The 115,343-nt window shown below is 41.8% G+C and carries 111 protein-coding genes, 1 pseudogene and 1 other annotated feature (2 of these 113 running past the window's edge); of the genes and pseudogenes, 35 read left to right on the forward strand and 77 right to left on the reverse strand.

Features of this window, described 5'->3' with window-relative positions; genetic code table 11:
* The 14 genes from nrdR to MHI08_RS13085 form a co-directional block, all read right to left on the reverse strand.
* On the reverse strand, positions 1-25 hold the 5' portion of the coding sequence (gene nrdR / locus MHI08_RS13020; protein ID WP_003216720.1) for a transcriptional regulator NrdR. 434 nt of this gene lie to the left of the window's left edge; only the first 25 of its 459 coding nucleotides appear in the window; it begins with the start codon at positions 23-25; the stop codon falls past the left edge of the window.
* Between the two features lie 4 nt (positions 26-29).
* A complete protein-coding gene (locus tag MHI08_RS13025; protein WP_024425708.1) occupies positions 30-416 on the reverse strand; it encodes a hypothetical protein in 387 nt (128 codons plus the stop codon).
* A gap of 185 nt (positions 417-601) precedes the next feature.
* Positions 602-982 (reverse strand): adenosylmethionine decarboxylase, encoded by a 381-nt coding sequence (gene speD, locus MHI08_RS13030; RefSeq protein WP_003216492.1) that lies wholly within the window; start codon positions 980-982, stop codon positions 602-604.
* Between the two features lie 235 nt (positions 983-1,217).
* Complete coding sequence (locus MHI08_RS13035; RefSeq protein WP_024425707.1) at positions 1,218-2,240, reverse strand: glyceraldehyde-3-phosphate dehydrogenase; 1,023 nt, start codon at positions 2,238-2,240, stop codon at positions 1,218-1,220.
* 172 nt (positions 2,241-2,412) lie between these two features.
* Positions 2,413-3,018 (reverse strand): dephospho-CoA kinase, encoded by a 606-nt coding sequence (coaE, locus tag MHI08_RS13040; RefSeq protein ID WP_163114893.1) that lies wholly within the window; start codon positions 3,016-3,018, stop codon positions 2,413-2,415.
* Between the two features lie 13 nt (positions 3,019-3,031).
* Positions 3,032-3,664: a sporulation membrane protein YtaF gene (ytaF, locus tag MHI08_RS13045; RefSeq protein WP_024425705.1), complete on the reverse strand. Its 633-nt coding sequence runs from the start codon at positions 3,662-3,664 to the stop codon at positions 3,032-3,034.
* Between the two features lie 174 nt (positions 3,665-3,838).
* On the reverse strand, positions 3,839-4,672 hold the full coding sequence (mutM, locus tag MHI08_RS13050; protein ID WP_056768145.1) for a DNA-formamidopyrimidine glycosylase: 834 nt from the start codon (positions 4,670-4,672) through the stop codon (positions 3,839-3,841).
* Between the two features lie 27 nt (positions 4,673-4,699).
* Entirely contained in the window at positions 4,700-7,339 is a 2,640-nt protein-coding gene (gene polA, locus MHI08_RS13055) for a DNA polymerase I (RefSeq protein WP_342499678.1), read from the reverse strand.
* 255 nt (positions 7,340-7,594) lie between these two features.
* Positions 7,595-9,337: an ATP-binding protein gene (locus MHI08_RS13060; protein WP_061109459.1), complete on the reverse strand. Its 1,743-nt coding sequence runs from the start codon at positions 9,335-9,337 to the stop codon at positions 7,595-7,597.
* Complete coding sequence (locus tag MHI08_RS13065; protein WP_024426141.1) at positions 9,330-10,058, reverse strand: response regulator transcription factor; 729 nt, start codon at positions 10,056-10,058, stop codon at positions 9,330-9,332. Before MHI08_RS13065 ends, MHI08_RS13060 begins: the two co-directional genes overlap by 8 nt.
* 184 nt (positions 10,059-10,242) lie before the next feature.
* A complete protein-coding gene (gene mdh / locus MHI08_RS13070; RefSeq protein ID WP_008356047.1) occupies positions 10,243-11,181 on the reverse strand; it encodes a malate dehydrogenase in 939 nt (312 codons plus the stop codon).
* Positions 11,182-11,215: 34 nt separating this feature from the next.
* The gene (gene icd, locus MHI08_RS13075) at positions 11,216-12,487 is read right to left on the reverse strand and encodes an NADP-dependent isocitrate dehydrogenase (protein ID WP_024424789.1); all 1,272 of its coding nucleotides are present in this window, start codon (positions 12,485-12,487) and stop codon (positions 11,216-11,218) included.
* A gap of 147 nt (positions 12,488-12,634) precedes the next feature.
* The gene (citZ, locus tag MHI08_RS13080) at positions 12,635-13,753 is read right to left on the reverse strand and encodes a citrate synthase (protein WP_087978793.1); all 1,119 of its coding nucleotides are present in this window, start codon (positions 13,751-13,753) and stop codon (positions 12,635-12,637) included.
* Positions 13,754-14,129: 376 nt separating this feature from the next.
* The gene (locus tag MHI08_RS13085; RefSeq protein ID WP_024424791.1) at positions 14,130-14,594 is read right to left on the reverse strand and encodes a DUF441 domain-containing protein; all 465 of its coding nucleotides are present in this window, start codon (positions 14,592-14,594) and stop codon (positions 14,130-14,132) included.
* A gap of 100 nt (positions 14,595-14,694) precedes the next feature.
* Between MHI08_RS13085 and ytvI the strand changes: the two genes are divergently transcribed.
* A complete protein-coding gene (gene ytvI, locus MHI08_RS13090) occupies positions 14,695-15,813 on the forward strand; it encodes a sporulation integral membrane protein YtvI (protein ID WP_024426142.1) in 1,119 nt (372 codons plus the stop codon).
* A 26-nt stretch (positions 15,814-15,839) separates the two neighbouring features.
* Here the strand turns inward: ytvI and MHI08_RS13095 are convergent, their stop codons facing one another.
* The 7 genes from MHI08_RS13095 to dnaE form a co-directional block, all read right to left on the reverse strand.
* A complete protein-coding gene (locus MHI08_RS13095; RefSeq protein WP_212051496.1) occupies positions 15,840-16,229 on the reverse strand; it encodes an FxsA family protein in 390 nt (129 codons plus the stop codon).
* Positions 16,230-16,328: 99 nt separating this feature from the next.
* Positions 16,329-18,089, reverse strand: a complete 1,761-nt coding sequence (pyk, locus tag MHI08_RS13100; protein WP_024426143.1) for a pyruvate kinase — start codon at positions 18,087-18,089, stop codon at positions 16,329-16,331.
* A 27-nt stretch (positions 18,090-18,116) separates the two neighbouring features.
* On the reverse strand, positions 18,117-19,076 hold the full coding sequence (gene pfkA / locus MHI08_RS13105; protein WP_024424794.1) for a 6-phosphofructokinase: 960 nt from the start codon (positions 19,074-19,076) through the stop codon (positions 18,117-18,119).
* A gap of 341 nt (positions 19,077-19,417) precedes the next feature.
* Positions 19,418-20,395: an acetyl-CoA carboxylase carboxyl transferase subunit alpha gene (accA, locus tag MHI08_RS13110; RefSeq protein ID WP_024424795.1), complete on the reverse strand. Its 978-nt coding sequence runs from the start codon at positions 20,393-20,395 to the stop codon at positions 19,418-19,420.
* Complete coding sequence (accD, locus tag MHI08_RS13115) at positions 20,380-21,255, reverse strand: acetyl-CoA carboxylase, carboxyltransferase subunit beta (RefSeq protein WP_024424796.1); 876 nt, start codon at positions 21,253-21,255, stop codon at positions 20,380-20,382. The genes accA and accD overlap by 16 nt, the downstream gene beginning before the upstream one ends.
* 303 nt (positions 21,256-21,558) lie before the next feature.
* Entirely contained in the window at positions 21,559-22,791 is a 1,233-nt protein-coding gene (locus MHI08_RS13120) for a malic enzyme-like NAD(P)-binding protein (protein ID WP_025092260.1), read from the reverse strand.
* A gap of 141 nt (positions 22,792-22,932) precedes the next feature.
* A complete protein-coding gene (dnaE, locus tag MHI08_RS13125) occupies positions 22,933-26,268 on the reverse strand; it encodes a DNA polymerase III subunit alpha (protein WP_342499679.1) in 3,336 nt (1,111 codons plus the stop codon).
* Between the two features lie 137 nt (positions 26,269-26,405).
* On the opposite strand from dnaE, the gene MHI08_RS13130 reads away from it, so the two are divergent.
* The 3 genes from MHI08_RS13130 to MHI08_RS13140 all read left to right on the forward strand — a co-directional run bounded on the left by MHI08_RS13130 (position 26,406) and on the right by MHI08_RS13140 (position 27,541).
* On the forward strand, positions 26,406-26,747 hold the full coding sequence (locus MHI08_RS13130; protein WP_024424798.1) for a YtrH family sporulation protein: 342 nt from the start codon (positions 26,406-26,408) through the stop codon (positions 26,745-26,747).
* A complete protein-coding gene (gene ytrI, locus MHI08_RS13135) occupies positions 26,744-27,247 on the forward strand; it encodes a sporulation membrane protein YtrI (RefSeq protein ID WP_003216226.1) in 504 nt (167 codons plus the stop codon). Before MHI08_RS13130 ends, ytrI begins: the two co-directional genes overlap by 4 nt.
* Positions 27,248-27,355: 108 nt before the next feature.
* Positions 27,356-27,541: a hypothetical protein gene (locus MHI08_RS13140; protein ID WP_003216400.1), complete on the forward strand. Its 186-nt coding sequence runs from the start codon at positions 27,356-27,358 to the stop codon at positions 27,539-27,541.
* A gap of 51 nt (positions 27,542-27,592) precedes the next feature.
* Here MHI08_RS13140 and MHI08_RS13145 read toward each other — a convergent pair whose 3' ends face one another.
* Complete coding sequence (locus tag MHI08_RS13145) at positions 27,593-28,534, reverse strand: bifunctional oligoribonuclease/PAP phosphatase NrnA (protein WP_024424800.1); 942 nt, start codon at positions 28,532-28,534, stop codon at positions 27,593-27,595.
* Between the two features lie 147 nt (positions 28,535-28,681).
* Here MHI08_RS13145 and MHI08_RS13150 point away from each other — a divergent pair, with 147 nt between their 5' ends.
* Positions 28,682-28,984: a YtpI family protein gene (locus MHI08_RS13150; protein ID WP_003216665.1), complete on the forward strand. Its 303-nt coding sequence runs from the start codon at positions 28,682-28,684 to the stop codon at positions 28,982-28,984.
* 37 nt (positions 28,985-29,021) lie between these two features.
* On the opposite strand, the gene MHI08_RS13155 is transcribed toward MHI08_RS13150, so the two are convergent.
* The 14 genes from MHI08_RS13155 to sppA all read right to left on the reverse strand — a co-directional run bounded on the left by MHI08_RS13155 (position 29,022) and on the right by sppA (position 42,547).
* Complete coding sequence (locus tag MHI08_RS13155; RefSeq protein WP_024424801.1) at positions 29,022-30,344, reverse strand: CBS domain-containing protein; 1,323 nt, start codon at positions 30,342-30,344, stop codon at positions 29,022-29,024.
* Between the two features lie 148 nt (positions 30,345-30,492).
* A complete protein-coding gene (locus tag MHI08_RS13160; protein WP_024426146.1) occupies positions 30,493-31,176 on the reverse strand; it encodes a metal-dependent hydrolase in 684 nt (227 codons plus the stop codon).
* 65 nt (positions 31,177-31,241) lie between these two features.
* On the reverse strand, positions 31,242-31,997 hold the full coding sequence (locus MHI08_RS13165) for an SDR family oxidoreductase (protein ID WP_024426147.1): 756 nt from the start codon (positions 31,995-31,997) through the stop codon (positions 31,242-31,244).
* Between the two features lie 95 nt (positions 31,998-32,092).
* On the reverse strand, positions 32,093-32,998 hold the full coding sequence (locus MHI08_RS13170) for an aminoglycoside phosphotransferase family protein (RefSeq protein ID WP_163114897.1): 906 nt from the start codon (positions 32,996-32,998) through the stop codon (positions 32,093-32,095).
* 118 nt (positions 32,999-33,116) lie between these two features.
* Positions 33,117-34,490: an argininosuccinate lyase gene (argH, locus tag MHI08_RS13175; protein WP_056768171.1), complete on the reverse strand. Its 1,374-nt coding sequence runs from the start codon at positions 34,488-34,490 to the stop codon at positions 33,117-33,119.
* Entirely contained in the window at positions 34,487-35,698 is a 1,212-nt protein-coding gene (locus tag MHI08_RS13180) for an argininosuccinate synthase (protein ID WP_024424806.1), read from the reverse strand. The genes argH and MHI08_RS13180 overlap by 4 nt, the downstream gene beginning before the upstream one ends.
* Before the next feature lie 173 nt (positions 35,699-35,871).
* Entirely contained in the window at positions 35,872-36,387 is a 516-nt protein-coding gene (locus MHI08_RS13185; protein WP_056768188.1) for a MogA/MoaB family molybdenum cofactor biosynthesis protein, read from the reverse strand.
* A 105-nt stretch (positions 36,388-36,492) separates the two neighbouring features.
* On the reverse strand, positions 36,493-37,677 hold the full coding sequence (locus tag MHI08_RS13190; RefSeq protein WP_024424808.1) for an acetate kinase: 1,185 nt from the start codon (positions 37,675-37,677) through the stop codon (positions 36,493-36,495).
* Between the two features lie 380 nt (positions 37,678-38,057).
* A complete protein-coding gene (locus MHI08_RS13195) occupies positions 38,058-39,032 on the reverse strand; it encodes a class I SAM-dependent methyltransferase (RefSeq protein WP_025092266.1) in 975 nt (324 codons plus the stop codon).
* Between the two features lie 88 nt (positions 39,033-39,120).
* Positions 39,121-39,621, reverse strand: coding sequence for a thiol peroxidase (gene tpx, locus MHI08_RS13200; protein ID WP_024424810.1), 501 nt, complete (start codon positions 39,619-39,621; stop codon positions 39,121-39,123).
* 112 nt (positions 39,622-39,733) lie between these two features.
* Complete coding sequence (gene ytfJ, locus MHI08_RS13205) at positions 39,734-40,186, reverse strand: GerW family sporulation protein (protein ID WP_007501733.1); 453 nt, start codon at positions 40,184-40,186, stop codon at positions 39,734-39,736.
* A 14-nt stretch (positions 40,187-40,200) separates the two neighbouring features.
* Positions 40,201-40,908 (reverse strand): DUF2953 domain-containing protein, encoded by a 708-nt coding sequence (locus tag MHI08_RS13210; RefSeq protein WP_342499680.1) that lies wholly within the window; start codon positions 40,906-40,908, stop codon positions 40,201-40,203.
* A gap of 98 nt (positions 40,909-41,006) precedes the next feature.
* A complete protein-coding gene (locus MHI08_RS13215; protein ID WP_342499681.1) occupies positions 41,007-41,531 on the reverse strand; it encodes an RDD family protein in 525 nt (174 codons plus the stop codon).
* Positions 41,532-41,545: 14 nt separating this feature from the next.
* Positions 41,546-42,547: a signal peptide peptidase SppA gene (gene sppA, locus MHI08_RS13220; RefSeq protein WP_252056445.1), complete on the reverse strand. Its 1,002-nt coding sequence runs from the start codon at positions 42,545-42,547 to the stop codon at positions 41,546-41,548.
* Between the two features lie 446 nt (positions 42,548-42,993).
* Between sppA and MHI08_RS13225 the strand changes: the two genes are divergently transcribed.
* From MHI08_RS13225 to MHI08_RS13260, 8 genes are all read left to right on the forward strand, one after another.
* Complete coding sequence (locus MHI08_RS13225; protein ID WP_024424814.1) at positions 42,994-43,797, forward strand: NAD kinase; 804 nt, start codon at positions 42,994-42,996, stop codon at positions 43,795-43,797.
* Positions 43,798-43,926: 129 nt separating this feature from the next.
* Complete coding sequence (locus tag MHI08_RS13230; protein ID WP_342499682.1) at positions 43,927-45,369, forward strand: DEAD/DEAH box helicase; 1,443 nt, start codon at positions 43,927-43,929, stop codon at positions 45,367-45,369.
* A gap of 189 nt (positions 45,370-45,558) precedes the next feature.
* Positions 45,559-46,614: a fatty acid desaturase gene (locus MHI08_RS13235; RefSeq protein WP_342499683.1), complete on the forward strand. Its 1,056-nt coding sequence runs from the start codon at positions 45,559-45,561 to the stop codon at positions 46,612-46,614.
* A gap of 118 nt (positions 46,615-46,732) precedes the next feature.
* Positions 46,733-47,869: a sensor histidine kinase gene (locus MHI08_RS13240; protein ID WP_342499684.1), complete on the forward strand. Its 1,137-nt coding sequence runs from the start codon at positions 46,733-46,735 to the stop codon at positions 47,867-47,869.
* Positions 47,866-48,465 carry a response regulator transcription factor gene (locus MHI08_RS13245; RefSeq protein ID WP_024424818.1) on the forward strand — a complete coding sequence of 200 codons (600 nt, stop codon included), beginning with the start codon at positions 47,866-47,868 and terminating at the stop codon, positions 48,463-48,465. The genes MHI08_RS13240 and MHI08_RS13245 overlap by 4 nt, the downstream gene beginning before the upstream one ends.
* Before the next feature lie 197 nt (positions 48,466-48,662).
* Positions 48,663-49,583 carry an iron-hydroxamate ABC transporter substrate-binding protein gene (locus MHI08_RS13250; protein WP_342499685.1) on the forward strand — a complete coding sequence of 307 codons (921 nt, stop codon included), beginning with the start codon at positions 48,663-48,665 and terminating at the stop codon, positions 49,581-49,583.
* Positions 49,584-49,692: 109 nt separating this feature from the next.
* Positions 49,693-50,379 carry a response regulator transcription factor gene (locus MHI08_RS13255; protein WP_342499686.1) on the forward strand — a complete coding sequence of 229 codons (687 nt, stop codon included), beginning with the start codon at positions 49,693-49,695 and terminating at the stop codon, positions 50,377-50,379.
* A gap of 2 nt (positions 50,380-50,381) precedes the next feature.
* The gene (locus MHI08_RS13260; RefSeq protein ID WP_342499687.1) at positions 50,382-51,386 is read left to right on the forward strand and encodes a sensor histidine kinase; all 1,005 of its coding nucleotides are present in this window, start codon (positions 50,382-50,384) and stop codon (positions 51,384-51,386) included.
* A gap of 60 nt (positions 51,387-51,446) precedes the next feature.
* On the opposite strand, the gene MHI08_RS13265 is transcribed toward MHI08_RS13260, so the two are convergent.
* On the reverse strand, positions 51,447-52,700 hold the full coding sequence (locus MHI08_RS13265; protein WP_342499688.1) for an FtsW/RodA/SpoVE family cell cycle protein: 1,254 nt from the start codon (positions 52,698-52,700) through the stop codon (positions 51,447-51,449).
* Complete coding sequence (locus MHI08_RS13270; RefSeq protein ID WP_342499689.1) at positions 52,691-53,035, reverse strand: PadR family transcriptional regulator; 345 nt, start codon at positions 53,033-53,035, stop codon at positions 52,691-52,693. Before MHI08_RS13270 ends, MHI08_RS13265 begins: the two co-directional genes overlap by 10 nt.
* A gap of 327 nt (positions 53,036-53,362) precedes the next feature.
* Here MHI08_RS13270 and MHI08_RS13275 point away from each other — a divergent pair, with 327 nt between their 5' ends.
* On the forward strand, positions 53,363-54,124 hold the full coding sequence (locus tag MHI08_RS13275; RefSeq protein ID WP_024426158.1) for an ABC transporter ATP-binding protein: 762 nt from the start codon (positions 53,363-53,365) through the stop codon (positions 54,122-54,124).
* Positions 54,114-56,051 carry an ABC transporter permease gene (locus tag MHI08_RS13280; RefSeq protein ID WP_342499690.1) on the forward strand — a complete coding sequence of 646 codons (1,938 nt, stop codon included), beginning with the start codon at positions 54,114-54,116 and terminating at the stop codon, positions 56,049-56,051. The genes MHI08_RS13275 and MHI08_RS13280 overlap by 11 nt, the downstream gene beginning before the upstream one ends.
* A gap of 38 nt (positions 56,052-56,089) precedes the next feature.
* On the opposite strand, the gene MHI08_RS13285 is transcribed toward MHI08_RS13280, so the two are convergent.
* The 6 genes from MHI08_RS13285 to MHI08_RS13310 form a co-directional block, all read right to left on the reverse strand.
* Complete coding sequence (locus tag MHI08_RS13285; protein ID WP_224426965.1) at positions 56,090-57,442, reverse strand: amidohydrolase family protein; 1,353 nt, start codon at positions 57,440-57,442, stop codon at positions 56,090-56,092.
* A 262-nt stretch (positions 57,443-57,704) separates the two neighbouring features.
* Positions 57,705-58,319: a LysE/ArgO family amino acid transporter gene (locus tag MHI08_RS13290; protein WP_125587162.1), complete on the reverse strand. Its 615-nt coding sequence runs from the start codon at positions 58,317-58,319 to the stop codon at positions 57,705-57,707.
* A 132-nt stretch (positions 58,320-58,451) separates the two neighbouring features.
* Positions 58,452-60,032 carry an acyl--CoA ligase gene (locus MHI08_RS13295; protein WP_285709323.1) on the reverse strand — a complete coding sequence of 527 codons (1,581 nt, stop codon included), beginning with the start codon at positions 60,030-60,032 and terminating at the stop codon, positions 58,452-58,454.
* 226 nt (positions 60,033-60,258) lie between these two features.
* Positions 60,259-60,471 (reverse strand): alpha/beta-type small acid-soluble spore protein, encoded by a 213-nt coding sequence (locus MHI08_RS13300; RefSeq protein ID WP_024424829.1) that lies wholly within the window; start codon positions 60,469-60,471, stop codon positions 60,259-60,261.
* 89 nt (positions 60,472-60,560) lie between these two features.
* Positions 60,561-61,766, reverse strand: coding sequence for a tRNA uracil 4-sulfurtransferase ThiI (gene thiI / locus MHI08_RS13305; protein ID WP_101676763.1), 1,206 nt, complete (start codon positions 61,764-61,766; stop codon positions 60,561-60,563).
* Positions 61,767-61,770: 4 nt separating this feature from the next.
* Entirely contained in the window at positions 61,771-62,913 is a 1,143-nt protein-coding gene (locus MHI08_RS13310; RefSeq protein WP_268423703.1) for a cysteine desulfurase family protein, read from the reverse strand.
* 186 nt (positions 62,914-63,099) lie between these two features.
* On the opposite strand from MHI08_RS13310, the gene brnQ (MHI08_RS13315) reads away from it, so the two are divergent.
* Complete coding sequence (brnQ, locus tag MHI08_RS13315; protein WP_171464575.1) at positions 63,100-64,440, forward strand: branched-chain amino acid transport system II carrier protein; 1,341 nt, start codon at positions 63,100-63,102, stop codon at positions 64,438-64,440.
* A 214-nt stretch (positions 64,441-64,654) separates the two neighbouring features.
* Positions 64,655-65,998 carry a branched-chain amino acid transport system II carrier protein gene (gene brnQ / locus MHI08_RS13320; protein WP_034624239.1) on the forward strand — a complete coding sequence of 448 codons (1,344 nt, stop codon included), beginning with the start codon at positions 64,655-64,657 and terminating at the stop codon, positions 65,996-65,998.
* Between the two features lie 41 nt (positions 65,999-66,039).
* Here the strand turns inward: brnQ (MHI08_RS13320) and ezrA are convergent, their stop codons facing one another.
* A complete protein-coding gene (gene ezrA / locus MHI08_RS13325; protein ID WP_025092280.1) occupies positions 66,040-67,743 on the reverse strand; it encodes a septation ring formation regulator EzrA in 1,704 nt (567 codons plus the stop codon).
* A 340-nt stretch (positions 67,744-68,083) separates the two neighbouring features.
* Here ezrA and hisJ point away from each other — a divergent pair, with 340 nt between their 5' ends.
* Positions 68,084-68,899 (forward strand): histidinol-phosphatase HisJ, encoded by an 816-nt coding sequence (gene hisJ, locus MHI08_RS13330; protein ID WP_339240134.1) that lies wholly within the window; start codon positions 68,084-68,086, stop codon positions 68,897-68,899.
* Here hisJ and refZ read toward each other — a convergent pair.
* Positions 68,869-69,534, reverse strand: coding sequence for a forespore capture DNA-binding protein RefZ (gene refZ / locus MHI08_RS13335; protein WP_024426169.1), 666 nt, complete (start codon positions 69,532-69,534; stop codon positions 68,869-68,871). The two genes, hisJ and refZ, sit on opposite strands and share 31 nt — an antisense overlap.
* A 126-nt stretch (positions 69,535-69,660) precedes the next feature.
* Between refZ and MHI08_RS13340 the strand changes: the two genes are divergently transcribed.
* The 3 genes from MHI08_RS13340 (at position 69,661) to MHI08_RS13350 (ending at position 71,915) form a co-directional block, all read left to right on the forward strand.
* Positions 69,661-70,158 (forward strand): GAF domain-containing protein, encoded by a 498-nt coding sequence (locus tag MHI08_RS13340; RefSeq protein WP_024426170.1) that lies wholly within the window; start codon positions 69,661-69,663, stop codon positions 70,156-70,158.
* 303 nt (positions 70,159-70,461) lie between these two features.
* Positions 70,462-71,064, forward strand: coding sequence for a 30S ribosomal protein S4 (gene rpsD / locus MHI08_RS13345; protein WP_024424838.1), 603 nt, complete (start codon positions 70,462-70,464; stop codon positions 71,062-71,064).
* Between the two features lie 296 nt (positions 71,065-71,360).
* Positions 71,361-71,915 (forward strand): hypothetical protein, encoded by a 555-nt coding sequence (locus MHI08_RS13350; RefSeq protein ID WP_342499691.1) that lies wholly within the window; start codon positions 71,361-71,363, stop codon positions 71,913-71,915.
* 44 nt (positions 71,916-71,959) lie between these two features.
* On the opposite strand, the gene MHI08_RS13355 is transcribed toward MHI08_RS13350, so the two are convergent.
* Positions 71,960-72,526 (reverse strand): cysteine hydrolase family protein, encoded by a 567-nt coding sequence (locus MHI08_RS13355; protein ID WP_342499692.1) that lies wholly within the window; start codon positions 72,524-72,526, stop codon positions 71,960-71,962.
* A gap of 196 nt (positions 72,527-72,722) precedes the next feature.
* Entirely contained in the window at positions 72,723-73,364 is a 642-nt protein-coding gene (locus tag MHI08_RS13360) for a triacylglycerol lipase (protein ID WP_024424844.1), read from the reverse strand.
* Positions 73,365-73,571: 207 nt separating this feature from the next.
* On the opposite strand from MHI08_RS13360, the gene MHI08_RS13365 reads away from it, so the two are divergent.
* Complete coding sequence (locus MHI08_RS13365; protein ID WP_056768222.1) at positions 73,572-73,928, forward strand: antibiotic biosynthesis monooxygenase; 357 nt, start codon at positions 73,572-73,574, stop codon at positions 73,926-73,928.
* Between the two features lie 87 nt (positions 73,929-74,015).
* Here MHI08_RS13365 and tyrS read toward each other — a convergent pair whose 3' ends face one another.
* Positions 74,016-75,284 carry a tyrosine--tRNA ligase gene (gene tyrS / locus MHI08_RS13370; RefSeq protein WP_025092286.1) on the reverse strand — a complete coding sequence of 423 codons (1,269 nt, stop codon included), beginning with the start codon at positions 75,282-75,284 and terminating at the stop codon, positions 74,016-74,018.
* Between the two features lie 52 nt (positions 75,285-75,336).
* Positions 75,337-75,568, reverse strand: a binding site (T-box leader).
* A 59-nt stretch (positions 75,569-75,627) separates the two neighbouring features.
* The gene (gene acsA, locus MHI08_RS13375) at positions 75,628-77,352 is read right to left on the reverse strand and encodes an acetate--CoA ligase (protein WP_024426174.1); all 1,725 of its coding nucleotides are present in this window, start codon (positions 77,350-77,352) and stop codon (positions 75,628-75,630) included.
* Positions 77,353-77,507: 155 nt separating this feature from the next.
* Here acsA and MHI08_RS13380 point away from each other — a divergent pair, with 155 nt between their 5' ends.
* The 3 genes from MHI08_RS13380 to MHI08_RS13390 are packed head-to-tail and all read left to right on the forward strand — an operon-like array spanning position 77,508 to position 79,978.
* Positions 77,508-78,140 carry a GNAT family N-acetyltransferase gene (locus tag MHI08_RS13380; RefSeq protein WP_024424848.1) on the forward strand — a complete coding sequence of 211 codons (633 nt, stop codon included), beginning with the start codon at positions 77,508-77,510 and terminating at the stop codon, positions 78,138-78,140.
* 39 nt (positions 78,141-78,179) lie between these two features.
* The gene (locus MHI08_RS13385; RefSeq protein WP_024424849.1) at positions 78,180-78,821 is read left to right on the forward strand and encodes a CBS and ACT domain-containing protein; all 642 of its coding nucleotides are present in this window, start codon (positions 78,180-78,182) and stop codon (positions 78,819-78,821) included.
* Complete coding sequence (locus MHI08_RS13390; RefSeq protein ID WP_024424850.1) at positions 78,818-79,978, forward strand: acetoin utilization protein AcuC; 1,161 nt, start codon at positions 78,818-78,820, stop codon at positions 79,976-79,978. The genes MHI08_RS13385 and MHI08_RS13390 overlap by 4 nt, the downstream gene beginning before the upstream one ends.
* A 44-nt stretch (positions 79,979-80,022) precedes the next feature.
* Here MHI08_RS13390 and ccpA read toward each other — a convergent pair whose 3' ends face one another.
* The 11 genes from ccpA to MHI08_RS13445 all read right to left on the reverse strand — a co-directional run bounded on the left by ccpA (position 80,023) and on the right by MHI08_RS13445 (position 91,595).
* A complete protein-coding gene (gene ccpA / locus MHI08_RS13395) occupies positions 80,023-81,024 on the reverse strand; it encodes a catabolite control protein A (RefSeq protein ID WP_024424851.1) in 1,002 nt (333 codons plus the stop codon).
* A gap of 452 nt (positions 81,025-81,476) precedes the next feature.
* Entirely contained in the window at positions 81,477-82,553 is a 1,077-nt protein-coding gene (locus MHI08_RS13400) for a bifunctional 3-deoxy-7-phosphoheptulonate synthase/chorismate mutase (protein WP_024426176.1), read from the reverse strand.
* 221 nt (positions 82,554-82,774) lie between these two features.
* Complete coding sequence (ytxJ, locus tag MHI08_RS13405; protein ID WP_024426177.1) at positions 82,775-83,098, reverse strand: bacillithiol system redox-active protein YtxJ; 324 nt, start codon at positions 83,096-83,098, stop codon at positions 82,775-82,777.
* 34 nt (positions 83,099-83,132) lie between these two features.
* Positions 83,133-83,603 carry a YtxH domain-containing protein gene (locus tag MHI08_RS13410; protein ID WP_024426178.1) on the reverse strand — a complete coding sequence of 157 codons (471 nt, stop codon included), beginning with the start codon at positions 83,601-83,603 and terminating at the stop codon, positions 83,133-83,135.
* Between the two features lie 26 nt (positions 83,604-83,629).
* Complete coding sequence (locus MHI08_RS13415; RefSeq protein ID WP_024424855.1) at positions 83,630-84,049, reverse strand: DUF948 domain-containing protein; 420 nt, start codon at positions 84,047-84,049, stop codon at positions 83,630-83,632.
* Between the two features lie 224 nt (positions 84,050-84,273).
* Complete coding sequence (gene murC, locus MHI08_RS13420; protein ID WP_025092288.1) at positions 84,274-85,572, reverse strand: UDP-N-acetylmuramate--L-alanine ligase; 1,299 nt, start codon at positions 85,570-85,572, stop codon at positions 84,274-84,276.
* Positions 85,573-85,875: 303 nt separating this feature from the next.
* Positions 85,876-88,608: a DNA translocase FtsK gene (locus tag MHI08_RS13425; protein ID WP_342499693.1), complete on the reverse strand. Its 2,733-nt coding sequence runs from the start codon at positions 88,606-88,608 to the stop codon at positions 85,876-85,878.
* Between the two features lie 196 nt (positions 88,609-88,804).
* Positions 88,805-89,410: a YtpR family tRNA-binding protein gene (ytpR, locus tag MHI08_RS13430; protein ID WP_024424858.1), complete on the reverse strand. Its 606-nt coding sequence runs from the start codon at positions 89,408-89,410 to the stop codon at positions 88,805-88,807.
* A gap of 16 nt (positions 89,411-89,426) precedes the next feature.
* Entirely contained in the window at positions 89,427-90,239 is an 813-nt protein-coding gene (locus MHI08_RS13435; protein WP_024426180.1) for a DUF1444 domain-containing protein, read from the reverse strand.
* Between the two features lie 20 nt (positions 90,240-90,259).
* Positions 90,260-90,580 (reverse strand): thioredoxin family protein, encoded by a 321-nt coding sequence (locus MHI08_RS13440; protein WP_024424860.1) that lies wholly within the window; start codon positions 90,578-90,580, stop codon positions 90,260-90,262.
* Complete coding sequence (locus MHI08_RS13445; protein WP_034624263.1) at positions 90,567-91,595, reverse strand: PTS sugar transporter subunit IIC; 1,029 nt, start codon at positions 91,593-91,595, stop codon at positions 90,567-90,569. The genes MHI08_RS13440 and MHI08_RS13445 overlap by 14 nt, the downstream gene beginning before the upstream one ends.
* 199 nt (positions 91,596-91,794) lie before the next feature.
* On the opposite strand from MHI08_RS13445, the gene MHI08_RS13450 reads away from it, so the two are divergent.
* A complete protein-coding gene (locus tag MHI08_RS13450; RefSeq protein WP_024426182.1) occupies positions 91,795-92,241 on the forward strand; it encodes a YtoQ family protein in 447 nt (148 codons plus the stop codon).
* Positions 92,242-92,491: 250 nt separating this feature from the next.
* Here the strand turns inward: MHI08_RS13450 and MHI08_RS13455 are convergent, their stop codons facing one another.
* Entirely contained in the window at positions 92,492-93,565 is a 1,074-nt protein-coding gene (locus MHI08_RS13455; protein ID WP_024424863.1) for a M42 family metallopeptidase, read from the reverse strand.
* A 199-nt stretch (positions 93,566-93,764) separates the two neighbouring features.
* On the opposite strand from MHI08_RS13455, the gene MHI08_RS13460 reads away from it, so the two are divergent.
* On the forward strand, positions 93,765-94,079 hold the full coding sequence (locus MHI08_RS13460) for a PepSY domain-containing protein (RefSeq protein WP_003217759.1): 315 nt from the start codon (positions 93,765-93,767) through the stop codon (positions 94,077-94,079).
* Between the two features lie 41 nt (positions 94,080-94,120).
* Here the strand turns inward: MHI08_RS13460 and MHI08_RS13465 are convergent, their stop codons facing one another.
* From MHI08_RS13465 to trmB, 3 genes are all read right to left on the reverse strand, one after another.
* Positions 94,121-95,818: an NAD-dependent malic enzyme gene (locus MHI08_RS13465; protein ID WP_041107293.1), complete on the reverse strand. Its 1,698-nt coding sequence runs from the start codon at positions 95,816-95,818 to the stop codon at positions 94,121-94,123.
* A gap of 74 nt (positions 95,819-95,892) precedes the next feature.
* On the reverse strand, positions 95,893-96,741 hold the full coding sequence (locus MHI08_RS13470) for an MBL fold metallo-hydrolase (RefSeq protein WP_041107295.1): 849 nt from the start codon (positions 96,739-96,741) through the stop codon (positions 95,893-95,895).
* Between the two features lie 116 nt (positions 96,742-96,857).
* Positions 96,858-97,499, reverse strand: coding sequence for a tRNA (guanosine(46)-N7)-methyltransferase TrmB (trmB, locus tag MHI08_RS13475; RefSeq protein WP_024424866.1), 642 nt, complete (start codon positions 97,497-97,499; stop codon positions 96,858-96,860).
* 188 nt (positions 97,500-97,687) lie between these two features.
* Between trmB and MHI08_RS13480 the strand changes: the two genes are divergently transcribed.
* Complete coding sequence (locus MHI08_RS13480) at positions 97,688-97,963, forward strand: YtzH-like family protein (protein WP_024424867.1); 276 nt, start codon at positions 97,688-97,690, stop codon at positions 97,961-97,963.
* Here the strand turns inward: MHI08_RS13480 and MHI08_RS13485 are convergent.
* From MHI08_RS13485 to thpR, 4 genes are all read right to left on the reverse strand, one after another.
* Positions 97,960-98,760, reverse strand: coding sequence for a phosphotransferase family protein (locus MHI08_RS13485; protein ID WP_024424868.1), 801 nt, complete (start codon positions 98,758-98,760; stop codon positions 97,960-97,962). The genes MHI08_RS13480 and MHI08_RS13485 overlap by 4 nt on opposite strands.
* Positions 98,761-99,044: 284 nt before the next feature.
* Positions 99,045-99,974, reverse strand: coding sequence for a YegS/Rv2252/BmrU family lipid kinase (locus tag MHI08_RS13490; protein ID WP_342499694.1), 930 nt, complete (start codon positions 99,972-99,974; stop codon positions 99,045-99,047).
* A gap of 48 nt (positions 99,975-100,022) precedes the next feature.
* A complete protein-coding gene (locus MHI08_RS13495) occupies positions 100,023-100,958 on the reverse strand; it encodes a hypothetical protein (RefSeq protein ID WP_262089957.1) in 936 nt (311 codons plus the stop codon).
* Positions 100,959-100,983: 25 nt separating this feature from the next.
* On the reverse strand, positions 100,984-101,535 hold the full coding sequence (gene thpR, locus MHI08_RS13500) for an RNA 2',3'-cyclic phosphodiesterase (RefSeq protein WP_075622005.1): 552 nt from the start codon (positions 101,533-101,535) through the stop codon (positions 100,984-100,986).
* 91 nt (positions 101,536-101,626) lie between these two features.
* On the opposite strand from thpR, the gene cysK reads away from it, so the two are divergent.
* A complete protein-coding gene (gene cysK / locus MHI08_RS13505; protein ID WP_170871294.1) occupies positions 101,627-102,559 on the forward strand; it encodes a cysteine synthase A in 933 nt (310 codons plus the stop codon).
* Positions 102,560-102,607: 48 nt separating this feature from the next.
* On the opposite strand, the gene MHI08_RS13510 is transcribed toward cysK, so the two are convergent.
* Both MHI08_RS13510 and pepV read right to left on the reverse strand, forming a co-directional pair.
* Positions 102,608-103,234 carry a Type 1 glutamine amidotransferase-like domain-containing protein gene (locus tag MHI08_RS13510; protein WP_262089955.1) on the reverse strand — a complete coding sequence of 209 codons (627 nt, stop codon included), beginning with the start codon at positions 103,232-103,234 and terminating at the stop codon, positions 102,608-102,610.
* 29 nt (positions 103,235-103,263) lie between these two features.
* Entirely contained in the window at positions 103,264-104,664 is a 1,401-nt protein-coding gene (gene pepV / locus MHI08_RS13515) for a dipeptidase PepV (RefSeq protein WP_342499695.1), read from the reverse strand.
* 94 nt (positions 104,665-104,758) lie between these two features.
* On the opposite strand from pepV, the gene MHI08_RS13520 reads away from it, so the two are divergent.
* Positions 104,759-106,057, forward strand: a complete 1,299-nt coding sequence (locus MHI08_RS13520) for an NCS2 family permease (protein WP_087976504.1) — start codon at positions 104,759-104,761, stop codon at positions 106,055-106,057.
* Between the two features lie 371 nt (positions 106,058-106,428).
* Entirely contained in the window at positions 106,429-106,650 is a 222-nt protein-coding gene (locus MHI08_RS13525; RefSeq protein WP_008356419.1) for a DeoR family transcriptional regulator, read from the forward strand.
* Positions 106,651-106,772: 122 nt separating this feature from the next.
* Here the strand turns inward: MHI08_RS13525 and MHI08_RS13530 are convergent, their stop codons facing one another.
* Positions 106,773-107,489 carry a pseudouridine synthase gene (locus tag MHI08_RS13530; protein ID WP_087976503.1) on the reverse strand — a complete coding sequence of 239 codons (717 nt, stop codon included), beginning with the start codon at positions 107,487-107,489 and terminating at the stop codon, positions 106,773-106,775.
* Positions 107,490-107,505: 16 nt separating this feature from the next.
* A complete protein-coding gene (locus MHI08_RS13535) occupies positions 107,506-109,128 on the reverse strand; it encodes a polysaccharide biosynthesis protein (RefSeq protein WP_202738719.1) in 1,623 nt (540 codons plus the stop codon).
* A 175-nt stretch (positions 109,129-109,303) separates the two neighbouring features.
* Between MHI08_RS13535 and MHI08_RS13540 the strand changes: the two genes are divergently transcribed.
* The 4 genes and pseudogenes from MHI08_RS13540 to MHI08_RS13555 all read left to right on the forward strand — a co-directional run bounded on the left by MHI08_RS13540 (position 109,304) and on the right by MHI08_RS13555 (position 113,097).
* Positions 109,304-110,575: an NAD(P)/FAD-dependent oxidoreductase gene (locus MHI08_RS13540; RefSeq protein WP_342499696.1), complete on the forward strand. Its 1,272-nt coding sequence runs from the start codon at positions 109,304-109,306 to the stop codon at positions 110,573-110,575.
* The gene (locus MHI08_RS13545) at positions 110,572-110,769 is read left to right on the forward strand and encodes a hypothetical protein (RefSeq protein ID WP_041107318.1); all 198 of its coding nucleotides are present in this window, start codon (positions 110,572-110,574) and stop codon (positions 110,767-110,769) included. The genes MHI08_RS13540 and MHI08_RS13545 overlap by 4 nt, the downstream gene beginning before the upstream one ends.
* A gap of 140 nt (positions 110,770-110,909) precedes the next feature.
* A complete protein-coding gene (locus MHI08_RS13550) occupies positions 110,910-112,442 on the forward strand; it encodes a BCCT family transporter (RefSeq protein ID WP_024426196.1) in 1,533 nt (510 codons plus the stop codon).
* A gap of 130 nt (positions 112,443-112,572) precedes the next feature.
* Positions 112,573-113,097: pseudogene (locus MHI08_RS13555) on the forward strand (CbrC family protein).
* Positions 113,098-113,141: 44 nt separating this feature from the next.
* Here the strand turns inward: MHI08_RS13555 and MHI08_RS13560 are convergent.
* From MHI08_RS13560 to MHI08_RS13575, 4 genes are all read right to left on the reverse strand, one after another.
* On the reverse strand, positions 113,142-113,324 hold the full coding sequence (locus MHI08_RS13560) for a sporulation protein Cse60 (protein WP_024424881.1): 183 nt from the start codon (positions 113,322-113,324) through the stop codon (positions 113,142-113,144).
* A gap of 100 nt (positions 113,325-113,424) precedes the next feature.
* Positions 113,425-113,736, reverse strand: coding sequence for a rhodanese-like domain-containing protein (locus tag MHI08_RS13565; RefSeq protein ID WP_024424882.1), 312 nt, complete (start codon positions 113,734-113,736; stop codon positions 113,425-113,427).
* 54 nt (positions 113,737-113,790) lie between these two features.
* Positions 113,791-114,474, reverse strand: a complete 684-nt coding sequence (locus MHI08_RS13570) for a YesL family protein (RefSeq protein ID WP_034624278.1) — start codon at positions 114,472-114,474, stop codon at positions 113,791-113,793.
* 24 nt (positions 114,475-114,498) lie between these two features.
* Positions 114,499-115,343, reverse strand: partial view of a Gfo/Idh/MocA family oxidoreductase gene (locus MHI08_RS13575; RefSeq protein WP_342499697.1) — the 3' portion only. It continues 445 nt past the right edge of the window; only the last 845 of its 1,290 coding nucleotides appear in the window; its start codon lies beyond the right edge, outside the window; it ends in the stop codon at positions 114,499-114,501.

Raw genomic sequence — 115,343 nt, forward strand, 5'->3', positions numbered from 1 at the left:
GGTGCTGACATGTGGGACATTTCATTTCATCAGCTCCGATCTATTCTTGGAAGTTGTTTGTCTAGTTCATCATAAAGGGACAGAACGGTCTTTTGACTATAGCCGAAATCTGTTGGCAGGGCCGTTTCTGTTGTCACATTAAAATCGACAGCTGTTTCAAAAGGACGAATTGAAATGACAGTCGCCACGAGAAAGGCTTTTTTCGGCAATCGTATGTTTGCGCTGATTTCACCTCGTTCTGCTGAAACAGATGTCACTTGATAAGAATCGCTTCGGGAAAGAATGGTTTCCACCGCTTGAAAAACTTGTGCATTCGTCGATTTGTAGTAATGGCTTTTCAGTTCTGACACTGGATGCTCGTCAGATGTTTCTGTATGGTTTGACATGAATCGCTTAAACTTTTGTCTTAAAGTCATACACGTATCCCCTTTGCCATAATGCCTCTTTCTTTATTTTATAAAAAAAACCTTTGTTTTCCTAGAACAAAAGTATAGACAAGCTGGGGAATGTTGGATTTTTTATCAAAAAAAAATATAAAAAGGAGCATAACACAAAGGCATTCAATGCTTTTGGCCAGCTCCCATTGCAATCTTTTTTATGTTTACAGTGCTTTGGCTTGTGCCTGTTTTACTTGTACAGGTCCCATGCCTCGAGGAATTTCGATGTTTTCTCTTGTTTCAGCACCTAATTCATCTCCGATATGATCTGCTGCAATATTCGGATCTAGGTCACCGCAAGTATAAACATCTATGCTCGCATAACCATGTTCAGGAAAGCTGTGAATTGTCAGATGAGATTCAGAAATAATGACAACTCCACTTACTCCTTGAGGTGCAAATTTGTGAAAAGCAACCTCTCTTACCTCAGCTCCTGATTTCAAAGCTGCATTTACAAACGTTTTTTCAATAAAATCCATGTCGTTCAGTTTATCACAGTCGCATCCCCATAGCTCGGAGATAACGTGACGTCCGATTGTTTCCATCATGGACCCCCCTTTAAACAAGAATGAAAGAGTGAAGTTCTAAGCAGCCGGACCGGACATATACCACGGGGGAAAGTTAGTCCTAAGAGGTCCTAACCCTTTAAGTATACCCGAATGAGTCTGCGAACAAGAAGTTCACGAAAAATAGTATACTTTGTTTAGACCCATTTTGCAAGCTGTGTTTTTAGTGGGATTTTCTCTCATTTCTTGAAAAGGGACGATCGTCTTCTTCATTTCAAACAGCAGACAGCTCTTTCATCTGTGCGCCGACAAACTTTACAAGGTCAACCACTCGGCATGAATAACCCCATTCATTGTCATACCATGCAAGAACTTTCACTTTTCTCCCTTCCATTACCATCGTTGTCAGTCCATCAACGACTGCTGAATAAGGGTTTGTGTTAAAGTCCGTAGAGACAAGCGGCTCATCTGTGTAATCTAAAATACCGGCAAGAGATGTTTTAGATGCATTCGAGAAGGCTGCATTGACTTCTTCTGCTGTCACATCTTTTTTCAAGTCAACGACAAGATCAACCATCGACACATTGGAAACTGGTACGCGGAGTGCAAGTCCATGTAATTTCCCTTTCATGTGCGGAAGCACTAAAGAAAGCGCTTTAGCGGCACCCGTCGTAGTTGGAATAATGGACTGAGCACATGCTCTCGCCCGGCGCAGATCCTTATGCGGGTTATCGATATTTTTTTGATCATTTGTATAAGCATGAACCGTTGTCATTAAACCATTGTCGATGCCAAATTCATCATCTAACAGTTTCACAACTGGTGCTAAACAGTTTGTTGTACAAGATGCGTTTGAAATAATGACGTGCTTTTCAGGATCAAGATCATCCTCATTGACACCCATCACAATCGTAATGTCTTCATTTTTACCTGGAGCTGTTAGAACGACTTTTTTCGCTCCGGCATCTATATGGCCCATCGCTTGATCTTTTGAATTAAATTTACCTGTTGCTTCAATAACGATATCAATCCCAAGCTCTCCCCATGGAAGCTGCTTTGGGTCTCTATTATTAAGCAAAAGAACTCTTTTGCCATTCACAATCAAGGCGTCATCTTCTGCTGTCACATCACATTCGTAACGTCCATGATTTGTATCATATTTAATTAAATGTGCTAGCGTTTCGGCAGGATAGCTTGCGTTCACCGCTACAATTTGAATTTGATCATCAAGCATTGCTTTTCTGAAGACCATGCGTCCAATTCTGCCAAACCCATTGATCGCTGCTTTTACCTTCATGAACAGGTCACTCCTCTATTATGTGTTATACTCAATAAATTTATTTATGAAATTAGTATATCACATTAGAATGTAATTGCCAGTATATAAACGTATATTTTCTAAAAAGGGCTGTTCTTTTCAAAGGAAATCAGAATAAAGCATAAAAAAAGAAGAGTACGTGTATGTACTCTTACTTATCTGTATGTTCCCATTCATTTAATATGTTCTGCAATTGCTTTCTAATAAACGCGATATCTTGTGTGTTCTCTATCACATGGTCTGCTTTTTTACATTTCTCCTCAAGAGGCTGCTGAGAGTGAATACGATTCAGCGCTTCTTCCTCGCTGAGGTCATTTCGATTCATGAGCCGCGACAGCTGCAATTCAGGCGTTGTATACACCACAATGATGCGGTCGACAAGGCTTTCCAGCTGACTTTCAAATAAAAGCGGGATATCGAGGACAACGAAGGTTTCCTTCTGACTAACTCCTTCATCTCGCTGTTTGAGCATTTCTTTTCTCACTTCAGGATGAACAATTGCATTCAGCTGCTTTCTTTTCTCTTCATCAGAAAAAATGATGGCTCCAAGCTGCTGCCGGTTCAGCTCCCCATTTGGCAGAAGAACATCCTCACCAAAGGTTTGAACGATTTGTTGAAGAGCTGGTGTTCCTTTGGCAACCGCTTCTTTTGCAATGACATCTGCGTCCACGACCCTGATGCCCTGCTCTTTTATCATTTGCGAGACGGTGCTTTTTCCACTAGCAATCCCGCCTGTTAATCCAATGACAAGCGTCAATTGATTTCCTCCTTTACAGCTTCCACACCCCAATTAAAATGAGCAGAAGCCCTGGTAAGCATGCAAGTTTATCGATCCAGCGCCAATTGGCCAAGTAATGACCGGCACGGAGCCCGATACACACAAAGAGTGAGCTCATCACGGCCACAGTGATACTCATGACAATTGGAGAAAAGCCTAGAATCGCAGCGCCAATCCCTGCGCCAAATGCATCAATGGATAAAGCAATCCCAAGAAGCACCGCTTCTATTCCATTGATCGTCCCAGAACGGTCAATATCTGCACTTGTCGGCTTTCGCAAAATTTGAATGACAAGACCAAGCGACTGCACTTCCACATTAAGCAATGTCTTTTCATGAAGAAGCAAATCACGCTCTTTCGCTGGTTTGTAAAATTGATAAAGGACCCAAAGTCCAATGGCGATCAAAATGCCTCCACCAAGTTTATCTGTCACTGAGACAGGGAGGAATGTCGTCAGCAGGCTGCCAATCAGCATGGAAATGAGCAGCACAATCCCTGAACAGCATGCAATAATGACAATCGCTTTAAATGGAATCTTCATTTTACGAAGGCCATACGTAAAGCCTACAGAAAAGCTGTCAATACTGACTGCAATAGCTAAAAACAGGAGCGAAATCGAAATCATACCTGAACTCTTCCTTTCTGTTCATGCAACGATGATCAAGAGTCTCTAGGCGTCCTTAGACTCTTCTTCACTATATGAAGAGCAGGTGGGCTGTGTGTCAGTCTACACCTTGCTGAAAAATGAATGTTTTTTATCGTATGCACTACAAAAAGGAAGCATGCTGATGGCTGATTTTTATTGAGGACGTTTTTGACAGGTCACACAAAAATGAGTGCCGCGCCCTCCGACTACTGTTTTCTCAATGATGCTTCCGCATGTTTGACAAGGCTCTCCCCGCCGGTCATACACAAGAAGCTGCAGCTGAAATGTTCCAATATCACCTTGTGAATTGATATATGAGCGAATCGTGCTGCCTCCTGCATCTACCGCTACTTGAAGTGTATCGATAATATGCCTGTGAAGCACTTTACACGATTCAAGTCTGAGCTGATTCGCTTTTGTTTCTGGATGAATGCCTGCTTTAAACAAAACCTCATCCACATAAATATTACCTAGTCCCACGACAATCTTTTGATCAAGCAGCGCTGTTTTGACCACACGGGATGTTTTTTTCAATTGCTCCCATAAATATTCCGGAGTGAATTGATCATCAAAAGGCTCATATCCCAGCTGTGAGAGCGGGAGTTCCTTTTCTTCTTCACCCGGCTGAAATAAATGCATCGTGCCAAATTTACGCACATCATGATACCGAAGCTCAGTACCGTCTGTAAACGTAAAGACGACGTGGACATGTTTATCGTATGGCTCATGCGCTTCATGTACACGGTATTTCCCTTCCATCCTTAAATGGGAGACCATCACGTAATGGTCTAAATGAAAGAGCAGGAACTTCCCTCTTCTTTCAATGGTTTGTATTGTTTCTCCTACCATCCTTCTTGCGAACTCTTCCGGCTCCCCAGGACGTTTGATGATATTTGGCCATTTAATATCGACCGTTTCAATCGTTTTTCCTTCGACTAACCGCTTGAGTGTGCGCCGGACGGTTTCAACTTCTGGTAATTCCGGCATGCTCCTCGCTCCTTTTTCTCTCTCTAATTATTTTGCGTCGTACCAAGATGGACCTGAAGCAAAATCAACTTTTAGCGGCACATCTAGCTGAAGTGCATTTTCCATGACTTCAGGGACAATTTTTTCAAGTATGGAAATTTCTTCTTTCGGTGCTTCAAAGATCAATTCATCGTGCACCTGTAATAAAAGATTTGCCTGCAAGTTTTCTTCTTTTAACTTTCGCGCCATATCAATCATGGCTTTTTTAATAATATCAGCTGCACTTCCTTGAATCGGTGTGTTCATGGCTGTTCGTTCGGCAAAGCTTTTGATATTAAAATTACGGCTTGTGATATCCGGGATATACCTTCTGCGTTTGAGAAGCGTCGTGACATATCCTTTTTGTTTCGCTTCCTGCACGATCTCTTCCATATAGGTTTTCACGCCTTTAAAGCTTGTTAAATAGCGTTCGATAAAGGCAGCTGCTTCTTTTCTTGTGATCCCAAGATTTTGAGATAATCCATAGTCACTGATTCCATATACAATTCCGAAGTTGACTGCCTTGGCTTGTCTTCTCATAGAGGAAGTCACTTCTTCTTCTGAGACATGGAACACGTCCATCGCTGTCTTTGTGTGAATATCCATATCTTGCGTAAACGCTTCGATCAAATTCTCGTCCTGAGAAATATGAGCGAGTACACGCAGCTCAATTTGAGAATAGTCAGCAGCAAACATGAGCCAGCCTTCTTTTGAAGGGACGAATGCTTGACGAATCTTTCGTCCTTCCTCTAAACGAATCGGGATATTTTGCAAGTTGGGATCTGTTGAGCTTAATCTTCCTGTTTGTGTGAGTGCTTGATTAAATCGTGTATGCACTTTATGGGTATCCTTGCGCGTTACTTTCATTAAGCCTTCCACATAGGTCGATTGGAGCTTTCCAATTTGGCGGTAATGCAGAATGGACCGAATGATCTCGTGCTTATCTTCAAGCTTTTCAAGAACATCCGCAGATGTCGAGTAGCCCGTCTTTGTCTTTTTAATAATCGGCAGGCCTAATTTTTCAAAAAGAATCACGCCAAGCTGTTTAGGTGAATTGATGTTAAACGTTTCACCTGCTAAGCGGTGAATGGTTTCTTCATATTCTTTCAGCTTTTTCGTTAACTCTTCACCCATCTTCTCTAGGCGCTCAATATCTACCTTTACGCCAAGGGATTCCATTTCACCTAAGATGAGGGCAAGCGGCAGCTCTAAGTCTTCATATAGTTCATGCTGATCATTTTTTTCTAGCGCTTCAAGTGTTAAATCATGCAGAGCAGAGATCGCCGCTGCTTTTCGCCCAAGATGTTCCTTCAGTTCATCTTCAGGTGGAATCGCCTGCTTTGCTCCTTTTCCGTACACTTTTTCATCAGAAAGAGCGATGTTAAGGCCATATTCCTTCGCAACACTTGCGACGTCCTCATACGATTTCTGAGGGTTGACGACATAGGAAGCGAGCAGAACATCGTTATCGACACCTTTTAGATCGACATCATGCCATCTGAGGGCGACAACTGCTCTTTTTGAATCAAAGACCCATTTCTTCTTCGTTTCATCCTGTACCCATTGTTTAAATGCATCTGATTGAAGCGCATCTTCTTTCGTGATAAAAAACGCACCATTTTCATTATGGATCGCAAAACCAATCAAATCTGCTTCATGATAATTATCTCCAAGCTGTTCTACCACAAGGGCGGCATGATCTGTCAGCATCTCATCCGTTACTTCGGTCATTTTTTTCACTTCTAATGCTTCTACTTCGACCTGTTCACCTGTTTCTGGTGCTTCTCCTAGACGTTCTAGCAGCGTTTGAAAGCCTAGTTCTTTATAAAGAGAGATCACTTGATCCATATGAGGACCTTCATATGCGAGATCCTTGCTTGATACATCAATTGGCGCTTCTACAAGAATCGTTGCGAGTTTTTTACTCATCACTGCCTGCTCTTTATATTCTTCAAGCTTTTCTTTGAGTTTTTTCCCGCTGACTTCGTCAATATGTTCAAGCAGGTTTTCAACCGTTTCAAACTGCTTTAACAATTTAATCGCTGTTTTTTCACCTACACCTGGCACCCCTGGGATATTATCTGAGGAATCTCCCATCAAACCTTTCATATCGATGATTTGATCTGGGCGCAGGCCATATTTCTCTTCAATATGAGCCGGTGTGTAATATTCTACTTCTGTAATGCCTTTTTTCGTAATTGCTACCGTCGTACGGTCTGTTGAGAGCTGCGTTAAGTCCTTATCTCCTGAGAAAATTTTGACTTCAAAGCCGTCTTTTTCTGCCTCCACAGCCAATGTCCCGATAATATCGTCTGCCTCGTATTGAGGAAGCTCGTACCTTTTCACCTGATAGGCATCTAATAGTTCACGGATGAACGGCATTTGTTCTGATAGCTCTGGCGGCGTTTTTTGTCTTCCGCCTTTATATTCTTTAAATGTCTCGTGGCGGAACGTTGTTTTTCCCGCATCAAATGCGACAAGCATATGGGTTGGCTTCTCGTCCTCGAGCATCTTCATTAAGATCATCGCAAAGCCATAAATGGCATTTGTATGGACGCCTTTATCATTTGATAATAGCGGCAATGCAAAAAAGGCTCGATATGCGAGACTGTTTCCATCCACTAGTACTAATTTCTTTTTGTCTGTCATGTTTTAATCCTCCATCGGCTGAGCCATTTCAGCCGTCTCTTTCACACATTGTATCATCATTTTATCAAAGTTTATTTTGAAAAGAAAATAGTCGAACCTGCATAAAAAAAGGGACGAAAACAACAAGTGTTTTCGTCCTTACAAAATTGGCTCCTTGGATGAAGGGGTTCCTATTCATCCTATCAATGATTGTTTAACTAAACATGAATCCATTGTAAAGATCATGTAAATTTTAACGTGACTTTCCTTTTTTCCCTATTTTGATTTCAGGCTCACTGTAAAAGTCGTTCCTTTGCCTTGTTTGCTATGGACCGAAATCGTCCCTTCATGCGCCTCCACAAGGTGTTTGACAATGGCAAGACCAAGTCCTGTACCGCCTGAATTTCTACTTCTATCTTTATCAATTCGATAAAATCTCTCAAATATTCTTGGAATCTCGCTTTTCTTCATGCCGATTCCTGTATCTGCTACATCAAATTCATAGGCGCCTTTCCGCGGTCTTGCCGAAATGGTAACACTCCCTCCCTCTGGTGTATAGGTAAGGGCATTGTTCACGAGATTGAGGAAGATTTGCTTTAACCTCAGCGGATCTGCCATCACATAGACAGGCTCTTTCGGGATTCGCACTTGTAATTGAATGCCTTTTTCTGCGGCCTTTTGTTTTAAAAGGACTTCAATCTCTTGAATGATTTCTGTCGCATTGGCGTCTTGAATATTCAGTTTGAAATGCTGCTGCTCGATTTTGGAAAGATCGAGTAAATCTTGAATGAGAGTTTCGAGACGGACACTCTCTTTTAGAATGATGGAAAGGAATTGTGTCAGCGCTTCTTTGTCATCAATCGCTCCATCAAGAAGAGTTTCGGAGAATCCTTTAATCGACGTAATCGGTGTCTTTAATTCGTGAGACACATTGGCGACAAAATCTTTTCGCATCTGCTCAAGCTGCTTTGTTTCTGTCACGTCATGAAATACAAGGACAATTCCTTTCCATTCATCGTCTGTACTTAAAATGGGAACACCATCCACCTGGAAGTAGCGCCGTTCAATGTCAACGGCCAGGCGTAAAAACTTCCGCACCTTCGTTTCTGTCATGAAAATTTCGTCAATCAGCTCAATAATTTCTTCATGAGTAAATGCTTCATGATACAGCTTGTGCATGTAAATGTGCTTTTGCACTTTAAACTGCTTGCGGAAGGTTCGATTGACTAGGTTGATATATCCCATCTTATCAATCAAAATAATTCCTGCTCCGATGTTTTCAATGACTGTTTGCAGACGGTCCCGCTGCATTTCCCCAGTGCTAGTCATTTCTTGAAGGCTTTCTGCCAGGCGCTTCATTGATGTATTAAGCTCACTTGTTTCGATGATGAGCTCTTCATAATGATTGGTATCATAGTTCCCGCGTTCCAGCTGTTTGGCTACCTTTGTGGCATAATCTATCGGTTTTACATATTTCATCGACATGCGGTATCCAAAGAAAACGATAATAATAATCGCCGAGCCAAGACAAACGGCTAATGCGAGCCAAAGCTGGCCGTCAATTTCATTTAAAGGCTGGAATGACGCATGGAGAAATAAATAGCCCACCGGTTTGTTTTGTTTCAGGATAGGGACGGCGTAATGAAACAGCGCATCCTTCTCATCCTCAATGACGACGCCTTTTGTTTGAAGGCGTTCATTGTTCAGTGTGTTTTGAATGATGCCCCTTTGCTCCGCTTGACCTGTTGTATGTATGATATTCCCCTTCAGGTCCACAATTGATGCATTCATATCAAGATGCTGCTTTGCCTGATTGAGGATCTCCTTGTTTCGCTTCGCCTGCAGATCATCACCATCCATGGAAGAAAGAAGAAAGCTCGATTCATTTTCCATTCGTTCCGTTAATTTTGTTTCATAAAAAACATGGAACATGTGATCCAAAAAAAGGCCAAGTGCAACAAACACAATAAAAAGGAGAAAAATAAGGCCCGAAAACAGACGGGTTCTAATTTTACTCATTTGGCTTTGGCTCCTCCAATTTGTAGCCTAATCCGCGAATGGTTTTAATGTATGTTGGTTTTTTCGTATTCTTTTCAATTTTGTCCCGCAAGTGGCTGATATGTACATCCACAATACGAGTGTCACCTGCAAAGTCATAATTCCAAACGGCACTTAGCAGCAGATCACGTGTGAGGACACGTCCTTTATGCTTGGCCAAATAAAGCAGCAGTTCAAATTCCTTCGGCGTAAGCTCTAGGCGTTCTTCTTGGAAGTAGACTTCGTAGTGTTCTGGTAAAATGCGCAGTTCACCAATTTTGATTTGGTCTGCAATGACCTCTTCCTTCTCCTCTTGCGCGGGGACAGGCTGAGATTGCTGCGCTCTTCTCAAGATGGCTTTTACCCGAGCACCGACTTCTCTAGGACTGAATGGCTTTGTCATGTAATCATCGGCTCCAAGCTCAAGGCCGAGCACCTTATCAAATTCATCGTCCTTTGCTGTCAGCATTAAAATAGGGAACATCATTTTTTGAATTCTCAGTTGTTTACACACTTCAATGCCGTCCATCTTCGGAAGCATTAAATCTAATACAATGAGATCAGGCTGTTCACTTGCTGCTTTTTCAAGCGCTTCTTCCCCATCTCTTGCTGTGACGACATCATAGCCCGCCCTTTCAAGGTTATAGCTTAGAAGTGTTACAATCGATTCTTCATCATCCACAACTAATATTTTTTTATTCATGTTGTGCCTCCAATTAGTGATTTCCCCTGCATCCGTTTTTTGTATCTTATGTGAAAAGCGAGAAGTCATGCTTTCTCTTTCATTTTAACGAAAGCTTAACAAGAGGACAATTTAAAATTTCGACAAGATTGGTTTTGTAAACAAAAAGAAGGCCCCTCATAAGAGAAGCCTTCTTTTTTTCATATTAAGACAATACTTTCATGACGTTCTTAACAGATTCAACAGAACGGTCAAGCTGACTTCTTTCTTCTTCTGTCAACTCAAGCTCAATGATCTGCTCAAGGCCGTTTCCACCTACGATTGTTGGTACTCCAAGGTAAATGCCTTCGTAGCCATATTCACCTTCAAGGTATGCAATCGTTGGGATCACGCGGCGCTGATCTTTTAGAATCGCCTCAACCATTTCTACTAGTGAAGCAGCAGGTGCATAATAGGCACTACCGTTACCTAACAGGTTTACGATTTCGCCGCCGCCTTTTCTTGTTCTTTCAACAATCGCATCAATACGATCTTTTGGAATCAATGTTTCAAGCGGGATACCGCCAGCATAAGAGTAACGAACAAGCGGAACCATGTCATCGCCATGTCCACCAAGGACAAAGCCCGTCACATCTTTGACAGATAGGTTTAATTCTTGAGCAACAAACGTACGGAAACGTGCTGTATCAAGAATGCCCGATTGTCCAATGACTTTTTCTTTTGGTAATCCTGATTCTTTATAAACTGCATATGTCATTGCATCAACAGGGTTTGTTAACACAACAATAATGGCTTCTGGAGAATATTTAACGATTTCGCGTGTCACGCTGCGCATGATTTTTTCATTTGTTGACACGAGATCGTCACGGCTCATTCCCGGCTTTCTTGCAATTCCTGCCGTAATGACCACGACATCAGAACCGGCTGTATCTTCGTAGTTAGAAGTGCCTGTAATGTTCGCATCGAAGCCTTGAACAGGGCTTGCTTCCAGCATATCAAGAGCTTTCCCTTTTGTTGGGTTTTCAAGCTGCGGGATATCAACTAATACGACATCCGCTAATTCTTTTTGAGCTGTTAGAAATGCTGTAGTTGCTCCAGTAAAACCTGCTCCGATGACAGATACTTTTTTACGCTTGTTTGCCATTTCCTTTTTCCCCTTTAACTTTAAAGTTTAAGAATCAAGACAAGTTTTTGATGAGCTCGTCAGCAAACTCAGAACATTTTACTTCTGTTGCGCCATCCATTAATCTAGCAAAATCGTACGTGACGACTTTAGATGCAATTGTTTTTTCAACAGATTGAATCACTAGATCAGCTGCTTCCTGCCAGCCAAGGTGCTCAAGTAAAAGCACACCTGATAGAAGAACAGAAGATGGATTCACTTTATCAAGACCAGCATATTTTGGTGCTGTTCCGTGAGTCGCTTCAAAAATAGCGTGTCCTGTTTCGTAGTTGATGTTCGCACCAGGTGCGATACCAATTCCACCAACTTGTGCTGCAAGTGCATCAGAGATGTAATCTCCATTTAAGTTCATTGTAGCCACAACATCGAACTCAGCTGGACGAGTTAGGATTTGTTGAAGGAAAATATCTGCAATGCTGTCTTTGACAATGATTTTGCCAGCAGCTTCTGCTTCACTTTGCGCTTTGTTTGCCGCATCTTTTCCATCTTGTTCTACAATACGATCATATTGTGCCCATGTAAAGACCTTGTCGCCAAACTCTTTTTCAGCCACTTCGTAGCCCCAGTTTTTGAAGGCACCTTCTGTAAATTTCATGATGTTTCCTTTGTGAACAAGCGTCACAGATTTACGGCCTTGGTCAATTGCATATTGGATAGCCGCTCTGACAAGACGGGATGTACCCTCTTCAGAAACTGGCTTGATTCCGATACCTGACGTTTCTGGGAAACGGATTTTGTTCACACCTAATTCGTTTTTCAAGAAGTCAATTAACTTCTTCACTTCGTCTGAACCTTTTGCATACTCGATACCAGCATAGATATCTTCTGTGTTCTCACGGAAGATCACCATATCTGTGTCTTCTGGACGTTTCACAGGAGAAGGTACGCCTTTGAACCAGCGAACTGGACGTAAGCATGTGAATAAATCAAGCTCTTGTCTAAGTGCCACGTTTAATGAACGGATTCCTCCGCCAATTGGTGTTGTTAGTGGTCCTTTAATCGCAATTAAGTATTCACGAATGTCTTCAAGCGTTTGCTCAGGAAGCCACTCTCCAGTTTTATTGTAAGCTTTCTCACCTGCATATACTTCTTTCCAAGTGATTTGCTTTTCACCTTTATATGCTTTTTCTACAGCTGCTTCAAGTACTCTTGATGCTGCTTTCCAAATGTCAGGACCGATTCCGTCCCCTTCGATAAACGGGATAATTGGATTATTTGGTACATTCAATACGCCGCCAGTAACTGTAATTTTTTCGCCTTGTGACAATGATATTACCTCCCAGGTTATGTAGTGAATATTTGAAACTTCTTGGCTTGATGTCTGCAAGCAAAAAAGTTTTTCACGTGATTCGTTTTTTGTTGATATAGAGGCTGATTGGCCTTTTGAAATCAGCCCCCGCTTATTCTATAAACATTAGTCTCTTTCACTGATCGGAACAAAGGTTTGAAGATCAGGTCCAATGTAATCAGCTCTTGGACGGATGAGTCGGTTGTTATCATATTGCTCTAGAATGTGAGCAATCCATCCAGAGAATCGGCTGATCACGAAAATTGGTGTAAACAAGTCATGATCAATGCCAAGACTGTGATATACAGATGCAGAATAAAAATCAACATTTGGTGGAAGATTTTTCTCTGATGTCACGATTTCCTCTGCGCGAACAGACATTTCATACCATTTCGGCTCGCCAGTGAGGTTTGTTAAACGCTGGCTCATTTCTTTTAGATGCTTTGCACGCGGGTCACCTTGGCGGTATACACGGTGGCCAAAGCCCATAATTTTTTCTTTCTTCTCTAGCTTACCATGAATATAGGAATCTACGTTTTCAACTTCGCCAATTTCTGAAAGCATTTTCATCACGCCTTCATTAGCGCCGCCATGAAGCGGTCCTTTCAGCGCCCCGATCGCCGCTGTCACACCAGAGTAGATATCTGATAGTGTAGCAACACATACACGTGCTGTAAATGTCGATGCGTTTAATTCATGATCCGCATGTAGAATAAGCGCCTTATCAATGGCTTCAATTTCTACTGGTGACGGCTCTTCGCCATTTAGCATATACAAGAAGTTTGCAGCATAGCTGTATTCTTCTTTTGGCTGTACAGGCTCAAGTCCCTTGCGAATGCGTGAAAACGCAGCGACTAGTCCAGAAATTTTCGCCTGTAAGCGAATCGCCTTTCTGTAATTCGCTTCTTTGTCCATAACCTCTGATTCGTCATCGAGTAAACCTAGTAAGGATACTGCTGTACGAATCGCAGACATTGGATGAACCCCATCGAGCGAATAAGATTTAAAATGCTCAATGATTTCTTGCGGAATCTGAGCATTTTCATTGAGCTGCTGTTTTAATTCACTCAGCTCCTGCTCATTCGGCAGCTTTAAGTGCCATAACAGGTAGACAATTTCTTCGAATGTAGCTTTTTCAGTTAAATCATCGATATTGTACCCTACATAAGTAAGAGTATCATCAATAATTGAGCTTACGGATGAAGTTGTTGCCACGATACCTTCAAGACCTCTTGTTGCTGTCATGTTCAATCTCCCCTTTTTAAAAAGATTCCCCTTCGTTGCAGAATTCTCACTTTTTGAAAGCGCTATCCAATCCGAATAAGATAACAGGCTCAGAAAAGAAAATGCTTACATTTACCTATACGGTTAGAGCGCTTTTAGCCTCATATCTCTTGTGTGATCAATGAGTTCAAAATTAAGCCTATTCCCATTATAAACAATAATCAGACATTTGTTAAATGTTTAACTATAATTTTTTTTGATATTTTTTTTTCCAGTCTCCCATATCAGGCATGGAATAAAGGGATTTTACTTCTTTTAATATATTTAATTATGTTTTTTTGCAAAAGCTCGCGCAAGAAAAAATTTAAAAAAGAAAGTGGCAGGAACCACTCTCTTTTCACCCGCTGAAAAATTTCACAGCCTGCATCGCCAAATAAGCGATTCCTGCCCCGATGAGCGGCCCAACAGCCACACCTTTAAATAAGCTGACTGCCAAAATGGTACCGAACACAAGCGCTGCCGTAATATGCGGATCATTTTCGAGTAGCACAATCCCGTTTTTTGCAATTAATGCTACTAATATACCCGCTCCAAGAGCTATCCAAGCATAGGAAGATTTCATCGCTTCTCCAAGCTGCTTAAATCCAATGTCACCTGTTGCAATCGGGACCAGCACAGCAATGGTAATAACAGTGACTCCCCAATTAATGCCTTTAGATTGGAGAACCGGGAAAATTTTTTGATCCAGGCCAATCAGCTTAATCGCGATCAACACAGATACCGCTACAATTAACGAATTGTTTTTTGCAATAAGTGCAATAACGAGTAAAAGTACCAAAAATAAATTTGCTTGAGTAAACATACGCCGCTCCTTTCTTTCTTTTTATTGCGACCTTTTCATATTACTAATCTTTTTGAATAAAATGAAGTATCGGACATGCTTGTTTTTTGGAGGGGATTGTGTGAATCACGCCTATGTGGCCATTTTTTTGCGAAGTTTGATGATGATCAGCATTGCTGTTTTTGCTGTTGTCTTTTTATATCAGTCTTTTCCGTTTTTATATCCTTTTTGGATTGCCCTTATTGTGTCTTGTTTGATTCATCCTGCCGTATGCAAAATCGAAGAGATCACCGGAATGCCGAGAGGATTTGTTGTGGTCATTGTGCTCTTGCTCTTTTTAGTCGCAGCTGCCGGGTTAATGACGCTTTTAGTTGCGGAAATCATTTCAGGAAGTGCTTATTTGGCAAAAGTGCTGCCTGGCCATCTTGATCAAATGATTGGTATTTTAGAGCAATTTTTCACAGACAAGATTCTGCCTTTATATCATGATATGACGGCCCAATTTAATACGCTTCAAGCAGGTCAAAAGGAATCGATTTTGGGACAAATTCAAGCACTCGGTGATGAAGCGGCAGCAAAAATCGGGACTTTTCTTTCGAAAACACTCGAGCTTATTCCAGCGTTTTTAGGTCTTTTGCCTGATGCAGCAGCCACTCTGTTATTTTCTGCTCTGGCAACTTTTTTTATCACGAAAGATTGGTTTACGTTAAAAACATATGGCTCACGTATCTTTCCCGCAAAATGGATGCAGCATACACGCGCCATTTTATCTGAAATCAAAAAAGCCATTACCGGCTTTATGAAAGCCCAGCTCCTACTTGTGGCCATGACGATTGGTATTGTATTGATTGGACTCATCATTTTAAAAGTTGAGCACGCCCTTGTGATTGCTTTATGTATTGGGCTCGTCGATTTACTTCCATATATCGGGAGCGGCACTGTTTTTCTACCGTGGATCATTTATTCTGCTATGACAGGAAATCTTTCCCTTGCCATTGGGCTGGGCATTTTGTATATTGTCGTCCTCATTCAAAGACAAATATCAGAGCCAAAAGTCTTAAGCAAATCCATCGGACTTAATCCTTTAGCAACGCTTGTGGCGCTATTTGTCGGGTTAAAATGGTTTGGTTTTCTTGGACTTGTGATTGGCCCTGCTTCCCTTGTCGTGTGGCAGGCGTTCCGTAATGCAGGAGTTTTCAGAGATATTTATGAGTACATTCGGTATGGCATGCAAAAATAAAAGAGACCTTCAGCCTGAAGGTCTCTTTAACGAATGATCGTGTAGCGGTTACGATTAGACATGTTTCTAAGCCAGCGTTCAAAGAGCGGCTTGATTGCCTTTCTCGTCACCGGAATGAGCAGCAAAGCCCCAATGATATCCGATAAGAAGCCTGGAATGAGCAGCAGCAGACCGCCGATTAGAATACAAAAACCATCGACAATCGCTCCCCCTGGCATCTTGCCATATTGTAAATCTCGCTGCACTTTTTGGAAGGCTTCTATCCCTTGTTTTCTTGCAAAATAAGCACCTAATGCACTTGTCAGCACGATGAGCAGCATCGTTGGCAAAATGCCAATGATTTTACTTGAGATTAAAAATAAACTAATTTCCACCGCAGGGAACAGAATTAATAATAGTAGAAAATATTTCTTCAACCATATCACCTCATGGGGTATCTTTCATCGAAAGCTGTTTACTTTTTTTAGTGTAACATAAAAAAAGAGAGGAGTCAGACAACTCCCCTCTTGGATGAATTAAAGGACGCTTGCACGGCCTTTGTAGATCGCTCCGCGTGCTGGATCTACTGTAATCTCTTCGCCTTCTTTTAATAATGTTGTGGCGCTGTCAAGACCAACAATCACTGGAATACCAAGGCTTAGTCCAACAACTGCTGCATGGCTTGTTAAACCGCCCTCTTCTGTGATAAGGGCAGATGCTTTTTCTAAAGCTCCCATCATATCACGATCTGTGCAGTTTGCAACTAGGATCGCACCATCGTACATTTTTTCTTCTGCTTCTTTTCCGCTTTGTGCAATGACAACCGGTCCAAATGCAGATTTACGGCCAATCCCTTGACCTTTCGCAATGATGTCACCGACAACATATACTTTCATTAAGTTCGTCGTACCTGTTTCACCAACTGGCACACCTGCTGTAATGACAATTAAATCGCCGTGTCTTACATAGCCTGTTTCAATTGACTTTTCTACTGCATTCTCAAGCATTTCATCAGTAGATGTCGTTTTTGATCCGCTCTTTGCAAATACACCGAATACGAGTGAAAGCTTTCTCGCCACTGATTCGTTTGCAGTAACTGCTACGATTGGTGCTTTTGGTCTATATTTTGAAATCATTCTTGCTGTATGTCCGCTTTCCGTCGGTGTCACAATCGCTGCTACATCAAGCTTCATTGCTGTATGTGCAACAGATTGACCGATCGCGTCTGTAATGCTGACTTCTACTTCTTCGCTTCTGCGGGAAAGAATGGCTTTATAGTTTAGTGCTTCTTCTGAACGTGATGCAATGTTATGCATTGTTTGTACGGCTTCTACTGGATATGTTCCTGCTGCTGTTTCACCAGAAAGCATAATCGCATCTGTGCCGTCAAAAATAGCATTTGCCACGTCACTTGCTTCCGCACGGGTAGGACGTGGGTTACGCTGCATGCTGTCGAGCATTTGAGTCGCTGTAATGACAGGCTTGCCTAAACGATTGCATTTTTTGATCAGCATTTTTTGAACAAGCGGTACTTCTTCTGCCGGGATCTCTACACCAAGATCTCCACGCGCAACCATTAAACCGTCAGATACCTCAAGGATCTCGTCGATGTTATCAACACCCTCTTGGTTTTCAATCTTAGGGATGATTTGAATATCAGTCGCATTGTTCTTTTCAAGAAGCTCACGAATTTCAAGAACATCAGAAGCTCGTCTCACAAAAGAAGCTGCGATGAAATCGACGCCTTGTTCAATTCCAAACAGAATATCATTGGCATCCTTTTCTGTAATACCTGGCAGGTTCACACTGACGCCAGGTATGTTGACGCCTTTTTTGTTTTTGAGCGTGCCTGTATTCATGACTTTAGTGACGATTTCTTTGCGGTCCTTGTTAATTTCTTTTACTTCTAAACCAATCAGACCATCATCTAATAGAATCGTTGAACCTACTTCTACATCATGAATTAAATCTTCGTATGTCACACTAATTTTTTCCGTATTTCCAACAATGTCTTCCATACTCACGATAAGATCAGCACCAGCGACTAGCTCAATTGAGCCGTTTTCAACTGTACGTGTACGGATCTCTGGACCTTTTGTATCTAGAAGGATCGCAATGTCCTTGCCTAATGTTTTACCTGCTTTACGTATGTTTTCAATGCGTGCACCATGCTCTTCAAAATCTCCATGGGAGAAGTTTAGTCTGGCTACATTCATTCCTGCTTCAATCAATTCAGTCAGCTTTTCAATGCTTTCACTTGCTGGACCGATTGTACAAACGATTTTTGTCTTTCTCATTACTGTTCCTCCTAAGGTCTTCTCGTTTTATATAGAGAGCTCTTGTGAAAGTCGGTACATATTTTTATCGACTGTATGTTTTTTATCTAAGATTTCTAAAATATCGTGATGAACGAGTTCATTGCTTTGAATGCCTACACAGCGTCCGCCTTGTCCTTCAAGAAGAAGCTCGACTGCATATGCTCCTAAGCGGCTTGCCAGTACACGGTCAAACGCACTCGGAGAACCTCCGCGCTGAATATGCCCTAAGACAGATACACGTGTTTCAAGGCTTGTCTCCTCTTCAATCCGCTTACCAAATTCAACACCGCTGCCTACGCCTTCTGCAACGATGATGATACTATGCTTCTTGCCGCGTTCGTGACCTCTTCTTAACCTAGCAATAATTTCGTCCATGTCATAGTCTGCTTCAGGAATCAAAATAGATTCGGCTCCGCCCGCAAGACCTGACCAAAGGGCAATATCACCAGCATGTCTTCCCATTACTTCCACTACGTATGTACGTTCATGAGATGTGGCTGTATCACGAATTTTATCAATGGCATCAATGACAGTATTCAGTGCTGTATCAAAGCCAATAGTGAAATCAGTACCTGGAATATCGTTGTCAATCGTGCCTGGAACACCTACACATGGAAAACCGAGCTCTGTTAATTTCTTTGCTCCCATAAATGACCCGTCTCCACCAATGACTACAAGTCCTTCAATACCGAATTTTTTTAAGTTTTCAATTCCCTTTTCACGACCTTCAACTGTCTTGAATTCAGGACATCTTGCCGTGTAAAGTTTTGTTCCTCCACGATGAATGATATCGCCTACTGAACCTATTTCGAGTTTCTCAATTTTACCGTTAATTAGACCTGAGTATCCATTATAAATACCGTAAACTTCAACATTATGGTAAATTGCTTTCCTTACAACTGCGCGCACAGCTGCATTCATTCCTGGGGAATCCCCACCGCTTGTTAAAACTCCTATACGCTTCATCTTTTTCACCTCAGAGACCATATATGAATTAAACATACCATTTCCACTGCTTGAAAACAATCATGAGCAAATTTGGATGTTTTCAATACGAATTTCTAAAACCGTACTTATTATACAATTAAATAAACCGTTTTTAAACAAAAGTTAAGAACGTCATGAAAGCAAATCTCTCTGAAATCTGTAAAGGCAAGTGCTATAAACCTTGTCATATCAAGGTTTTCAGACGTTTCAAATTTTATGAAAACAAAAGAAAATTATTTTCAAATAGCGCTTACATGAAGACGGTTTTCATGAAAAAAGATGAAAAAAATAAACGCCAGCCAAAAAGGCTGTACGTTTATTTAGTTTACCCCAATATATTGATTTTCAATCGAGACTTTCCCGATTGCTTTGTATTTTTCATATCTTTGTTCGACTAGTTCTTCAGGCGTTAGTTTGAGCAAAGATGTAAGTGACTGTTTTAATGTTTTTTCCATGTAAGCTGCTTGTTGTTTCACGTCTCGATGTGCTCCACCTTGAACTTCTTTAATAACATCATCTATAATATCTAATTCTTTTAGGTCTGGAGCGGTAATTTTCATTGATTCTGCAGCTTTTTTCGCAAGTGATGAGTCCTTCCAGAGCAGTGCTGCTGCACCTTCAGGTGAAATCACTGAATATGTTGAGTTTTCTAGCATGAATAGGTGGTTTCCTACGCCTAAGCCTAGTGCGCCGCCGCTTCCGCCTTCTCCAATGACAATACAGACAACTGGTACACGAAGTCCTGCCATTTCGAATAGGTTTTTCGCAATTGCTTCACTTTGTCCGCGCTCTTCAGCTGCTTTACCAGGATAAGCTCCTTTTGTATCAATAAAGCAAATGATCGGGCGATTAAATTTATCTGCTTGTTTCATCAAGCGCAGCGCTTTACGGTAGCCTTCTGGATGAGGCATTCCGAAATTACGGCGCAAGTTTTCTTTTGTATCTTTACCGCGCTGATGGCCAATAACCGTGACAGGAAGCCCTTTAAACGTGGCAATTCCTCCAACGATCGCTTCATCATCACCATAAAAACGGTCACCGTGACATTCAAAAAAGTTGTCAAACAGCTCTTGAATGTAATCGAGAGTTGTTGGGCGCATCGCATGCCGAGCAATCTGCACTCTGTCCCACGGCTTTAAATTTGTATAAATGTCTGCTTCAAGCTTACTCAGACGTGTTTCAAGGCGCTCAATTTCTGCACTTAAATCCATTTCTGAGTTTTGTGTGAACTTTTTCAGTTCATCAATTTTCGCTCGAAGTTCAATGACAGGTTTTTCAAATTCTAGTTCTCCAGCCACTCTCGTTCACCTCCTGTGCTGTGTAGTGCTAAGATTCGGCCTAGGGTTTCTTTCATTTCTGCACGATGAATCACAGCATCAAGCTGTCCATGCTTCATTAAAAATTCAGCCGTCTGGAAGTCCTCTGGCAGGTCTTCACGAATCGTTTGTTCAATGATTCTGCGGCCTGCAAAACCAATTAAAGCACCAGGTTCTGCAAAATTGTAATCACCGAGAGACGCAAAACTAGCTGATACACCGCCAGTTGTTGGGTTCGTCATCACTGAGATAATCAAACCTTGATCCTCGCTGAACAGTTTTAATGCTGAACTTGTTTTTGCCATCTGCATGAGACTGAGAATTCCCTCTTGCATTCTCGCTCCGCCAGAAGCAGTAAAGATAATAAATGGCACCTTGTCCGCTTTTGCTTTCTCGATCGCCAGCGTGATCTTTTCACCAACAACGGATCCCATGCTGCCCATACGGAACGTGGCATCCATGACAGCAATCACAGCACTTTGGCCTTCAATTTCACCTTTACCTGTGACAATGGCTTCATTCAAAGATGTTTTTTCTCTGTCTTTCTCAAGCTTTTCTTCGTAGCCTGGGAAACCGAGCGGGTTTGATGAAATGAGGTGCCCGTTAAATTCTTCAAATGTGCCTTCATCTACAAGGCTTTCAATACGCTGTTTTGCATTCATTTGCAAATGTCTGCCGCAATTCATACAAACACGTAAATTTTTATCTAGTTCTTTGGTGAGCATTATTTTTTTACATTGCGGACATTTGGTCATGATGCCTTCAGGCACATCTTGACTTGCCTGTTCAGAGGGTACAGATGCATATTTTTTCTTTTTACTGAAAATATTCTTGATTGACAAATGACTACCTCCCTTTTTGAAGGGTTTTTTCTTTACACGCACATCCACTATTATAGGACATGTCATAACTGTACCGAAACTATTGTACTTTTTTTGTCAAACGCTGTCATCCTTCATTCAATTTTTTCAGTGGGGAATTGATGAGAAATGAGTATGTGTTTGGGGCGCTGAGCAGTTGATATGTTTGAATTGTGAACGTCTACAAAAAAATCTCATTCCGGATGAAAAAATTTTCGCGTAAGAGAGGAAATGGTGCACGTTTTTCTCCAGTTTCAGAAAGAACGTGCACACTTTTCCAGTTGATTATTCGCCGATAATCGTTAATTTTCTTGTTTTTTCAGCGACAGCTTCTGGGTCGACCTTGATTCTTGCAACGCCAGTTTCCATTGCTGCTTTTGCCACCGCTTTTGCTACCGCTGGTGCTACGCGTGCATCAAATGGTGCAGGGATGACATATTCAGCTGACAATTCTTCATCTGAAACAAGAGACGCAATCGCTTCAACAGCTGCGATTTTCATTTCTTCGTTAATGTGAGTTGCACGTACATCTAATGCTCCGCGGAAAATTCCTGGGAATGCCAGTACGTTGTTCACTTGGTTCGGGAAGTCAGAACGGCCAGTTCCTACAACACTTGCTCCTGCTGCATGTGCATCTTCTGGCATGATCTCTGGATTTGGATTAGCCATAGCAAAGATGACAGGATCTTTTGCCATTTTTCCAACCATTTCTTTTGTTAAAGCGCCTGCTACAGAAACCCCGATAAAGACGTCTGCGCCTTCAATGACCTCTTCTAATGAACCTTCTTTGCGGTCTTGGTTCGTGAATTTAGCTACTTCGTTTTTCACTGCATTCATACCGTTCGGGCGGCCTTCGTAAATTGCGCCTTTCGTATCACACATAATGATATCACGTACACCGAAATGATAAAGAAGCTTGATAATCGCAATTCCTGCTGCTCCGGCGCCGTTTGCCACTACTTTAATTGAAGACATGGATTTTCCAGATAGCTTCAGTGCATTCACAAGTCCTGCTACTGTCACAATCGCTGTTCCGTGCTGATCATCGTGGAAAACTGGAATGTTTGTCTCTTTTTTCAAGCGCTCTTCGATGATAAAGCAGTTAGGCGCTGCAATATCTTCAAGGTTCACACCGCCAAAAGTCGGCTCAAGAAGCTTCACTGTTTCAACGATTTTATCTACATCGTTCGTTGCAAGCGCGATTGGGAAGGCATCTACGCCTGCAAAGCTTTTGAATAATACAGCTTTCCCTTCCATTACTGGAAGAGATGCTTCTGCACCAATATTTCCAAGTCCTAAAACAGCGCTTCCGTCTGTGACAACAGCGACCATATTGCCTTTCATTGTATAATCATACACTTTGCTTGTGTCGTCATAAATATCTTTACATGGTTCTGCAACACCAGGTGAGTAAGCCAAGCTCAAGTCTTTCGCATTTTTCACTTGTACTTTTGATTTTGATTCGAGTTTGCCTTGATTCTCTTTGTGCATATGTAATGCTTCTTCTCTTAATGACATGTGATGAACACTCCTTCAAGTGGAAAATGATTTAATGATTTGCTAAGTTGATAAGCACATACTGGCAGTTTTAAATACACAGAATCTTTAAAATGATAACACAATAGGTGAATTTGTAAAACATATTCAGGCGATTTGTCATCATTTAATCACAACGTTTTGTTCACCGAGCAGCTCTTTTAACTGGAAAATCACAGCATGATCTGCATGAACTTTGTATGCATCTGGAAGTCTCATCGTCTTTTTTTGCTTCTCATAATACAAATAGACATCTGCTTCTCCGCTGTGCATCGAGAGGACTCGTTTTACTTGCTCTAACAGCTCCTGCGTATGATTCTCTTCTTTCACCCGAATGTAGACAGACTCTTTTCTTTTTGTGTCCATCTCTTCAAGTAAAGCAGCTTCTTGCACGATGATTTGGCTGCTGTCATTTCTGACATCTACTCTGCCTTCAACATAAAGCATGGTGCCCTCCTCAAGTAAAGGGGACAGCTTTCTAAATTGCTCTGGAAAGACGACGCCTTCCATTTCTCCCGTTTCATCCCCAAATGTAACAAATGCCATCGATTGTCCATTTTTTGTCCGAATCGATTTCACTTTTGTCAAAAGACCACCCATTGAGATTTTTCGCTTTATATAGGAAGAAAGTCTGATGATTTCCACTGCACCATTCTCTCTTAAGCGGTCTCGATACGCTTGTACTGGGTGATTTGATAAATATAACCCGAGTGCCTCTTTTTCAAATTGCAGGAGGTCAACAAGCGGCATTTCTTCTATCTCCGCATATTTTGGCTTAATGGAGAAAGTTGTATCCCCAAGAAAGTCCAGCTGATCCTCTGGATTTAAAAATGACACGTGATCTAACGCAATATCTATCGATGCTAATAACGAAGCACGATTGGGATAAAATTCATCCATCGCCCCTGAAAAAATGAGCGCTTCAATCGTTTTTCGGTTGACACTCTTTGGTGATACCCTTGCGCAAAAATCAAATAAATCTTCAAACGGCTTTTCCTGTCTTGCTCTGTATATATCCTTTACAGCTGACACTCCGACATTTTTAATCGCTCTTAAGCTGTAGCGGATCTCCCCTTTTTCAACCGTAAATGGAAATTCACTCTTATTAATAGAAGGCTTCAACACAGATATCCCTTTTTCCTTCGCCTCATAGAAATATTGAGCAATTTTGTCTTCATTTCCAATTACACTCGTTAAAAGACCGCACATAAAATATAACGGATAATGCGCTTTTAAATAAGCAAGCTGAAAGCCAATCATGCTATATGCAACAGCATGGCTTCTATTAAAACCATAGTTTGCAAATTTGACGATTAAGTCATAAACGTCATTTGCAATGTTAACAGGATACTCCTTTTTTAGGCATCCTTCAACAAAATGGCTTCGCTCTTCATCAAGGACCTTTTTATCCTTCTTCGAAACAGCTCTTCTTAATAGATCTGCCTCGCCCAGCTGAAATCCAGCCATCTTCGCTGCAATCAGCATGATTTGCTCCTGATAAACGATGACCCCATATGTATCCTTTAATATGTCATACAAATCAGGATGAGGATAAGAGACCTTGACTCTGCCATGCTTTCGGTCGATAAAAAGCGGGATATTTTCCATTGGACCTGGACGATAGAGGGCATTGACCGCCACGATATCTTCTAAACTAGACGGCTTCAGGCGTCTCAGTACCTGACGCATCCCCTGTGATTCAAGCTGAAATATTCCAGTTGTATCTCCCGCGGATAACAATTCAAACGTTTTCTGATCTTCATAAGAAATGTCACTAAAGTTAATGTGGACGTTTTCCTGTCTTTCAATCTGGTTTTTAATGGATTCAATTAATGTTAAGTTTCTGAGCCCTAAGAAATCCATCTTTAAAAGTCCGAGATCTTCTAAATAATTCATGGCATACTGCGTTAAATACACACCTTCATGGCCGTCTTGAATTGGAACGACCTCTGTCAGCGGCTCCTCACTCAGCACAACGCCAGCTGCATGTGTCGAGGTGTGTCTTGGCAAGCCTTCTACCTTTAAAGCAGTTTGGAAGACCTTTCGAAGCTCTTCGGATTGCTGAAGCATCGTTTTTAATTCAGAAGATGCAGTCACGGCTTCTTTCAGCGTCGTTCCTGGCTTTGATGGAATCAGCTTGGCAAGACGGTCCGCTGCCTTTGAATCAATTCCCATCACACGTCCAACATCCCTTAAAGCAGCTTTTGCTGCAAGTGTTCCAAACGTGACAATTTGCGCTACATGCATGTCTCCGTATTTGTCTTTTACATAAGAAATGATTTCATCTCTTCTCGTGTCGGGGAAATCAATATCAATATCTGGCATGCTGATTCGCTCTGGATTTAAGAAGCGCTCAAATAAAAGACCGTGACGGATCGGATCGACATCGGTAATAAACAGAACGTATGCAACAAGTGAACCCGCTGCTGATCCCCGTCCAGGGCCTGTGACAATTCCTTTGTCATGCGCATACTTCATAAAATCCCACACAATGAGAAAATAATCACTGAAATTCATTTTTTGGATAATGCTTAGCTCATATTCAAGCCTTTTAACATACATGTCATTTGAAGCAATCTTTCTTTGCTTCATTCCTTCTGCGCACACTCTGCGTAAAAACTGATCTGCTGTTGATTGATCAGGAGTTGGATAGGATGGGAGTTTTGTCTGTCCAAGATTTAAATCGACTTCACAGCGGTCTGCAATCTCCACCGTTCTTGTCAGCAGCTCTCGATCATCTCTATACCATTCCAACATTTCTTCAAAGGATCTGAAATGCTTTTCTCCTCGGTCTTCCTCTATCTCTGAAAGCTGTTCTCCCGCTTTAATGGCCTTTAAACACGTATAAGCCATTTTGTCTTCTCGATTGATGTAGTGAACATCCCCCGTCGCAACAAGAGGAATGTCTGCACTTTGTGAGACGTCCCGCAGTTTACCGGCGAGCGATTCGTCCTGCTGAAATGGCTGAAGTGAGATATACACATGTCCCTCGCCGAATATATGCTTCAATTGTTTGGCGGCTTCACGTGCTTCTTCTAACTGATCATGCTGCAAAAGCGTTTCAATATACCCAGATGCGCCTGGTGTGATGGCAATGAGCCCGCGGTGATAGCTTTTGAGCCATTTCTCTTTCAGTCCGGCTTTTGATTTTGATTTCAGCACACTGCTGATTTTGATTAGGTTTTGATAGCCTTCATTGTTTTTTGCAAGGAGTACCAAGGGATAAGCCTCTGTCTCTTGTTCATCTATGAAGACAGAAGCTGTTAAACCGATAACCGGCTTGATGCCATGTTTTTTACATTCCTTATAAAATTCAACCGTGCCATACATCACATGGTCATCGGTAAGAGCGAGCGCCTTGCAGCCAAGTTCTTTTGCTTTCAGCACAAGCTCCTTTACTTTAGCTGAACTGCTTAACAAGCTGTATCCACTGTGGACCTGAAGATGAACATAAGACATGCTTAATCCACTCCTTTCGTCTAAAGTCATTCTTTCATTATAAAACGCGATGCGGTGAGAAACAAATGTTCTTTCTTTTCTCTCCGTTCATACTTGTCCAGCACACACCATATATTGAATAGAGTGAGGTGGACAAAATGGATGTGAAGGAAGCTTTTATTCCGAATTTTATCAGCTGTTATTTTATCGCCCTTGGGGTCATTTTGGGTGGTGCTATCATAGGCGGTGTTGGTGCGTATTTATCTGGTCAGCCGCCTTTATCCATTATTACTAGTCTTGCCAACCGTTTGAAAATTTGGGCGCTTGTCGCCGCTATCGGCGGAACATTTGATGCTGTTTATAGCTTTGAACGAGGCATTTTCGAAGGAAACACACGTGATATTTTCAAGCAGATTTTATTAATTATCTCTGCCATGGGCGGTGCACAAACGGGGTATCTCATTATTACGTGGCTCACCCAGGAGCATGTGTCATCATGAGGGTGCCAGAGCTGTATAAACGCCCAGGCTGGCAGCGTTTTTTTGCGGGAATGATGTTTGGTGCGATTGTAAGCTGGCTTATTTTTCTCTTTACATACGGAACCTTTCAGGAAAAGCAAGTCACACTGCTTAGAAGCCAGCAGCATCATATGGACAGTCTGAAAGAACAAATCACACTCTATCGTGAAGATTTGCATAAGTTAAATGAGGATAATAAGAAGCGGCTGCTGATCCAAAGCGTAGATGTTCATCTCGTGAATCGTGAGCAATATAAAATCCCAGAGCCAGATACGCTAAAGTTTGAAGATCAGGTCAAGGAGGATATCTCAGAAGTCATTACAAAGGATATTGAAAGTGTTTATAAAACAAAGGAATTACTAAAACGGACAGTAGAAAATAAAGAATATACCATTCGGGAAAAGGCATACCGCGCGAAAGTGACAGAGCTGACAATTTATACGAAGCTTTCGCTTGAAGTACGTATTTCATTTGCTGAATAAAGAGGTTGTGGAATTTTTATGAATTTCTGCCCTCAATGATCGCTTTTCACGCTTCATTTTTATACACTAAAAGTAGAACGAGATCTTAAATAGAAAGAGGTGAGGACAATGGAGGTTTACAGCTATCGTCAAATGGCACGAGACAAAGCAAGCCGAATCAAAGACGGCATGTGTGCTTATGCTGAGACAGAAATGATGGCTCATTTAATTAAAAAAGAATTAAAGCATCAAAATCTCCAAGCCTATGAAGATTCAACAGACATCGGCTGCTGGTTTATCCCTGTATGCAAGTAACCCTTTTCTCCATGACAAAAAAGAGAGAAGGGACTTCATATCCCTCCTCTCTTATGATGATGATTTACATACTTCTTCTAAATCACGCAAAATCTCATCTGCTACTGCCCAATCATAAATGGACGCACCGGCTGCAAGCGGGTGGCCGCCTCCATGATATTTTTTCGCAATGGTGTTAATGACGACGCCTTTAGAGCGGAATCTCACACGAATCTGATCGTTTTCTTCCACAAAAAAGACCCATGCCTTAATGCCTGCAATATTCCCTAGTGTCCCAACAAGCTGTGAGGCCTGCTGCGCTGTTGTTTGGAACGATTCCAAAATTTCACGCTTAATGAAAACAGATGCAACCCCGTTCTCTGACAAAGAAATATGTTGAAAAATATAGCCATTTAATTTCACGACATTCAAATCTGTCTCATACAATTGATTGAAAAGATCTGAAGATGAAAATGGATATTCGATAAGTTCCCCTGCATATTTGAGTGTCTTTTTCGTTGTGTTTGGGAAAAGGAAGCGGCCTGTGTCTCCTACAATGCCGGCATAGATCAATTCAGCTGCCTTTGTATTCAGCTGATATCCTTCTTCTTTCCCCTCTAAGTACAATTCATAAATCATCTCGCTCACAGAGCTTGCCTCTGTATCCACCCAAAGCAAATCACCATAAGGATCTTCATTCGGGTGATGGTCGATTTTCATCAGCTTATCGCCCATTAAATAGCGCTGATCATCAATTCTTGCTTGATTGGCCGTATCACAGACAATGACAAGGGCCCCTTTATACACGTCATCTGGTACCTCATCGAGTTCATATAAAAATGAAAGGGATGGCTCAGGCGTTCCTGTCGCATAAATATTTTTTTCTGGATAGGTGGCACGCAAGATTTCCGTAAGGCCGCACTGCGATCCATACGCATCAGGATCTGGTCTTACATGTCTATGGATGATGATGGTGTCATATAATGATATGGTTCTAATCAGTTCTTTTTTCATAAAAACTCCTTCTCATGCGATACTCTTTTTATTATTAAATCATAATCTATCGTGACGGAAAAGTGAGGAATAGACAATTTATTCTAGTAAGCAAGCCTATTTACGTTTAAAATAGGGTTGTAACCACTTACAATGGAGGCTTGGCACATGCTTGTTTTGATTGTGTTTATTATTTGTTCTGCCATGTTTTATTTATACTACAAAGCAAAAAATGTCCGTACGAACCGGCCAGTCGAGAAAAAATTCTGGTCGGCGAAATCCAGTATGGCCCTTGGCTGCTTTGTCCTGCTCTTCGGTGTGAATCAATTATTTTTAAACCGCTCGTCACTCGCATTTGTCATCGGATTTATTTTTGTTGCTGTTGGTATCGGCAGTACGTGGGCTGGGTATAAAGCCTACAAGCATTATCTTCCGCTCTTTTTAAAGGAAGGCGAAAAAGATCACGCGTAATAAGGAAAGGGGCGACATGAGTTCGCCCTTTTTATCATTATCCTCTTTCCATCAGCTGCACCATCAGCATCGCTTTGCCTACGATATTCGATTGGTGATAAACCTCCACTTCCAGCTTTCCAAACTTGCGTCCTACTTCTAAAATATTCGGCTTAATCTGGATGGTGGATTCCATTTGGACCGGTTTTAAGAAATAGACAGAGAGACTCTCGACGATCAGTTCGCCCTTTTTATGAGATTTTAAGAAGCGGTTGGCAGATTCGATTAAAATTTGTGTGAACACCCCATATGAAATGTTTCCAAGCTGGTTCGTCATTTGCGGGGTAACCTCGTATTGATAAACCGCATCCGCTTTTGGTTTCTCTGTATCGGCTTCTTTAAATCCTCTTGAGACAACATCATCCAGCTTTTCTCCGACCTGCGGCTGCTTTTGAATCATTTGGAGCGCCTTGAGCACATCCTGACGGCTGATCATACCGATCAGCTTCGCATGATCATCCACAACTGGCAGCACCTCAATGCCTTCCCACACCATCATTTGTGCAGCTGAGGCGACAGATGTCTTGCCAATGACCGTCAGCGGATTTTTCGTCATCACTTTTTCAATCGGTGTGGAGCGGTCATGCCCCGCAATATCCTTTGAGGTGAGGATTCCGTGAATCTTCATTTGATCATCTGCGACCGGGAAACGGCCGTGGCCAGTTTCATAATTCTTTTCATACCATTTTTCAAGCTTATCCTCTGGTGATAAATACACGGTGCGTTCAATCGGCGTTAAAATATCTTCTACAAGCACAATTTCTTTTTTAATTAATTGGTCATAAATGGCTCTGTTAATGAGAGCCGCTACGGTAAATGTATCGTAGCTTGTTGATAAAATCGGCAGCTCCAGCTCATCTGCGAGCTGAATGATTTCATCATCTGTTGAGAATCCGCCTGTGACCAGCACAGCCGCCCCTGCCTCTAATGCCTGCCTATGGGCATTGATCCGGTTTCCGACGATGAGCAGGTTGCCAGCAGCCGTATAGCGCATCATTGCGTCCAGCTCCATCGCTCCGATAACAAATTTATTTAACGTTTTATGTAAGCCGGCGCGTCCTCCAAGGACCTGACCATCAATAACATTGACCACTTCTGCATATGTGAGTTTTTCAATATTTTCTTTTTTCTTTTGTTCAATTCGAATGGTGCCGACTCGTTCAATGGTACTGACGAATCCTTTATTTTCAGCATCTTTTATGGCCCGGTAAGCGGTACCTTCACTCACTTTCATTTCTTTCGCTATGCGCCGGACAGAAATTTTCTCTCCGACATCTAATGAATCAATATACGATAAAATTTGCTCATGCTTTGTCGCCAATCCCGTTCACCCTTTTTGTTTTCAGCGTTTTCATCTATGTTTCATTATAAGGGCAGGAGGCTTTTAATAGCAATTTGTCTTTTCTTTCGGCAGATGAAGGCAAATAAAAAAAGCCGGCATTTGTGTGCCAGCTTTTTTCATATGAGGATTAAATGTCGATTGATTCCCCGCTGTTTAACACATGACCGACGCCGCCATGCAGGCTGTCTGCAAATGCATGAGGATCCTGTTCAATTGGCGGGAATGTGCTGTAGTGAATCGGAACGACCTGTTTTGCCCGCAGCCATTCTGCTGCGATTCTTGCATCTTCCGGTCCCATTGTGAAGTTATCACCAATTGGAAGGAATGCGAGCTCAATATGATTCAGTTCACCGATCAGTTTCATATCTGAAAAGAGTGCAGTGTCTCCTGCATGATAAATTGTTTTACCCTCTGCGGTAAATAAAATACCTGATGGCATCCCTGTATACGTAATTGTCTGTGCCTCTTCATCAATGACAGCTGAACCATGAAACGCTTGCGTGAGCTTCACTTTACCAAATTCAAACTCACGTCCGCCGCCGATATGAAGCGGGTGCGTTTTCACCCCTTGCCAGCTTAAATAAACGGCAAGCTCATTTGGCGCAACGACGAGAGCGTCATTATTTTTAGCAATTTCAATAGTGTCACCAAGGTGATCTCCATGTCCATGTGTCAGTAAAATGACATCCGCTTTCACATCTTGCGGTTTGATCTCTGTGTGCTTATTTCCATTTAAAAATGGGTCAATCCAAATATGATATCCGTTTGTTTCAATGTGTACAACTGAATGTCCATGATATGTAGCTTTCATGTAGTATATCCACCTTTCAATTTTGATCTCATATCATTTATTCCCTCTATAAAAAGCTGAAAAACTTAATGCCTGTGAATCACGTTAAGACCACCTGTTGCTTCAATGACGGTCCCTGTAATGAGATCTGAACGGTCATCACATAGAAATGAAATGATGCGTCCTATATCCTCACCAGTGCCAGACCTGCCTATTGGCGTTTCTTCATCTTTGATTTGGCGGGCTTCCTCTATTGTCGATTCTTTCATGTCTCCAACGATTTTGCCTGGACACACCATATTGGCGGTAATGCCGTTTTCGGCTTCTTCAATCGCAATGGTTTTCGTCAATGACGCAAGGCCCACTTTTGCCGCTCCAAAGGCTGATCTGTGCATCCAGCCTGGCGCATGGTCTGCACCTTGGAAGCCATAAGTGATAATGCGGCCAAAGCCTTGTTTTCTCATCGTTGGGATGACCATTCGGAACAAATGGAATACTGCTGATAGGTTGCCTTCTATCATTTGATACCATTCATCTTCAGAGTAATCCGCCAGTTTTTTTCGTTCAAAAATATAAGGACCGGCATTGTTAATCAAGGCATCAATCCGTCCAAATCGCTCTGCTGCCAGCTCTACCATGTTTTTCAAATCTTCTTTTTTTGTCACATCACCTTGGACAAATTGAAGCTTATCTTCGTACTGGTGTAATTCTTCTTTCATCTGCCGGACAGCTTCATCATCACTTCGATAATTCACTGTCACAGAATACCCCATATTCAGTAAAGACTCGGTAACTTTCCGGCCAAGTCCTTTAGAACCCGCTGTTATTAATGCGTGTCGCACACAATCTCCTCCTAAAGCAAAGGTTGCAAGTTCACGTGTTTCTTTTGTTATCTTTACTTTACTATAAACCGGCATCTGGCGCACTTATGAACCCTTTATCGATATGAGTCAAACAATATAGGGTGATTCATCCACATTTTCAAATCCCATGAGCCATGGATATCGAGCAGCAGAGAAACAAAACGATAGCACTCTCTCACCTCATGAAGATCACGAGGAAGCGGGCAAATCTCTTCATAGCCCAACTGAACATTGCGGGCAGCTTCTTTCGTCAAAAGGTATTCCAATGCAATAAAATCAAACGCAGCTGGTCCATATACGACATATTCTGTATCAACTAAACTAGTCACTTGATCATCTTTTTCAATATATTGAGACGGATCTAAATCAATTAAAATGAGACTTGCTGAATCAGGGGGCTTTAGCTTTTCCATCTTTTGCAGCACAATTTCTGCATAACAGTGAAATTCATGCTGATCAGCGTAATAGCGGCCTATGAGTTTGGATACAGCCTTTTTTAACACAGCATGGAATTCTCTCAAATGCTTCTTTTCAGCTCCGTAGACTGCACCAAAAAAGTCAGTACGATATGAATGAAGATGTGCTAGTTTCCTCCCATAATCCTTATAAAAGTCTGATGAACGTCCCTCAAAAGATGTACAAGGTGTTCCTTCTACTTTTTCCATTACATAAAAATGTCTCCCTGCCTTCTTCACTTTACGAACAACTTCTGGAACATGAAAGGATTTCGCATGAGACAGCTTTTGATTGATTTGATCGATATGCTCTTGTACAGTACGGTCATCTACTCCATAGATCATTTTGATCCCAGACACAAATTCACTTTCTTCTCGTGCAGTTTTAGGAGATTTGACTACATATTCCGTTTTATCTTGTAAGGAGATCAGCCACACATCATTAGCCCGTCCGTTATATTGTTCTCCTAACGTTTTCACTGATTCGATCGGTTGATGAAACAAAGCCTCAAGCGTTTTCTTCATGATCTGCTGTCACTCCCTCTTCTGCTTGGCGACGGTATGCTTTCATTTTCTCCAATATTCATCAATCTCCTTTTTCCATGACAAAAAACCATCCGTATAAACGAATGGTTTTGATAAGTTATGCCAGGCAGGCTTTTGCTTTTTCTAAAGCGAGCTGAATTTGTTTAAATCCAGTTCCGCCTGCACTTGTTCTTTTTTCAACCGCAACATATGGATCAAGAACAGTGTAAATGTCTTGTTCAAAAAGATCGCTTGCTTCTGTGAATGTTTCAAAAGGAAGGTCACTTAAGTAGATACCTTTTTGAATACATGTGTACACAAGCTTGCCAACGATTTCGTGTGCTTCACGGAATGGCATGCCTTTTTTCGCAAGGTAGTCTGCCACTTCTGTCGCATTTGAGAAATCTTCTTTTGTTGCCTTTTTCATGACATCTTCGTTCACTGTCATCGTTTGGATCATTCCTATGAAGATTTGCAGGCTGCCAGCGATGGTTTTCACTGTATCAAACATGCCTTCTTTATCTTCTTGCAGATCTTTGTTATACGTAAGCGGCAAGCCTTTCATAATCGTGAGAAGCCCCATCAGGTTGCCATACACACGGCCTGTTTTCCCGCGGATTAATTCAGCCATATCCGGGTTTTTCTTCTGCGGCATCATGCTGCTGCCTGTTGCATACGTATCATCGAGTTCAATGAATTTGAATTCTTGCGAGCACCATAAAATGATTTCCTCACAAAAACGTGAGAGGTGCATCATCACAAGACTGCTATTAGACAAAAACTCTAAAATGAAGTCCCGGTCACTCACACCATCGAGGCTGTTTTCGTAAATGTGGTCAAAGCCAAGCTGCTCTGCTGTATATTCACGATCAATCGGGAATGTCGTTCCTGCTAACGCTCCGCATCCAAGCGGCGACACGTTAATTCGCTTCAATGAATCTTGAAAGCGCGCTTTGTCACGCTCAAGCATCCAGAAATAGGCAAGCATATGATGGGCAAACGAAATAGGCTGTGCACGCTGCAGGTGCGTATATCCTGGAAAAATCGTTTCAACGTGCTGTTCTGCCTTTTCTACAAGCACCGTTTGAAAGGAAGAGATCAGTTCAATGATATGCTCGACTTGGTTATTCAAATACAAGTGCATATCGGTTGCAACTTGATCATTCCGGCTTCTCGCTGTGTGCAATTTGCCTCCAAGCGGACCAATCTCATCAATGAGCATTTTCTCAAGGTTTAAATGAATGTCCTCATAATCGACTGAGAATTCCAGCTCATCCGCCTCTGCCTTTTTCATGAGCGTATTTAGTCCGTCTTTGATGGCAGCGGCCTCCTCATCGCCGAGGATACCGCATTTATTCAGCATACTTGCATGAGCAAGGGAGCCGGTCAGATCTTCTTTGACTAATTGTTTGTCGAAATGAATGGACGCGCCAAACTCATCGACCCATTTTTCTGGTGTTTTTTGAAATCGGCCTCCCCAAAGCTTTTTCATGCTTTAACCTGCTCCTTTTTATTCACGATGCTGTTTACTTTTGTCGGTAAGCCCCAAAGATTAATAAATCCTACAGCTGCATCATGATCGAATTCATCTGCTTTTGTATAAGTGGCTAGATTTTCATCATAAAGTGAATATGGTGATTTACGTCCTTCTACAATGGCATGACCTTTAAATAGTTTCACACGTACAACACCTGTTACGTTCTGCTGTGTTTCTTGTAAGAATGCATCTAGTGCTTCTTTAAGCGGTGAGAACCATAAGCCGTTGTATATTAATTCAGCCATTTTTTGTTCAACGATTGGTTTAAAGTGAGCGACTTCTTTGACTAGCGTTAAGTCTTCAAGCTCTTTATGCGCTTTTAGAAGTGTGACTGCACCTGGGCATTCGTACACTTCGCGAGATTTGATGCCGACAAGACGGTTTTCAACGTGATCGATTCTGCCAACACCATGCTGACCAGCGACTTCATTTAAATGAAGGATGAGATCAGATAATGAATACTGGATACCGTCAATGGCTGTCGGTTTTCCTTTTTCAAACGTGATTTCAATGATTTCAGGTGTGTCAGGCGTTTTTTCAAGTGGATTTGTCAGATCGTATGCACCTTCTGGCGGCGCAGCCCAAGGATCTTCTAAAATGCCACATTCGTTACTTCTGCCCCAAAGGTTTTGGTCGATTGAATATGGGCTGTCTAAGTTAATCGGAATTGGAATACCGTGTTTTTGTGCATAATCGATTTCTTCATCACGAGACCATTTCCATTCACGCACTGGTGCAAGAACTTCTAAATCTGGATTTAATGCTTTAATGGATACTTCAAAACGAACTTGGTCGTTCCCTTTTCCAGTACATCCATGAGCAACTGCTACTGCATTTTCTTTTTCTGCTACTTCCACTAATTTTTTTGCAATAAGCGGACGGGATAGTGCAGATACTAGTGGATATTTTCCTTCATACATTGTGTGTGCTTGTAATGCAGTGAGTGCAAACTCTTCAGCAAATTCTTCTTTTGCGTCAATCATGTATGATTGAACCGCTCCGACTTGAAGTGCTTTTTGTTGAACGAATGCTAAATCTTTTCCTTCACCTACGTCCAGGCAGCAAGCAACGACTTCGTATCCTTGCTCTTGTAACCATTTAACTGCAACAGAGGTATCAAGACCTCCGGAATATGCTAATACGACTTTTTTATTTTGTGACATGATTGAAAAGCTCCTCTCGCTTGTTTTGATTCTGTGAATGTTTTTTGCATAAAAATAAGTTTTAATTTATAAACATGCATTTAGTATGTATACACTGTAACAAGGAAAAATTGTTTTTTCAACCCCTTTATGAAAAAAACTCTGCCAAATTTTCTTGGCAGAGTCATTTTGGGCTATTTTTGATCCTTTTCAAGCTCTCGTAAGACATGAGGAAGCTCTGGAATCACGAGTTTGGTCATGGCTAAACGAACGGCTCCGGTAGATCCCGGCGTGGCAAAGACAGCCTTTTGATTGACGACCCCTGCCGTTGCCCTGGATAAAATAGCAGCTGAACCTATGTCTTCTGTATAACTGAGCATGCGGAAGATTTCACCAAAGCCAGGCAGTTCCTTGGAAAAAAGAGGAGTGATCGCTTCAATGGTCACATCCCTTGCGGCAATCCCTGTTCCGCCATTTAACAAGACGGCATCTATTTTCGGTTCACTTGTTCCTTCGAGCACAGCGTCTTGAATCGATCCTATATCATCTTTTACAATATCGTATGCAAGAACAAGATGTCCCTGTTCTTTGACCAAATCAATCATCAGACGGCCGCTTTTATCTGTATCTTTCGTTCTTGTATCACTGACCGTAATGACTTTCACATAAAGCCTTTCTTTCGCCTCACGTTTATGTTCTGTCACGCTCATCTTTCGCACCGCTCCCTTTTGCTTCATATTGGACAACATTATAGCATGCTGCTTTCAACAGAAAAAAGCTCTTTTCCTTATTGGAAAAGAGCTTTTCAAACTTGATTACGCTAAACGCATAACGTCTCTTGCAATCATTACTTCTTCGTTTGTAGGGATGACAATCACTTTTACAGGAGAGTGCGGGTAGCTGATGAATGCTTCTTCGCCTCTCATGTTGTTTAAAGAAGGATCCCAGTAAACGCCCATGAATTCTAGACCACGAAGTACACGTGCTCTTACTTCTGAACTGTTTTCACCGATTCCAGCTGTGAAGATGATCGCATCTACGCCATTCATTCTTGCTGCATAAGAACCGATATATTTATGAATACGGCTCGCAAAAATATCAAGAGCAACTTCTGCACGGTCGTTTCCTTCTTCTGTTGCTTCTTCGATATCACGAAGGTCACTTGACAGACCAGACACACCTAAAAGACCACTCTTCTTATTCAAAGTAGAAAGCACTTCTTCAGCAGTATGTCCTGTTTTTTCCATAATAAATGGAATAAGGGCAGGGTCAATGTTACCAGAACGTGTACCCATTGCAACACCTGCAAGTGGTGTAAAGCCCATAGATGTATCGATTGATTTTCCGCCTTCGACTGCTGCAATACTCGCACCATTTCCAAGGTGGCAAGAAATCAGACGAAGCTCTTCTAGCGGACGGCCTAATAGCTCTGCTGCACGCTCTGTAACGAACTTGTGGCTTGTCCCGTGGAATCCGTATTTACGAATACCAAAGTTTTTGTAGTAGTCGTACGGAAGGCTGTATAGGTAAGACTGCTCTGGCATAGTTTGGTGGAATGCTGTATCGAACACAGCAACCGCTGGTACGTCAGGCAGAATTTGTTTGAATGCTTTGATTCCTACAACGTTTGCAGGGTTGTGAAGTGGTGCAAGCTCTGAAAGCTGATCAATGTCATTGATCACTTCATCAGTTAAAAGAACAGAATCGCTGAATTTCTCTCCGCCGTGAACAACGCGGTGTCCTACGCCATCAATTTCATTAAAGTCTTTGATGATGTGAAATTCAGTTAGTTTTTCAAGCAGCATTTTGACCGCTACTGCGTGATCTGGAATATCTGTCACTTCTGTTTTCTTTTCTCCATCTACAGAAATCGTGAAGATACTGTTGTCCATTCCGATTCTTTCAACAAGCCCTTTTGTTAAAACGGTTTCTTCTGGCATGTCGAACAATTGGAATTTAAGAGATGAGCTTCCTGCGTTAATTGCAATAATTTTGGACATTACTGTCGCTCCTTTTACTCAGTTGTTATATAAGGTTTCACGTTTTTTCCGGTGCTATATTCAACCTGTTTGACGGGTCTTTTATAGTTTAACGATAAGTCCGAAAAATATCTGACTTTTTCATTTAAACATTGAAAACTTTGCATTTCAAGTGCACCTTCAAACTGTTATCGCTTACATCAATAAGTCGTTATTTTCTGAATAGTAAAATATCCAGATTATTGACAAAGAGCTAAAATGATTTTTATTTTAGCTCTTTGTTTTCTTTTCAGCGTGATAGAAAACCTTTGCAGCTCTAGGAAGGGCGAGCACCGGAGCGCAGACCTGCGGGCGAATGCGAGGGTTTGTCTACACGCTGAAATAGCCAGAAATCACTCTGGCTATTCTTTTGTTTCTTTTTCTTCTATAAACCACTGGTCTAATTTTCTCATCACACCGACCATTGCTTCCTTCTGTGAGAAAGATGGAAGATTGGCAAACAGCATTCGTTTTGGTGCTTTCAGCCCTTCTTTTTTCTTTTGCATCACAAATAAGCTTTTGGCGTGTTTTTTATCCTTAAACATGGACACTGGCAGCTGAATTAACGCATTCATATACGCATGATCTTTGATGAAATCCTTTAATTGTACGCTCTCTTTTCCTTCAAACAAATCATTTGGAATGATGAAGAATAAGAAGCCGCCTTCTTTCGTGTAGCGAAGGCTTTGTTCAATGAATAAATAATGGGCAAAGGCATGTCCTTCTTTTGCCTTTAGTTCAAAGTCTGCTGCACGCTCATCATTCGGATAATAGCCCACTGGGAGACTGCATACAGTGACATCTGCCGGTGAGATCAGAAGCGGCTCAAGACTGTCCTGGTGGAAAAGCTCAACTTCTTTCTCCTCTAAATTCGCCTGCGCCCAAGCAATTTTAATGAGCACATCATCAATTTCAGATGCAAAGCCGCGTTTTGTTTCTGCAGTGAGATTATTTAAAACAGCAAGAAGTAAGTTTCCTGTTCCCGCTGCTGGATCAAAGACTACAAGCTCTTTTTGACCGTCTAAAAATTTATTCACCAAATAACTGACAAACAGTCCAATCGTATCTGGTGTCATCTGGCGATTTGGATGAGAAATATCCTTTTGACCTTTCAATACGGCGAGCTGAAACGCTTTACGAATCTGCTCATGATCATAAGAAGCAAAATCTGCCTTTTCTATTAAATCCTTTAATAAACCGTTTCGATCATTTGCTTGGAAAAAGGCTTCTCCTGCTTCTGCCAATGCTTCAATATAGGAAATGCCCTGTTCCTTTTTTAATCGAATAGAAGCTGTATCGAGCAGTTCAAAAATAGTACTTACTTGATCTTTCTGCAATGCTTTTCTCTCCTCGCTTTGTTAAAAGCTATATGTTCTCATTGAAAAGAGCCCCAGGATGAAGCCGGAGCTCTTGTCGATGCTGCTTTTATAACAGTGATTTTGCAGCTTCAATGGCTTTTTCATAATTTGGGTGATTCGTTGCTTCACTTACGTATTCAGTGTAAACCACTTTTCCGTTAGGGTCTAATACAAAGACTGCACGCGCCAATAAACGCAATTCTTTCATATACACTCCGAATGCTTCACCAAATGACATATCTCTGTGATCAGATAATGTTTCGACATTTTCAATTCCGTTTGCTCCGCACCAGCGTGCTTGTGCAAATGGAAGGTCTGCACTAATCGTATAAATATTGACCGGACCTAAACCGGCTGCCTCTTCATTGAAACGTCTTGTTTGTGCGTCACACACACCTGTATCAATAGAAGGAATCACTGAGATGATCGTCACTTTTCCTGCTAAATCAGAAAGTGAAACTTCTCCAAGTGAGTTCGTTAATACCGTAAAATCAGGAGCCTGCTCGCCTACTTTTACTTCATTTCCTACAAGCGTGACAGGACTTCCTTTAAATGTGATCGATGCCAAAACAATTCCTCCCTTTTCAAATGTATGGTTCTATCATAGTAGAGAAAGCAAAAAACTGCAAAGCCTAATCGTCCCTTTTGCAAAAAAAGTTAACTGCAGCGCAGCTAACTTTTTAAAGGTCTATGTCATCTAGTTTTCGTTCTTTGTGACGGTGCTCCCGCTCATCCTTCTTAAACATGTGCTGAAGACGTTCAATTGCTTGAGGAGCAGAATCCAATATTTTATCGAGCAGATGTGTGTGTTCATCCAAATGAAGCATTCGAACTCCGTTTGTTCCTACAATTAAGAAGGCGATTGGTGTAATCGACACCCCGCCGCCGCTTCCGCCGCCAAATGGGAGTCTCGGCTCTTTTCGTTCCTGTTCATCAGAACGTTTTTCTTTCTTTTGGTTCCCGTTAAATTCACTGCCGCCGGCTGCAAATCCAAAACCAACCTTTGACACAGTGAGAATGACACTGCCGTCAGGGGTTTCGACTGGATCGCCGATGATTGTATTCACATCTATCATTTCTTTTAAGTTTTCCATCGCTGTCTTCATGAGACCTTGGATTGGATGATCTGCCATTTTCGGGTTCCTCCTTAAACAGATGATTCATTCTTCGTTGCTTGAAGAGAGGCACTTTTTCTCGCCTTTCTTCCTTTTAACCAATGGACAAGTAAACGAATGGCTGCAAGCATAGCATGTCCAATACGAAAATATGCTATACATGTAAACTGAGTCTGTGACACATTGTGCTGAAAAGCCGGAATGACTTCATACACCGGTTTATGCTTAAAGGTGAGATGCTCCTGCATAAAGGCAAGCAGTGCTCCTTTCACTGACCACACACCGCCGGCTGCTACACCTGTTAAAGCGGCGTCATGAAAGCCGATCCATGTCGACCAGTGAAATGAGACAACCCTTATGTGAATGAAGAATTTGCGCATGATCCGATTTAAATCGACAATCTCTTTTGTGATGCGCTCCATTTGATGAAGGATTTGCTTCATATCACGCTTTCCTACTTTTTTATGCATCGATTCTTTTTCGTGATCAGGCGTTTTGGCACTCTCCATTTTCTTTTCACGAAGATCAATCGTTTGATCTTCTGGGTTGACCCTCACCATCGGAATCTCTTTTTTGAGCCTGACCAATCCATATAAGGTGATGACCTTCAGTGCAATGTGGTCATTGTCGTTTGTATGCGAATAGTCCAGCGAAATGGTCACTTTCATGAAAATCAACAAGATCACAAGAAACAAAAACGCTGAGATCCAAACGTAAAGCACTGTGCTCACTTCCTCCATAACAAATGATGCTTCCTCTACGATTATGGCTCTCATTCTGGATTTTATACCCAATCAACAAAAAAGAGTTTGACCGGTATCCGGCCAAACTCCTCTGATTATACGTTTGATTCTGTTTTTTCATATAAATGTTCATGGACGACCGCCGTATCGGCAAAGTAGTCATGAACCCCTTGCTTTTTCGGTGAGAACCCAACAATAGCATAGAGAACAAAGATCGTATTAATGTAGCGCCCCACAATCTCTCTAAAGAAAATAACATCCCATGCCAGCTTCTTCTCAGGCTTTAGCGAGACCACTTTAATCCCAAACACCATCTTGCCAAGTGTTTGTTGAAAGATTTTCGTCATGATCGCGAAATAAAGGAGGAATACAATCGTCGTTGTGACGGAAAATGGAGAAAACCATCCCCCTCCTTTGGACCAGCCGAACAGACTAAAGATGGGAGAAACCGTCAAATGGTTTACACCCCAGACGACGAGCCAATCAAGAATAAACGCCCAAAATCTAATCCAAAAACCTGCAAACGCCTGTGCTTCAATTGAAGCGCGCTTCACAAAGGCCGGCTTCGATTCTTCCTCTTGGCTGCGGCTTTCGCTTACTTCATCAAATGTAGAATCCATCTATGATCCCTCCTTTATTTTGAATAGAGATACATCGGTTTAGACCCATTTGAGCCAGCCAGTGTTTCTTTTAAATTCAGAAAATCAATTTCGCTTTTAAAGAGCTTGCTTGCACTCATGTTAAAGAGAGAGTTCCAGCCAAAGCTTTGAGAATAGCTGATCACTGTTGCTCCTTTTAAGCCTTTTTCATTTTTCTTCATCGCTTTTAGTGCATCTTCATAATAGCCAAGCTCATCGACTAATCCGTTCGATTTCGCCTGTGTTCCATCATATACTCGGCCGTCAGCAATTTTCTTGACGTCCTGTTTTGACATGCCGCGTCCTTCAGAGATTACTTTGACAAACCCTTCATAAGAGTTATCGACCATGCTTTGCATGATGTTGCGCTCATCTTTTGTCATATCACGGTTTGGAGACATGATGTCTTTAAATTTCCCGCTCTTAATTGTTTCATATTTAATGCCTAAATTATCTGCCAGCTTTGAATAATTCAAGCTTTGCATAATGACACCTAACGATCCTGTTAATGTTTCAGGTGAAGCAAAGATTTTCTTCGCTGGAGTTGACACGTAGTAGCCGCCAGAAGCTGCCATTGAGCCCATAGATACGTAAATAGGCTTCTTCGCTTTTTTCACTTCTTCTAATTTTTTATGTATTTCAGCACTTTCATAGACACCGCCGCCAGGAGAGTTTACGCGCAGCAGTACACCTTTTACTGAAGCATCCTCTTTCGCTTTATCTAGTTCCTTGAGGAATGCACGATGATCATAACCTTCTCCGCCTAACAGGCTCGATGCGCCGCCATTATCTTGAATGGTTCCATTAATCTCAAGAACAGCAATCTTGCCTGCACCACTGCCATTCTCTAGTACCTTCTCTTCTATTTCATCCCCGAATTGATAGCTCATTTTATTGTCATTGAAGCTATCGAACAAGGCCATCGTGACACTAATCACAATTGAAAATCCGAAAACACCAAGTGCAATAATTAACGCTACCCATCTTTTCGCATTCATCTTTTTCTCCTCCTTTTTGTCTCACTTCATTCATACGAATGCCCACATGAAATGTTTCACAGGAACTGTGGTTTTTTTACATTTCATGTAGGCATATGATAGCACCTCTCTTAAATAACGATCAACTTTACATCGTCTACTTAGACATGCGCATGACGAAAAATTGGCTTTTTTATCCTCTCGCTGCACCTAATAGGCTATGTCTTCACCGCAACGAAACACCTAAACCATTCTTTCATGAGAAAACGGCTATTCAATTATGCTCAGGATCCAGCCATTTCGAATCACTTACATCGACTCATTTCTCAAAAAACAAATTCGATCATGAGGCGGGTCTCTCTAATGTTTTTACTTTCATATGAAAAAAGTGTAAAATGTGAGCAAGGGTTTTCATGTAAGCCCTTTATTATTGGACATTATTTTTGACAGCAAAGGGGAGAACGTCAATGACAGACAATCGTCGCAATGTATTTTTCTTTTACAAAAAAGATCATGAATTGGATGGACACATTTCTTCTCTCGAGAAGCTCGCTACCGACCAAGGCTTTCACGTCGTCAAACGTGCAGAGGATGCCCACATTATTGCTTCAATTGGCGGGGATGGCACATTTCTTCAAGCAGTCCGCAAAACGAACTTCCGGGATGACTGCTTGTATGTAGGGGTATCAAAATCAGAGAATACGCACCTATACTGCGATTTCTCGTTAGAGCATTTTGATAAAATGATTGATGCCATGAACACTGAACAGCTTGAAGTGAGAAAATATCCGATCATCGATGTAAGCGTTGACAGCACAAACCAGTTCCATTGCTTAAATGAACTGTCGATCCGCTCCAGCATTATTAAAACATTTGTGATCGATGTGTATATAGATGATTTCCACTTTGAAACTTTTAGAGGCGACGGCATGATTATTTCCACTCCGACTGGCTCAACGGCCTACAATAAATCCGTGAGCGGCGCAGTGGTTGATCCAATGCTTCCTTGTATGCAAGTCACAGAGCTTGCATCGCTGAATAATAACTCGTACCGTACATTAGGCGCTCCTTTCATCTTAAGCAGTGACCGCAAGCTGACGCTGAAGGTGGTGCAGGATGGAAACGATCATCCAATTATCGGCCTTGATAACGAAGCGCTCGGCACAAAACACGTCAAGCAAATTGACATTGGCCTTTCAGGAAAAGTGATTAAGACGGTAAAATTAAAAGACAACTCTTATTGGGAAAAAGTAAAACGCAGATTCCTTTAATCTGTCAGATTGTTGAGAATTTGTCCGCGCATGAAAGCTCCTTTATGGGGCTTTTATTTATGTCTTTTCATTCACGGTCATGGTTATGGTATGATGTCACAAGTATGAATGTACGAAAAGGAGAACACGATGACATTACAACATTTTGATCAATATCCATTAAGTGATGAATTGAAACAAGCGTTAGAAGCGCTTCACTTCCATACACCTACACCCGTTCAGCACGAGACATTATCCGTTGCTTTTTCAAAGCAGGATTTAATCGTCAAATCTCAGACTGGGAGCGGCAAGACTGCAGCCTATGGTCTGCCGATTTGTGAAATGGTTGATTGGGCTGAAAATAAACCTCAAGCCCTCATCCTCGTTCCAACACGAGAGCTCGCCATGCAGGTCAAACAAGACCTCACAAGCCTCGGGCGATTCAAACGAATCAAAGCCGCAGCCATTTATGGAAAAGCCTCTTTTCAAGCCCAGAAAGTAGAGCTTTCACAGAAAAACCATATTGTGTGCGGGACACCGGGCCGCGTTTTGGATCACCTTGAGAAAGGTACCCTTTCTTTAGAAAATCTCAAATTTTTCGTGTTAGATGAAGCGGATGAAATGCTGAACATGGGCTTTATCGATCAAGTCTCTTCTATTATTCAGTATCTGCCGCCAAAGCGCATGTCGATGCTGTTTTCAGCGACAATGTCTGATGACATGAAGAAATTGAGCGAGCAGTTTTTACAATCACCCAAAGTCATTGAGATCGCACGTGAAGAAACGTCTGTACCGCAAATCACCCACACCGTGATTGAAACAGAAGAAGAATCGAAATTCTCCCTTCTTCAGCGTACGATCGTCATTGAAAATCCAGATAGCTGCATTATTTTCTGTAATACACAAGACCGGGTGAATGAACTCACGATGAAGCTGGACGAATGGGATGTGCCCTGTGACAAAATTCATGGAGGCATGAGACAGGAAGACCGCTTCGCTGTCATGGATGAATTCAAAAACGGTGAGTTCCGTTATCTGATCGCAACAGATATAGCAGCCCGGGGAATTGATGTCAATGATATGACACATGTGATTCATTATGATCTTCCTTATGAAAAAGAGCGCTATATTCACCGAACAGGAAGAACGGGCAGAGCGGGAAAAAGCGGGAAAACGATTGCGTTTATGACAAAGAATGCAAAGCCGCTTATTGATGAATTAAAGCAGGATGCCGGCATAGATTTTCAAACTCAGCCTTATCCAACGAAAGAAGAAGCAGAGACGAATGTAGAAAGCTTTGAAAAGAAGATTGAAACGCCGATTCAAAAGGAAAATAAACAGGCAGGCGTTGAGAAGGATATTATGAAGCTTTATTTTAATGGTGGAAAGAAAAAGAAGCTGCGGGCTGTTGATTTCGTTGGAACCATTGCCAAAATAGAAGGCGTTGCCTTTGATGACATTGGGATTATTACGATTCAAGACACGAAAACATATGTCGATATTTTAAACGGCAAAGGGCCTCTTGTGCTGAATGCCATGCGCCACACAACCATTAAGGGCAAGCAGTTAAAAGTACATGAAGCACGTTCATAAAAAGTGAAGGCCCAGCGCCTTTACTTTTTTATTTTAAAATAAAATAAGCTTACAACCCCTGAACCATCAGCCTTTCCTGTATTCAACATGACAAATGTCATATTGAATACATGATGGGTGCTACTATGAGCATGACACCTTTCCTTCTATACTTTGAAGTAGAAAGAAACGGAAAGGACTTGAACGTTCATGACGACTTCAACAAACACACAGCAGCAAGCCACTTTAAGAAAACAAGTGGGTCAATTCTCTGGTGCTAATTCGAAAAAAAGTATCATTCAACTCTTTAATACATTCATTCCATTTTTGGGGCTTTGGTTTCTTGCCTACTATAGCCTGAACATCTCCTACCTTTTAACCCTCTTCTTTGCGGTTATTGCAGCTGGTTTTTTAGTACGTGTCTTTATTATTTTTCACGACTGCTGCCATCAATCCTTTTTCAAACAGAAGCCGCTGAATCACCTGTTCGGTTTTTTAACGGGCGTACTCACCCTTTTCCCTTATCTTCAATGGCAAAGAGATCATTCAATTCACCATGCCACAAGCAGTAATTTAGACAAACGAGGTACTGGCGACATTTGGCTCCTGACAGTCAAAGAATATCAAGAAGCATCAGCATGGACGAAATTTCGCTACAGATTTTATCGTAACCCTTTTGTGATGTTTATTTTAGGACCGATCTTTGTCTTTCTCTTAAAAAACCGTTTCAACGTCAAAAATGCTCGTAAAAAAGAGCGTTGGAACACGTATTTCACAAACGTGAGCATCATTGCGTTAGCAGCCGCAACATGTCTTCTTTTTGGCTGGCAGGAATTCCTGCTTGTTCAAGGTCCGATCTTCCTGATCTCAGGATCTATCGGTGTATGGTTGTTTTATGTACAGCATACGTTTGAGGACTCTTACTTTGAAGCAGATGAGCATTGGAACTATGTGCAGGCAGCTGTAGAAGGCAGTTCTTTTTACAAATTGCCAAAACTACTTCAGTGGTTAACAGGCAATATCGGTTATCATCATGTCCATCATTTAAGTCCGAGGGTACCGAATTATCACTTGGAGCATGCACATGATCATAGTGAGCCGCTTCAAAATGTTCCAACCATCACTTTAAAAACAAGTATCGAGTCAATGAAATTTAGACTTTGGGATGAAGAAACGAAAGCATTCGTTACCTTTAAAGAAGCACGGCAATCTAAGAAGATACCCGCACCTGTCATTAAAGGAGACATTCTAAAGAAAAATGCATAATCGGCGCAGGCTCTTTCTTACACGAGAAGGGGCTTGTTGTCATTTACAGGATGCACCAATAGGCTGAATTTGATAAAGTAAGGAAAAAGAATGAAAAACGAAAAAAGGTGGCACACGGATGAAAAAACAGTTTAAAATTCAAAAATTGCATGGGATTTCCCCTTATATATGGGCCATTTTTTTCATCCTGCCCTTCTATTTTATCTTTAAGACACCTTCAACTTTAGGTATTGTCATCGGCATTATTTTGAACGTCGTCTTTTTCGCTGTGTATCGTTTTGCCTTTGTCGCAAAAGGCTGGTCTTTATATGTCTTCGGTCTTTTATTGATCGGTATTTCAACTGGTTATGTGATGCTCTACAGCTATATTTATTTCGCTTTTTGCATCGCCTATTTTAACGGGCATATTAAAAGAAAAGTACCTTTTTATATCTTATACTATATTCATCTAGGGAGCGCTGCTATAGCGGTGAACTTTAGTTTGATCTTAAAAAAGGGCTGGTTTCTCACACAAATTCCTTTTGTCGTGATCACCCTGATTAGTGCCATTCTTCTTCCTCTCAGCATTCGGAGCAGGAAGGAACGTGAACGGCTTGAGGAGAAATTAGAATATGCCAATGAACGGATTGCTGATCTTGTGAAGCTTGAAGAAAGGCAGCGCATTGCACGCGACCTGCATGACACCCTTGGACAAAAGCTTTCTTTGATCGGGTTAAAAAGTGATCTTGCCCGTAAACTCGTGTATAAAGACCCTGAACAGGCTCGTGCCGAACTCAAAAGCGTCCAGCAGACCGCCAGAACGTCTCTCAATGAAGTGCGGAAGATTGTTTCCTCCATGAAGGGCATCCGAATCAAAGAGGAAATGTCGAACATCGAGCAAATTCTCGATGCAGCTGGAATTGAATTGATCTATGATGAAAAGGAAGCACCGAAACACATCTCACTTCTGAACGAAAACATTGTGAGCATGTGCATCAAAGAGGCGGTGACAAATGTCGTCAAACATAGTGACGCGACTGTTTGTAAAATCACCATTCACCAAAAATCAAAGGAAGCCATCATCACCGTTGAAGATGACGGAACATTTAAAGGCGACAATCCGCCCTCTCAAATGAAGGGTCACGGCCTTTTAGGAATAAGAGAAAGATTGGAATTTGCAAATGGCCGCCTGCGTATTGAAACAAAAGACGGGACAAAGCTCATTATGAGCATTCCAAATGATTCAGCAGCAAAAGAAAAGGAGGGGATAAAATGATCAACATCTTTATCGCAGAAGATCAGCAAATGCTGCTTGGTGCACTCGGTTCACTTCTCGATTTAGAAGACGATATGACGGTTGTTGGGAAAGGTACGAATGGCCAAGATGCCATCGATTTTGCCAAAACACACCCTGTTGATATTTGCTTAATGGATATTGAAATGCCGGGAAAATCCGGACTTGATGCAGCAGAAGAGCTTAAAGGGTCAGATGTGAAAATCATCATTTTAACGACCTTTGCCCGCTCCGGTTATTTCCAAAGGGCGCTAAAAGCTGGCGTCAGCGGCTACATGCTGAAAGACAGCCCAAGCGAGGAGCTGGCAAGTGCCATTCGCAGTGTGATGAAAGGGAAAAAGGTGTACGCACCTGAATTAATGGAAGACTTATATAGTGACGAAAACCCTTTAACGGAGCGAGAGAAATCGGTTCTTGAACTCGTCGCAGACGGTAAAAACACAAAAGAAATTGCAAAAGAACTGAGCATTAAAAGCGGCACTGTCCGGAACTACATTTCCATTATTTTAGATAAGCTGGAAGTGAAAAACCGCATCGAAGCCATTACACGATCAAAAGAAAAAGGCTGGTTTAAATAAGAAAAAAGATCAGGACACATGCTGCCTTGATCTTTTTTTTATCGAAATCCCCTCTTTATTTTTTATCACCAGCTATCAAAATGTCATTGACAACAGCCCACAGTTCTATGATATGATATCCAAGTGATAATAATTATCATTATCACTAATACAACCAATATCCGGCTTATGTGCCGATTTCAAAGGAGTCTACATTCATGAAGAAAATATTGTTCCCTCTGATGCTCATCTTTGTACTTGCATTGAGCGCATGTGGCAATAGCAGCAGCTCTTCCTCAAATAAAGGAAATCAATCAACATCATCAGACAAAATTACATATCAATCTGAAAATGGGCCTGTGAAGCTGCCAGCGCATCCAAAACGTGTTGTTGTTCTTGGCTCTTACACAGGTAATGTCATGTCACTTGGTGTGAACCTCGTCGGCGTTGACTCTTGGTCCAAAAAGAATCCGCGCTTCCAAAAGGAATTAAAAAATGTGGAAGAAGTATCGGATGCCAATGTAGAGAAAATCATGAAGCTAAAGCCTGACGTCATCATTGGCTTAAGCAATACTAAAAATGTAGAAAAACTCAAAAAAATCGCACCAACCGTTTTATTTACGTATAACAAAGTGGATTACCTTCAACAGCACATTGAAATTGGAAAAGTATTAAACAAAGAAAAAGAAGCAAAAGCTTGGGTTAAAGATTTCAAAAAACGTGCAGCTGAAGCTGGAAAAGAAATCAAAGCAAAAATCGGTAAAGATGCAACAGTTTCTGTCTTTGAAAGTGGCACAAAAGAACTTTACGTCTTTGGAGATGCATGGGGCCGCGGAACAGAAATTCTCTATCAAGCAATGAAACTGAAAATGCCTGAGAAAGTGAAAGAAAAAGCATTAAAAGCCGGCTACTACGCGGTTTCACAGGAAGTCATTCCTGAATTTGCAGGAGACTATATGATCATTAGTAAAAACAGCGAAATGGACAATTCCTATCAAAACAGTGAAATTTACAAGTCCATCCCAGCTGTCAAAAAACATCGTGTGTATGAAGCCAATGCAGAGGAATTCTATTTTAATGACCCACTCACACTTGAATTCCAACTATCATTCTTTAAAAAGCATTTTTTAGGTAAATAAGCTGAAGCAAGGGACCTCTTCCCTTGCTTTTTTCATGTCTGCTTCTAGCGGCAGGGTCTATTTTCCGCTACAATGACAACAAGTGAATACAAAAAGTGTGGTGCTGATTTTGTTTAAGATACTACTGATTGAAGATGATACAACCCTCTTCCAAGAAATTAAAGAACGTCTAGTTAACTGGTCCTATGATGTCTATGGGATTCAAGATTTTCATCAGGTGTTGCAGGAATTTACGGATGTCCAGCCTGATCTCGTCATTATTGATATACAGCTGCCAAAATACGATGGCTTTCATTGGTGCCGGATGATTCGGCATCATTCAAATGTTCCAATCATCTTCCTCTCCTCAAGAGACCACCCTGCTGATATGGTCATGTCGATGCAGCTCGGTGCCGATGATTTCGTCCAAAAGCCCTTCCATTTTGACGTACTCATTGCCAAAATTAGTGCTGTTCTTCGCCGCGTGCATGATTATAATGCAGAACCGACCAGCCTAAAAATGTGGTGCGGCGCTGCCATTGACCTAGAAAAAAACACCGTAACAAATGATCACGGTGAGGTGGAATTAACGAAAAATGAGTTATTTATTCTCAAAGAATTGATTCAGCATAAAAATCATATCGTCAGCCGGGAATCTCTCATTCAAGCATTGTGGGAGGATGAACGGTTTGTCAGTGACAATACACTGACTGTAAACGTCAACCGCCTCAGAAAAAAACTAGACGAGATCTCCCTTGGCACATTCATTGAGACAAAAGTGGGTCAAGGATATCTTGCAAAGGAAAAGGATGATTAATGATGCTGCAAGCATTTTTAAAAGAACGAAGAAGCTGGATTCTTTTCTTTCTTAGTTTGCAGCTTCTCATTCTGTTTGTTGCTTATTTGGATACGACCATTCCCATCGCTTCTCTTTTCTATATTGTGCTATTGTCTACGTTTCTCATGATCGTCTTTCTCTTTTTCCGATACCGAAAAGAAACGGCTTATTATGAAAGGCTGAAAGAATGGGATGATGACATTGAACATCAAATACGGCTAACCCCCTCTTCGCCATTTGAGCACCTCATCCATGATGCGACGTCAGAGCAAATTGCACGTTACCGGCGGATGGCAGCAGAGCAGAAAATCGCTCTTGAAGAAGAAAAAGATGAATTGCTTTCTTGGATACATGAGGTCAAAACACCGCTTACAGCGATGCGCTTAATGATTGACCGCTTAACAGATCAGCCGTTGAAATCAAATATGACGTATGAGTGGCTCAGAATACATTTATTACTCGATGCCCAGCTGCACCAAAGCAGAGTACGTCATATCGAAAATGATTTATTCATTGAAAAGCTGGACCTGCAAAGCATCATAACAAAAGAAATCAAAGCGCTCCAATCATGGTGCATGCAAAAAGGAATCGGCTTCGAGCTGGCGCTGGAGGAACGTACCGTATTAAGTGATACAAAATGGCTATCCTTTATGCTCAGACAGGTACTCACAAATGCAGTCAAATACAGCCATTCTTCCGATATTGTCATTGAAAGCAAACAAATAAATGACCAAGTCATGCTGACAATCACAGATCAAGGCAGAGGAATTGATCCAAGAGACATCTCTCGTATTTTTGAAAAAGGCTTTACCTCGACAAGACATCACAATGACACCGCCTCAACAGGTATGGGGCTCTATTTAACGAAAAAAGGAGCTGACGCTCTTCATATCACGATCGAGGTCAACTCCACGATAGATCAAGGTACAACCTTCACCTTCACCTTTCCGAGAAAGAATGATTTTGTTCATATTGCGAGCATGTAAAAAGCAATCGCAATCTCTTCGCGACGTCAAAACTTGCGCGAAGAGATTGAGGTGGCTTACTTAGGAAATACTCCCCGCTTCTTTGCGAGAAACATCTCCCAACTGTCTCCGTCTATAAATACTTAAGATCAGCCCAACAGCCATCATTTCTAGAAGAATATGTGAACCTCCATAGCTCATGAACGGCATAGACACTCCAGGGAAAGGCAGAAAGCCAAAGTTTGTGAAGATGCTTAAGAGACATTTTGCTGCAAAAACAGCGGCTAAACCTGTCAAGACCATTTTGCCATAAGCCATTTTCACTCGTTTTGCTGTATGAAATACTCTGTGAATAAAAATGACAAACAACAGGAGCGCAATGAGCCCTGCCAACCAGCCAAATGAATAAATGATATATGTAAACATCCAATCCGTGTGAACTTCAGACATGGCATAAGGTGTGATCTGAAGCCCGTTTGAGCTGAATTCATGAATTCTATAAAAGAAAGGGTGCCCATCTGCTTGAAAAAGAGAAAATAATGCAACCATCACATATAAAATGCCTGCTGCTGTCAGCATAATGATTTGCCATAAACTTGCGCTAGACACATACATCACGGTTAAGCACATGACCAGACAGATAACAGTCGCAGGAAGAAAACCAATCGTACTGATTAAAATAATCGGTAAAGCCATAACCCCTACTCCAAACCAAGCTTTGTACGCATTCTCCCAATTCCATTTGTGAAAGATACCTGCTAAAGAAATGGCTAGAAGAAAAGGAATAATCTCAGTCAAATTTATTGATACATCACGTATTCTTAAAAAAAGAATACCGTTCACTCTTTCCCCGAACATCATCGAAAAAATCAGCGTTCCGAGTGTCCCAATGTATAAATGCCAAGAGTATTTCAATAAGCGCCGATAATCGAATGAAAACAAACCAAACATAAGCACTAACCCCACTAAATAAAAGACAAGGCTTTTATAAAAAATGTTCATGTTTCGAAGATTTGTAAAATCTGAATGAAACTGCAAAAAGTACATCACAAACAGCCCGCAAAAACAAGTGGCTAACACTAGAAGAATCGTTTTAAAATCGATTTGGGTTTTATGTGTTTCATGGAGCTGCATTCCGAGAATTTCCGCATTACCAATTTGGTTCAACGCTTGATCTACCGCCTCTTTTTCAGGCATCCCAGCATTCATCGCTTCCTCTTTTAGTGTGTATAGATGATCCATCAGTTCAAGCTTTACACTCGAATGAACATCTTTATTTTTAATTTGTTTACATACACTTTTGACATACTTCTCGAACTTTTTATCTAATCCCATGCGATTTTCTCTCCGTTCAATACGCCATCGACTGCATGTTTGAAAACGTTCCATTCTTCTTTCTTTTCCTGTATCAGTGCTTTCCCTTGCTCATTGATTTTGTAATACTTTCTTTTCCGGTTGCCATTCCCTTCGCCCCAGTAAGAAACAATAAATTCTTTCCCCTCTAAATTGTGCAAAATAGGATAGATTGTTCCTTCTTTAAAGCTGAAAATTCCTTCCGACTTCGCCTCCAATTCCTTAATCATTTCATATCCATACATCGGTCTTTCATTTAATAAGCTTAATATAAGGGTAGCTGTACTTCCCTTTAGAAGCTCTTTACTCACTTTCATTCTTAGTTACCTCCAATACATAGATTTACTATGCATATATTTAATATGCATATCATACATGAATAAAATCGCCATGTAAAGCTTCAAAACACTATCATGACATAAAAAATCAGAGAAGATTGATCCATAAGAGTGAAAAACAGATAAAATAAATGGGGAAAGAAAACTCACCCTGAAAAGAAACTGGTTTACATACAATTTGTTTAAAAAACAAGCATGTGACAACAATGTCACATGCTCGTCTGTTTTGTTCGCCAAATCGAAGGACGTTTGGCAGGCTTCTTTTTATACTAGAGTTATCAATTAAAAGAAAAAGGGGTTCAGCAAATGAACATTTTAGAAGCTCGCAAAATTTATAAAAGCTATGGAAATAAATTCAACAAACAAGAGGTGCTCAGCGGCATTGATTTGACCATTGAAGCCGGGGAATTTGTTAGTATCATGGGGCCATCAGGCTCGGGGAAAACAACCCTTCTGAACGTATTGTCCTCTATCGATCATGTATCCAGCGGATCCATTCGTATTGCAGATGCTGAGATGACGCAAATGAAGGATCAGCAGCTTGCGGAATTTAGAAAAAAGCAGCTTGGCTTTGTTTTTCAAGATTATAATTTACTTGATACACTCACGGTCAAAGAAAATATTCTTTTGCCTTTATCCATATCCAAAACACCAAAAAAAGAAGCTTTTGAACGTTTTCAGCAGCTCGCAGAAGATATGGGGATTTATGAACTAAGAGACAAATACCCGAACGAACTCTCTGGCGGACAAAAGCAGCGGACATCGGCGGTTCGTGCCTTCATTCATGAGCCAAGTCTTATTTTCGCTGATGAACCTACAGGGGCACTTGATTCCAAATCGGCATCTGACCTGCTCAACAAGCTGCAAGATTTCAATCGCAAACGAAAAGCGACTATTGTGATGGTGACACATGATCCTGTCGCAGCCAGCTATTCAAGCCGCGTCATTTTTATCAAGGATGGACAGATTTATACACAGTTGAATAAAGGCGCTTTAGAAAGAAAAATGTTTTTCGAGGATATTATGAAAACGCAAGGTGTCTTAGGCGGTGTGAAGCATGAACATTAATCAGCTCATCTTCCGTAACTTGAAGAAAAATTTGAAGAATTACTATTTATATGTGTTTGCTCTCGTGTTTAGTGTCGCGCTCTATTTTTCCTTTGTCACCTTGCAGTACTCGCCAGCACTTGATGGTGTAAAAGGCTCCATTAAAGGCGGCGCTTCAATTAAAGCCGCTTCGGTGCTGCTCATTGCGATCGTCGGTATTTTCCTGCTATATGCGAATAGCATTTTTATTAAACGCAGAGGAAAAGAAATAGGTCTCCTGCAGCTCATCGGCATGACGAAACAAAAAATTGCCAGGCTGCTCAATGCAGAAAACTTTATCCTGTACGTGACAGCTATGGTTATCGGCATCATTGCCGGCTTTATCGGTTCAAAGCTGATGCTGATGGTGCTATTTAAAGTAACCGGCGTGAACGCCATCGCCAATCTGCATTTTTCAGGCATGGCCCTTCTGCAAACACTTATTGTCTTTTTCATTATCTATGGATTGATTATGCTGAGAAATAGGCGTTTTATTAAAAAACAGACGATTTTATCTTTGTTTAGAACAACATCTTCGACAGAACAGCGTGTGAAAAAGATCTCTGTGTTAGAAATCATCATTGGGGTTTTCGGTATTGTCTTGATCAGCTCAGGCTATTATATTTCTTCTAAGCTTTTTACCGGCTCATATACGTCCATGTTTGAGTTACTTTTAGCCATGATTTATATTCTAGCCTCTGTCATCATCGGTACCTTTCTTTTTTACAAAGGCTCTGTTTCTTTCATTGCCAATATCGTACGTAAAAGAAAAAATGGCTATCTCGCCATTCATGAAGTGTTATCATTGTCATCCATTATGTTCCGGTTAAAATCAAATGCACTGCTTTTAACGATTATTACAACCGTATCTGCACTTGCCATCGGTTTGCTGGCTCTTAGCTACATTTCTTATTACTCAGCGGAAAAAACCGCTGAGCAGCAAATTCCAGCTCATTTCGTCATGGGCTCAGAAAAAGAAGCAACAACCTTCACTCGTGCACTTTCTGACAAACATATTGCTTATGATCAAAAGCAGGTCAAAGTGATTCAAGCGAAATTTGATGCGAAAAAAATCATGGATTCAGAATTGAAAAATATGAAAAATGATCCAGGCGTATTGACACTGCCTGTGATCAGTGAGAAAAACGCACCAAATATTCATGTAGAGAAAAGCGAAGTTATTTTAAGCGGCTACAGTGATCTATTAAAGAAATTCATGCCGATTCAAAGCTCAGGCGATGTGAAGCTTCTCATCAAGGAGCCTGTTGATTTGAAAGTCATGGATATGAAGAAAGATTATCTCATTTCATACAACTTCACTTTTGGCGGTCTGCCTGTTGCCGTCGTGAGTCAACATGTTTTTGAGCAGCTCGACAAACAGAAAGATCCAAAGCTGCAGTTTGAGAATAGCCAATATAACGCAGTCAATATAAAAGATAATAAAAATCTTGAACAAGCAAATCGCGTGTTTACATCTTTAAAACTAAGTGACAAAAGCATGTCTCAATTAGCTTCAGCTCAGCAGCAAAAACAAACAATAGGACTAATGATGTTTGTGGTCGGATTTTTAGGTCTCAGCTTCCTTGTCACATCAGGCTGTATTTTATACTTTAAACAAATGAATGAAAGTGAAGAGGAACAAAGCTCCTACACGATCTTGCGTAAGCTTGGTTTTACTGAGAAGGATCTATTAAAAGGCATCCGGCTTAAACAGCTGTTTAACTTTGGGATTCCGCTCATCATCGGATTGCTGCACAGCTACTTTGCTGTACAATCAGGCTGGTTTTTGTTCGGCGGAGAATTGTGGACTCCAATGCTTATCGTCATGTCGATTTACACTGTCCTCTATTCTGTCTTCGGATTCCTGTCTGTCCAATATTATAAAAAGGTCATCAAAGAATCCTTGTAAACAATTCCCCATAGGCATCGCCTATGGGGTTATTTTATTTACGAAGGTGTCGATTCAAACTTGTGTGATAAAATATGGTCTCTTGCTGCATAAGCTTTTCGTTTGACCTCTTCTAGGTTCACATCAACAAGCTTTCCGTTTCGTTTCACTGCTTTTCCAGCCACATAAACAGAATCAACATTTGAAGGATGTGCCGTTTGGACAACCGCTCCAGCTGGATCTGACATTGGAAGAAGATTCATGCTTGTCCGGTCGATTAGGATGAAATCAGCTTCTTTCCCAGGTGTAAGCGACCCAATTTTATGATCGAGCTGTAATGCACGAGCCCCATTGATCGTCGCAGCCTCAAGCATTTGATGAGCAGACAGCCCAAGTTCAGGCCCCGGCATGATCCCATCCATTAACAACGATTGATTTTGGACCGCGCGCTCTGCTTGAAGTCCGAATTTCATTTGGGCAAACAAATCTCCCCCTGTCGCTGTCACTACGTCTACACCGAGCGTTGGAAGAACACCTTGTTCAATCGCAAGTCCTGTGACAGGATAACCGTGACCCATCATCATTTCAATTTCAGGGGTAATGGATATGGAGCTTCCGCTGTCTGCCAGCATCTTCATTTGATCCGCATCAATTGCATTAATATGCACCATGTTCAAATCTGGTCCGAGTAACCCTGCTTTATGAAGCCGCTCAATCGATCGATCCTCCGCTCCCCAATTCCCAAAGCCGATGTGCATACTGCATAGAGCATCTAGAGACCGGGCTGTTTCAATTTCAAATACCGACGTCTCCCATGATGAAAACTCTGGACCACGAATCGCAAGTCCCATTGTTAAAAGCTGATCTGATGATTGAAAATGTGCTTTTTTCACACGTGCTGCGTCCTCCATATTAGTGAGCGTACTCTCTCTATCCCAATATTCAGCATCTCCAGAGGACCCAAAAGCAAAAACAGCTCGTATGCCCGCATCTTTTAATCCTTCAATGAGCTCTTCTGTATGATCCATTGAATTGATCATCGTCCAGTCTAAAAATGTGGTCACACCTGCATCTAAAGCCTCTAATGCCCCTAAATAATTGGCGATTCGATCGTCGGAAGGGCGTCTCATCGCTCCATAGTTGCCATAATAGATTTTGCTCAAATATGTCTGCAAAGACCAATCCGTCCCTATGCCCCGGATGACAGACTGCCACACATGCCGATGTGTATCTACAAGACCTGGCATGATGACCATATCAGATGCATCAACGATGTCTGCATCACTTACTTCAATTGAAGGCCTAACTTCTAAAATATGTTTCCCTTCAATTAACAAATCTCCCTTTTCAAGAAAACCTAAAGATGGATCCAGTGTTAAGAGAGCTGCATCTTTAAACAATGTTTTCTTCATCCATATCCCCCTTTTCAAATGACGAGGATAAATGCCCCGCCTCAATGACATTTTAAAACAGAACAGGATCAAATTAGAAGAAAAGTGACTTATCTCAACATATGAAGAGCAGACGTTTCTGAAATAGTTCTTTCGATCATCCCAAACTCAAAGAATTTCATAGGTTTGATTCCGATATATTGTAAGGCTGCTACACTTCCAACATAAAAAAAGCGCAGGATCATTACGTCCAAACGCTTCTTTGTTTGATTCTCTATGTACCTTACACAATCAATTGATACGCAATGTATAACGCAACCAGCCAGATCATGACCGCCGAAGCCTTATTAATACGGTTCATCCATTTGCCGTTTGTATCTAACTTTCCTAACATCTTCCCTAAAAGGGCGAGCCCCATAAACCATAACCAGGATACGATGATACAGGCAAGTGTGAACGCCAGCTTTTCTGCTCCGCTATATTGCAGCGAATTCGTACCAATGACACCTATCGTATCGAGAATCGCGTGGGGATTTAAAAGAGAAACTGAACAGGCAAATACAATTTGTTTTCTTGCAGGCATTAATTTCTGCTTCTCTTCATCACCTGATGATGAGCTTGTGTTCCATACAGACCATCCCATATACACTAAAAAACAGAAACCAATGATATAAAGGCCGATTTGCAGCACAGGAATGGTAAACACCACAACAGAAACACCTATGACAGCTAAAGCAATTAAAAGTGTGTCACAAAGAGCAGCCGTGATGACGACAGGCATTGCTCGATATAATCGAGGCTGCAGCGCTCCTTGTTGAAATACAAATACATTTTGTGCGCCCAAAGGTAAAATGAGACCAAAGGCAAGCACAATTCCATGAATGATCGCAATGGACATCTACTAACATTCTCCTTTTTCAGAAATTCCTACATATTTTAACACAAAGCCCCCTGCCTGCTTTCAACGAATTTCATTTTCCGTACAAAAAAAGCGCCGGATGCTTCCATCCGAACGCTTCTCGCTTCTTTATTATTGACCTTTTCGTGCAAGCTCTCTTTCTCTCAGCTCTACACGGCGAATTTTCGCTGACGGAGTTTTTGGCAGTTCGTCAATGAATTCGATTTCTCTTGGGTATTTGTACGGTGCTGTTGTGTTTTTCACATGTGTTTGCAGCTCTTTGATCAGTTCATCACTTTGATCAGTTCCATCACGAAGGACGACGTAAGCTTTGACGATTGATCCTCTGATTTCATCTGGGCTCGCCACAACTGCACATTCCTTCACTGCTGGATGCTTAATCAGTGCATCTTCTACTTCAAACGGTCCAATTGTATAGCCCGAGCTGACAATGATGTCATCTCTGCGGCTTTCAAACCAGAAGTACCCATCTTCGTCTTTTTTCGCGCGGTCACCCGTAATAAAGTAATTGCCGCGGCGCTGCGCTTTTGTACGCTCTTCGTCTTTATAGTATTCCTTAAACAAAGCCGGCGTTTCAAGATGCACCGCAATGTCACCAATTTCTCCAGGTGCGCAGACGTTTCCATCCTCATCAATGATATCTACTTCGTTGCCAGGGGTTGGTTTTCCCATACTGCCTGGCTTGATGTCCATTCCTTTTAATACCCCTACGAGCAGTGTGCTTTCAGTTTGGCCATAGCCGTCTCGTACTTCTATATCGAAATGCTTTTTGAATGTATCAATGACTTCACGGTTCAGCGGCTCTCCCGCAGAAACAGCACTATGCAGCTTCGGCAGCTCGTACTGACTTAAATCATCTACTTTTGCCATAAAGCGGTATTCTGTCGGTGTACAGCATAGGACATTGATTTCATTATTTTGAAGCAGTTCTAAGTATGTATTTGGATTGAATTTCCCTCCATATACAAAGCCTTCTGCTCCACTCCCTAACACAGATAAGAGGGGGCTCCACACCCATTTTTGCCAGCCTGGACCTGCTGTTGCCCATACTTTATCTCCTTCATTAATGGAGAGCCATGCTTTGGCAGCTGTGCGTAAATGTGCATACGCCCATCCGTGTGTATGAACAACCCCTTTAGGGTTCCCTGTTGTACCTGATGTATAGGATAAAAACGCCATGTCTGTGCGCTTTGTATCTGCCAATTCAAGTTCGTTTGATTGCTCTTCCTTTTGCGCTAGAATGTTTGTCCAGCCATGATCGTTTTCACCGATTGAAAATGTTTTAAAATCGTTTGGTTTTTTGGTTCCGTCGAACGATTGAATGAATGAAGAGTAGACGATCGCTCCTTTTGCTTCTGCGTGTTCAATTCGGTAATCTAAATCTTTCGCACGCAGCATTTCAGAACAAGGAATCACAACCATTCCTGTTTTCAAAATTGCTAAATAAATGCTGTATGCCTCGAGCATGCGCGGCACCATCACAATGATTTTATCGCCTTTTTTGAAGCCTGCTTTTAATAAAACATGTCCAATTTTATTTGCCTCTTCCACTAATGCTGCATATGTCACATGTGCTTCGTGGCCATTGCCGTCCTGCCAGTGCAGGGCCATTTTCTCCTTGTCATGACTGAACGCTTCAATCTCACTGACTAAGTTATATTGTTCTGGTGCAATTAAGTCTTCTCTTTTCATGGTACAGCTCCTTTTAGCCTCTTTCTTATGAAACGAAACATGTTTCAATTTACCTATTCTAACACTCATAACTGAAAAATGCTTGAATTAGGACCTACTCCTAATATTATGCCATAATTTTTTAAATCCGTCTTCTTTTTTAAAAATATTCTAACTATTTATATGTACAAAAAGAAAAGAGCGGGAAGGATCCCGCTCATAAGCCATAGCTTTTAAATTGTGTGTCTTAGAAAGATCCGCCACCCATATGTTGTTGAGCGTAAGATACAAGACGCTTAGTGATTTCTCCACCAACTGATCCGTTAGCGCGAGATGTAGTTTCTGCACCAAGGTTTACACCAAATTCAGAAGCGATTTCGTACTTCATTTGGTCGATAGCTTGTGCAGCGCCTGGTACTAGTAATTGGTTAGAACTGCTTTGTCTGTTTTGTTGAGCCATGTGTTCTCACCTCCTTGTGAATATAGAATGTGTAGAAACACATGACTTCATGCGATTGATTTTATGGTAATTATTATGAAATTTTCGTTTTAGAATAGATCAGCGAATTCGTCTGCCGCTTTCTTTTCATTTGTCACAATAATTGTTTCAATTTGCTCTACTGCCTCGTCCAGCATCGGCTCAAAATCAGCAAAGCTTTCGTAGCGTTCTACCTTCTCAAGCTTTGGCTTTGTTTTAGGAGACGGCGGCGTAAAAATCGTACAGCAATCCTCGAAAGGCTGAATGCTTGTATCGTATGTGCCAATTCGTCTCGCTTCATCAATAATGTCATTTTTATCGACAGCAATAAGCGGGCGGATGATTGGTGTATTGGTCACATGGTTAATAGCATACATGCTTTCAAGTGTCTGGCTTGCCACTTGACCAAGGCTTTCTCCGGTAATAATCGCAAGGGCATCGCGCTTTTCTCTTATTTTGTCAGCTATTTTCAGCATCATTCTTCTTGTTGATGTCATTGTATAGTTTTCAGGTACTTGTTTATGGATCAGCTCTTGAATTTTTGTAAAAGGTACGATGTGAAGCTTCACTTCGCCTCCATATGCTGCCAGGCATTCTGCAAGATCAATGACCTTTTGTTTGGCACGTTCACTTGTATACGGCGGGCTAAAGAAATGCACAGCTTCGATTTCAATTCCGCGTTTCATTGCTTGATAGCCGGCAACTGGGCTGTCAAAGCCGCCTGAAAGCATGAGCATCGCTCTTCCGCTAGAACCAACCGGCAGGCCGCCTGCACCTTTGACATCTTTAAATGTAATGTACGTTGCTTGCTCTCTGATTTCAATGCGTAAATGCACATCCGGCTGTTTCACATTGACCGTTAAGTTTTCCGTATTCTTTAGAACATGTCCGCCAATTTCACGGTTCATTTCATTTGAATCAAGTTCAAATTGTTTATAAGAGCGTTTCGTTGAGACTTTAAATGTATTTCCTTTTTCATACACTTCCTGTACTGCTGTTAGTGCCGCTTCTTTAATCGCATCTAGATTCGTCTCGCATTTAACCGCAAGACTAAAACTCTGAATACCAAATACACTTTTGAGCTGTTCTGAAATCGGTTCAGGGTCTTCTCCGTTCAGCATAATCGTGATGCGATCTCTATCAGATGCAACCTTTAATGCTTCAAAATCCTTTAAGACGAACCGAATGTGCTTTCTTAGTTTTTCAATAAATTTCTTTCTATTCTTCCCTTTTGTTGAGATCTCACCAAAACGGACTAAAATATGATCATATTTCATGCTGTTATCTCATTCCTTTTAATTTTTTCACACTTTGTGCGATCGATGTGATGATTTGCGGCGTTAGCTCTGGTCCTTGTTCATACGTCAAGCTGATTCTCATACTGCTTTTGGCTACTTCCTCTGGTTTTCCCATTGCCAGCAGTACACGGCTTGGCTCTTTTTTCTTGGCTGAGCAGGCAGAGGTTGTAGAAACATATATGCCTTCTTTTTCAAGCATATGGAGGAGGACCTCAATTTGAATACCCGGTACTGAAAAATTCACAATGTGCGGCGCACTTTGCTCCCTCGGTGTATTCATCACAATACCTTCTATCTCTCCAAGCTGTTTTTGCAGCTGCGTTTTTAAGTTCAGCATCTCATTATGATACTTGTCAAGCTGTTCAAATGATTGTTTCATGGCTTTTGCTAAGCTGACAGCTCCAGCAGGGTTTTCAGTACCCGAACGAAGTCCTAATTCCTGCTCTCCCCCAGTAATGAAAGGGGCGAGAGTGACATCTTTCTTTAAAAAGAGTGCTCCTGTGCCTTTTAATCCATGAATTTTATGGCCTGACATCGTCAAAAGGTCTACATCCAGCTGTTTATTGAGTGCGACCTTGCACATTCCCTGCACCCCGTCGACATGAAAAAGTGCGTTTTCGGCATGCTCACGAATGATACCAGCAGCCTCTTCAATCGGCTGGATGGCACCGGTTTCGTTATTGACGTGCATCATGCTGACAAGCACTGTATCAGGGCGAAGCACTTCTTTTAAATGAGTCATATCTGCATGGCCATGCTCATTTACTTGAATATAGGTGATGTCAAAGCCAAATAACGCCTTCAGCTGTTCAAACGATTCAATAACAGAAGGATGCTCTATTTCTGTGGTCACAATATGCTTGCCCCGGTTCATTTTGGCAAGTGCTGCTCCTTTAATGGCGATGTTATTCGCTTCTGTTGCACCAGAAGTAAAAATAATCTCATATTGTTTCAAGCCCGTGTAGTGAAGCATTTGTTTTCTCGTTTCATTTAACAGCCGGCTTGCATCTATCCCGAGCTGATGAAGCGAAGATGGATTTCCAAAATAACGCTCACTCACTTGCTGATATACTTGTAAAACCTCAGGGTACGGTTTTGTGGTTGCACTATTATCAAGATACATCATTGCGAAACTCCTTATCCTCTTGCGTTTAACTAATATGATCCGAATTCCTTTTATTTCAATATAAAGCGGTATATTGACAACCTCATCAATTCACTATATCATGCATAGTGCCATTGTCATATTTTTTCCTAAATTAACAGAATATTTAAACATGGCGGAAAAATAAAATAATAGGGGGATAACCTTATGAAAAATAAGTTAAGTCAAACAGACACATTAGCCATCGGCTTAATGTTGTTTGCACTCTTTTTCGGCGCAGGCAATATGATATTCCCTCCTGTACTTGGACAGTACGCAGGTGAAAACGTATGGCTTGCGATCGGTGGATTTTTACTGACCGGAGTTGGGCTTCCACTCTTAGGTGTCATCGCCGTTGCCCTGACAGGAACTGGTGCAAAGGGGCTTGCTGACAAAGCTCATCCTACATTCGGTACCATTTTCACCGTCATTTTATATTTATCCATTGGGCCTTTCTTTGCGATCCCTCGTACTGGAACGGTTTCTTATGAAATTGGGCTGGCGCCGTTTCTGTCTGAAGCGCAGTCTGAATCATGGATTCCATTATTCTTGTTTTCGATTGCTTTTTTCGGCATTACCTATGCTCTTGCTTTAAATCCAACGAAGCTTGTTGACCGAATCGGTAAAATTTTAACACCAATTTTACTCGCTGTCATTGCTTTAATTGTGATCAAAGCGATCGCGACACCAATGGGTGGAATTGGGAGTCCACATCCAACTTATGAAGGAAGCCCGCTGTTTACCGGCTTTTTAGAAGGCTACAAAACGATGGATGCTCTTGCTTCAATCGTTTTCGGAATTGTCGTTGTCACGGCTGTGAAAGAGCGCGGTATGACAGAACGTAAATCGATTGCCGCAGCCTGTATTAAAGCTGGGCTTGTCGCAGCTGCTGGACTAGCTCTTGTGTACATATCACTCGCTTATGTCGGAGCATCAAGTCCTGAGGCAACAGGTATGGTCGGGGCAAATGAAGGTGGAAAACTCCTTTCGCTTTCGGCGAACTTTTTATTTGGTTCTGCTGGTAATATTGTGCTAGGGGCTGCGATTTTATTTGCCTGTTTGACCACAAGTATTGGCCTGGTTTCATCCTGCGGGGAATATTTTTCTTCACTATTTCCACGCTTTTCTTATCGCACTGTTGTTTTAGTTGTATCTTTATTCAGTACATTTGTGGCAAACCTTGGACTGGCACAAATTATTTCGCTCTCTGTTCCGGTTCTTGTTGCGATTTATCCGTTAGCCATCGTGATCATTCTCTTATCTTTTCTTGATCGCTGGATCAACGGAAGACGGATTATTTATATCGCTTCACTCATTTTTACAGGTATCTTTGCCGTCATCGACGGGTTAGTGGCAGCAAAGATTCCTCTTGGCGGTTTAAATGAAATTTTAGAAGCTACTGTTCCTTTATACAAACTTGGGATCGGCTGGGCTATCCCTGCCGTACTTGGAGCCATTATTGGTCTTCTTATTTCTTTGTTTACGAGCCCACCTAAACAGCCTGCTTAATCAAGCATCAAATCAAAAAACATCCCCTTCATAGGAGAAGGGGATGTTTTTTATTGTTCTTCATATACTAAAATAGAAAAATTCATGACTTTTGTATGAAAACACATGTTGACATCAGGCGTACATCCTTTATAATTAGTGAATGTTAATGAAGAACCGTTTTAGCAGCTAATTAACAGAATATTTCAACATAATATTGGAGGCTTTATATTCAATGAAGGCAACATTGTCGACGAAAGATACGATTATTATAGGTTTTATGTTATTTGCTTTATTCTTCGGCGCCGGAAATATGATTTATCCGCCAGAGCTTGGGCAATATGCCGGAACAAATGTCTGGAAAGCAATGGGCGGATTTTTATTAACAGGTGTCGGTTTACCTCTACTCGGGATTATTGCGATTGCTCTAACAGGGCGTGATGCAAAAGGACTTGCAGATAAGGCTCACCCAGTGTTTGGAACAGCATTCACCGTCATTTTATATTTATCCATTGGGCCGCTTTTCGCTATTCCGCGTACAGGAACAGTTTCGTATGAGATTGGGGCATTACCATTTTTATCAAGTGTGCCAGCTTGGCTGTCCCTTCTTTTATTTACACTTGTCTTTTTCGGTATTACGTATTACCTTGCTTTAAATCCAACGAAAATCGTGGATCGTGTAGGGAAAATATTAACACCGATTAAATTTACGATCATTTTTATTATCATTGTCAAAGCCATTTTGACACCGATGGGCGTCATTGGTACACCAGATGTATCTTATAGCAACGGATCGTTTTTCAAAGGATTTTTAGAGGGCTATAAAACGATGGATGCTCTTGCTTCTATTGTATTTGGAATTGTTGTCATCAACGCGATTAAAGGACGCGGTGTGACAAGTAAAAAGGCACTGGCTTCTGCTTGTATCAAAGCGGGTTTGATTGCAGCTGCTGGATTAACCTTCGTTTACCTGTCACTTGCATATCTAGGTGCTTCTAGTACACATGCCATTGGATTCGTTGGAGATGGAAGCAAAATTTTAGCTCAGTCTTCTCAGTTCCTTTTCGGCAGTCTAGGAAATATTGTGTTAGGAGCTGCCATCACAGTCGCTTGTTTAACAACAAGTATCGGTCTTGTCACATCATGCGGAGAGTATTTCTCAAAGTTACTTCCTAAGCTTTCTTATAAAATGGTCGTGACACTTGTTACATTGTTTAGTTTCATTATTTCTAACTTTGGACTTGCTCATATTGTTGCTTTCTCTGTTCCAGTCTTAACAGCGATTTATCCGCTGGCGATTGTGATCATCGTTCTATCACTTGCTGATAAATGGCTTGGACATAGAAGACCTGTATATGTCCTCTCGTTAATTTTAACAGGGTGCGTGAGCTTATTTGACGGCTTAGCAGCAGCAAAGCTTCCAATCGGTCCAGTAAAAGACATTTTCCAAACAGTGCTGCCTTTTTATGACCTTGGCATTGGCTGGCTTGTCCCTGCGATACTTGGAGTCGCCATTGGGTTCGTGATCTCCCTTTTCACTTCTTCTGCTTCAGAAAAACGTCAGAAGCAAGCATCATAATACAAAAAAAGCTGAAGTCCTATCAATGGACTTCAGCTTTTTTATTGATGCTGATATTCTTTTTCGTGCTGAGCTAATAGCTTCTGAACGGCTCCAGGTGATGCTTTTTCCACAGCTGATGCTGCTACATCAAATGAACCGTTATAATCATACGCATAAAATCTTCGCTCTGCTTCTTTTAATTGTTCTGAAAGAATATGATTTTGGCTTCTAAAACGATTGCCATATTGAATGATTCGTTCAATTTGATCCACTTTTGTGAGCATTTCTTCCGTCTCATTCACAACATGTCTCACTGTGTCAGAGGCTTCTTTTAATTGCCCATTCACAGCTGGCATGTTGAGCGGCAAGTTCTCCAGCTGCTCGTGCACTTGCTGAATCATCTCCTGCGCTTTTTCAGCCTGCTCTTTCATGTCAGCAGGTACACCTGGAATATTGCTTTTTTGCAGCTGACGCACTGTATCTGTCAGCATCGTTTTGAGCTCAGCCAGTGTTTCTCTCGCTTGCAGCTCTTCTTTTCTTAATGATTGAAGATGATCCTTAAATGTATCATGCAATGCTTTTGCATCATCGATAAAGGTCTCAAGCTGATTGATTTCATTCATTAATAGGGAATATGCGACATGATCACGATCAAGCTTCTCGCGAATTTGTTTCATGAGCTTTTCAATTTCTTCTAAGCGTTTTTCGAACGCCTTCTGTTGATCAAGCTCTCCGGCTGTCAGTTTGTAGCTTTCTTTTACAAGAGCTGTTTCTGCCTTTGTTTGGGTGTGATCCTGCTCTAGCTTTTCAAACGCTTCCGTCAGCTCAGGCATTTTGCTTTTGATTTCCTGACCTGCTTCTACTTCCGCTTCCAGCTGATCATACAGCGTCTGAATGGCATCATCAATCATTTGGAGAATGCTTGATGCCTCATCCAGATTGAGTTCATCAATAAGCAGTTTTTCCGCACGGGTCAGCTGTTTGTTTAAATTCTCAAGCTCTTTAGTGATCTGGATGTGCTCGAGCTTGTAGCCTTTGTCTGTCATTTCTTTATATCCGTCTTTCAGCTTCGTCAGCTGGCCTGGTACGGTTTGTTTGCAGTCTGCAATGAGCTTCGGTACATCATTGATATACAGCTGAAGCTGATCGAGTCTGCGGTCTTGCTCAAGCAAAATCTTTCTTGCTTTCATATAGTTGCCGTTTTCTGTCTCTTCCTCGTACTGCTTGATTCCTTCCCAGGCTTCATCTAAGTCCTGCTCCATTTTGTCATAAAGGGTGCCGTATAAATGGCTGTACGCAAGCAGATTTTTTCGAACTGTTTGATATTGTTCTTTGACCTTTTCAATGTCCTTGCGATTTTGCTCCTCGCTTGTGACAAGGTCTGCAATCTCTTTTAAAATGTCTTCAATGTTCGAATCAGCAGCACTCAGCAAGTCCTCAATGTGCGTAAGAACCTGCTTGGCTTTGGAGAATCGATATTTATCAGAATACTCTTCTGCATCATATAATAGCTCCTCTACCTTTGGAAGATGGGCTGTGACGATATCGTCCCACTCTGCACGCCATCTTTCAAAAAATTGCTCTGTTTCTCCGGTCATTTTTAAATGTTTGATCTTTGAAATTTCTTCTACAATTGATCTGTTTAAAATTTCAATTTTCCATGCTTCCAATCGGTCAATCTCTTTATATATATTTTTTCGCAGGAAATAACCGACTGAAAACAAAGCAAGCAAAATGACAATTAAACCGATGATTAACTCCATAATGAGCCCCCTTGTTGTGATCTAAGTGATGTCAGGGTAAAAGTGTCCCGAGTAGACCTGAGAACCCTTTCGTGTCCGCTTTGCATTTGTTTTTTATAAGCAGGATCGTATGTTTTCCAATACCATCCATTCACGGTTTTATGTATGTTTTTTCAAGAAAGTATTTGTGCGCTTTCTATCATTTGATCACACGTATCAATGTGACCTGCTTTTATGTATGCGGAAGCTGTCGTTTTCATTGTTATTATGATACCATGTAACCAGCATTTTTGGTCATGATTTTTCATTATTTTCGCTGATAAACATCACGTTTTTCAAAATATCGACAAGAGGTGACGACATGCTGAAACAAGATGCACATCTACATACACCGTTTTGCCCGCACGGTTCGCTTGATTCTTTTCATTCTTATATTGAAAAAGCCATCAAAAAGGGATTTGATTCCATAACCTTTACCGAGCATGCCCCGCTGCCTCCATCGTTTCAAGATCCAACACCTGAGCAGGATAGTGCCATGAGGCTCCAAGACCTTGAAGCGTATATAACGAAACTGGCTCAGCTGAAACAAGAATACAAAGGACAATTAATAGTAAAAACTGGGCTTGAGGTTGACTTTATCAAAGAGTATGAAGAGGAAACAAGAACCTTTTTAGACTGCTACGGTCCAGAACTAGACGACGCCATTTTATCTGTTCACTTTCTTCCTGCTGGCGATGATTATATTTGCCTTGATTTTGACGAGCATGCCTTCCAGCAGCTAATAAGCATCTATGGCAGCATCGAACAGGTCTATCAAAGCTACTATGACCAAATTCATTCTTCTATTCTATCATCTTTAGGCCAATATAAGCCAAAGAGAATCGGTCATATCACCCTTGTCCAGAAATTCAAACAGATTTTTCCATATGAAATGTCACCTGAACTTTGTCAAAAGGTCACCCTTTGCCTTGAAGAAACGGCAAAAAAAGGCATGTCCTTAGATTTTAATACATCAGGTCTTCGTAAAACATATGCCAGAAGTATCTATTTAGATCAATGGATGATTGAGCTTGCAAAAAAGAAAAAAATTCCGCTCATATTCGGCTCTGATGCCCATCAAGCGGAAGATCTCGGATATGCGTATGATCAATTCGAGGACATCATGAGGTTCAGATGAGAATCTAGTGCCGGCTCTTTTGGTTCTAACAAATAATGAAGCGAGCGGCTCAGCTCCTTAAAGTACATTTGATAGAAATACGGCTCACTTGGGTTCAAATAAAGCACCTCTGTTAAATATTGCGGCTGTAAATATGGCATCATGAGAAGTGATTTTAGCTGAATCATAAAGGATGCGAGTGAAAGCTGCTCACAAATAACATGGGTGCTTTTTCCTTTTTCAATGATAAGCTGAAACAAATACTTTTCTTTTGTTAAATATGTCGACATGATTTCTCTGATGAGTGTCGAATCAATCGTCACCTCCCGATAAACGAAACGGGTTAATTGACGGTGCTTGTGCTGATAAGATAAAATATCAAAAACCACATGTAGTAAGCATTCTTTTGCATGACGAGTTTCCATGTGATGGAGATGTGATTCAATCATGTGAATGTAGCCTTCATAAAAATCGGATACGAGCTGCTCAAGCAGCCCTCCTTTTCCTTGAAAGTAATAAGAAATGTGGGCAACGTTGACGTTTGCTTCCTTCGCAATCTCACGGACAGAGGTTCCAGAAAATCCTTTTTGGTTAAAAAGTCTGATGGCAGCATCCATAATACGATCTTTTGTCTGCACGGTTGTTGATGTTTTCATCCGCTCACCCCTCTTCATGTGTACATACTTCAAGATGAAGGCGGAAGTTCCTTTTACATTTGCTCGACAAATCCCACATGCGAGACGCAAGTTATGTATTTTTAAGATAGAAAGTAGGAGATTTTCATGTTTCATGTCGAAAAACAGTCTGGCGATCCTTCAAAAGACTATCAATTGCTTGTCAAACAGGTAGAAGCCATTACAGATGGTGAACCTGATCTGATTGCCAACTTGGCAAATGCAGCTGCGCTACTCTATCACTCACTTCCTGAAGTCAATTGGGCAGGGTTTTATTTAGCAAAGGGCGGCGAGCTTGTGCTTGGACCATTTAACGGACTGCCTGCATGTGTGCGCATCCCTTCTGGAAAAGGTGTTTGCGGTACAGCTTTTGCGACAGGTGAAGTGCAGCGTATCGCTGATGTCCATGCATTCCCTGGACATATTGCCTGTGATGCCGCATCGCAATCTGAAATAGTCATTCCGCTCAAGGTCAATGGACAGATCATTGGGGTACTCGATATTGACAGCCCTGTGAAAGACCGCTTCAGTGAAGTAGATGAGACCTATCTTATTCAATTTACAGAAATTCTCCAACAGGCGTTATCCGTCTCTACGGATGCGTAATCATGCAGAAAAAGCAGGCACATTGTCTGCTTTTTTATGTTTCTTTATATAATGGAGAACGTCACCTCTGCCTCTAAATAGGTTGACTTCTCCTACCCAGCGTCATATAATAGAGTTTGTGTGAAATATGGCAGCCTTTTTGTTCGGCTTTTTTGTATCATTTTGTTCCTTCTATATTATGAAGGTGTATCTTGTAACTCCCTGCTGCTGGAGCGAGGATGCATGAAAACATAATGACGAAAAAGAGGAAGAACAGACGGTTTTTATTTTTCACAAATAAAAACAATAAGGAGGAGTCACATTATGGCTCGCTATACAGGTCCAAGTTGGAAGATTTCCCGCCGTTTAGGCATTTCATTAAGCGGAACAGGTAAGGAACTTGAAAAACGCCCTTACGCTCCAGGCCCACATGGTCCAGGACAACGCAAAAAACTATCTGAATACGGTTTACAATTACAAGAGAAGCAAAAGCTTCGTCACATGTACGGTGTCAACGAACGTCAATTCCGTACACTATATGACAAAGCTGCTAAACTTCCTGGTAAACAAGGTGAAAACTTCATGATCCTTCTTGAAACTCGCCTTGACAACCTAGTATACCGTCTTGGCCTTGCTCGTACTCGCCGCCAAGCTCGTCAGCTAGTAAACCATGGTCACATCCTTGTTGATGGAAGCCGTGTAGACATCCCATCTTTCTCTGTGAAACCAGGTCAAACGATTGCTCTTCGTGAGAAATCTCAAAACCTTGCAGTAGTGAAAGAATCAGTTGAAGTAAACAACTTCGTTCCTGAATACCTTTCTTTCGATGCTGAAAAGCTTGAAGGAACTTTCACTCGTCTTCCAGAGCGTTCTGAATTAGCGCCTGAAATCAGCGAACAACTAATCGTTGAGTTCTACTCTCGTTAATTTCATTACTTCTCTAAGAGAGAGCAAACAAACCCTAGATCCCTTGATTGTTCAAGGATTTCTAGGGTTTTTTGTATGTTCTTAATTATACATGAAATCATTTGAAGTCATCTTCCATTTTCAACACTTATTTTCCCCGGCTGCCTGCTCCATTCTTACTTCAATCAAAACTGTCTCTATTTTTATATACAAATATAGGAAACATTTCATTGAAGTGCCTTTTTTCTATTGGTACAATAATGATAGATGACGTATCAGTCATATTGTTCTCTATAGTACTTAGATGGAGGAGATCCATGTTTAGTATCATAATCATTCTATTCTTACTCTTAATCTTATCAGTGATTGCCTATTCTCTTTTAAGAAAAAAACAGATTATCGATGAGCCGCCCAATAGATTTGCTGCATGTCTGTTTATCTTTCTGCTATTTTTTTCTATCTGCTTTGTGATCGCGATTCCTAGTGTATTGCTATACATCACCGTTTTAGGTGTGAATTTTCTTTTTGGAGAAACCATCACGTATGATTCATTTTTTTCTTTAATCTCTTTCTCTTTGTTCGTGAGTGTTATCGTCGTTTTTTGGTCACCTGTCCTTCTATTCATAGGAAAAGGACTGGCTTATCTCCTTAAACTTCCTGTATGGCTCACTTATACTTTGGAATGGGTGAGTTCTTGGATCGTTTTACATCTCTCTATCAAGTATGTCCTTTACTTAAATTTAATGAATGTATCGATAGGGGATTCCGGCGTATTAATTTTATCATTCTTTGTCAGTTTTTTATTTATTGAGATTGATCTCTTTTACTCACGTAAGAAACAACGAAAACAATCGCTGGACACATATCATTAGCATGAAAAAAGCTCCTAGATTTCTTTCTAGGAGCTTCCAATCGTTCATTCTTGACTTGTCCATTTTGCGATGAGCTGCTCTGTTGTCATGACAGTCGCAAATTCATCATGCAAGGTTGCAAGTGAGAGCCGGTGGATCGTATCTGGGTCAAAATATGTACCGTTTTGATCTGTTAGTCCAAAGGCGGCTGTTGCATCTGAGATCAGATACGTATCAAAGCCAAGATTTCCGCTCATTCTTGTGGTTGTTGATACGCAGTGAGGTGTTGTTAATCCTGCAATTACGACCGTGTCAATCTGATTTGACCTTAGTTGTTCCTCCAAGCTTGTCCCTATAAAGCTGCTGTTGACTTTCTTTTGTATCACTGTTTCTTCCTCTAGCGGTTTAGCCATATCTTTGAAAAGGTGCCCTTCATTTGCTGGATGAAATACAGAGTCCGGATTGTCGGATGTATGCTGAATATGAATCACTTTCCAGCCCTTCTCTCTCCAAAACGTCAATAGCCGGCTAATATTCTCCTCTGCCTCTAGATTATTGCGTTCTCCCCATTTTTCATGCTCGAACGCTTTTTGTACATCTACAATGATGAAAGCCTTTTGATTCGTTTTCACAAACGTCCACCTCCGAAAATTCTCATTCACTACATGTAGTGTAAGGAATGGTGGACGTTTTGTACATGTTTTTTATTCGGCTATGTACGATGGTCTGTTTCTGTATCATCGTTTTGCCACCCTTTTCAATATCTCTAGCTGCCATATGCCAGTTGACATCAAAAAAGACAGCATATGCCGCTGTCTTTTCGTTTTTTTAATTCGTATTCTGTCCTCCGCCGTTCAGTCCTTCTTTAATATAGCCTTTCACTTGGCTTGAGGTTAATAGACCGATATGGCCAACGCCATGGATCAGAACGTTTCTTGCGCCAATTAAACGAGAGAGGCTGTTGACGACGATAAGATCAGCTGAGCTGTAGACAGATGTGTAAAGAATTTTTTGATTTGGATCTGTGCCTGGTAATGCTCTGCTTGAAACGAGTCCGTTTGCTCCACCAATTGTGACAACGTTTTCAATTTTATCGCCGCCATCTAGATTCTTAATATAGTATAATGTGTTCGCTCCGCCCATACTATGAGCCACAATATCTACTTTTTTGGCACCCGTTTTGTCTAACACATCTTTGACGAATCTGGATAGACGCGGACCATTGTTGCGGTTATTTCCTGTTTTGTCTATGAAATCGATAGCATATAATTGGTTTCGATCCCAGCCTTGTGTGGCCAAATAACTTTTAATAGAAAAAAAGTTATAAGAGGCACCGCCAATGCCGTGTACCATCACAACCGGATTATGCTCAGCCGCCTTCACCTCTTTCGGCTGGATAAAAGCCATTGAACCAATCACCAATGCAAGCGCAATGAGAATTTGCAAACTCCTTTTCTTAACAAACATCACTTTCATTCCCCCTTATTCATCTTATACGACTCTATTTTATACAAGAAAAATATGTCAGAAAAGTGAACAAGGTAATGTTTATGAGATGATTTTACAAAAATATAAATAATCAAAAAGCACCTTGGACTTTTTTAAATTAAAACAAAAAGACTACGAGACCTTCTTTCTTTCATATATAATATCAATAGACTAAGGAGGTTCTACTAGATGCTATTTACTCAAACACCTGCACCACCCTACTATGCCGCGATTTTCACATCAAAACGAACAAATGTCGAGCAAAAAGAATACGCTGCAGCTGCTCAAAAAATGGAAGAATTAGCGAAAGATCTAGATGGGTTTCTTGGAATAGAAAGTGTACGAGATGAACATGGTGTTGGAATCACTGTCTCTTACTGGGATTCATTAGAAGCCATCAAAGAATGGAAAGCACATACAGCACATCAGCGTGTTCAAAAAAAGGGGAAAAAAGATTGGTATGAATCCTACACAACCCGAATTTGTAAGGTAGAACATGCTTATACAAACAAAGATTCACTCCTTGAACAAGAAGCAGACGAATGAGCTACTTCTATATAAAAAAGAAAAACACCTCAATGTATACGAACATGTTGAGGTGCTTTTCCATGATGCTTACTGTTTCATAAAGATTTATTTATACGTCACGAGGAAGTATTTCTTTTTCCCTCTTCTTAAAACAGTAAATTGGTTTTCAATTCGGTCGTCAGCGGAAAGAACATAATCTTTATCTGTTTGTCTTTCTCCGTTGATGGAGACAGCACCATTTGTGATATCTTCACGTGCTTGACGCTTTGATGGAGACAGCTTTGATTCCACAAGGATATCGACTAGTGTTAATTCTTCTGTGCTGCTCTTCTCCATTGATGGAACATCCTTAAAGCCTACTTTCACTTCTTCAGCTGTAAGAGATTTGATCTCACCTTTAAATAGCGCATTTGAGATGTTAACAGCCTGTTCTAGTGATTCACGGCCATGTACAAGTGTTGTCACTTCCTCTGCTAGACGGCGCTGCGCTTCACGCTTTTCAGGTGCTGTTTGCACTTTTTCTTCGTACGATGCAATCTCTTCTTTTGATAAGAACGTAAAGTATTTTAAGTATTTCACGACATCACGGTCATCTGTGTTGATCCAGAATTGGTAGAACTCGTATGGAGACGTTTTTTCTTTATCTAACCAGATGGCGCCGCCTTCTGTTTTACCAAACTTTGTGCCGTCTGCTTTTGTGACAAGCGGCATCGTCAGACCAAATGCTTTTGCCCCTTCTGCTTCAGACTTACGGATCAGCTCAAGTCCAGATGTGATATTTCCCCACTGGTCACTTCCGCCGATTTGCAGCTTACAATTTTCATTTCTGTAAAGATTTAAGAAGTCTAAAGACTGAAGGATAACGTAGCTGAATTCTGTGTAAGAAATCCCTGTTTCGATACGTGAGCTCACGATATCTTTTGCCAGCATGAAGTTTACACCAAAGTTCTTTCCAACATCACGAAGGAACGTGATGACATTCATTTGGCTGATCCAGTCGTAGTTATTCACGATAACGGCTGGATTCTCCCCTGCTTCAAAATCAAGAAATTGAGACAGCTGTCCTTTGATTTTTTCTGACCACTGTTCGACGATTTCTGCTGGGTTGAGTGAACGTTCTGCTTTTTTGAAGCTAGGGTCGCCGATTAGTCCAGTTGCGCCGCCAACAAGAGCAATCGGATGATGACCTGCTTCTTGGAATCTGCGTAATGTTAAAATTGGCAATAGATGACCAATGTGTAAGCTGTCAGCTGTCGGATCAAAGCCGGAGTATAGTTTGATTTTTTCTTCTGCTAATAATTTTGTTAAACCTTCTTCATCTGTTTGCTGCTGAATTAATCCTCTGAACGATAGCTCTTCCATCAATTGACTCATTTCCAAATCTCCTTTTTTTACAATTCAACAAAAAAACGCCCCTTCGAATGAACGAAGGGACGATATATATCGCGGTACCACCCTGCTTAAAAGACAAAAAATCTCGTCTTTTCACTTACACTGATAACGGACAGATCCGTTCTTTCACTAATCAGGGCATGCTCCTTTTCGTAAAAGCGGTTCGTGAGGGTAATTCGAATATCTCTTTGTACTGACTCGCACCAGCCGTCAGCTCTCTTCAACAGGGAAAGATCATTCTACTGAATCTCAGTCAAAACCTTTTCATATTCAACTAATGTCATTTTTAACACACTTTTGATATCAAGTCAACTGATGAAAAAATTTAATCTTCCATTGTCGAAAGGTCGCCAGCAGGTAAATTCAGCTCCCACGCCTTTAGCACACGTCTCATAATTTTTCCGCTTCTCGTTTTCGGCAGTTTGTCTTTGAACTCAATTTCTCGCGGTGCCGCATGTGCTGCGAGTCCTTTTTTCACAAATGTACGAATCTCTTCTTTCAGCTCATCTGTCGGCTCATATCCGCTTCTAAGCGCTATAAATGCTTTAATAATTTCACCGCGGACCGGATCTGGCTTTCCAATGACACCAGCCTCCGCAATAGCTGGATGTTCGACCAGTTTACTTTCCACCTCAAATGGACCGACCCGCTCTCCTGACGTCATGATGACATCATCGACACGTCCCTGGAACCAAAAGTATCCGTCTTCGTCCATATAAGCTGAATCTCCTGAAACATACCAATCTCCCGGCATAAAGTAAGATTCATATTTTTCAGGATTGTTCCAGATCGTATGCATCATAGAAGGCCAGCCTTTTTTAATCGCAAGGTTGCCCATCCGGTATGGCGGAAGTTCATTTCCTGCATTATCAACAATCGCCGCTTCTACGCCTGGAATCGGTTTTCCCATCGAGCCTGGCTTGATGTCCATGCATGGATAATTACAAATCAGCTGTGCACCCGTTTCTGTCATCCACCAAGTGTCGTGAATTCTCTTGCCAAAAACAGCATCTCCCCAGCGGATGACTTCTGGATTAAGCGGCTCTCCCACACTTAAAACATGGCGGAGCGAGCTGAGGTCATATTTTTGAATGAGATCATCCCCTGCCCCCATGAGCATTCTAAAGGCGGTCGGGGCACTGTACCAAACAGTTACACCGAGTGATTCAATGGTTTCATACCACGTATCAGGATTAAACCGGCCGCCTAAAATCACATTCGTCGCCCCATTTAACCACGGTGAAAAAATACCGTACACTGTGCCTGTAACCCAGCCTGGATCAGCTGTACACCAGTAAACGTCATCCTCTTTCAAGTCAAGCACCCATTTACCAGTCTGGCCTTGCTGGACCATTGCACCATGGACATGAAGCACTCCTTTTGGCGTACCAGTAGATCCTGATGTGTAATGAAGCAGGAAGCCGTCTTTTTCATCCATCCATTCAATCTCAAGCTCCTTTGCTGCCTCCTCAAACGCCTTTTCATAGTGAATTGTCCGCACACCATCGACGTCTTCGTTTTCACCGCCGACAATGACGACAGATTCAAGCTTCGGAAGCTCTGCAAATGGAATTCGCTCAAGCAGATCAGGTGTTGTCACGATCACCTTTGCCTCGCTATTCTCTAAACGGTCTTTGACAGCACCTTCCATAAATGCCTCAAATAACGGGCCAACGATCGCTCCAATTTTAACTGCACCAAGCAGAAGAAAATAGAGCTCAGGTGATCTTGGCATAAAGATAAACACGCGATCCCCTTTTTCTACATGTGCCTTTTCTCTGAATAGATTTCCTGCTTTATTTGTGTTGATTTTCATATCCCTGAACGTATACTTTTCATCCCGCTGTGAATCTTTGTAGTGAAGCGCCACCTTGTTCTGACGAAACGAGTCCGCATGTCTGTCAATCGCTTCATAGGCTGCATTTATTTTTCCTGTTTCATACCAGGAGAAGTTTTTTCTAGCTTCCTCCCATGAAAAATCTTTGTATGCCTGCTCATAATCATTTAAATGATAATCCCCTTTTACTGATGGTAGCGTTTCCAATTTCATCAAACAGTCCCCCTTTGCATACGTTTACAATGACCATTATAGTATAGATGACTTTTTTTCTCAATTTTTAAAAAACTTCTGATGAAACCGTTTTAATTATTGCAAGATTTAAGATAGAATAGAGACGACTCACTAGAATTAGGGGCGGTGGATACGTGGAGCATCCTAAAACTTATTATTCAAAAACCATTGAGCGAGAAACAGGTTCCATCCTGATTGAAGGACCGGTACCTGCATCAGAGCTTGCGAACTATACGTTTCATGAAGGACTAACGGCATTTCGCACGCCTGAGGAACAGAAACAAGCACTTGTTGAAATAGCAGATCTTCCAGAAGGACGTATTATCATTGCAAGAGCGAATGAGCTCGTCGTAGGCTATGTCACGTATTTGTATCCTGATCCACTTGAGCGCTGGTCAGAGGGCAAAATGGATAATTTAATTGAGCTTGGCGCGATTGAGGTCGCTCCTCCATTTAGAGGATGCTCACTTGGCAAGCATTTGCTTGATGTGAGCATGATGGATGAGCAAATGGAGAATTACATCATCATTACAACTGAATATTACTGGCATTGGGATTTAAAGGGGACAAAGAAAAACGTTTGGGAGTACCGCAAAATGATGGAGAAAATGATGAACGCAGGCGGTCTTGTTTGGTTTGCAACAGACGAGCCAGAGATTAGCTCACATCCAGCCAATTGTTTAATGGCCAGAATTGGGAAACATGTGAGTCCTGATTCGATCGAGCGTTTCGATCGTCTTCGCTTCCATCAGCGCTTTATGTATTAACGTTCAATTCGTTTTTTTGGCAAAGGGGATTGGTAAACAATGATGATTGAACAAATTATGGAGCGTGATGTGATCACGCTGCGAAAAACCGATACGATTGAAGAGGCCATTCAAAAAATGAGTGCACACCACATCCGGCATATTCCGATCGTATCTGATCAAGGATCTGTCATTGGGATGGTGACTGATCGGGATATTAAAAATGCCAGTCCAAGTATTTTTGAAACAGAGAAAAGGAAGCTCTTTATTCAGCGGCCGGTAGAAGAGATCATGGTATTAGAGACGATCACGGCTCACCCGCTTGATTTCGTTGAGGAGATATCAAGTGTCTTTTTTGAGCACGGAATTGGCTGTCTTCCAGTGGTGAGACGCGGCAAGCTTGTAGGCATTATCACAAAAACAGATCTGCTTCGTACGTTTGTAAGACTGACAGGTGCAGATCAGCCTGGGTCGCACTTAGAGGTTGAAGTGGAGCAGATGACAGAAGGCCTCGCAGACATTACGGCCATTTTAAAGGAGCAGCATATTCAATTGCTGAGTGTGCTTGTGTACCCGCATGCCAATGAGGCATCTAAAGTGCTCGTCTTCCGCCTTCAAACCATTCATGCAGATCATGTGACGAAGCTGATTCGCGCAAAAGGCTATAAAGTGCTCTGGCCTATGGAGCAGACGATCAAATGAAGGAAGCGACCTTTGTTTTTTCACCATCTTTTCAAACGTACCAATTTAACCAAGATCATCCCTTCAATCAGCTTCGGGTCTACTTAACTTATGATCTTCTTCAAAAAATGAAGGCGTTAACAGAGGATGAAATCGTTGCACCGCGTATGGCTACTCTGGAGGAATTAAAGCTCGTCCATACAGCAGATTATATCCAGGCTGTGCAGCGGGCAAGTGAAGGAAAACTGTCTACAGCAGAGGGTGAACGCTACGGTCTTGGCACTGAGGATACACCGATGTTCGCAGGCATGCATGAGGCGGCATCTCTCCTTGTTGGCGGAACATTAACAGCGGTTGACCAAGTGATGCTCGGTCATTCGCAGCATGCCCTCAATCTTGGCGGCGGGCTTCACCACGGATTCAAAGGGCGTGCATCTGGCTTTTGTATTTATAATGACAGCTCTGTGGCGATTCAATATATTCAAAAGACATATGGCGCTAGAATTTTATATATTGATACGGATGCTCATCACGGCGATGGTGTCCAGTTCAGCTTCTATGACGACCCAGAGGTATGTACAGTCTCCATTCATGAAACGGGACGCTACTTGTTCCCTGGAACCGGACAAGTACAGGAAAGAGGCCACGATAAAGGCTATGGCTACGCGTATAATATTCCGCTAGATGCATTTACGGAAGATGAATCGTTTCTCGAAGCATACCGAACAGCAGTGACTGAAATTGCTGCTTTTTTTAAACCAGATGTGATTTTGACGCAAAACGGGGCAGATGCACATTACTATGATCCGTTAACTCATTTATCTGCCACCATGAAAATATATGAGGAAATTCCTAGACTTGCTCATGAGCTTGCGCATCAATATTGTGACGGCAAGTGGATCGCTGTTGGCGGAGGAGGATATGATATTTGGCGCGTCGTTCCAAGAGCGTGGAGCCGCATTTGGCTTGAGATGAAAGGCATTACACCGCCAGATGAGCTGCCTCAGGACTGGATTCAGGCATGGAATAAGCAATCGCCTGTTACCCTTCCACCTACATGGAAAGATCCTGACGATTTATATCCACCGATCCCAAGAAAAGCAGAAATCACAGAAAAAAATGCTCAAACAGTAGAAAAAGCACTCATGCCTGTTAGAAGAGAAAAGAAAAAGGCATAAGAAAAGCAGGCTTTCCCTCATAAGGTAAGCCTGCTTTTTTTGTTTTATTTTGTTGATTGTCTTTCTTCAATTCTGTGCGGAAGCTCAACAATTTGATCGTCCACTTGTTCTTTGTTCATCAGTTTTGTGAGCAGTCTCATGGCAACAGCACCAATATCATATGTCGGCTGAACAACTGTTGTCAGCTGAGGACGCACCATGAGAGAAAGTCTTGTATTATCAAAGCCAATCACTTCTAAATCTTCAGGAATGGAGACCCCTCTGTCTTGTGCTCCGTGAATGACACCTAGCGCCATTTCATCTGTAGCTGCGATAACAGCTGTCGGTTTGTCAGACTGCTCAAGCAGATGAGCAAGTGCTTCAATTCCAGAGTCATAAGAGTAATCGCCTTCAGCAACAAGTGCATCGTCAAACGCGATACCCGCTTCTTCAAGCGCACGCTTATAACCTGCAAGCTTTCTCACGGAATTAATTGGCTCTGACATTGGACCAGAAACAAACGCAATTCGTTTATGTCCTTTTTCAACTAACAGCTGAACGGAATCATAAATCGCCTGCTCATAGTTGATGTTAACAGATGGTGTTTGAGCCTGTTCTTCAACAGATGCTGCAAGCACAATCGGTACAGGAGAGCGCTTAAATTCTTCCACATGCACATCTGTGATATTTCCGCCCATAAAGACAATTCCGTCTACTTGTTTGCCCAGCATCGTATTTAACAAATGAAGCTCTTTATCCGTATTTTGATCTGAGTTACTTAAAATGATGTTGTATTTATACATCGTGGCGATATCTTCAATACCGCGTGCTAATTCTGAATAGAAGATACTAGAAATATCAGGGATGATGACCCCAACTGTCGTTGTTTTTTTACTTGCAAGGCCTCGTGCCACTGCATTTGGACGATAGCCAAGGCGATCAATCGCTTCAAGCACCTTTTTTCTTGTTGTTGGTTTTACGTTTGGATTACCATTTACTACGCGTGATACCGTTGCCATACTTACATTTGCTTCTCTTGCTACATCATATATTGTAACATTATTCACATAAATCACTCCTTCAAATACACTTCATATCTATAGCATTCACCAATTAGATAGAGACATGTCAGATACGAGGAAAATAATATCCTATTTGTCATTAAAACGATGAAAAGAGACACATAATTTTTCAATCTACATCAAAATGACATTCTTTTATGAAATTATACACGTTTTTTTGTCATATGAAAACGTTCCCTTTCTTTTTATAACTAAATTAAACAAACTTTAATCAGCTTGTTACCTGTAATTTGAATCATATTTCATAAAAAAGCATCGAGAACGCCAGCTATGACAATGATCTTAGCAGATTCTATCGAATTTTAAAAATGAAAACATTGTGAACAAGCACTTTTTGGGCTTGCAATGTGCTTTCTTCCTTTCATTCCCAAACCTCATGGTATTTTTTCCATAAAAAAACCGCCGGGCAGTCATCCGGCGGCTATTTCTATCTATGATTACGCGTGAATGTTGACAAGTGGTCTTAACGCATCTAACCATTTTTCGAATTGTGGAATGTCCATTTGCTGCGCTGAATCAGATAGAGCAACAGATGGATCTGGATGTACTTCTGCCATGACACCGTCTGCTCCAATCGCAAGAGCTGCTTTTGCTGTTGGAAGGAGAAGATCTCTACGTCCAGTTGAATGCGTCACATCAACGAAGACTGGTAAATGTGTCTCTTGTTTCAAAATTGGCACTGCCGAGATATCTAGTGTATTTCTTGTGGCTGTTTCGTATGTGCGGATACCGCGCTCGCAAAGGATGATTTGATCATTTCCTTGGGCGATGATGTATTCAGCTGCATTGATGAATTCTGAGATGGTCGCTGCAAGACCGCGTTTTAAAAGAACTGGTTTATTCACGGAACCGGCTTCTTTTAATAGCTCGAAGTTTTGCATGTTACGTGCCCCAATTTGGATGACATCGATATGCTCAATCGCTTCTTCAATATGAGCAGGATTGACAATTTCACTAATAACAGCAAGACCGTATTCATCCGCTACACGCTTTAGAATCTTTAGACCATCTACACCAAGTCCTTGGAAATCATATGGACTTGTGCGAGGTTTAAATGCGCCACCGCGAAGTAGTTTTAATCCCTGCTGTTTCGCTGCTGCCGCTACTTCTGCGACTTGCTCGTAGCTTTCAACGGCACATGGTCCAACGATGAAACGCTGCTTTCCATCACCGATCGCTTCCCCATTGATATTCACGATTGTGTTTTCTGGTTTTTTCTTACGAGAAACAAGAAGTGCTTTGCTGTGGTCATCTTCTTGAAGCTCTAGACCTGCTTTGAAAATCTCTTTGAAAATATGTTGAATCGTTGAATTTTCAAATGGCCCATCATTTTCTTCAAGAATTTGGTTCAGCATTGTGCGCTCTCTGACAGGATCATAACGGTTGACACCTTGCGCTTCTTTCGCTTTTCCAATTTCTTTGACAATGTTTCCTCTGTCATTGATCAGTTTTAAGATTTGAAGATTTAGTTCATCTGCTTGCTGCCTCAATTTTTCTAATTCATTGTTGCTCATTTTTGTCATCCTTTCCTCTGCCTGCTCTCGCTTTTTATTTTTTCATTCTTGCATGATAGGGTTTATTATAAACAAAGATTTCGGAATTGTCACGAAAATTTTCTTTATTACCCAAACGCTTTTAAGCGGTAAAGTATCGTATGTAAGATTATAGCATACTTTTTGTTCAAGTAAACCTTTTTTATAAAAAAAACGTCAGCCGCTGCTGACGTTTCTTTCTTTTACAGATTATGTTCAAGCGCTTCTTTTGTAATGCTTGAGTGAGAAGCATGCCATTTTACTTTTCCACCGCTAAAGATGAGTGCCTGCGGACTTTCATGCTTTACTCCAGACTTTTCCGTCACATAGGATGAAAGCTCTCTCGTGTTTTGAATTTGTAAGAAATACGCAGGTACATCTTCATGTGCAGACGCAAATGCTTCAAACTCTTGAAAAGCCGCTTGGCTGATCGGACATGTCAAACTGTGCTTAAAAAAGACAAAGGTCCCATCTTGATTCGTTAGTTGATCAAACTGTTCTTCTGTTTCAATGAGTTGTTTTGACATGATGTTCTCCTTCTTCACTTCTTAGCAGTGAGCGTTAGCCTTTAGTAGATTGTTCTACTTTTTCTTTGACATCTTTGATGCCGTCTTCAATTTCTGACTTTGCTTCTTGTGCTCGTACTTTTGCTTCATCTGCTACATCAGATGCTTCGCTTGCCAAATCCGCTGCCGCATCTTCTGCTTCACTTTTCACTTTATTAGCTTTTCCAGCTGCTCGCTCTTTTATGTCTTTCACTTTGTCTAAAATCTGGTTTGACTGCTCTGCTACAAGCTGAGACAATTCAGACGTTTTATCTTTCGCAATCGTCACATATTCAGTGCCTCTTTCTTTTGCATCTGTTGTGAGCCGGTCTGTTTTTTCTTTTAACGCATTCGCTTGGGTGTTCAAATCATCGCGAAGCTCTTTCCCTGACTTCGGTGCTAAAAATAATGCTGTTGTTGCACCAACAATTCCACCAATAAGTGTTCCGATCAAAAAGTCTTTGCTATTGATTCCGTCTTTGCTCATGATTATTCCTCCTATGCGAATATGGTTTATTTTTGGTGTTTACGCTGTTTCCATTTTTTATAAATTTCAAGTGCTGCGTTACTCCAGCTAACCACATCCGTCACTTTTTCTTGATTTCTTTCAACGGATGAAGAAACCGCACCAGCTGCCTGCTTTATGCTTGTATTAAATTGGTTGATCGAGCCACCAATTCCCTGCACCGCATCCACAACTGTATTGAGTTTTGCTGATTTGTCTTGAATATCTTCAGCAAGTTGATTCGTCTTATGTAGCAACTGTGCTGTCTCTGTGGTGATGCCTTGCATCTGACCTTCAAGACCTTCTAAAGTTGATGCAACATTCTTTAATGTCAGCTGTAAGGATTTTAATGTTTTGGACAAATAGATGACAAGAATGAGGAAAGCAATTGCGATCAGTGCAACGCTTAGATATAGAATAATAATCATCTGATACCTCCTTTGCTGCGGGCATATTCAATTCATTACCCTCTCGTTGTATCATTCAAACATCGCCTAGAATGACCGATTGAATAATAATTCTACACTTATTCGCTAATTCCTGTCCACAGCGAACGAAAAAAAGCGGCACATGTTGACACATTTAGCCCTTTTGTCACATTTTATTCAAAATAAAAAAGTGCCGTTCAACACGGCACTTTTCGTTTAAGCATTTATACAGCGACTTTTTCATAAGCACGCAAATATTTCTGAATGTCTCCTGCTCCCATAAAGATCAGAATCGCATCTTCGTGCGTTTTCAGCACAGATGTATCTTCTTCCTCAATTAATTGGGCCTGCGGGATTTTTTCTCGTAAATCTTCAATGCTCAGCTTCCCAATGTTTTCACGGGCTGAACCGAAAATATCACAAAGGTAGACATAGTCGGCTTTCTTTAGACTGTCAGCAAATTCACTTAAGAATTGCTGTGTACGTGTGAACGTATGCGGCTGGAAGACAGCCACAATATCACGGTCCGGATATTTTTGGCGGGCTGCTTCAATCGTGACTTCAATTTCAGTTGGATGATGTGCATAATCGTCAATTAAGACCTGCTCACCGACCACTTTTTCATTAAAGCGTCGTTTCACACCGCCAAATGTCGTTAATGCGCCCTTGATAAGCTCTACATCAATGGACTCATAGTGACATAATGCAATGACAGCTAACGAGTTGAGGACATTATGATTTCCGTAGGCAGGAATGTAGAAGGTATCATAAAACGTATTACGTACAAATACATCAAATGTGGTACCTTCCGTATTTTTCACAACATTGCGTGCTTGGAAATCATTTTCTTCGTTGAAACCGTAGTACACAACAGGTACCTTCGCTTGAATCTTTGGCAGATGCTCATCATCACCACAGGCAATAATGGCTTTTTTCACTTGAAGCGCCATGTTTTGAAATGCATCAAACACGTCATCAATATCCGAGAAATAATCAGGGTGATCAAAATCAATATTGGTCATGATCGCATAATCTGGATGATAGCTGAGGAAGTGTCTGCGGTATTCGCATGCTTCAAAGACAAAATACTCGCTGTTTTCTTTCCCCATTCCAGATCCATCACCGATTAAGTACGAAGTAGGTTTGGCTGCCTGCATGACGTGAGCAAGCAGTCCTGTTGTCGATGTTTTTCCATGAGCACCAGTAATCGCAACGTTTGTGAATGAATCCATGTATTCTCCAAGGAATTTATGGTAACGAATGACAGGAATCCCTTCAGATAGGGCACGTTCAATCTCAGGGTGTGTATCAGGGAATGCATTTCCTGCGATGACCGTCATCCCTGGCTGAATATTATCAGGGTCAAATGGTAGAATTTTAATATTTCGTTCTTCTAATGCTTTTTGTGTAAAGATATGTTTTTCGATATCCGATCCTTGGACAGTATACCCAGTATCATGAAGAATTTGGGCCAGTGGACTCATACCTGTCCCTTTTATTCCAACAAAATGATAAACAGTCATAATTGTACCTCCAACAAACGTCTATCTGACTTACAGTATATGACGCTCATTTCAATTTGCAACTTGTGATTTTTGCCTCTAGCTGATCACAGATCGCAGCTCCAAATAAAGATTTTTTTCCGATCTTCCTATTCTAATCAATATTAACTATGATTAGTATCCGACAACTTTCCCATTTCTAACACCTGTTTCCGCTTATTTTACATAAAAAAGCGTTCTGGCAGACATGCGAAAAGCGTCCAATTACAAAATTGCACCTATGTGCTATCATACCATGTTTACGAAAAAAATGAAGTGGTTTGTTTAGATCAACTGTTCTAAGTCACTCAGTGTCATGAGTACTTCTCTTGGCTTACTGCCTTTCGCACCAGATATCATGCCCTCGCGTTCCATCATGTCAATCAACCTGGCTGCACGATTGTAGCCAATTCTAAATCTTCGCTGCAAACTTGATGTACTAGCGCTATTCTGCTCGATGGCAAAACGGCAGGCATCCATAAACAATTCATCTTCGTCTGTAATCGCAGAGCCTTGCAGCATTAGTTCCTCCTGTTCAAAAAGGAACACGGGCTTGCGCTGCTTTCTCACATGTGCCACCACTTGATCAATCTCACGGTCTGATACAAAGTTCCCTTGCAGCCTTGTCGGCTTGCCGGAGCCATTTTCTAAGAAGAGCATGTCTCCTTTTCCGAGAAGCTTTTCTGCACCTGCCATGTCAATGATCGTTCTTGAATCCACCTGACTTGAAACAGAAAACGCAATTCTTGTTGGGATATTGGCTTTAATGAGACCTGTAATGACATCAACAGAAGGTCTTTGTGTCGCAATCAATAAGTGAATGCCGCATGCTCTTGCTTTCTGTGCAATTCGGCAGATGCTTTCTTCGACTTCATTTGGTGCGACCATCATTAAATCAGCCAGCTCATCAATCACCACGACGAGATAAGGCAGTTTTTCACCCATTTGTTTTTCTTTCACAAGCTCATTGAATCGTTTAATTTCTCTCACGCCAGAGTGTGCAAATAGTTCATAGCGTCTTTCCATTTCATCCACTACCCATTTCAGAGCAGCTGTTGCTGTCTTGGCATCGGTAATGACGGGACTCACAAGATGCGGAATGTGATTATACGGCGCTAATTCAACCATTTTAGGGTCAATTAAGAGCATTTTCACTTCATCTGGTGATGCTTTAAACATTAAGCTCACTAAAATCGTATTAATGCAGACACTTTTTCCTGAACCAGTGGCTCCAGCAATTAAGCCATGGGGCATTTTTTGCAGATCAACCACGACAGGCTGGCCTGAAATATCTAATCCGAGTGCCGCTGTTAAAGGAGATGGATTGTCTCTAAACGCACTGCTTCTGATCATTTCTCTTAAGAACACCATTTTACTGTGCAGGTTTGGCACTTCGATCCCGATTGTGTTCTTTCCTGGAATCGGGGCTTCAATTCGAATATCCTTTGCGGACAAACTAAGTTTAATATCATCTGACAGGTTCGTGATTTTGTTCACTTTGACACCTGGTTCTGGATGTACTTCAAACCTTGTCACAGAAGGTCCCTGTGTGACATGAACCACACTTGCTCTTACATTGAAATTTTTAAGTGTCGCATTAAGCAGCTCTGCCCGCTCTTTCACCCATGTCCCGTCCTCTTCTTTTTGAGCTGGCGGTACATCTAATAGGGCGAGACTTGGAAAAACATACCCTTGTGTATCGGCTGCTTTCTTTTGCCCTTGCACGCGCTGGTCGCTTTTTAACATCATGACATTAAACGGAACCGTAGAGGTTTGCCCGCTTGTGCGTTGTGGCTGCGGAGATGTCTGTTTTGGTTCTTCTTTCTTGACTTCCTGCGTTTGTTCTTGCTGCTCTGTCTGCTCTATAACCGTTTCTGCCGGTTCAGATGCAGTTTGTTCCTCTCTTACTTGTTCTACTGGCACCGCTTGATCTTCTTCAATTTCAGCTTCTTGGACCAGCTGTACTTCCTGCAGGTCATGTTTGACTGGCTCAGCTTCTTCAAATGCTGCCGCTGGCGCTTCTTCTTGGTCGTCTTCTATTGGATCAGCTTTTACTTCATCCACCGGTTCTGCTGAAATGTTTTCTGTTAACACTGCTTCTTCTGCTGGAATGTCTACTTCCATCTCAATCGCTGGCTTCGAAGGTTCCGGTGTTTCGAAGGTCAACATCTCTATTTCCTCAGTATGCTCTTCAAACTGATGGACAGACTCGTCCTTTATTTCTTCTTCATCACTGGAAACAGCCTGTTCCGGCTCAGACTCTACCGGCTGCTTCTGATAGACTTCGGCTTGCTGCTTATGTAAATCAGCTTCATGAGTATCTTCTGGCTCGTTTTCTTCTGGCTCGATGAAAGGCTCGTCAGTTAAACGTTCCATCGTCGATTGAACATGATCTTGATAAGCGAGTTCCTCTTGTAATGTATGCGGGGTTACTGCTGGCTCCTTATCTGCTCTCTCTTCTGCTGACGCTGAAACCATTTCCTCGATACGTTTTTCTTTCTGTATTGACGGGATGTTCATTTGCTGTCTGACATTCCGTTCACGCTCTGCCTCTTCTGATAACAGTGTGACACGCTGCGCCGTTTCTTCTGCTGCTTTCCTTTGAACTGAAGCTGTTTCTTCTTTTGCATCTGCCCGTTTTGGACGCATATCCTGATGATAGCCATAGATCGGTGATGGAATTTGCTCTGGCTTGAATGGCTTTTTATTCATATCAGGCTGAAGCGTTTGTTTAGGCTGATAGGTTGTTTGTCTGGTCTTTGACTGGCTTGGTTTGGCGCGTCTTCTCTCCGGCTTCACTCCATCGCGCTGAGGTTCATCTGGAACGAGCGGAAAGCGAAAGTTCCCTTTCGGATATTCATAATACACTTTCGTATCTTCGATTTTTTTATATTCTTTATGCGGTTCAAAAGCTGGCTGCTTTGGTGCAGCTAGATCTTCTTCAGGTCTTGCAGCTTTTTCTTCTTTCTTTTCTTCTCCTAAAAATACACTAAAAAATTTATCTAACCAACTCATCATTTATCACTCACTTTAACTCCCCTTACGTTTTCTTGGGCGATTTTTAGTATACCATTGCTTTTTCATGCAGAAAAGCGAGAAAAGTGCCGCTTTTTGCTGTTCATGCTGTCTGTAGATGAAAAAAAGTCACTAAGTACGTACTTAGTGACTTTTGGTATAACACATTCTTCGCTCCTATGTGCCCGTTTATGGGAGGTTACGCTTTAAAGGGTTCGCCAGCTTGATGGCTTCCATCTAAAACAAGAATCCCTTTTTCAGCAGGTGCGTCTGGAAGATCTAACTCTTTCGCTGAACAGATCATGCCGCTTGATGGAACGCCTCTAAGCTCAGCATCTTTGATGACCATACCGCTTGGCATCACTGCACCGACCTTCGCTACCACGACATATTGGCCTTGGTCAACGTTTGGTGCACCGCACACGATTTGTAAGGTTTCATCGCCCACATCAACTTGGCAAATGTTTAATTTATCTGCGTTCGGATGCTTTTCTTTTTCCTTCACATAGCCGACAACAAATTTTGGTGATAGATCCACAGTCAACGTTTCACTGACACCGTTGCGGTTTAAAATTTCATTGATATCTTGAACAATGGTTTCAGAAAGCGGGACAGATCCGTTTTCTTCAATTTTCATGTAAGTCGATGCATTGAAGATATTAAAGCCTGTTGTTTCTTTTGTTTCTTGATTGAAGATTCGTACAACATCTCCAAACGTTTCATGACCTACTTCTTCTCTCGTCACATCTTTCAATGAAATAAGGAGTGTGTCGCCTACACCTTCTGCATTATAAAAAACGTTCATTCTTCAAAATTCCCTTCTACTGCTGTTTTGGTCTGCTTTTTGCAAGTATAAAGATCGGTTCAAGCTTCCCCTCATCATATAAAAATGATAATGCGGTAATCGGAACCGTACCGCTGGCGAAGAAGCTCATCGACATCTGTCCTAAAATATCATAGCCTGAATCATTGCGAACATCAGCAATGATGAATACATCTTGATGGGGAACAGAAATCGCCATTTGTCCTTCTATTTTTTGCGCGTATTCTTGTAATAACGATTCATTTAAAAGTCTGCTGGCGTCATATCCGTCATTTGCACGGAAGAAATAAAACCGGTTGCCTGCCACTTCATCCATTTTCACTACAGTTTCTAGCGAACGGACGTTGAAGCTGGCGGTTTCTCTGATTCGCTCTTTTGTCCAGTTTTCCTTTTGAAGCATCTTTTCATCAATTAATCGGTAGGTGCTTCCAAGATCAAGTGCATAGTAGATTCTCGTTTCTGCTGTATGCTCATCAAACACGAGGGGAATTCCATCACTTGATGCCTCAGGAAAGGAAGTGGAACGAATGACTGGATAGATCTGCTTTTCTTTTCCTGAAATGTGCTGCGCTTCGCCTTTCATCGCACTCAGCGCTTCTTTCACATAATAAACGATCTCATCGATGGTTTCATCAGGCTTTACTTCCCACTTTGCAATAATTGGCGGGAGCTCTAGTGTGATGCCTTTGCCTGTTTGTTTATCTTCAATACGAAGCGTATCTTTTTCCCGGTCAAACTGGTGTGACCAGCTGTCGTTCGTCAGACGGCTTTTGAGTTCATTCGCAAGCTGTCTTGATGTCATTTTTGCCATCGTTTTAGACTCTCCTTTCGTTATTTAGAAAGAGAATCTGTTAAAAATGCTTCAATCTCTTCCTTTGTCTTACGATCTTTGCTGACAAAGCGGTTAATCTCTTGTCCGTTTTTAAAGACTAAAAAGCTTGGAATACCGTAAATTTCCCACTCTGCACAAGTGTCAATGAACTTGTCTCTATCAACATAGAAGTACTCAAATTCTGGGTAGTTTGCTTCAAGCTCTGGCAAGAATGGCTCAATAAATGTGCAGTCCGGGCACCAGTCAGCTGAAAATAGCAATACCGTTAAGTCTTCTTGAATCACTTTTTGTAATTCTTCGTTTGATTCAATTTTTTTCATGTTTCATTCCTCCAGTTTGTATGGTTAAATCTCCGAATTGTATATAGCCTTTCTTTCTCATCCATTCTGATACTACCAAACTAATCACTGCCGGGCCAACGATATGCAAGAGAGCTATCGCCAAAAATACAGATGGATGAAACCCCATGACGGTCAGGGTCATGAGCTGTCCAACAAGGCCGCTCGTTCCCATTCCCGCTCCTGCCGCATTATTGACCATCCCAAAGCCAATAATACCAATTGGCGCGAGAATGAGACCAGCAATCGTCGGCGGAATCAGGATGAGGGGATTTTTCACAATGTTCGAAAGCTGCAATTTTGACGTTCCAATGCCGACAGCCGCAAGACCGCCAAAGCGATTTTCTCTAAAGCCTGCAGCAGCAAAGCCAACCATTTGAGCACAGCAGCCAATCGTTGCAGCACCAGCAGCTGTTCCGCTTAAGTCAAGCATAAGCGCAAGTGCAGCACTTGAGATCGGAGAACTGAGGGCAAGTCCAACAATGGTCGCTACCAGCATGCCCATGATCAGCGGGCTTTGGTCTGTCCCCCACATGATGAGCCTGCCGAGCCCTGTCATCATGGCTTCAATCCCAGGTCCGATGAAAGCAGCGGTGAAAAAGCCAGTGATAATGGTGACAAGCGGCGTTAAAATAATATCAATTCTTGTCTCACCACTGACTAGCTTGCCGAGTTCCACACCAATTAATGCTGCGGCAAAGCTTCCAGCAGGCCCCCCAAGCTCTGCTCCAGCGGCACCTGAGACAACACTTGCAAAAATGATTAATGGAGAAGCATTTAAGCGATAAGCAACTGCTACGCCAATTGCCGGTCCCATCAGACCCATAGCAAGCGTACCCATTTTCACAATGAGAGAAAGTGATAACAGACCGCCTGCTGTTTTTAAAATCAGACCTACCACTAATGTAGCAAATAGACCTAAAGCCATATAAGAAAGTGCCTCAATGAAATACACCTTTGGCGAAAGGGAGATCCCCTTTCTTTTCAAATAAGTCATCAACGTCGTCTTCCTGCTTTCTCATAGGAAAGACGAAGAGGCTGTCCTTCCCATTATATGTAGTATTCTTACGATGAAAAATAGTCTCTACCATGAATATCATAATCATATTTTTTTTGCTTTATCAAGCACTTCTTGTGTAACATGAAAAGAAACAGGACAAACCTTTACTAAGTTTGTACAAAAGGAGGAGATCGTTATGCAATTAACTGTCTATTTAGCTGGAGAAATTCATAGCCAGTGGCGTGATGAAATCAAGGAGAAAAGCCAATCTTTGAAGCTGCCAGTGACATTTGTCGGTCCAATGGAGAATCATGACCGCTCAGATAATATCGGTGAGGATATTTTAGGTGAGCAGCCGAATGCCATTTTCAAAGATGATGCAGCTTCTGATTTGAACAATTTTCGTACTGAAATTTTATTAAACAAAGCAGATGTCGTCATTGCACGCTTTGGTGAGAAATATAAACAGTGGAACACAGCCATGGATGCATCTGCTGCGATTGCAAAAGGGAAACCTCTTATTTTAATCCGTCCAAAAGAGCTGCACCATCCGTTAAAGGAACTCTCAAACAAAGCAAATATCACTGTGGAAACCGTAAACCAAGCGATCAAGGCGTTATCTTATGTGTTTGAACAGCAATAATAAAGAAGGCTGCTCTCATTGAAGAGGCAGCCTTTCAGATAGTTGACAAAGGGCTAAAATGATGTTTATTTTAGCCCTTTGTCTTCTTTTCAGCGTGATAGAAAACCTTTGCAGTCTAGGAAGGACGAGTACCGGAGCGGAGCGAATTGTACATTCGTGAGCACCAGCACGCAGGACTGACAAAGAATGCGAGGGTTTGTCTACACGCTGAAGCTGCTCTCATTGAAGAAGCAGCCTTTTTCTATTCTATTTATACTTGTTGATAAATAGAATCCACTGTACTTTGATCACAATTTTTGACAAGGCGGACAATTAACTCTTTAGCCGCTGCGTAATCATCCACATGCAAAACAGAATGACTTGTATGAATGTAGCGTGCGCAAACCCCAATGACGGCAGAAGGCACACCTTGGTTTGAAATATGAACACGTCCAGCGTCCGTACCACCCGGTGATACGAAATATTGATATGGAATGTTGTTTGTCTCAGCAGTATCAAGCACAAAGTCTCTCATTCCGCGGTGCGTAATCATTGTCCGATCAAAAATACGCAGAAGTGCACCTTTTCCAAGCTGGCCGAACTGTGTTTTGTCACCTGTCACATCGTTTGCAGGACTCGCATCTAAAGCGAAGAAAAGATCTGGCTGAATCATATTCGCAGCTACCTCAGCTCCTCTAAGCCCTACTTCCTCTTGAACAGTTGCTCCTGAGTACAGCTGACATGAAAGTGTTTCGTCTTTTAATTCTTTTAATAATTCAATTGCAAGGCCGCAGCCATAGCGGTTATCCCAAGCCTTCGCTAAAATCTTTTTTGGATTCGCCATTGGTGTAAAAACCGTTGCAGGAACGATTTGCTGTCCTGGACGAACGCCAAGCTCTTTTGCCTCTTCTTCACTGTCTGCACCAATATCAATAAGCATATCTGACGGCTTCACAGGCTTGCTTTTTTGTTCTGGCGTCAGAAGGTGAGGAGGTGTACTAGAGACGACACCAGGAATTGGCCCGTGATCGGTATGGACGTCCACACGCTGCGCCAGCATGACTTGACTCCACCAGCCACCAAGTGTTTGAAAACGAATCATCCCGTTTTTCGTAATCGATGAGACCATGAATCCGACTTCATCCATATGACCCGCTACCATAATTTTCGGTGCGTTTTCCTGCCCCTTGCGTACACCAAACACTCCGCCAAGACGGTCTTGAATGAGTTCATCTGAATATTTCTCAAGTTCCTTTTTCATAAAAGCACGCACATGGTGCTCATTTCCTGGAGTTCCCTGTAATTCTGTTAAATTTCGGAAAAGCGACAATGTTTCTTCGTTCATTCTACAGTTTACCTCGTTTCTATGTAATGACCATATATATTCCTATAAAAATAACACTCACTTTATACTATAAGAATTCTTTCGGTTTTCCAAGTAACTCTCCAGAAATTTTGAATATGCTTTCAAGTATTCGGATTCCTTAACATCAATGGACAAGTTTTGTATAATGGAAAAAACAGCAATACGGAGGTGCAGCACGTTGAAGTTAAAACATGTTCTGATTGGTGCGAGTATTGGCGTAGCCGCTGCAATTGTTGCAAAGAAAGTATTTTTCCCTACGTATATCTCATCTGAAAAAGCATTAAAAATTGTGAAATCTGCTTTTAAACAGCGCGGCCCTATTGATGGCTCTTGGATTTATACTGTACCAGAACCGTATACCGTAAATGGTGAAACGATTGATGTGTACAAATCTGGCATCACCCGCTCTGCCTTTGGCGAGCTTGAACAGTATGAAGTGATGATTGATGCCAAAACTGGCATGATCGTGGATGTCATTGATTCTGTTGCTTGATCAAGAAAGCTTCGCAAAGACGTATCCTTGCGAAGCTTTTTTTATATGGCTTTGATTTTTTTGTACACAGGATGCCACATAGCGTCCTGCACAGCCTGAATAAGATCATCAGGCGTTTCTTCTGCTATTCCTTCATCAATTGCTGCCTGCGCCACACGGACGGCCACTGTCGCTGAAACGGTTCGAAGCTGATCGACACTTGGCAGCATCGCTGCACCCGGCTTCCCAACATTGACCATGCTTGCAATGGCTTCAGCACTCGCAACAAACATACTGTCTGTCATGAGGCGTGCTTTTGACACTATTGTGCCTAGACCAAGGCCTGGGAAGACAAGGGCATTATTCGCTTGTCCAATTTCATAAGTGACGCCGCCATATTCGACAGGATCAAATGGACTTCCTGTTGTCACAAGGGCACGTCCTTCAGTCCACTCGATCAGATCTTGCGGCTTTGCTTCTGAAAGAGGTGTCGGATTCGACATCGGTAAAATCGCAGGGCGCTCCACGTGTGACGCCATTTCTTTTACAATTTCCTCTGTAAAAGCGCCTCCGACAGTCGAGGTGCCAATTAAGATCGTTGGTTTCGCTTGCTTGACGACCTCTAATAGATCAATCGAATGCTTTGGACCATTACGGGCATAATCCTTTACTTCGTCAGAACGCCTTGCATATGGCTTTTGAAATGGCTGAATGTCAGGTGAATCATCTGTGAGCAGCCCCGTTTTATCAATACACCAGAAATGATCGTAGGACTCCTCTTCTTTGACTCCGTCTCTGACGATTGCATCACGGATTTGCTCGGCTATGCCAATACCTGCCGTACCCGCTCCAAAAATGACGATACGGTGATCTTTCAGCGGAACTTTCGAAGCTTTTGCACATGCCATAACTGCAGCAAGTGAAACGGCGCCAGTCCCTTGAATGTCATCGTTAAATGTACAAATACGGTCCTTATATTTTTCCAATATCGCACGGGCATTCTTTGTGCCAAAGTCTTCCCAGTGAAGGAGTGCATTTGGGAAAGTAGCACGGGCAAGCTCGACATATTGATCAATGAACTGATCATAGCGCTCTCCTCGAACACGGGAGTGCTGATTTCCAACATAAAGCGGATCATTCAAGAGACTTTCCTGGTTCGTGCCGGCATCAAGCACTACTGCCAGCACGCGGCTAGGATCAATGCCTGCTGCAGCTGTATAAACAGCAAGTTTCCCAACTGAAATGGCAATCCCGCCAACACCCCAGTCTCCAATGCCTAAAATACCTTCTGCATCAGTTGCAACGATTAAATCAATTGATTCATCGACACCATAAGAAGCAAAAATCTCTTCCATGCCTTCCAGATCATCAATCGATAAATAAAGCCCTCTCGGCTTTCGATACTCATGGCTATAACGCTGAATAGCCGTTCCTACAGTCGGCGTGTAGACAATCGGAAGCATTTCCGCCAAGTGCTCATTAAGTAATTTGTAAAAAAGCACTTCGTTTCTATCATGAAGTGATGTTAAATACACATTTTTCCCCAGTTCATCAGGCTGTGCCTTGAACTGCTCATATGCACGCTTTGCTTGATCCTCTAAGGTTAAGACCTTAGGCGGAAGAAATCCCTTTAACCCGAGCTCCTCACGCTCTTCCTTTGTAAATGCAACCCCTTTGTTTAAATAAGGGACTGACATGACTTCCATCCCTCTTAATGGTGTTTCGATCACATCACCATGTACACGATAAAATTGGTTCACCTGCACTCTTCCTTTCACAAGTTCATTTTGTCGTTATTTTGTGTGAAAGGCGAAAAAAACATACAGATGATCTTTTATCTTCCTATTTGTCTTTTGATTTCGTGTGTGATCTGCCCGTCTACGTCCCATTTTACAGCACGATAAATGGCATCATGATAAAACAAGTACCACGCATTTTTTTCTTCTGCAAATGCCTGCCACTTTTGCTTGGCTGGAATCGAAGTCATTGGGTAATCATCATAAGCCAAAACCCAAAGTGGATTTTTATGAGCATGTGTTGGCATGATATCAGCTAAATGAATCGCTGTTTCGCCCTCACTTGTGAGCGTTAAAATGCTATGACCATTGCTGTGTCCGCCTGTATGATGCAGCTCGATTCCTTCTGTCACTTCGATGCTTTCTTCAAATGTGACGACTTGATCTGCCACAGGCTCCCAGTTTTCTTTCCAATATGTATTTCTTGAGCGAATGTTTGGCGCTCTCATTTCATCCCATTCGATTTTCGATGTGATGATTTTTGCGTGCTGAAAAACAGACACGAGCATATCGCCTTCACGTCTTGTTAATCCGCTGGCATGATCAAAGTGCAGATGTGTCATTAATACGTAATCAATATCTGATGGGCGCAGACCAAGGGCTGCTAGAGATTCTTCCAATTTGGTTTCCTCTGTCACGCCGTAATTGCGTTTTTGTTTATCTGTCAGCTTCCCTGATCCGATACCGGAATCCACTAACAGATGAAGACCCTTCCACCGAATGAGAATTGGATCACATCGTAATTCAATTTGATTGCGGTCATTTACCGGGTATTTTTTTGACCATAATGGCTTTGGCACGACACCGAACATCGCTCCGCCGTCCATGTGCGTATCTCCCCCGTTTAACCAAAACAGTTCCATTTCACCTATTTTCATTGTCTCCATTGCTGTCATCCCTCCTTTTTCTATCGTAGCAAATACAGCCAAAAATCGCATGCACCAATCTTTTCATAAAAAAAGCTGACTGCCATTTTTCTTTGCAGCCAGCTTGATATCACTTGTTATTCTGGGAATTTGACTTCTGAACGATAGATCGGTTGTCCCATAGACGAGAATTTCTCTTCATATTCAGTCATCACGTTTCCTTCTAAGCCGTCCTCATGTAAATCTAGGCTGACATACGTTAAAAGAAGGCCATATGCAGAAAAACTTTTTAAGGAATATTCAAATAACCCGCGGTTATCTGTTTTGAAATGTAACTCACCGCCTGGACGGAGAATATGTTCATATCGCTCTAAAAAGGTTTTAAACGTCAATCTGCGCTTTTCGTGTCTTGCTTTTGGCCACGGATCAGAGAAATTCAAATACACCCGGTCAATCTCATTTTCCGCAAACACATCTGTCAGCGTCTCAGCATTGATGTTCAAAAGCTTTACATTTTCAACATCTGTCTCTTTGATTTTATCTACTGCCGTCACAATAACACTTTTAAATAATTCAATGCCAATATAGTTGATATCAGGATGAAGCTTGCCCATTCCAGCAATAAAGCTCCCTTTTCCTGTCCCAACTTCGATATGGATTGGATGATCATTTCCAAATAGCTCATGCCATTTCCCTTTATATTGCTCGGGACTTGCTAAAGCAATATGAGCATTCTCAGCTAAGTAATCATCTGCCCATGGTTTATGTCGCATTCTCAATTTGATACACCTCTATTTTCTTTACATTTTATCAAGATACCATGAAACATAAAGACCCGCAAGACAGCATCTTCTATGTCCATATAAAAAGACCAGCCCTTCGCTTGAGCTGGTCTGCCGCATGTATAAATTGGACGCTGAATGCACAGTTTAACCTCATAAATGACACGCAGGAAAGGAGCATTCGTATGGGTTTAAACCGTCAACATCAGCTTCAATTAATCAAAGATATATTAACCGATCACCAGCTGGATTGCTGCGGGACTGTTGCAGAGTATGAACAGGTGGGACGCGTGATTCAATTAATGCTGGCAAAAGAAGATCTGGATGCCGACATTCGTCAGCTATTAACAGATATTTATGATTACAGCCAAAAGGGCACCTCTGTCAGTTCAATTGATGCACATATTGAGGAGCATCAATCACATCTGTCTGAGTGGGTCGAGAACATTCCACTGTCTTAATGGATATTTAATCGTTTTAAGAGTGCATTTAGCTCCGCTTGCACTTCTTTTTGCGCCTTTTCATTCCCTTTTCGTTTATGCCAAACGACAAACGATACGGTTTCAGCGAGCACGTACCACGCCATGCGCTTTCGCAAATTGTCCGTCAGCGGGGCGCCGTACATAGAGAGCCAGCTTTCCCAGTTCTCTTCCTCAACATAATGGTATAAAAGCGGTCCAAGATCAATCGCTGGGTCTGCAATCATCGCCCCATCCCAATCGATCAAATAGAGCTGATTTTCATCTGTCAGCAGCCAATTATTATGATTGAGATCGCAATGACAGACGACCTTGTCCTCAAAATGGACAGCCTCCACATGCTTCTCTAAATACTGGATGGCACGCGAAATGTCTTGTGAATCAATTTGCTCGTTTAATATGGACTGTTTCAGATGCATCAGAATGGATTCTGGGTCTAGAGAGTGCTTCTCTAATCGTTTCAGCATATCGAGCAATTCTTTTGATGTATGAATTTTTCTTAGCTGCTCTGCTACAGGACGATCATTCATGTCCTTTGGCTTCAGCTCTCTGCCGCTCAGCCAGTGCTGTGCAGTAATCACATCTCCATTTTCCATCCGTTTTGTCCAGACAAGCTTCGGCACAATGCCTTCAGCTGACAAAACCGCAAGAAACGGTGACGTATTGCGTTTTAAAAATAGCTTTTGGTCATTGTGTGTTGCGAAGTACGCATCTCCCGTAGCGCCTCCAGCCGGAGAGATGTGCCATTCGCTACCTAATATTTGTCCCAACCAGTTCATATCAATTTTCAACCCATCATTTCTTAAAATATTTTAAATCTTGCTTTTTTAGTCGACAAAATTCAGCCGATTGAGGATCAATTGGCTGTTTCTTTTTTTATTTATATGATCATAAAAACAAAAAGGACAGCTATTGAGAATGAGATGCTAAACAATAGCCGTCCTATAGATTTTATCGTTACCTTCTTATACTCGTCAAGCAAAACTAAAAAATCAGGACAAGAACCTTACGAAAAAGAAGGCTTTTTTCACGGTTCTTTGACTTCGGATATACCGCAAGTTATTTAAGCACGTAATTTTAAGGATCGTTCACTTGCCTTCACAAAGACAGGCGTTGCGCCGATCACTTCTCCATCTGCGTGAAATAAGATTTTTTCATCTGCTTCTAAGTACGCTTCCTCATGCTGAAACAGGGTAACCCCCTTTATTCCAAGGTGCTTTCGGAACACCATCGCACTTAGAAACAAAAGGACTTTGAATGGATTCAAATCTGTGACAACCATCGTTTGAAAACCTGGCTGCCTCGCACTCACTTCCGGTGCCGCTTCCAGCCCTCCCCCGTAATACGGGTGATTGCAGACGATCACAAACCACACTTGGCGAAAGACTTTCTTCTCATTTTCAATAAATAACGCAAGATCAAACGGCTTAAACGACCATAAAGAATGGATAAATGACATCGGGTAGATGATAAAGCCAAGCCCCAGCCGTTTCAGCCACTTTTCCCCTCTAAAATGCACCGTTTTTCTCAGTACATGTGCGTCAAACCCCGCACCGATGTGATTGAGAAAGAGAACAGATTGCGGACTTTCGGCATGATCTTGAAAGGAGCCGAGAGAAAATGTTTTGGTGAGCATTCTCTTTTGCTTTCTCACTTCTTTTAGGACATCATGACGATGGATACCGAGACCCTTCGCAGCATCATTCCAATGACCAGCAGGGACAAAACTAAGCTGCACATGATCGATTTCCTTTAAGCCATTCAGTACTTCATGAATGGTGCCGTCACCGCCAATAACAATCAATCGCTTCAGCCTGTCATCCTGCATGGCACTGATTTGTCTTGCCAAAACTTCTGCATGGCCTTCATGCTGGGTGAGAAATGATCGATAAGAGATCTCCACCTTTTGTAATTCTTTCTCTATGCTCCTCCATGTGCGGAGTCCTTTTCCATGTCCTGCTTCTGGATTAACGATAAAGTACCATTCATTCATATATTAGCTCCACTCAGGTCTCATTTTTCGTGACCTTCCATCATGCCTTTAATCGAGCCATTCCTGTCTTCTTTTGCTGTCTGATTCACCATAAGCAAGCAATGCCTTTGTCGCCTTAAATTGCTGATGCTTTGTCGGCGCCGAATTTTTCCGCTGCTTTTCAAACCACTCTTCTGCCTTCTTCTTATCGATAACCTCCATCCCATATGGAACTTCAGGTAAATCAATATAAGAGGTTCGGCTGATGAGGATTTTTTTCACAGGAAGGTCTACACCACTTTGCTGTAAAATCTTTGACACGACGGTGCCAGAACGCAAAAGGCTTGCACAAGGATTCAAGACGGACTGAACAGCTTTCCCAGTCGCCCGTTTTTCCCAAAAACGTTCCTTTGTTCCAATATAGACGCTGTCTGGCTCGGCCTCTAAGAAGGATAAACAGATCACTTCGAGCGGCGTGATGAGTATCGGACATAATTCCATCTCAGCTTTTTGAATGAGCAGCACCGGCTTGTACATCACAAAATAAGAATCCGGAAGCTGCCTTGCAAGCATCCGCAGCTTTTCATCATACCGAATATGATGGGAAACGGTTGAAATATGTGAAATCGTCGAACTCGCCCATTTTAATTGCACTTCAAAGAGATGATCCTTAAAAAAGTGAATCAGCTTCGTTTCATCGGTAGGAACGTTTCTGAAAACCCCTTGCTCTATATCTGTCGGCTCGTTAAAAAGACTCAGGTCCCGTTCCTTTTTCATATCGGCTTCTTTTTGCTTTCTCTTTAAGGAGAATTTGTTTCTCTTTTCTTCCTCTTGTTCAGGCGCTTGTTGAGGAATTTGGTCAACTGGTTGCTGCGCCTCCTCTTTTGAAGCCTTTTTTAACTCGTCCCATCTTTGTTTTTTCAACCGATTGAATTGATTGATATAGTGATGCGGGTCTTGTTCATATCGTGATATATAATCTTGAATTTTGATAATTTGCGCCATCTGCTGCTCACTCCAACTTCTAGGATCATTTATGTAGTGTAAATTGTTTGATTGCGTGATAACGAGGGGTTTCCTTCGGACGTATTTCAAATAAAGTGATACGAGAAACCTCCATCACATATGGCTCTTTGCGTAAAGGTGCTTGCTTTTCATAAGGGTCATCCGCATTCCATTTGCGCGCAATCGTCATATGCGGATGAAACGGTCTCTTTTCAACAGGGTGTCCTGCTGACAAGACGGCTTCCTTTACCTTTTCTCTTACATGCATGAGCGGCTCACTTTCATGAGGCTTTGCAAAAAAGACTCTTGGGCGTTCCTTCGCACCAAACTGCCCTACCTCATTCAGCTCTAGTGGAAATGCAGACGCTTCATTTGAAAGGATGTCAAGCAGCTGGATGATCTTTTTTAAACGTTCTTCTGGAATGGCGCCTAAAAAGACAAGGGTCACATGATAATCATGTGGTGCTGTCCATTTTTGAAAGAACAGTCCGCTCCTTTGATCAATGTCTTGTTTGATTTGATGCGCAAGTTGTTCAGGGATGTGAATCCCTATAAAATAATGACGGTTTTCTGACACAATATCACCTGTCCTTTTTTAACAAACTTTACGAATCCCCATTGATGATAGTATAACTAAAGAAATGCGGAATGAGAAGAAAGGGTGTCATCTGATGAAAGTTGCACAAAATATAGCTGAGCTGATTGGCGATACACCGCTTGTCAAATTACAGCGGCTCCAGCCAGAAAATGCGGCGGCTGTTTACTTAAAACTGGAATCATTTAATCCCAGCGGAAGTGTAAAAGACCGCGCGGCTTACAATATGATCGTCGAAGCAGAAAAACAAGGGAAACTCACAAAAGGAGCAACCATTATTGAGCCTACGAGCGGGAATACAGGGATTGGTTTAGCCATGAATGCCGCCGCAAGAGGCTACAAAGCCATCCTTGTCATGCCTGATACGATGACAAAGGAAAGAATCAATATTTTGAAGGCATACGGGGCGCAGGTCGTCTTAACCCCAGGAGAAGAAAAAATGCCAGGCTGCATCCGCAAGGCTGAGGAACTGGCTGCTCAAATTCCTCATAGCTTTATTCCCATGCAGTTTGACAATAGAGCGAACCCAGATGCACATAGAGGAACAACAGCAGTCGAAATTATGGAAGCTGTGAAACAACTTGGACAGCCACTTGGAGCCTTTGTCGCAACAGCTGGAACTGGTGGTACTATTACAGGAACTGGAGAGGAATTAAAAAAGGCATTCCCTCATTTAACCATCCGTGTGGCAGAGCCTAAGGGTTCCCCTGTCTTATCTGGCGGGAAACCTGGGAAGCATAAACTTGTTGGCACAAGCCCAGGATTTATCCCCCATATTTTAAACGAGCACGTCTATGATGACATCGTGCAAGTAAGTGACGAAGATGCTTATCACATCACACGGCAGCTCGCTAAGCTTGAAGGAATTTTAGTAGGCCCATCCTCTGGGGCGGCTTGCTATGCAGCCATTGAAACAGCCAAACAATTGCCGGCAGATCAAATTGTGATCTGTATGACAGCAGATACGGGCGAACGATACTTATCAAGTGATGTTTTTCAAGATTAAAAAAGGAACAGGGCGATGAATCCCTGTTCCTTTTTCTTCATTTCACGGTTAAGATGTTTTGACAGATTTCACTTCAGCCTGTTCCCCTCTGATAAGTAAAGCCTGTTCATCAGTAAGCGGGCATAAATCAAGCGTCTGCTGATACTTCTCTGTGATTTGCTGCGCAGCCTCGCCTAAATAGGCATTGTGCATATGCGGTACAGGATAGCAGCTTATTTCATTGACACCTTGAAATGATGAAAGCTCCGTCGCTTTTTTTTGATCATCCATCAGGGAGATATATTCAATGCTTGGCGCCATGATGATACTCCCCGCAGACTCTCCGATGTACAGCTTGCCGTTGTTGATTTCTTCTTTCAACATGTCATCGAGACGATGCTTTCTTAACTCCTGCAATAAATAAAAAGTGTTGCCTCCTGAAACGTAGATCACATCATTTTGTTTGATCATCTGTGCGATCTCTTCAGCAGACTGTTCATCTATCTGTACAGTCTCAAGCTGCATCCCTAATTCCTGAAAGGCTTCCTTCGCTGCCTCCACATAGTGCGTGACTTCTTCTACAGCACTTGCCGTTGGAAAGAAAGTCACGCGCTTCCCTTTTAAAGATTCACCGGCAAAGTCAGATAAGAGAGAATAGCTGTCTTTGAATGAAGAGCATAAGAACATCTTTTTCACTGTAAATCCCCTCTTCTCTTTTCCAATTTCTATTTTGCTAATTCATACATGGCTTGTGCATAAAGAGCTGTTGCTCTCAGTAAGTCATCAATTTCAATATATTCATCCTTTTGATGGGCGCAGTCTGGTCTGCCAGGAAATAAAGGTCCGAAGGCAACGCCTGCTTCTAAAGATCTCGCATACGTTCCTCCCCCAATGGCAATAAGAGTTGCGGGATCTCCCGTTTGTTCCTCATATACCCGCTGCAAGGTTTTCACAAGCGGATGATCTTTTGAGACGTGATGAGGAGGACTGTCTTCGAATTTTAGAAGAGCCGCCCCTTTGATGCTTTCAATTCCTTTTTTGACGTCCTTGCCGTCTGCTGTCACTGGATAGCGGACATTTAACCCTACCTTTGCTTCCTCATTCTGTTTATAGCGGATTGTCCCAACATTCAACGTCAAATCTCCACTAATCTCATCTTTGCAAGCAATCCCCAGCTTTTGTCCTCTTGTATCCTGATCAAATAAAGCGTTGATTTGGGAAGTAAAGGCAAGTCCCTGCTCATCTAATTCGTGTCCGCATAAGAAATTCGCCATATGAATGCCCGCATTTGTCCCATGCGCCGGCTCCATGGCATGAACAGATACCCCTTTTAATGTAAAATGCAGTCCATCCGCTGCGCTTTTTACCTCACCAGATAATTGATGATCAGCAAGATAGGCTTTGAAAGCTGTTTTTATTAATTCAGCATCGTGTTCCTGTGCAGCAGTCACAGTAGCAGCTGCCTCATCTGGCACCATATTGAGCCTCATACCCGATGTAAATTGCTTCAGCGTATAGCGCTGATGATTCGCTGTTTGTTGATATGTAAATGACAGGGTGGCATCAATAATCCCTTTTTCCGCATGAATAATTGGAAAATCGGCGTCTGGTGCAAATCCGATTTGCGGCATCGCCTCATGCTTGAAATAATGATCCACACAGCGCCAATCGCTTTCTTCATCTGTTCCAATGATCATTCGAATTTTTTTCGACAGCTGCAGGCCAGTATCTTTTAAGATTTTCAGCGCATAAAATGCCGCCATGGTTGGGCCTTTGTCATCAATAGCCCCGCGTGCAAAGATTTTATTTTCTCTGATGTCAGCTGAAAATGGCGGGGTTGTCCAGCCGTCGCCAGCAGGAACCACGTCCACATGACACAGCACACCTACAATGTCTTCGCCTTCCCCGTATTCAATATGACCTGCATAGCCGTCGACATTCTTGACTGTGAAGCCTTCGTCTTCCCCTTTTTTCAGCATATACTGCAGGGCATCATCGACTTTTTCACCAAATGGCTTTCCTTCTTTACCGCCTTCTTCATCAAGGACACTTTCAATTTGTAAAAAAGATTGTGTGTCCTGAATCAAGTCGTCTTTTTTTCGTATTACTTCAGCTTCCCAATTCATTTTTCCATTCCTCCTTGAAAAAAGGTTGCAATCCACCCTTAAAACGAATATTATATTAATTGTTTTGTAATAATGTTCGTAAATGGAGGATTTTATGTTTCAGTTAAAAGAAAATCAAACCAACATAAAGAGAGAAATAATCGCTGGTATGACGACATTCTTTACTATGGTCTATATTGTTGCCGTCAACCCGGGAATTCTTTCAAAAGCAGGTATTCCTTTTGACCAAGTCTTTACTGCAACAATCATCGCTGCTGTTGTCGGTACGCTCTGGATGGCACTATTTGCAAATTATCCGATTGCCATTGCACCAGGCATGGGGCTGAATGTCTATTTCACCTTTACCGTTGTCGGCGGTGGCGGCATCAGCTATCAAACAGCGTTTAGTGCGGTATTTGTTGCTGGTCTACTCTTTATTATTTTATCGTTAACATCCCTTAGAAAACAACTGATTCAAGCCATTCCAGATAATTTAAAGTACGGTATTACAGCAGGAATCGGGCTTTTCATTGCATTTATCGGCCTCCGTCAGTCTGGAATCATCGCTGCTGATCCAGAAAACCTTGTGAAGCTTGGCAATTTAAGCTCGCCAGTTGTCATTTTAACGCTTGTCGGCTTAATGATTTCGGTTATTTTAATGGTTCTGCAAATAAATGGTGCACTGTTTATCGGCATGTTAGCGACCACATTGATTGCGCTCGCAACCGGCCAGCTTCATTTCCCTAAAACACTGATGGACATCCCTGCACTGCCTGAAGGCATGCTGATTACAAATCCAATCGCTGCCTTTGGTGACGTGTTCTCTCATCATTTGTATGCTGTCGTATTCTCCTTCTTACTGGTGACGATTTTTGATACAACAGGCACTATGATCGGCGTTGCCGAACAAGCAGGATTAATGAAAAATGGCCAGCTGCCAAAAGTGCGCAGAGCCCTGCTCGCTGACTCGGCTGCAACAACGGTTGGTTCTATGTTTGGTACAAGCCCAACCACTGCTTATATTGAATCATCATCAGGAGTAGCTGCTGGCGGAAGAACTGGGCTGACGTCTTTAACGGTCGCTGCACTGTTTATTGTGGCACTATTTTTTGGCCCGCTCGTTCAAGCTATTTCCTCTTTACCATCGATCACATCACCTGTTTTAATCATTGTTGGCTGCTTGATGATGAACTCGGTGTCACGTATTCGCTGGAACGAACTAGACGAGGCATTCCCTGCTTTCCTTGTTATTCTTTCGATGCCGCTGACTTCTAGTATCTCTACAGGAATTTCACTTGGATTTATTTCCTATCCGCTTGTGAAATTGGCGAAAGGGAAATGGAGAGAAGTACATGTGCTTGTTCTAATCTTTGCGGTCTTATTTTTCATTCAGCTCTTTTTCTTAGAAGGATAACAGAAACAAAAAAAGGCACATCCTCACATGGAATGTGCCTTTTTGCCTTCACTGAATTTTTTATTTTGTAAATTTTCTGTGTTTATTTTTCGGAATTTGAAAATGTCAGCTCCAATCGTATCCCTTATCATTATTGGGTTGTAACCGGATTCAAATCATGATATATACCATATTTTATTTCATGAAGACAAGTTTAAAAACACGTAAAGTTGACTTTTTGGTGGAACTAGATGCATAATAACGTGTATAATAGAATAAAACATTAAGAAACACGAACATTTACCATTGTTGCATGTCCTTATTTCGCAGTTTTAGTGTAGTAAGTTGTGGTTAGTCAAGTCCATCCGATCTTATTGATAGGGAGTGGTTTTTTGAAACCTTCAACAAACCGTATGATGACTCGAATCAAATCAGTCTATATGTTCATTCAAGAGAAAGGTCTTGTGACGACACAAGAGCTGGTTGATGAATTCGGGATCACACCTAGAACCATTCAAAGAGACTTAAACGTGCTTGCCTATAACGATCTTGTTCATAGTCCAAGCAGAGGCAAATGGGAAACAACGAGAAAAAAAGTAAAAATATCATCTTAAGCGTATAATGAATTGTCCATATAACAAAAAGAACCGGCGATATGCCGGTTCTTTTCTTTTGCAAATTGTTGACGAAGGGCTAAAATGATTTTTATTTTAGCCCTTCGTCTTTTGTTCTTACGTTATTCACGATTCATTAAGCTGTCTAATTCTTCATCCGTCAATTCACGGTACTCTCCCGGTGCTAGATCTTCATCTAAAGGGACGGCCCCCATCGAGAGCCTTTTTAAAAAGATCACTTCATTTCCCACCGCTTGGGCCATCAGCTTCACTTGATGGTACTTCCCTTCAGTAATCGTCAAACGGATGCGTGTATCTTCCTCTTCATTTGCATCTACTTCCACCTTCGCCGGCTTCGTGTGATAATCATCTAAGATGACAACGCCCTCTTCAAGACGCTTAATGTCTTGATCTCCTAAAGGATATTTCAAATGAACCTCATACGTTTTTGGCACATGCTTTTTTGGAGAAAGTAATTGATGAGCAAGCTGTCCATCATTTGTGAGGAGAAGGAGACCGACCGTATCCTTATCAAGTCTCCCCACAGGGAATGGCTCCCTTGCGATATCCTCCGGCTCGAGTAAATCGACAACCGTTTCATCCCGCAGATCTTCAGTTGCTGAGATCACTCCGTCCGGCTTGTTCATCATTAAGTAAATGAATTCTTTATATTCTACACGCTCTCCGTGTACGAGCACTTCATCATTTGATGGATCAACATGATCTTTCACCTGCTTTGCCACTTCTCCATTCACTGTGACCGCCCGGGCCTTGACAAGCTTTTTCACATCTTTTCTTGAACCAAAGCCGCTGTTAGCAAGTAATTTATCAAGCCTCATGAATATCTACCTCTTCTTAACTCTTTTTTCTTAAAAATTTCGGCATACGGCTGCCCAGTACACGCTCTAGTAATCCCACCTTATAAGACAAGTACATATACACACCGCCGCCAGTGATCATGGAAATCAAAATGACGATACCCGCTTGTAAAATTCCGCCTTCATAAGAAATCACTTGGTTCACAAGCTGACTTGTCAAATATGCCACGACAGCCATAATCGCCGTTAAAATACCAATGAGAATAAAACGTTTGAAAATTCTGCGGAACGAATAGCCGGCATGGCGTTTAATCATGATAAACATATACAAGATGGACGCACTGTAGCCTAATGCTGTTGCCAATACAGAACCATTTCCTTGCAGCCAGCTGATCAGCGGGATGTTCAGAACCGTTTTAATAATGATCCCTAACAAAAGACTGACGATCGCAAATTTTTGTTTGTTGATCCCTTGCAGAATCGCTGCATTAATGGTGAATAAAGAAAACAATAATGCAACAGGTGCATACCAGAACAAAATGGAGATCCCAATCTCAGGATGAACAGACGGATAGAAAAACCAATAAGCCGGTCCAGCCAATGCCGAGATACCAAATGAAGCAGGCAGCACGAAAAATAAAATGACTTGCATCGTCTGATCAATTTGTCTATTGAGCAGCTTGTAATTACGTGCTGTAAATAATTCCGTAATCGTCGGAATCAATGTTAAGCCAAACGCTGTTGCAAGTGACACAGGAATCATCACGACCTTCGGTAAATATAACGTCACAATGGACAATACCGCTGTACTAATATCCTGATGTCCGGATGCAATCATGGCTCTGTTAATTGTGTTTGTATCGATATAAGAATAAATTGGAATCGCCAGTCCAACAAACACATACGGCGCCGCATAGCTAAACAGCTCTGTAAACATTTGCTTATAAGATAAATCAGAGTGAGCGCCTGTATTCGGCTGCATAGCTAAGAGCCGATCCTTCCGCTTCAGCCAATATAAATAAAGCGTGAATAAACCGCCAAATGCACCGATCAGTGCCGCAAATGTTGCATATCCGACAGCAATGACAAGCCCGCCGTCAAGCACCTTTAAAATAATAAACGTCGCCGTTAATAGGAAGATGATTCTGACAAGCTGTTCAATCACTTGAGAAACAGCTGTCGGTCCCATCATGGAGTGTCCTTGGAAGAACCCGCGTACAAGACTCATGATCGGTACAACCAAAAGACCTAAGCTGACCATTCGAATCACATATACTACTTGATCGACAGTCAAACCGCCTGTTTCATTTGATCCGCCAAGCTGAATCTTGGCAAAAATCGGTGCGGACAAATATAAAATAGAAAAGGCGATCATCCCGGTGACAAGCATGACCGACATACCCGCCCTGAACATTTTTCTTGTTGTCTCATAATCGCCGATCGCATTATATTTGGAAACAAATTTTGATACCGCTGTTGGAAAACCAAGCGTAGCAATACTTAAAAAGATCGTATACTGATTGTATCCATATTGGAATAGCGCACCACCAGTAGCTCCAACCATTGCGCTAAATGGAATTAAATAAATCATACCAAGAATACGAGAGAGATACGTCCCTATCGTTAAAACCAACGTACCACGAAGCAGTTTATTAGACATGCGCTTAACCACCATTTTTCTAATGAATATTCAACTTAACTATTTTACCACATCAATTCAACACACAGGTAACAAATCCAATACGGAAGTCACAAAACCAATCAATTCATATTTCAGCCTTCCCTAATCTTCGTTATAATAGAAAAATGACTGAAAGTAGAAAGAGGAATGTAACATGAAACATTATGATGTCATTGTCATTGGCGGCGGACCTTCTGGACTGATGGCCGCGATTGCATCAGCAGAGCACGGTGCGACTGTTCTGTTAATTGACAAAGGAAACAAACTTGGCAGAAAGCTGGCCATTTCTGGCGGCGGACGCTGTAACGTCACCAATCGCCTTCCAGTAGAAGAAATCATCAAACATATTCCCGGAAACGGCCATTTTCTATATAGTGCATTTTCTGAGTTCAACAACGAGGATATTATTTCGTTTTTTGAAAACCTTGGCATTGAACTAAAAGAAGAAGACCATGGACGTATGTTCCCTGTATCAAACAAAGCACAATCTGTTGTGGATGCCCTTCTAGACAGGCTCCGCGCCCTCAATGTCACCATTCGAACGAACGAAAAAATTAAAACAGTTCTGTATCAAGACGGACAAGCAGCTGGAATTGTTACAAATAATGATGAAAAAATTTCAAGTAAGTCTGTCGTCATTGCTGTCGGCGGAAAAAGTGTGCCACATACCGGCTCTACTGGTGACGGCTATGCATGGGCAGAAGCAGCCGGTCATACCATTACAGAGCTCTTCCCAACAGAGGTACCGGTCACATCCGATGAACGATTTATTAAAGAAAAAGTGCTTCAAGGTCTTTCTTTAAGAAGTGTGGCTGTCAGTGTTTTAAATAAAAAAGGGAAACCCGTCGTCACACATGTCATGGATATGATTTTTACTCACTTTGGTTTATCAGGTCCAGCTGTTCTTAGATGCAGCGGATTTGTTGTGAAGGAATTGAAAAAGCAGCCGGTCGTCCGTCTTCAAATTGACTTATATCCGAAGCTGAATGACGAGGAGCTGTTCCAGAAGCTTCATCGTGACCTTAAAGATGAACCGAAGAAAGCCATTAAAAATGTCCTCAAGTCTTGGATGCAAGAACGCTATTTATTGTTTCTGTTAGAACGGAACGGGATTGATCCACAAGACACATTCTCTGGTCTAGCCAAGGATAAACTGCGTGCATTCGCCCATGATTGCAAACATTTTATTGTGCATGCAAATGGTACGCTATCCTTGGACAAAGCGTTTGTGACAGGAGGCGGCGTTTCTGTAAAGGAAATTGAACCGAAGAAAATGGCGTCTAAAAAAATGCCCGGTCTTTATTTCTGCGGAGAAATTTTAGACATCCATGGCTACACAGGCGGCTACAATATCACGTCAGCACTTGTGACAGGCAGGCTTGCCGGGATGAATGCTGCACTAGAAGCAAAGGAGAGAGATCAATGATCAGACGTGCATTACCGATTGTTATTGCGGTCGTTATCAGTTTGACAGCCGCTGTTTTCTTGAAGCTGTCCATTACCCCGTTAAAAATCGCCATTGTTTTGGCGTTTACCATTTTCGCAGTATGTTTAAAAGAATATGTCTACCGTCTTCGCAAACGAATTGAGGAAAAATCGTCTTCCCATATCGATAGTTGATAAATGGAAGCAAAACATGTTACGGTAAAGTAGAGGTCGAGTGAGAAGCTCGCCTCTTTTTGTTTGAAATAAGTTGAGTTAGGGGATATTAAGCGAAGTCCTCTGCTTAAACGTGTAGAACAACAGGAGAGTGAGATGGTGTGAAAAACGTATCAAGTGTATTTTGGATTGTGATTGCGATCACATTTGTTGCCGTGATGTGGGGAGCGTTTTCTCCAGACACATTGCAAAATGTCACAGATCAAATTCAAACATACATTACAAATGACTTTGGCTGGTATTACTTGTTAGTGGTATCACTGCTTGTCGGCTTTTGTCTATTCTTTATCTTTAGCCCAATCGGTAAGATTACGCTAGGAAAACCGGGGGAAGAGCCTGAATTTGGTTTATTTTCTTGGTTTGCTATGCTATTTAGTGCCGGTATGGGAATTGGTCTTGTTTTTTACGGAGCAGCTGAACCGATCAGCCACTATGCTATTCAGTCACCAACAGGGGAGACTGAAACTGCGCAGGCCTTCCGCGATTCCCTTCGCTATACATTTTTCCACTGGGGGCTTCATGCATGGGCTATTTATGCCATTGTTGCACTTTGCATTGCTTACTTTAAATTTAGAAAAGATGCACCTGGTTTAATCAGTGCAACACTGCAGCCCGTTTTAGGAAATAAAATTCACGGATGGATCGGTAAAACCATCGATTGTATTGCGGTATTTGCAACTGTGGTTGGTGTTGCAACAAGCCTAGGATTAGGTGCGGCACAAATAAATGGTGGATTGAATTATCTTTTTCATATTCCAATTGCCTTTAGCACACAATTGATCATTATTATCATTGTGACGGTGCTTTTCCTTGCATCTGCTTTAAGCGGGATTGGAAAAGGCATTAAATACTTAAGTAATATCAATATGGTATTAGCAGCTGTTCTGATGTTTTTCTTACTTTTGGTAGGTCCAACTGTTTTTATCTTAAATTCATTTACTGACTCGATTGGACAATACTTATCCAATATCGTTCAAATGAGCTTCCGTCTATCTCCAAATGATCCTGAAAAGAGAGAATGGATTAATGGATGGACGATCTTTTATTGGGCATGGTGGATCTCTTGGGCTCCATTTGTCGGGATCTTTATCGCTAGAGTGTCACGCGGGCGAACAATTCGCGAATTTTTATTGGGTGTCTTAGTCGCTCCTTCCATCCTAGTCTTCCTATGGTTCTCGATTTTCGGTGTATCTGCAATGGACTTACAGCAAAAGAATATTGTCGATGTTGCAGGTCTTTCAACTGAAACGATGCTCTTCGGTGTACTGAATGAATATCCGCTGGCGATGATTACATCGATACTGGCACTCATTTTAATCGCCGTATTCTTTATTACATCGGCTGATTCAGCTACATTTGTGCTTGGAATGCAGACAACCTACGGATCATTGAACCCTTCTGGCAGTGTCAAAGTCAGCTGGGGCATTATCCAATCGGCTGTTGCTGCTGTGCTTTTATTTTCAGGGGGACTTGAAGCCCTGCAAAATACAGCCAAGCTCGCAGCCTTGCCTTTCTCCGTTGTCATTATATTGATGATTGTCTCGCTGTATAAATCACTAAATGATGAACGAAGAATCATCAAACAAACCAATCAAGTCAATAAACCAAGAAGTCCAAGAGTAAAAAAAGCATAATCGCAAGCGAGAAAAAGCCGTTCCTTATCCGAACGGCTTTTTTCTATATATACAATTTAAGATTGTCGCGAGCTTGAGGCTTCCTTTAAAATAGTGATGAATCATCACTCTCTACATAATGGAGGTTTATATGACGTTACCTACGTTCAAGTACAACCCAGATCCAGTTTCGTTAAACGTGATCAAAAAAGAGCATACGACATGTCCTGTTTGTGAGAAAGAAAGAGATTATGTGTACCATGGCCCTTTTTATACTGTTGAAGATGTAGAGGGAATTTGTCCTTGGTGCATTAAAGATGGATCAGCGGCGAAAAAATACAATGGAACCTTTCAAGACGATGCGAGCTGTGATGACGTCGATCAAGAGGAATATATCGATGAGCTGATCTTCAGAACGCCAGGCTATCGCGGATGGCAGCAGGAATATTGGTTAAGTCATTGCTGAGATTTTTGCGCAATCGTCCAGTATGTCGGCTGGAAAGAGATTGAACATCTAGAGGAAGAACTCGCCGAGGATATCGAAGACATTTGCAGCGGCGAAGGATTAACGAAAGAGAACCTAAAGCAATGGCTCGTCAACGGAGGAGACTTACAAGGCTACCTTTTTCAATGTGTTCACTGCAACAAGCACCGGTTATATATTGACGCCAGCTAACCAAAGAAATAGGACCCTTCAAGCAGGTCCTTTTTTGATGCCGTCTATTTTTTATATAAAATGAGTGCAGAAAAACAGTAGAGCTGTTCCCCTCCCTGCTCACAGATCACCGCTACATTGTACTTGATGTCAATGATTTGGTCGTCATCCATTCCTTTTAAAAAATGATTAATTTCGCTCTGCAAATCTTTCTCATGCTCTTCATCAAATACAGCTACCTTTAGCACCTATGCCACTCTCCCTTCTCTCGCTACTCTATCTTTATGCACATAGAGAGAGGCATATGAACAAAAAAACCTTTCATCGTTAAGATGAAAGGCCTTCTAATTACAGCTTCGGTTTTGTTTCTCCTGTCCAAGCAAGCATCCCGCCAACGACATTTGTTGCTTGGTAGCCTTGATCTTCTAGGTAATAGCAGACATTTTCACTACGTTTACCAGAGCGGCAAATAATATAATATTCCTGCGTTTGATCGAATGCATCCAGCTTCTCAGGGATATCGCCCATTCGAATGTGAATAGCTTCCGGGATCATCCCTTCTGCTACCTCTTCATCCTCACGTACATCGACAAGCTGAATGGCATCTTCCTGCTCCAGCTTTTGTTTTAATTCTTCTATTGAAATTTCTTTCACTGACACGACTCTCATCTCTCCTTTTCATTACGGTGACACCATTATAGCAAATGATTCACTTCACTGCGTATTCACCCGCTTCGATTGAAGGAAAGACGGCAGCCGCTTTTTCACTTCTGCTGTCTCGTGCTTAATTTCAAACTCTACCTTTTTAAAGACTTGATAGGCCAGCCACATATGACCGTAGGCGAGTATGCTCACACTAAAAAACGGCACGATTCCCGGTAAATAAGCAAACAGAACAAACAGCACAGCCGAGAAAACAAGCATAGAGAGTGTATATTGCAAGTATGAGATACCAAGCAGAAGAGAGAATTTCAGATAGAGACGTTTTTTCCAATCGTAATGAGCAAGCAGCGGAAAAATATAAAATAAGCTCACAATAAACAGAAAACCGAAAATATATATAGCAAAGCGAAGCACATGTAAAAGCCAGCTCGTCGGATAAATATAAGCAAGGTCGACATAAATAATCGTTCCAATGATGAATAGCACCACTCCAATGATGTTAGAGCGTACAAACTCCTCCCTGAATACCTTCCAAAAAGTGCGGAATACATTGACTTGCTCATGACCTTGAATCCACTTTCTCATCACGGAAAATAACGCAGTGGTCGCGGGCATCAAGCCAAAAACGCCAAGCCCTAGAATGGTGAACAAAAGCCATAACAAATTCGTATAGGCGAGTCTCATCACCCACTCACACATCCTCAGCATTCTGCTCATTGAACCATCATGATCCATCTCTTTCCCCTCCTCTCTTTCTCTTTACACCGTCTCTTTATGAAACAATTCATCGATTTCAATTGGGCGATTTTCTGTAACAGAGCGCCACATGCCTTCCCCAAGAGCAATCGAATAAGCACCAGCCTCTGCTCCTGCTAAGATGTCATAGTCAATCAAGGGATCTTTTCCTATAAATAAATCAGCCAATAGCAGAGGATCTCCGCCGCCATGTCCGCCTGGCTGCTTCACGACTTCAATCGTCTCCTTTGATCCAAACATCGGGTAATAAGAAATTGTTTGTTGTGGGAATTGAAAAGGAATTCTTGATGGCACATGAAACTCATTTGTTTCAATACGCCCCTTCGTCCCATTAATAGCCAGACGGTAGCCTTCATATGGGGCTGAGAATTGAATCGAGTAGCTGAGCAGAGCCCCTTGATCATAAGCGACTGACGCCACATATGTATCCTCAATATCAATTTCCTGATCAAAAATGCACGCATCCGGGCGATAGTTTGAGTACTGCTGCGTTTGCTCCTGACCGGATTCAATATGGTCGTCCTCCACCTTCGAGCGCTCAACCCGCGGATTCCACCTTGCTTCATAGTGACATATATCTTTCACATGACATGTTCCGCAAAATCTATTTTCCTCCCCCTGCAAGGGATTCCAAGGGCTTTTGCTGCCGTAATAGTTCAGCGCCCCGTAGGCAAATACTTGCTTCGGCTTTTGATCAATCCACCAGTTGACCAGATCAAAATGATGTGTCGACTTATGAATGGACAGTCCGCCAGAAAATTGACGTGTACGGTTCCACCTTTTGAAATAACTAGCACCATGATACGTATCAATAAGCCAGCTCAGTTCAACAGAAGTGACCCTTCCAA

Origin of the sequence: Bacillus sp. FSL M7-0791 (assembly GCF_038627085.1) — a bacterium.
Classification (GTDB): Bacteria; Bacillota; Bacilli; order Bacillales; family Bacillaceae; genus Bacillus; species Bacillus safensis.

Coding starts and splice junctions, on each gene's coding strand:
- pfkA (WP_024424794.1), bottom strand. CDS start 19,076: ATGAAGCGTATAGGAGTTTTAACAAGCGGTGGGGATTCCCCAGGAATG.
- rpsD (WP_024424838.1), top strand. CDS start 70,462: ATGGCTCGCTATACAGGTCCAAGTTGGAAGATTTCCCGCCGTTTAGGC.
- MHI08_RS13490 (WP_342499694.1), bottom strand. CDS start 99,974: ATGAATGAATGGTACTTTATCGTTAATCCAGAAGCAGGACATGGAAAA.
- MHI08_RS13265 (WP_342499688.1), bottom strand. CDS start 52,700: ATGGGATTAGATAAAAAGTTCGAGAAGTATGTCAAAAGTGTATGTAAA.
- MHI08_RS13350 (WP_342499691.1), top strand. CDS start 71,361: ATGTTTAGTATCATAATCATTCTATTCTTACTCTTAATCTTATCAGTG.
- thiI (WP_101676763.1), bottom strand. CDS start 61,766: ATGAAATATGATCATATTTTAGTCCGTTTTGGTGAGATCTCAACAAAA.
- MHI08_RS13085 (WP_024424791.1), bottom strand. CDS start 14,594: ATGTTTACTCAAGCAAATTTATTTTTGGTACTTTTACTCGTTATTGCA.
- MHI08_RS13235 (WP_342499683.1), top strand. CDS start 45,559: ATGACGACTTCAACAAACACACAGCAGCAAGCCACTTTAAGAAAACAA.
- pyk (WP_024426143.1), bottom strand. CDS start 18,089: ATGAGAAAGACAAAAATCGTTTGTACAATCGGTCCAGCAAGTGAAAGC.
- MHI08_RS13275 (WP_024426158.1), top strand. CDS start 53,363: ATGAACATTTTAGAAGCTCGCAAAATTTATAAAAGCTATGGAAATAAA.
- MHI08_RS13150 (WP_003216665.1), top strand. CDS start 28,682: ATGCTTGTTTTGATTGTGTTTATTATTTGTTCTGCCATGTTTTATTTA.
- MHI08_RS13285 (WP_224426965.1), bottom strand. CDS start 57,442: ATGAAGAAAACATTGTTTAAAGATGCAGCTCTCTTAACACTGGATCCA.
- MHI08_RS13340 (WP_024426170.1), top strand. CDS start 69,661: ATGTTTCATGTCGAAAAACAGTCTGGCGATCCTTCAAAAGACTATCAA.
- MHI08_RS13390 (WP_024424850.1), top strand. CDS start 78,818: ATGAAGGAAGCGACCTTTGTTTTTTCACCATCTTTTCAAACGTACCAA.
- MHI08_RS13145 (WP_024424800.1), bottom strand. CDS start 28,534: ATGAAAAAAGAACTGATTAGAACCATATCATTATATGACACCATCATC.
- MHI08_RS13295 (WP_285709323.1), bottom strand. CDS start 60,032: ATGAAAAGAGAAGACTTAATTGCACCAGAACAATATAACTTAGTCAGT.
- argH (WP_056768171.1), bottom strand. CDS start 34,490: ATGAAAAAGCTTTGGGGAGGCCGATTTCAAAAAACACCAGAAAAATGG.
- MHI08_RS13470 (WP_041107295.1), bottom strand. CDS start 96,741: ATGGAGACAATGAAAATAGGTGAAATGGAACTGTTTTGGTTAAACGGG.
- polA (WP_342499678.1), bottom strand. CDS start 7,339: ATGACAGACAAAAAGAAATTAGTACTAGTGGATGGAAACAGTCTCGCA.
- MHI08_RS13455 (WP_024424863.1), bottom strand. CDS start 93,565: ATGAACGAAGAAACATTGTCGCTTTTCCGAAATTTAACAGAATTACAG.
- MHI08_RS13435 (WP_024426180.1), bottom strand. CDS start 90,239: ATGGCAAAAATGACATCAAGACAGCTTGCGAATGAACTCAAAAGCCGT.
- mutM (WP_056768145.1), bottom strand. CDS start 4,672: ATGCCGGAATTACCAGAAGTTGAAACCGTCCGGCGCACACTCAAGCGG.
- MHI08_RS13520 (WP_087976504.1), top strand. CDS start 104,759: ATGTTTCAGTTAAAAGAAAATCAAACCAACATAAAGAGAGAAATAATC.
- MHI08_RS13400 (WP_024426176.1), bottom strand. CDS start 82,553: ATGAGCAACAATGAATTAGAAAAATTGAGGCAGCAAGCAGATGAACTA.
- MHI08_RS13545 (WP_041107318.1), top strand. CDS start 110,572: ATGATCAGACGTGCATTACCGATTGTTATTGCGGTCGTTATCAGTTTG.
- speD (WP_003216492.1), bottom strand. CDS start 982: ATGGAAACAATCGGACGTCACGTTATCTCCGAGCTATGGGGATGCGAC.
- MHI08_RS13425 (WP_342499693.1), bottom strand. CDS start 88,608: ATGATGAGTTGGTTAGATAAATTTTTTAGTGTATTTTTAGGAGAAGAA.
- dnaE (WP_342499679.1), bottom strand. CDS start 26,268: ATGTCTTATGTTCATCTTCAGGTCCACAGTGGATACAGCTTGTTAAGC.
- ezrA (WP_025092280.1), bottom strand. CDS start 67,743: ATGGAGTTAATCATCGGTTTAATTGTCATTTTGCTTGCTTTGTTTTCA.
- brnQ (WP_034624239.1), top strand. CDS start 64,655: ATGAAGGCAACATTGTCGACGAAAGATACGATTATTATAGGTTTTATG.
- ytfJ (WP_007501733.1), bottom strand. CDS start 40,186: ATGGCAGATCATCCAATCCAAGGTCTCATGAAGACAGCGATGGAAAAC.
- MHI08_RS13180 (WP_024424806.1), bottom strand. CDS start 35,698: ATGTCACAAAATAAAAAAGTCGTATTAGCATATTCCGGAGGTCTTGAT.
- MHI08_RS13410 (WP_024426178.1), bottom strand. CDS start 83,603: ATGAGCAAAGACGGAATCAATAGCAAAGACTTTTTGATCGGAACACTT.
- citZ (WP_087978793.1), bottom strand. CDS start 13,753: ATGACAGCAACAAGAGGTCTTGAAGGTATCGTGGCAACAACTTCATCC.
- ytpR (WP_024424858.1), bottom strand. CDS start 89,410: ATGAACGTTTTTTATAATGCAGAAGGTGTAGGCGACACACTCCTTATT.
- MHI08_RS13270 (WP_342499689.1), bottom strand. CDS start 53,035: ATGAAAGTGAGTAAAGAGCTTCTAAAGGGAAGTACAGCTACCCTTATA.
- pepV (WP_342499695.1), bottom strand. CDS start 104,664: ATGAATTGGGAAGCTGAAGTAATACGAAAAAAAGACGACTTGATTCAG.
- MHI08_RS13120 (WP_025092260.1), bottom strand. CDS start 22,791: ATGTCATTAAGAGAAGAAGCATTACATATGCACAAAGAGAATCAAGGC.
- MHI08_RS13495 (WP_262089957.1), bottom strand. CDS start 100,958: ATGGCGCAAATTATCAAAATTCAAGATTATATATCACGATATGAACAA.
- MHI08_RS13140 (WP_003216400.1), top strand. CDS start 27,356: ATGGAGGTTTACAGCTATCGTCAAATGGCACGAGACAAAGCAAGCCGA.
- murC (WP_025092288.1), bottom strand. CDS start 85,572: ATGACTGTTTATCATTTTGTTGGAATAAAAGGGACAGGTATGAGTCCA.
- MHI08_RS13215 (WP_342499681.1), bottom strand. CDS start 41,531: ATGGATTCTACATTTGATGAAGTAAGCGAAAGCCGCAGCCAAGAGGAA.
- brnQ (WP_171464575.1), top strand. CDS start 63,100: ATGAAAAATAAGTTAAGTCAAACAGACACATTAGCCATCGGCTTAATG.
- MHI08_RS13480 (WP_024424867.1), top strand. CDS start 97,688: ATGGGTTTAAACCGTCAACATCAGCTTCAATTAATCAAAGATATATTA.
- MHI08_RS13230 (WP_342499682.1), top strand. CDS start 43,927: ATGACATTACAACATTTTGATCAATATCCATTAAGTGATGAATTGAAA.
- sppA (WP_252056445.1), bottom strand. CDS start 42,547: ATGAATGCGAAAAGATGGGTAGCGTTAATTATTGCACTTGGTGTTTTC.
- tyrS (WP_025092286.1), bottom strand. CDS start 75,284: ATGAGTCAATTGATGGAAGAGCTATCGTTCAGAGGATTAATTCAGCAG.
- MHI08_RS13185 (WP_056768188.1), bottom strand. CDS start 36,387: ATGAGCGTGACAGAACATAAACGTGAGGCGAAAGAAAGGCTTTATGTG.
- ytaF (WP_024425705.1), bottom strand. CDS start 3,664: ATGATTTCGATTTCGCTCCTGTTTTTAGCTATTGCAGTCAGTATTGAC.
- MHI08_RS13535 (WP_202738719.1), bottom strand. CDS start 109,128: ATGTCTAATAAACTGCTTCGTGGTACGTTGGTTTTAACGATAGGGACG.
- MHI08_RS13415 (WP_024424855.1), bottom strand. CDS start 84,049: ATGATTATTATTCTATATCTAAGCGTTGCACTGATCGCAATTGCTTTC.
- MHI08_RS13530 (WP_087976503.1), bottom strand. CDS start 107,489: ATGAGGCTTGATAAATTACTTGCTAACAGCGGCTTTGGTTCAAGAAAA.
- MHI08_RS13025 (WP_024425708.1), bottom strand. CDS start 416: ATGACTTTAAGACAAAAGTTTAAGCGATTCATGTCAAACCATACAGAA.
- MHI08_RS13365 (WP_056768222.1), top strand. CDS start 73,572: ATGCTATTTACTCAAACACCTGCACCACCCTACTATGCCGCGATTTTC.
- MHI08_RS13570 (WP_034624278.1), bottom strand. CDS start 114,474: ATGGATCATGATGGTTCAATGAGCAGAATGCTGAGGATGTGTGAGTGG.
- MHI08_RS13130 (WP_024424798.1), top strand. CDS start 26,406: ATGGATGTGAAGGAAGCTTTTATTCCGAATTTTATCAGCTGTTATTTT.
- MHI08_RS13170 (WP_163114897.1), bottom strand. CDS start 32,998: ATGAAGAAAACGCTTGAGGCTTTGTTTCATCAACCGATCGAATCAGTG.
- MHI08_RS13485 (WP_024424868.1), bottom strand. CDS start 98,760: ATGAACTGGTTGGGACAAATATTAGGTAGCGAATGGCACATCTCTCCG.
- MHI08_RS13450 (WP_024426182.1), top strand. CDS start 91,795: ATGCAATTAACTGTCTATTTAGCTGGAGAAATTCATAGCCAGTGGCGT.
- refZ (WP_024426169.1), bottom strand. CDS start 69,534: ATGAAAACATCAACAACCGTGCAGACAAAAGATCGTATTATGGATGCT.
- MHI08_RS13445 (WP_034624263.1), bottom strand. CDS start 91,595: ATGACTTATTTGAAAAGAAAGGGGATCTCCCTTTCGCCAAAGGTGTAT.
- MHI08_RS13280 (WP_342499690.1), top strand. CDS start 54,114: ATGAACATTAATCAGCTCATCTTCCGTAACTTGAAGAAAAATTTGAAG.
- MHI08_RS13210 (WP_342499680.1), bottom strand. CDS start 40,908: ATGGAGGAAGTGAGCACAGTGCTTTACGTTTGGATCTCAGCGTTTTTG.
- MHI08_RS13385 (WP_024424849.1), top strand. CDS start 78,180: ATGATGATTGAACAAATTATGGAGCGTGATGTGATCACGCTGCGAAAA.
- MHI08_RS13190 (WP_024424808.1), bottom strand. CDS start 37,677: ATGTCCAAAATTATTGCAATTAACGCAGGAAGCTCATCTCTTAAATTC.
- MHI08_RS13250 (WP_342499685.1), top strand. CDS start 48,663: ATGAAGAAAATATTGTTCCCTCTGATGCTCATCTTTGTACTTGCATTG.
- MHI08_RS13060 (WP_061109459.1), bottom strand. CDS start 9,337: ATGAGTAAAATTAGAACCCGTCTGTTTTCGGGCCTTATTTTTCTCCTT.
- MHI08_RS13225 (WP_024424814.1), top strand. CDS start 42,994: ATGACAGACAATCGTCGCAATGTATTTTTCTTTTACAAAAAAGATCAT.
- MHI08_RS13065 (WP_024426141.1), bottom strand. CDS start 10,058: ATGAATAAAAAAATATTAGTTGTGGATGATGAAGAATCGATTGTAACA.
- MHI08_RS13290 (WP_125587162.1), bottom strand. CDS start 58,319: ATGTCCATTGCGATCATTCATGGAATTGTGCTTGCCTTTGGTCTCATT.
- MHI08_RS13540 (WP_342499696.1), top strand. CDS start 109,304: ATGAAACATTATGATGTCATTGTCATTGGCGGCGGACCTTCTGGACTG.
- MHI08_RS13260 (WP_342499687.1), top strand. CDS start 50,382: ATGCTGCAAGCATTTTTAAAAGAACGAAGAAGCTGGATTCTTTTCTTT.
- ytrI (WP_003216226.1), top strand. CDS start 26,744: ATGAGGGTGCCAGAGCTGTATAAACGCCCAGGCTGGCAGCGTTTTTTT.
- hisJ (WP_339240134.1), top strand. CDS start 68,084: ATGCTGAAACAAGATGCACATCTACATACACCGTTTTGCCCGCACGGT.
- MHI08_RS13240 (WP_342499684.1), top strand. CDS start 46,733: ATGAAAAAACAGTTTAAAATTCAAAAATTGCATGGGATTTCCCCTTAT.
- mdh (WP_008356047.1), bottom strand. CDS start 11,181: ATGGCAAACAAGCGTAAAAAAGTATCTGTCATCGGAGCAGGTTTTACT.
- MHI08_RS13160 (WP_024426146.1), bottom strand. CDS start 31,176: ATGAAAGCTACATATCATGGACATTCAGTTGTACACATTGAAACAAAC.
- MHI08_RS13310 (WP_268423703.1), bottom strand. CDS start 62,913: ATGATGTATCTTGATAATAGTGCAACCACAAAACCGTACCCTGAGGTT.
- MHI08_RS13300 (WP_024424829.1), bottom strand. CDS start 60,471: ATGGCTCAACAAAACAGACAAAGCAGTTCTAACCAATTACTAGTACCA.
- ytxJ (WP_024426177.1), bottom strand. CDS start 83,098: ATGTCAAAACAACTCATTGAAACAGAAGAACAGTTTGATCAACTAACG.
- MHI08_RS13035 (WP_024425707.1), bottom strand. CDS start 2,240: ATGAAGGTAAAAGCAGCGATCAATGGGTTTGGCAGAATTGGACGCATG.
- MHI08_RS13440 (WP_024424860.1), bottom strand. CDS start 90,580: ATGAAAAAAATTGAATCAAACGAAGAATTACAAAAAGTGATTCAAGAA.
- MHI08_RS13245 (WP_024424818.1), top strand. CDS start 47,866: ATGATCAACATCTTTATCGCAGAAGATCAGCAAATGCTGCTTGGTGCA.
- acsA (WP_024426174.1), bottom strand. CDS start 77,352: ATGAAATTGGAAACGCTACCATCAGTAAAAGGGGATTATCATTTAAAT.